This window comes from Pseudarthrobacter sp. W1I19 (assembly GCF_030817835.1).
Taxonomy (GTDB): Bacteria; Actinomycetota; Actinomycetes; order Actinomycetales; family Micrococcaceae; genus Arthrobacter.
Map to the genome: position 1 here is coordinate 915732 of NZ_JAUSZR010000001.1, position 113036 is coordinate 1028767.

Sequence of the window (113036 nt, forward strand, 5' to 3'; positions counted from 1 at the left end):
GTAGGCGCGCGGAGCCGCTACCGGCTTCGCGTAGGAAAGTGAGTTGTAGAACTCTTCGGCGTGTTCCGGGGAAGCCAGGAACTCCGGGGATGAAGCGGCGGTCCTGGTGGACGGAACGGCGGCGCCGGCGTCGGCCCATTTCTTCTGGGTCTGCTGGTCAGTGAGCATCTTGATGAACTCCCAGGACAGCTCTTTGTTCTTGGACGCTTTGGAGACTGCGAAGGCGCCGGCGCCGAACACGGTGGACTTGGTGGTGCCCTTCGGCCACGGCAGGATGTCGTAGTCGCTGAAACCGGCCTTTTCGAAGCCGCCGGTGACAAAGTGTCCCGCGCCGGTCATGGCCGCCTTGCCCGCGGGGAACAGCTGGTACGGGTCAGAGCCCTTCGGCTGCGGGGATACACCGTGCTTGGTGACGAGGTCCCGCACCCAGCCCACGGTTTCCTTGACCTTCGCATCGGTGAGCTGGGCCTTCTCCAGATCATCGCTCATCACGGACGTGCCATTGGAGTACAGCCACGGGGTGATGCCGAAGGAGTAGTACGGCATGGCGAACCCGTACACCTTGTCCGCGCCGGAGCCGGTGGTCAGCTTCTTGGAGATTTCCAGGAAGTCGTCCCAGGTCCAGTCGTCGCTTGGGCGTTCGATCCCGGCGGCCTCAAACATCTTGGTGTTGTAGTAGATCACCATGGTGTTGAACGTGTTGGGCATCAGATAGGTGGAGCCGTCCTTGCTGAAGCCTTCGAGGAGCTTGGGATCGATGTCCTCGCGCAGGGACTTGGCCTCCGGATCGTTTTTGAGGAAGCCGTCCAGGGGTGTGAACAGCTCGTTGGCCAGGCCCAGCTCGACGCCCTCGGTGGCGATGTTGATGACATCCGGCGCCTGGCCGGCTGCTGCCTGCGTGACGAGCTTGTTGACGTACTCGGTCCAGGTGGTGATCGGGGTGAAGTTGTTGTTCACCGTGACGTTGGGATACTTCTCCTTGAAGCGCTCGGCGACGCCGTCATAGACGGCTTTGTCGCCGGGATCGCCCCAGTTGGAAACGGAGATGCTGGCGGTGATGTCCTTGGCCGGGGCGGCGTAGGGACCGTCCGCCGCCGGCGTGGCTGCGTCCGTGCCGCTGCCACAGGCTGTCAGGGCCAGCAGGGCAACGGTTGCCGCTGTTGCCAAGGTAGTGCGGACTGTTTTTCTCATGGAATGCTCCTTTGCATGCTGCGCCCGGGGGAGGTGCGCTGGTGGGATGCGACGTTGGTTTGTTTGGGGTTAGTCGGTGGAGCTGTTGCTGGTAGAGCGGCGGAACTCGATCCGGGACTCGAGCCGGAGGATTGTGGCGGGCGCAGCGGGGTTCTCGAGCCGCTGCAAAAGTAAACTCACCGCGCTTTCACCCAGCTGGAACGCGGGCTGGCGCACGGTGGTTATTTGGGGTTGGAACAGGTCCGAGTAGGTGAAGCCGTCGAACGTCGCGAAGGCCATGCTGCCAGGCACCCGGAGTCCTTCGTGCTGTACAGCCCGCAACGCACCTGCCGCCAGGAGCGTGCTGCAGGCGAGGATCGCCGTCGGACGTCCTGAGGGGGTGGCCAGCAGCGGCCGGACCCGGTCGAACGTGGCTGCCGCGGTGACTGTGCCTTCGCAGAGAAGTTCGGGTGGTACTGCCATGCCTTTCGTGAGCATGGCGGCCCGGAAACCGTCATAGCGCTCGCGGAGCGAAGACACCCGCAGGTCCCCGGAGACGAGCAGGATCCGCTCGTGGCCCTGGGACGTGAGGTGGTCAACCAGGGCTGCCATTGCGGCCTGGTTGTTGACGCCAACCTGGTCCACCTGCCCCTGCTCCCCGCCCAGGTCAGCCAGCCGGTCCAGCAGGACCAGCGGCTTCTTTTCCTTCCGGATCCGCTCCAGCAGCCCGGCAGTTGAACCCGCCGCCCGTGCGAGGATGAGGCCATCGACCCGGCGGTCCAGGAGGGCTTCCACAGCTGCGCGCTCCCGGACGGGATCTTCCGCCGAGTTGGCCAGCAGCAGGGAGAGGCCGTTGTGCGCAGCCGCCTCCTCCACGCCATGCACCATGTCTGCGAATGCCGGCTCCCCGGCATCGGAGACCACCAGGCCGATGGAGTCGGTCCTGGCGCGGCGCATGGAGCGGGCCAGCACGTCACGCCGGTAGCCTGTGGCCTTCACAGCGCTTATGACACGCTCTTTGGTTTCCGGCTCGACGTGCCTGGTCTCGTTCAGGACGTGCGACACAGTGGACGTCGAGACGCCTGCAAGTGATGCGACATCGACGATGGTTGCCACTGCGACTCCTTCTAGCGAAACGATTGCGCGAACGTTTCGATAGTAGAGACAAACGTTTCGATGTGCAATGGGTCACGTTGAAGTTTTTGGGATGGGGTTTCCTCTGGACGGGCCGGGGGCCGGCTTCAGGCCAGCTTCATGCACGCATCGAAAAGTCCCCAGGCCGGTGTAGCCTACACAGGAACCAACCAGCCTGAGGGGGCAGAGCATGGATACACCCGGCTACTTCACCACCGCCTATCCCGGCGCCACACCGTTGACCCGCGGATGGAAGCTCATCATCGCGTTGGCCGCTGCGGTGGGCCTGGGTACCTGGGTGGGGCTGGCATTTCTCTGGTCCGCTCTTTTCCTCGCCCAGCCGGGAACACTTGATGTGCTGGAACGGGCACCAACCGATCAGGATGTGCTTGCGGGAGACTATTCGGACCTGGAGGGAGAGGTGTGGTTGGAGGATGTCCGCTACCTGGGGGCGTACAACAACAACAACTACTTCGTGGCACCGGACCGGCTGGACAATACCGGCTTTTGCCTCATCACCGAGCGTGTCCTGGCGGACGGCGGATGGAACGCAAGCTGCGGGCGGCTTATCGACGGCCGGGATGCGCTCACCAGCCTTTCCGACCCGGAAGGCAGGCTGGTAGTCCTCGTTCCGGACCAGTTCGACCACCGGCCGCTGGAAGCTGACGGCTGGGTAACTGTCCACACCAACCTGCTGGTGGAAGTGAACGATGCGAGCCGCAGCCGGACCGGTTCAGAAGGTCCGGACGCCAAGCCCGTCAGCCTGGGCTAGGCGGGGGCTGGGCCGGTTGACGCCCGGTATTCGATGACGGGGGCGAGGCGGACGATGGCCGGTTCACGTGACTTGTCCGCGATCCGCTTGGCCAGGAGCTCGGCCGCCGTGGCGCCCACATCGAAAGCCGGCTGGCGGACCGTGGTGAGCTGGGGTTCGAACAGGTCAGCGTAAGCGAAGCCGTCGAAGGCTGCGAAGGCAATGTCCTCGGGCATGCGCAGCCCCCGCTGCTGGATCTGCCGCAGCGCAGCGGCGGCGAGCACCGTGCTGCAGGCAATAACGGCCGTTGGTGGCTTGGCCGCTCCCAGGGCCTTGCGGATTTCGGCGTCGGTCTTCTTGGAGTCGTGAGCTGCGACGGCCAGTTGCTTTGCCGCGGGGATGCCGGCGGCCGCCATGGCTTCGGTGAAGGCTTCGTGCCGCTCCCGCAGGGTGGCCACGCGGGTGTCCCCGGCGATCAGCAGGATCCGTTCGTGGCCCTGGCCAGTGAGGTGCTGCACCAGTTCCCTGATGGGCTCGCGGTTTTCCACGCCCACTTGGTCATAGGGGTCGTCGGACAGCCGGTCCATCAGCACCAGGGGAGTCTCATGGTTGGCGAACTCGGTGAGGGCGTCCAGGCCGGAGCCTGCGGCGCGGGCCAGGATGAGGCCGTCCACCCGGCGCTCCAGGAGTGCCTGGACGGCCCGCGCCTCGCGCTGCGGATCCTCGGCGGAGTTGGCCAGCAGCAGGGTGACTCCCTGGCTGGCGGCTGCCTCCTCGACGCCCCGGATCATTTCCGCAAAAGCCGGCTCGCCGCCGTCGGACACTATGAGGCCGATGCTGTCAGTCCGGGACCGGCGCATGGCGCGGGCCAGCGCGTCCTGGCGGTAGGACGTTTCCTCGATGGCTTTCAGGACCTTCTGCCGGGTCTCATCATTGACGTTCCTGGTGCCGTTAAGGACGTGCGAGACGGTGGAGATGGACACGCCGGCAAGCTTGGCCACTTTTACCATCGTCGTCATTGTTGCCGTCCTCAGGGAATCGTTTACGCGAACGTTTCGCGCAGCCTCCGCCAGTTTACAGACGGGTGGCCGGCAGGTGCCGTGATCCAATTAGGGGTTTCAGGAACATAATTGGAGGTGGGCTGGTCGACACGTTCTCGGAGGGGAGTGGTCATGATCGGGGCCCTGCTGTGCAGGCTCAATATCGGGCGCCACTGGCTGGCAGAAACCAATACCGAAGCCCGTTACGCAGACGCTGCAGCCAATGCGGAAGGTGCGAGCGCCGCAACGCCAAGTGGCCCAGGTACCTGTCCGACCGCCCGGGTAATACTATGGGGTTCGCTTCCATCGTGAAAAGGAATGCCGGAGTGGTGGCCGTAGCTCTTGTACTTTCAGGCTGCACGTACAGCGCCCCTGACGAAGCAGCCACAACCCCAGCTTTGCAGCTTGTCGCGGCGCTGGAAGCCTTTGTCGCCGACGCGTCCGCACAAGGAGCGCCTGCTGTGGTCTTCCATGTCCGGAACGGAGACCAGGAGGAGCTAAGAGCCGCCGGGGTGAACAGCCTAGAGTCCAACAAGAAGGCGGTCCCCACGGACAAAATGTGGATCATCGGGGCGGGAACGTCGATGGTGGCCGTGTCCGTGATGAAGCTGGTGGAGGCCGGCACCGTGCGCCTGGACGATCCCGTCTCCGCTCATCTGCCCGAGTTCACAGACATCTTCCCAGCATCGGACCGGGTCACCCTGCGGGACCTGCTGGGCAGTACCTCTGGCCTGCCCGACTACTTTCCACCCCTGTGGATCCAGGAGCCTGGACGAGCTCCAAACCCGCCCGTTGACCTTCGAGGAACGGCTCAGGATTGCGGCCAGCGTGGATCTGCCGTCAGGGCCAGTGTCCTACTTTGCGTGGTCTGCGACCGACTGGGAAGTGCTTGGCTGGCTGCTGGAACACAAACACAACCGTCGACTTGCAGACGTTCTCGCCAAGGATGTGTTTGAGCCGGCATTCATGGCGGCGCTCACCACGGGGCGGCTCATCCGTGAGGAAACGTGAAGAAGCATGATTGATGCGGAGCCGTTTTCTTTGGGCGGCATCCGTACAGATGACGACGTCTGCCCGGGCTCACGCCACGTTTTCGTGTCTGGGGGTGGGGGCCCGTACAGTGTCCAATCCGTTTCCTCTCTGGACGGGGAACGGCAGGCGACGGTCGCTACGGTGCTTCCGCCCCGGGAGTTGAACGTCGCTGACGCGCCTCCTCTCGTTCCCGAGATGGAGGACGCTGTCCTGCAGACAGCCAGGAGCATGTGCCAGCTAGAACACCACAGTTCGCCGGGCCACTCATGCATGTGCGGAACCGTTGCCTTACCCGGCTGTAGGCCCTATCCAGGCATGTAGTCGACCACGAAAGTAGAAGCTCCCTGGGGAGGGGGCTTAGCTGTTTTGTTGCATTATCGTATGTGCCGCAGGCAGGAGTCGGTACGGATTTTGTCATGTCAAGGTTTGTTGGCTCGTTCGCGACGGCTATTTCTTAACACGCCGGCTGGTTTCTGCCGCGAGGACAGCGGCTTAGTTGTGGTTCCCGACTTTGATCGACGCTAGCAGCAGAAGCAGTACGAGCAGGGGGATGAGGACCAGGTTCGGCACGACTTCCAGGAGCAGGCTTCCCAATGGTTCCCTGATGGGGCGCAGTGTCATCGCGATGAGGAACCGTATCCTTTGTCGTCAACACCCACGCGCATCACGACCATTTCTTCGGCATCGCTGTGTTTGTCCACGGGCGAAGGAGAGAACGTGGAGCTCGAGGTCCCTAACGCCCTGGTGAAGGACCGGCCGGTGCTGGTTGACCTCGGCGGTCTGACCGCCACCCTGTTCTACCTGGGCCGCGGCCATACCGACGGCGACCTGCTGGTGGGCACCCCCACCACCCTGTACGTGGGTGACCTGGTGGAGCCCGGCGCCCACCTGTCCTTCGAAGATTCGCACCCGGAGGAGTGGGCGGATGCGCTCCGGCACATCTCGGCGCTCCGCCACCGCTATGAGTTCCTGATTCCCGGGCACGGGAAGCGGTGCAGCGACCAGTTCGTCAAGACCATGGCCAACGCCATGACCACTGCGGTCAGCCAGGCGCGCGGGTCCATCCGGGACACTCCGGACGATGCCACCAAGGCCATCCCGGTGCTGCCTTACGGGCCGGAACAGTCGCGCTGGTTTATCAAGCGGCTGCAGGAGACCCGCAGGGAGAACTAGCTGGACCGCATGCGCACCAACCAGCAAATTCCGAGCCAGCCAAGGCTTCGAGGAGGCAAGCCAATTCCCAATCATCATCGTCAGCCGATTTTGATGGTTGTGGCGATGCTCGGCACCCCGTTGACGTCCATGGCAAAGAGCAGGTAAGTGCCCGGGACGAGTATGCCACGATCTGCGGGCAGCGCCAGGGACGCAGTGTTGCCCGAGACCGACGTCGCTGCGAGCGGGATCCTACGCTGGTCGGTGTTGACAGTATGCGTGACTGTGGACATTCGCATCAGGGAGAACTTGGTGATTGGCGTACCGGTGGTCACCGTAATGGTGTTGCCGGGACTGGCGGTAGTAGGTGCCCCTACGATCGTTGGCCGAGTGCGCTCGCTGCCGTCGGCGTTCAGCAGGTAAGGCGGCGTAAAAATTTCACCATCGAGATGATTTGTTGAACAGGTTCCGCATAGTCCCCCACCGCCCACAAACACTTTGCCATCCGGAAGCAGTAAGGCGACGCTGTGATAAGTTCGCGGAACCGCCATAGGGGCCAGCATGGTCCACCCGCCCGTCGCAGGGTTCCAGAGCTCCGGAGCCATCCTTGCGCCCGTGTCACTGAAGGGAGCAGGTGTGGCCTGCCCACCGACCACCAAGACCTGGCCATCGGGCATAGCGACACCACTGGCGAAAGAACGGGATACTGCCATGTCGGCCGTCCGTGACACCTTCACACTGCCATTGATGTCGATGGTATAAGCACGCGCGGTGGCCGCCACGTTCTCGTAGGCAGTAGCCCCGCCCATGGTCAAAATCTTTCCCACGTCGTACATGACGGCGTCACCGTTCATCGCGTCAGGGCTGTCGGCACGCAGACCGGCCGGGGTTATCCCGCCACTGCCGTTAGTTGAAATCCAGTTCATGCGGCGGCTGGGACCTGCTTGGAACACGCGCCCTCCGGGAGCGGCGAACAGCCAAGGGTGGTTGTCGGAGCGATAACCGCCATCGGGATCATCAGTCAGGATGTTGGTGACGGGCACATTTGCCAACGTTCGCCAGCCACGGGAGCGGGACCACACCTCGCCGTTCTTGTTTCCAACCCCGCCCGACCACGAACCACCGATGCTGAACACCTCGCCAGTCGAGATTGTCACGTTCGACTGGTAGCCGCGAGGAATCTTCATGTCTGGCCCGGGGCTCCAGGTATTCGTATCAGGGTTATAAAGCGAAGTTTTCCCGCTGTTGCTGCCGCCGCTTACCAGGATTTGGCCGTCGGCCAGCAGCGATGTCCCGGGACAGAACATGTCATGACCTGTGTTGGACACCTGGGTTTGGGTGACCGCTCCGGTCGCCAGGTTCAGAATCGAGGTCTGGGTTAGGCCGTTGCTCCCCCCGAACGCTGTGGGCGAAAAGGCGGACCAGGTAAGCAGCCGGTTTCCAGGCAACAGAGCTGCAGCGACCGGAACAATGGGGAAGTTTATAGTGGGTCCCCACGACCCCCGAGCCCCGGTTGCTCCGCCAGCCGGCTTTCCGTGCAAGTTGACCTCTGCGGCGCTGCTCCACGGACCCCGGTTGCCAGCCTCAGTGGTTGCAGTCAGCCGAACAAAACGGGCAGCCAAGGACGGAAAAGTTGCAGTTTTCTCGTCGCCGGTGTCCGGCCAGGTGCCGCTGGCGGCAGCGGTCCAGGAGGTTCCATCTGTGCTGACATGTATCGCGTAGCCACCGATTCGACCATTAGGACTGTCGGGACGAGGAAGATAGCGCAAGCCCGTGAGCTGATTCGCCAAACCCATATCTATGGTTAACGTGTGCGGCAGGGCTGCCGCTGGCGCCGGAGACCACCTGCTGTGCCAGATGGTGACTGCATTGCCGTCGAGGACGTTTGAGGCTCGGCCGTCTTCACCGCCCGTTTCTTCGTCGCTCGCACTAGCCACCCAGCCATTACGGGGCAAAGCGGCGTCGGCAGGGGGTGGTGGGCTCGCTTGCTCGGCAACCAAATTGATCTCCGCGGCGCTGCTCCACGGACCGCGGTTGCCGGCTTCAGTGTTTGCAATCAGCCGGACGAAGCGGGCGGGCACAGCCGCGAATGTCACACTTTTTTCGTCAGCATTGTCCGCCCACGTCCCTTGAGCCACTGGGCTCCCCCAAGTGGCCCCATCAGTACTCACCAAGATCTCGAAGTTTCCGATGCGTCCGTTTGGACTGTCTGCACGGGGTAAATAGCGCAGCCCGGTGATCGCCTGTGCCGCTTTAGTATCAATAGTGATGCTATGCGGCAACGGGGCCGTGGGTTCAGACCACCTGCTGTGCCAGATGGTACCGGCGGCACCATCAAGCACGTTACTAGCCTGTCCATTCTCGCCGATGGTTTCTTCATCGCTGGCCGCAGCTGTCCAACCCGTCCGCGGCAACGGGGCCGGGGCCGCGACGGCTGCGGGCAGAACCAGCCCATGGCCGTGATGAGTTCCGCTTCCACCTTGTCCCCCGTACACGGTCACCGCCAGGTAACCCGTAACCATCAACAATGCCACTACAACCAAAGACGCTTGACGATAGAGTCGTCGTCTCAACCTGGCCACGTTTACACCTAATCTTCGCCTATACGCAAATGCTTGCGAATATCACCGTTTCGAGCTAGGCGTCAGGGCCGAAAAGCACCAGGCCGGAGCCTGGCAATTGCTGCTCCAACGCTTTCCACGCCCGCTTCTTTACCCAAATCATGTCCGTGAGGTGTTTTATTCCACACGTGACGGGTGGCTGGCCGAGCAAGTTCCCAAAGTACTTGATACGCCGACCAGCTCGTGAATGCCCACCACAGCGGAGTGAGCAGCACATACCTGACACTGCCATATCCTCCGCGGTGCAAGCACGCGATAACCATCTGGTAGAAAAGGAGCAGGTTTCCCGCTACTAACAAAACCAATCCCGAATAGAACATCGGGGCAGGAAAGAAGCTCTCAATGATTGGCGATCGCGTAATGAAGTACGCAATCGTTAGTCCCCAGAATAATGGGTTTAGCAGCAATGCGGTTGGCGTTCCGAGGACCAGCAGAATGTAGAAAAACCACCGTAGATACCCCATTTCGCGAGCAGTGCGGAACGGGTGCCGGGTGTACGTCAGTCCCGTTTGAAGATAGCCCTTTAACCAGCGTCGCCGTTGACGATCCGCAATCCTCAAACTAGCAGTCGCCTCTTCGCGGGTAACGGAATCAATCATTTTGACTGAATACCCTCGCAAAGATAGGGCACCCGCAAGTTCTGCGTCTTCCGTGACATTCCAAGGATCCCAGCCTCCGACCCCTTCGGCGCCCTTGGGTAGCCGCTCGGGATCGATTGCTACGGACCTGAGAACTTCGGTTTTGAAATGATTCGAGGTTCCCCCGAGGGGTGGTACCAGCCCGAGTTTCGCAAGCCCGGGTAACACCCATTCGAAATGAATGACATATTCGATCCAGTAAAACCGCGTGATCCAGGTTGAACTTTCATTCCAGAAAAAAAGGCGGGCCTGTACGCACCCGACGTCTTCGGGCGCCGCCCGGAATGCCGCGACTGCCTTCAGTAACTGATCTGGATCAGGACGATCCTCGGCATCGTAAATCACGCAGAAAGCACCTACGGCCTGGGCCAACCCCATGTTGAGCGCCTTTGGTTTGCCCCTTGGCAAGATATCGGGGATGAGAACCGTTCGAAACCAGACGGGAAGTTCCATACCGATCGCTTCCGCACGCGTGTCGGCATCGTCTTCCTCGAGAAGCAGCAGTACCTGCAACTTCTCCTTGGGGTATTCGATGTCCATGATCGAACGAACCAGGCTCTTGAGCATGTTCGCTTCCTTGTAGAGAGGAACCAATACGGTGAAGACAGGTAAATCGGGATCCGAAATGTCTGCTGACTTCGCCAACGGCTCGCTGTATCGCAAGGAAGCGATGTGCATAGTTAGTTTCAAGCCAACGAACAATGCGTAGAAGACCAGAAAAACCCCTATTATCACCGTTACCGTCTGTTTCGGTTGGGTAAGGGCACCTATCGTCAGCAACGATAGGAGGGCGCACAAGGCGATCACTTGTCCCTTGTTTGCCAGTACCGCGGACGTCTGCCGCTGTACCTTGCCATCAAACAGGATTTTCATTAACGTGCCTTATATACGTAGTAATCATCACTTTCAAGTGCTAACGCATACTGATCAAGCGCCTGCTTGCCGTGCAGGTTCAAGTACACATGGTCAGGCTGGGCTTCTGTATGGCGCATGATAATCCATGTGATGCCGCTTGAAGCTGGGTCGACTATTGCTGGCCCCCATAGACGGTAACTGCCTTCGTCAATGTTCTGGCCGGGCGGAATGTTGGCATGGAAAAGGATGAACTCATTGCCGAAAGACTCCATCAAGATTTTCCCGCCAACGTAGTTGTCCTTGAGATAGGAACTAACTTCGTTCGGAGTCCTGGTCTTTTCGATGTTGGCTTGGCTGGTCGTCTCCCGAAGGGTTGCGGTGCTGTTGGGGGATACAACACCGACCACCGCTTGGGCTACTGTCAGGCAAACCAACGCGGCCGCCGCAGCCTTGCGCAGCGAAGAATTCCGTTGAATAAGGGATACGACGTATCCCGAGGAAATGGCCGCTGGCAAAATCATCAGCAACCCAAACCGGACATTGTAGAGAGAACCCCCTATCTGTTCGACCCACAGCGGTCTTTGTCCACTTTCCAGCGCCAAGACAAAAAATGGAATGAAAATAAGTAGGGCAATGGTCGGCCACAGCTTTGGGGCGAAACGTTCGCGTAGCCCCATTATGCCGAAACCCAGGACCATCAGTATTGCTAATGGAATAGAGAGGTTTTCCAGGGTAGCGTAATAATACGTCTGTAATGCCACCCACCAATTACCAACCGCGGGATCACCCGAGTTTACCCAGAGGGAAGGCTTTGCATACTTCCCACTATAAAAATTGGCAACATCGTTGAAAATAACTTGATTCCACAGCAGCCATAACGCGATGCCTAAGCCAGCAACGTATGCAAATGCGAGTACTGTTCCCTCCGCGCGCTGGTACGTGTAACCGCGCCGCCAGGCCACAGCTACGATTAGTGGTGCTACAGCGCAGAAGAACACCCAAGCCTCATATCGGGTCAGTGTGCCTGCCAAGACTGCTATGCCTGCCGCCAGAAGATACTTGTGCTCGTCGGTTTGAATCCAGCGCTGCAGGCCGTAAACCGTTCCGGCTATGCATGCGAATAGTAGAAGTTCGGTCATCGGCGTGCTCTGCATATAAAGCACATTTGGATTCAACATGAAGATTGCGGCCGATACAACGCCCGCCGTCCTTGAGGCGGTAAGGGTGTAGGCAATTTTATACAGCAGCACCGAAGTAAATAGATAGGCGGCCATGGATATGATACTTCCAGCAAAGCCGCTGAAGTAGGACCAGTCCGTCCATATGAAAGGTACGGACAGCAGGTGGGGCAATGGAAGCCACACTCCCCCGAGTTGCGCCAGGCCACTAGTAGGACTGTCGATCACCCGCCTCGCGATCGTGAGGTGCGGAATTGCATCATAATAAGTTAGGCTCAAATTCAGAGAAATGATGTAGGCATACATAAGCACCGAAATAAAAGCGGCTGCCGTCGTCAGCCAAGCGACCGTCTTGTCCTTCTTCTGCCGCGGTAGAGCAGGGGCAGCGTACTTTTCGCTCGTTTCGCTCGTCATCAAGCAGCCTTTCGTTCCGTCCCGGGCTCGGGACCAACGTTATGACGAACGGTAATTAGCCCAATCAAGGATGCGAAAACGACGTGAAAGTCAGCACCAGATTGTTTTCCAAAGCTTCGTGGATGGTGGTCAAGCCCGACTTCCGCGATAGTGAGGCCTGCGTGGTCAGCGCGGACGAGTATTTCAGGCGATATGGTCGCGTGATTGCTTATCAGTTGTCGCTCAATATTCAACAGTGCATCTCGCCGGAAAGCCTTAAACCCGCAATCAACGTCGATGGCGTGGTAGCCCAAAACTGCATGGGACAAGCTGCGCCATGCCCGCCCCATCAAGCACCGCCCCAGACTGTCTGCCCGATCCTTTCGATAGCCCAGAGCGATGTCACTGTGCGTAGCCTCTGCCGTGTCTACGAGCTTTCCGATGTCGCTCGGGTCAAACTGGCCGTCGGCATCGCAAAAACCTACCCAGTCAAAACCGGTTCTGAGACCTTCCCTGAAGCCGGTACGTAGGGCGGCACCATACCCACGGTTGGAAGAGTGTTGTATGACCTCCACATACCCGGGGTTGGCCGCCTTCAGTGTCGCCGCGACTTGAGCCGTGTTGTCGGAACTCCCATCGTCGATGATCAGGACAACGAAGGGTTCTCCACGGCTAGACAAGTAGGTAACGGCTTGTCCCACCACAACAGGCAGGTTTTCTGCTTCATTCCATGCGGGTAGGAACATTGCTATTCCTCGGCTCATTTTTGATCACACGCCTTTCGGCTTCAAAACAAATAAGTGGTTGATAAAAAATGTCCCAACCGTGCTCACGAAAGTAGCGGCAATGGCTGCGATCATGTCGGGGGCATTTAACTCGTGTTTTGAGACCACAAAGCACACGCTGTTAACGCAGAGCGCGCCGAGCGCGACGCAGTTGAACTTTATCCATACTCTTGCCAATACAATTCCAGCTTTTCGAACCGAGTCGCGCCAGGTGAGACGGTAGCTCATAAGAAAATTGAGCTGGGCTGAAACTGCAAAGCCAATGGCATTAGCCACAACTGAGAGCATGAAGCGTTCAAGGCTAGCAAGAATGAGTATTTGTACGAGGAAGCAAGAAGTGCCCGCAAGGGCAAAATAGCACAGGCGCGACCCAAGGCGTGAGGGCTTATGACTCATTCGCTTTCCATGCAAATTGGATCCGGAAAACCTGCGCCTCTTCTTGACGATGACCGGAAGGCGGGTGTGCGAATGTTGAGAATGTAAGGGGCGAAAGACAGCAGTCCGGTTTCCCGTGATGCCAGAAATCGAAAGTTAGCTACAGGGTAAAATCCTGGCCAGCGAGCAATGGCTACTCACGAGTGTCTGGATACTGACAACTCGCCTCATCACACGGACAGCTCTACAGCCCTTACGCTGTTTCGCCGCAATCGTTTTAATGGGAAAGGCTAGTGGCGCTTGTGGCGCCGTTAGCCCATAATCCCCTGCCATGCCGGTAGGTGCAATGGCATTTGGCCCCCATTCTGGTGAAAACAGCCCCCTATTTTGCCACAATTGGCAACCCGTTGATAAGGATGGGGCTAACGTGACTTAGACACAGCGTTGGGGCGGTTGTGGCCGGCCGGAAGTTATGTGCACATTAGGACATTTCAGGTAGACCTCCAGGCAGGTCACGCGTGGGCGGTGGAGTTCGCCCCTGCCGAATTATCATCCTTGGCCCTTGAATGCCCTCAGCAGAGAGGTGCGCTGGCACACACCACCGCTTATCAGATAAAGGACGGGCTTGCGATCCCACACATCACTCGTGGGAAAGGTCGGAACTGAAAACCGTGAAGTTGTCGGCGTGAAATGATCGGAAGTCGGGGAGCATTTCGTGCTCGGCAAGCTCCTCGATTGCTGGGTATGGCACAAAGAACTGTCCGGTGCCGTAATTAGTCCACGTCAGCATCCATGCCATGCGGCTGGCGGAAGGGTCCGCCTTGAGTGCGTTCAGGACGTGGGTGTACCAGTTCACGTTGGGGTTTTGACCGTTGGCCTTAAGCCCGCCGCTAACGCCGAATTCCGTTAAAGCCGCTACCTTAGCCCGCTCGTGGGCGAGACGTGCAATCATGCCCAGGTCGGCAACCAAGTCGTCAAGCCATTGCTGCGAGCCGCCGGAACTATCGTAGTTGTCGTAGCCGAGCACGTCCACGAACGCGTCACCGGGGTAGGTGCGCAGGTAGAGCTCACTGGTTCCACCGAAGCCGCCGCCGGGGGAGTAGGCGTACAGGAAGTTGTGGACGTCCTTGACGTCTCGGAGGTACTCCACCGTGTAGCGGAAGAGCTCGGTGTACTGGGACGCTGAGGCATGTGGGGCTCCCCACCAGAACCAGGAACCGGCATTCTCGTGAAACGGTCGGAAGACGATCGGTATAGCGGCACCACGGTCGTCAACCGCAGCGTTGGCGACCCGGGCAACCCTGTCCAGGTAGTCTGTGAACGGCTGGTTCCGGTCGCCCCCGGGCATGATGCTGGCAACCACCTCGCCGTCGGTGTCGTCGAATGGGCCACCGGTTACAAAGTTGTCCATGTGGGCGGAAAAGGTTTGAATGGCTCCGATCCGGTCCGCCGCCTTCACAAGTTCAACCGTATGCTGGAAGTTTTCTTCGGGTGTTGGGTTGCCAGGGGCTAATCCGTACCCCTCGCGGCCAAAGTCCCAGCCGAAAACGGCAGGGTGATCACCGACGCCTGCCTTGACGTCCGACCGGAATCCGTCGGTGTTCTCGGCGGCGAAAGTCACACCGACTTCTGTGTCCTGCTGGTGGCCAAATAGAATCCCGCGGCCCTGCTGCGTCTGGAGAAAAGCATAGAGAGATGCTGTCCGGGGGGAAGCGTTTGAATCCACGAGCGACTGATTCAAAAGTGGACCGGAAGGGCCGGAGTCCAAGAGAGGACCGGCCAACGCGAGTGATGTGAGAGATCCGATGATGACTGCCAGCGCGAGGGCAAGGCCACGAAGAGGATTTGAGACCTTCAAATGAACGTCTCCTTCCCGGCTGTGCGTTGGTGTCACCACCGTCACATAAGGTAGACCGTCTATCTCTTAGATAGGTTACATGCCCTCAGGTCCGCGGGAGCGCTGCGTTTGCCAGCGCGTGCGGCCGAGGACTGGCCTCCCACAGTTGGATGCGTGTGTTGCAACCTCTTACGGAAAGCCTGATCTGCTGGACATTCATAGAATCGGCCGTTGCCGCAAACGCCGGCCTCCTGGCGGGGCTTGGCGCCACGTGCAGGAACCTCACACCGGCAGGGCGATGAGCCTGGGCCGCGAGCCCTTTTGCCCCTGGAAAATTACTTAGCACAACCCCTTTACTCTCCCCGGACCCGTTATTAGAGTTCATAGTCCAGATGGACGCCGGGGGGCGTCTGGAGAGGGGGCAGTGAATCAAGGCTGATATAAACCAGAAGACACATGACCACTACGTGGAAAGCCCCTCCCAGGAGGGGCTTTCTCCTTTCCAGGCAAGGGCATGGGCCGTGTTTCGGCCCGGTGAAGCCCTGATGTCCGACCGAAAAAAGCGAGTAAACCGAGTAGTCGCTCTCAGGTAGCACGCGGAAAAACGAGTACCCGGTACTCATGACCGGCTGTAGCACCCCTCCTAGGGTGGACCGAACAGGGGGATGCGGGCGCCGCACAACGGTTTCGCTCGAGGTTCCCTGCCGGACCATGCATGGGAGGACCGCTATGCAAGCGGGGATCTACATCCAGGGAAGCCGCCCCAGCCGGATCAACAGCTGGGCCGTGTGGCGGACAGCCGCGGTGAATTGCACCAACTCCTTTCGGAGGAAGTGATAGCCGTGGATAAACGTCAGCGCCATGCGAGGACCCGGATCCTCGTCCTGCTAATAGCCATGTTCGCTCTTACCTGCGGCACCATCGGCGTTGCTTCCTATTCAGCGCCCACCCCGGACGTGGAAACGAAAAGTCCAACGCCCAGCCAAAGTGCTGATACGGCAAGTGCAGCGCCCACCCCAAGTGAAAGTCCAACGCCCACGCAAAATGCTGAAACGGCGAGTCCGGTTCCCGCGGAGCCGGTTCCCAGTGTTGCGCAGCCAACCGTTGAAATCCCTGTTCCGGCTCCAGCACCGGAGCTTATTCCGGAATCCGCGCCTTCCCCTATCTCCAATGCCCTGCCAGTGGGTGACCTGCCCGGGTGGAGGCAGGTCTTCGCGGAGGACTTCAACGAGGGGGACGTGGGAATTGGCGGCTTTCCGGGCATCTACGGCGCACGGTGGAGCGCCAACTATTTTGACGGGACGCCGGATACTGCTGCGCAGCTGCAGCCAAAGGGCGCCCGGACATCCGGGTACTTCCCGTCAAAAGTCTTGAGCGTCCATGACGGCGTCCTGGACATGTTCCTGCACTCCGAAAATGGCGTGGCCATGGGCGCAGCACCGTCCCCGATAGTTGGGGGAGCCGTCCAACGGCCCTGGAACAGCCAGGTCTACGGGCGCTACTCCGTGCGCTTCAAAGCCGAGGTCCTGCCGGGATTCAAATTGGCATGGCTGCTGTGGCCCGATAGCAAGCAGTGGCCACGGGACGGGGAGATCGATTTCCCGGAGGGGGACCTGGGGAAGGTCATCTACGCCGCGGTCCATGGTGTCCAGAATGGCATTCATGAGGTCGAAGTCCGCCGTCCCAACGTTCCTTATGGGGACTGGCACATAGCCACTACTGAGTGGGGCCCGGGCGGCATTGAGTTCTTCCTTGACGGGCGTTCCATCGGTGTTTCCTCGGCCTTCACCCCCAGCACGCCAATGCACTACATCCTGCAGACCGAATCGTGCTCGCCCGACTGCCCGGCGCCCGAAACCAACGGCCATGTCTACGTGGACTGGGTAGCCATCTGGGAAATGGCCTAGAAACCGGACATAGACTCCCGCCTTGGAAAGGTGAAGGTACGACGGCGGCCGCGCGCCGCCGTCGTACGCCTCACTAAGGAGGTGGTCACCTGGGCAGCGGTATCGGGTCTGGAGGGTTCCCGCCGGTAGTATGTGCCGGGTGACAAGGAACGGCGGGCGCCCCGGAATCAGCAAACAGGAGTGGATCAAATACGCTGCGCTCTTTGTGCTGGCAGTGGCCGCCTTCGGGGTGGCGGCCATAGCCCTGATGGGTCCGTTCAACGTGGATGAAGCTCTCCCGCCGGCGCGAAGCCTGCCGACCGCCACGAGCAGCGTTACTCCGTTCCCCACGGCCACGGCCACGTCCTCTCTTACGGCTACCGCAACATCCACCGCTACCGCAACGTCCCAAGCGCTGGGAATTGAGCTGCCCGCCGAGCCCGTGGTGCTGATTCTTGGTGATTCCTACACAGCCGGCGTTGGTGCGGGCCGGCCGGACCAGGGGTGGGCCTACCTTGTTGCCGGGCAGCTCGGATACCCCACCAACATTGACGGGGTGGGCGGGACAGGGTTCGCCTGGGGCGGTGGCGCCCGGGACGATCAGGGCGGTGAGTACGAAGTCCGGTTGCGGAACATCGCGGCGAACCCCGCTTTTGTTCCCAATGTCCTTATTCTCCAGGGCGGCCAGAACGACTCTCAGATCACCAATCCGGATGAAGTCAAAGCTGCCGCCACCCAGAGCATCGAAGCAGCGCGCAGGTTCTGGCCGGGCATCCAGGTGGTGGTGCTGGGACCGTCCGCACCGCAACCCCTCGCGGAAGATCTGCGCACCGTGAACAGCGCCGTCCGGGACGGTGCCGCGGCGGCCAACGCTCCATTCGTTGACGCCTTCGAGGCCGGATGGTTCACCACCGCGAACAGCCCGAATTTTGATGCCGACGGCGCCCACCCCAACACGGCTGGGCACGCCTACCTTGCCGGGAAGTTCCTGGAAGCCTGGAACCGACTGACCCAGTAAGCAGGACTCCGCATCCCCGCCACGTGGTTGTCAGGGAATGATCACCAAAATGACACCTTGGGGCCATCTTGGAGCGGAAAACTGGAGGTGGGGAGAACTCTCGGCAAGCGGAAAGGACAGTCATGGCAAGCACCGGCCGTGTGGTTGTGGAATCAATCGATGAACTCGCGTCAGGCGATGGCATCGAAGCCTTCCACAAAGACACCCTGGTCCATCGAGGCCCGGTCACGGACACGATGCCGGAGTGCGGGCTGTTCTGGATCCTGGACACCGTGACCGGAGGCCGGCGCCTCCTGGACATGTCCGACCTCGAGATCTTCCGACTGCCCTCGCCAACCGATGAGCCGTCTTTTCCGGGCTTCTTCCGTGGCAGCCACCGGCCCGAGGGTGCAACCGGGGCAACGTCCTACTGGCGCGACGCGTCTGCGCTGGACTAGCCGGCGCGCATTTGTCCACTGCCCCCGCCTCTGAGCAGGGCTGATAATTTCCATCAACTTTCCTTAGCTCTGGCCCTTTACTGGCCCCGGCCCCGTGATTAGAGTCAGTTCTTGTCATAGTCCGGATGGGCGCCGGGGGCGTCCGGGAAGGGGGAGTGCATCACCGCTGACCTACATCAGAAGACAATTGACCACTACGTTGAAAGCCCCTCTTAGGAGGGGCTTTCCCTTTTGCAAAAGACGCCCATCATCCGCGGATCGACAGGCGCGCGAACGGCAATCAGCTTTACAGGCCGCGGTCGGGGCCCGGTACGGGCGCCGGAAGAAGCCAGGACAGGGCTTCCTTGCGGGAGGTGAAAAACCGGGTGGGACACGGAAGGGTGCGCCGTGCCATGGCGAAGTTGGCAATGACACGGTTGACCGGGCTCGAGCCAAGCAGGGCAATTCGTGAAGCTGCACACTTGTGGCTGAAGACGGATTTGGCCTGACGGGTCACAGCTTGAGTGTTTGTTATATCGATCAACATTGGGTACTCGGCACCGTCGGCGAGTTCATTGACCTTTGCCATCGCGGCATATACATCAGCGGGCACCAGTACGGTTCCCGGCTTCCACACAAGGTGGAAAACCCCGTCGTCACCGAGTTTTAACGTGCCCTTGCCGCCGTCAACAGTGATTGGCTTCATCTTTTGCTCCCCCCAAGAGTCTGTGTAGCCAAGACTAACTGCCTGCTTCAACGTTCGCAGCGAAACGACACGTGGGCCGGTGGGGATAACGGTTTTCCTAGGAAGCCAAAGGGCGGTGTTTGGCGGCAAGTGCGGCCAGGTCGAGGATCAGCCGCCGCACCTCATGCTCCCGGTTCCTGATGGGCCGGGCTTGTTGCGCTGGGCGGGGCCTTACCAGGCGGGTCTTCGGTGGAGCGGGAACGGGAGGGGCCATTGGCGGCTCTGCGGACCGTGCTTCTTCTGCCGCGAGCGGGTTATCCGAGGCCATCCAGTCCCCCTTGACGTAGTAGTTTCTGCAGCGCTTTAGAGACACTCTAGGAACCACTGGGACTTGGTGGAAGCGCATATGTCCATCATCAGGATTTATTGTGTTGATCTTGACCTTCTTTCCGGCATGGCATCTGCGCGGTCGCGGGAACCTGCAGTTGTGCAAACTTTGCAGTCGTGCAAAAATAGACGCATGCCCCCCACTTCTTCCCCCTCCCTTCGTGAGCGCAAAAAGGTCGAAACCTGGACTGCCATCCATGAAGCCGCAGCCTCGCTGGCACAGCAGCGCGGTCTGGAGCACGCCACTGTTGAGGCCATCGCGCAGAGCGCGGGGGTCTCGCCCCGGACATTCTTCAACTATTTCCCAGCGAAAGAGGACGCCGTGCTCGGCCTCCACGAGCCGGTCCTTGACGCGGCTGAGGCGGCGAAACTGGGCGGGGCACAAGACTTCCTGGAACAGGTCACCCTGCTGCTGGTCGCCGTCGCACGTTCCTCCATCCGGGACACGGACAACGCCCGGCGCCGGCTCATCCTGAAGCGGCACCCGCACCTGTTCGCGCGGCAGATGGAGTACATGGCCAAGGCCGAAGCCCTGGTGTGCGAGGCCGTGGCGCGCCACTTCAGCCAGGACCCGGACTGGGCCTCTGGCGCTGAAGGCTTCAGCCCGGAGGAAACCGCGCGGATGACCGTGATGCTCGCAGCAGTACCCGCCAAGTTCCGGGCCAAATCCACCAATTTCGATCCCGCCACAGGGCTCACCCCCAAAGACCTCGCGCCCGCCGTGGCGCTCTTCCACCACTTGCAAAGGAAACTCTCATGACCACGGCCCCTCCGCCGGACACAGCGCAGGCCCCGCAGAAGCAGCACATGGTGCTGCTCTTTGTGGGCCTGATGCTTTCGATGCTGCTCTCCGCCCTCAACCAGACCGTCCTCAGCACCGCGCTGCCCACCATCGTGGGCGAACTCCACGGCGTCAGCGACATGCTCTGGGTGATCACTGCGTTTATCCTCACCTCCACCATCAGCATGCCCATCTACGGCAAGCTTGGTGACCTGATGGGACGCAAGTCCCTCCTGATCGCGGCCATCCTGCTGTTTATGGCCGGCTCCGTGGTGGGCGCGCTGGCCAACGGCATGGGCGTGCTGATCACCGCCCGCGTCATCCAGGGCCTGGGCGGCGGCGGCCTGATGATCCTCTCGCAGGCAGTTATCGCCGACGTCGTTCCGGCCCGGGAACGCGGCAAATACATGGGCATGATGGGCGGCGTCTTCGCCATCGCGTCCGTGGCAGGGCCGCTGCTGGGCGGCTGGTTCACCGAAGGTCCAGGCTGGCGCTGGGTCTTCTGGATCAACATCCCGCTGGGCCTGCTGGCCCTGGCCGGAGCCGCGTTCTTCCTCAAACTGCCCAAGCACTCCGGCAAGCCCAAGCTGGACCTTGGCGGCATGGTATTGATGGCCATCGCCACCACCTGCCTGGTGCTCTTCGCAACCTGGGGCGGCAGCAAGTACGAATGGTCCGATCCCATCATCGTCGGCCTGATCGCCGGCACCGTTCTAAGCGCCGTGGCGTTCGTCCTGGTGGAGCGGCGCACGGCTGAGCCCATCATCCCGCTGCACCTGTTCAAGGACCTGAACTTCAACCTCTCCACGTTCGCCGGCCTGCTGATCGGCGTGGCCATGTTCGGCGCCATCGGCTACCTGCCCACCTACCTGCAGATGGCCTTCAGCGTCAACGCCACCGAATCGGGCCTGCTGATGATTCCCATGATGGGCGCCCTGCTGGTGGCTTCCGTGGGGTCCGGCCAGCTGGTCAGCCGGACCGGGCGGTACAAGTGGATGCCCATCGCGGGTTCCCTGCTGGTGGCGGTGGCCCTGGTGCTGCTCTCCACCCTCAAGCCCGGCCAGCCGCTCTGGGAAATCTGCGCCTACCTGGCCGTGATGGGCCTGGGGTTGGGCCTCAGCATGCAGATCCTGGTGCTGGTGGTCCAGAATTCCTTCGCACTGCGCGAGGTGGGCACGGCGACGGCGTCCAACAACTTCTTCCGCCAGATCGGCGCCACCCTGGGCTCAGCAGTGGTGGGAAGCCTGTTCGCAAGCCGCCTCGCCGAGCTCCTCACCGAGCGCCTGCCCGCCTCCGCGTCCGGCGGCAACGCCCCCGGCGGTTCGAACTCGCTCACCCCCGCGCTGGTCAACCAGCTGCCGGCGGAGATCAGGGAGCTGATCATCTCTTCCTACAACGACGCCCTGACCCCCATCTTCATCTGGATGGTGCCGCTGGCGCTGATTGCCGCCGTCGTGCTGCTCTTCGTCAAGGAGAAGCCACTGGCCACGGCCGTGGAACATGACGTCCTCTCCGAGTCCATCAGCGAGGGCAACATCCTCATAGCGGCCGACGACGAGTCCCCGGCTGTATCCCGCTAGACTGCGGCTTCCGCGGCGCCCGTGTACGGACGAGCGCCGCGGTTCCCAGCGCCAGGCCCAGGACGCCGGCGCCCAGGCCGGCCGCACCAAGGGTGTTGTCCGCGGCGGGTGACACCTCCGTGGTTGCCGACAGCCCTGCCGGTTCGGCCGTGGCCGACTCGTTGGGAACCCGGAACGTCAGTTGCGAGTAGCCGCCGGCAGCAGGCGACGACGGGTCCACACTGCCGTGCGCGAAGGACGGGCCTGTGCCGGCCAGCAGGAGTCCGGCCGCCGCGCTGAGTGCGGCAGCTGCCCTCACGGCAGTGCGGTGGCCTGCAGTTGTCATGGGGACGCGCCTTTCAGCGGTCCGCGCGCGTTTCCGACGACACGGTCACGGGTACCCTCACGCACCGCCAGTTCCAGATCCCGGGCGTGGGCCGCAAGGCGTTCGGCCCCTACCTGCAGGCTCGCGGTCTTGAGGCTGAGGACGGCATCGATGGCACCAGGAAGGTCTCCGGTGGTCAACGCCAGCCGCAACCTGTCGATCCGCAGGGGGAGGGCGGCGACGAAATTCCGGACGAACACCCGCCACACTTCCTCATAGTCGTCCAGGTCCGCGCGCAGCTTGTCCAGCACGGCATGGTCCAGGAGGGGGACGCTGTCCAGGTGGGGCCGGGTAGGTTCCTGGAAGCCCGCCAGCGGCGATGTCCCGCCGGTTTCGGCACCAACCAGGGTGTGCAGCGGGGCAGCGGTTGCTCTCATGCTGGAACGGTATTCGGCGGATGTTGGGGGAACCCTGCAGCCGCGGCCAAATGCGGTCCTAGTGTTTTCCAAGGTGTGCTTTCGGAGGTTCCACCCAGCCCGCACCCAGCGCAGTTATGGAAACGTTATATATGCTTGCTTAGTGGTTTTTAGGTCAAGCAGTGGAAATGTGTCAGCTCCCGAACGTCCGGACGCGCCCCCGGGCGGGCTGATTTCCGGGCGCAAACACGGCCTGGACGGGCTCCGGACCATTGCCGTGGCGTTTGTGTTCCTCTTCCACGCCGCCACCGGTCTGGCCCCCGGAGGATCCATCGGAGTGGACGTCTTCTTCACCCTCAGCGGCTTTGTGATCACCCTCCTGATCATGAAGGAGTACCTGGCCACCGGCGGGCTGCGCCTGGGCATCTTCTACGCCAAGCGCCTGGCGCGCCTGTGGCCCGCGCTCCTGGCAGTGTGTTCAGTGGTTGTCACCGTAGGCCTGGTGTTTCCGGCGTCGAAGTGGGGCGGCCAGGAAGGCTTCGTCCTGCCCGCTGCGGGATACGTGATGAACCTGGCGCATTTTGGGACGTTCGGCGGCTCCATCACCGGTGAGACCCTCGGCCCCACCTGGACGCTCGCCGTGGAGGAGCAGTTCTACCTGGTGTGGCCGTTGCTCCTCCTGGTCCTGCTGCGGTACTGGAAGGTCCGGACGGTAGCCTGGATCACCGCCGGCCTGGCCGGGGCGTTCCTGCTGGAGCGGTTCTTTCTGGTCCTGGCCGGGGCGCCGCTGAACCGGCTCTACAACGGGCCGGATACCAGGGCCGATGAGCTGCTGATCGGCTGCACCCTGGCGCTGGTCCTCACGGTTTTCCGGCAGGGCTCCCGGTCCCACGCGTCCCTGCTTGCCGCAGCGAGGTGGACCGGACCGCCGGCAGCCTTGATTCTGCTGGCCGCCGTCTTCCTGCTGAAGGAGCCGGATACGCCTGGCCTCTGGTTCAGCGTTTTTTGGACTGCGGGGCCCACGGCGCTGGCACTGCTGGCGGCACTGGCCATCGGGTGGCTGGTGCTGTCCCCGGCCGGCTTCACCGCGCGTATATTGAGCCATCCGTGGCTCGCGGGCCCTGGGCGGGACCTCTCCTACGCCCTGTACCTCTGGCACATGCCCGTCTACCTGCTGCTGATACCGCTGGTCCCGTCACTCTGGCTCCGCGTACCGCTCGCCGCAGCCCTGACGGTACTGCTCGCCTACGCATCCTTCCGCGTGGTGGAGACGCCCGTCCGCCGCTGGGCCAACAAAAGGCTCGACGCCGCCGTCGTCCGGTCCGCTCCTGCGCAAGCGCCGGAACGGAACGTGGAACGGGAACCGGAACTGGCGGCCGCGGCCGGACGGTCCTAGGCGGCCACCTCTGAAGATTCAGGGCATTCAGTGCACCGGGCGTCCGCGACCAGGGCGCCGGTGGCGTCCTTCTGGAAATGTGTGACGTGTTTGGTGCTTCTGCCGCAGGCATTGCAGAACGACTGATGCTGTTTAGTCCACATGGATGAATAATACGGTTGCTGGGCCAAAAGGGAACCTGGGAGGCGTAACTATGTGGATTCCCGCATATTCCGGGCCCGAAAAAACCCTCCGGTAAACGTGGACTCAGAATTCGAAGCGTGTCCCGGGGGCGCCGTTGGGGAGGTTCTTCAGGATTCCCTCGGCCACTTCGCGGACCTGCTTGTTCCGATGGCTGGACGCACCCGCCAGCATGCCGAAGGCGTCAGAATAGGAGCAGCGGTTGCGGCCCATAATCACGCCGCAGGCCACATCGATGGACGTCCGGCTTTCCAGCAGCGACTTCAAATTATCCCCGGCCGAGCGGACGCTCCGGACCTCGAGCGCCAGTTTGAGGCTCTGCGACGCCACCCGGGCGAACCACCTTGCGTGGCTGACGGCGTCGGCATCGAATCGCACCTCCAGCGGAGTGAAGAAGGCCAGGGCGGCGGTAGTGCCGGGGTCAAGCCGCAATGGAACCGCAACCACCTCACCGTAGCCGGTATCAAGGAACCTGCGCTGGTAGGCCCGCCACCGCAGCGATGCTGCAGCACCCTCCACCACCACCGGACTGTCCGCCGCCGCGGCATGGGCCATGGGGCCGTCCCCAAGCTCCTGTTCAAGGTACCCCAGGCCCGCCGCCCGGCCGTTGTTGGCCGCGCGGATTGGAGCCCCGCGGCCCGCAGTTAGCATTGCGGTGCAGTCCACCTGGACGCCCATGGCCTGCGTGAGCGCCACGGAGGCTGCCACCGCCAGCCGCCGGAGTGACGCCGCCTCGGAGTCGGCATCCGTGACGAGGTCCAACAGGAAGCCGGACGGCTCAAAGGCAGGCCCGTCCGGGAAGCCGGCCGCCTCCGGGCTGCCATCGCCGGACTTGATCACTCTTCTGCTGGTGCCCTGCACCGGTACTGTCATTGACGTTCCCCCTTATGAACGGCGCCCGCGCGGGTTCATCCGCGTGTTGCCCCTCGAACGTAACGGGCGAGCGCGGGCAGGGGCACGAGTAGCGTGTACTCGAATTTGGGTGGGCGGGAAACCAAGTACTTGTGCCTTGGGAGGCTGGCGCGCGGTGCCCTGCCTTCTTTTGGCCGTGCCGGCCGGCGTTTCCGGGACTACAGCCCTTCGCCGGCTTCCAGCCACTCCAGGAACGTCTGGCGTCCGACGGCGGCACCCGCCACCGGGATCAACGTACCCTTGCGCATCGCTCTCCCCATGGTGCCGGGGACGCGCAGAGGGACGATCCGCTTCTTTTGCCTGGTTCTGGTGAGGTACGCCTCCACCATGGCTTTCAGCACTTCCGCCCGTGGCCCGCCCAGGTCCGGAAGGCGCCCCTTCGGCCCGGCTTCGGCCCCATCCACCAGGGCAACAGCTACCTCCCTGGCCGCCACCGGCTGGGTAAACATCCTGGGAACGAAAACCAGCGGGCCTGCAGAAGCGGCCTTGACGGTCATGGGCACAAACTCGTGGAACTGGGTGGACCGCAGGAGGGTCCAGGGAATGCCGCCGTGCCGGACTTCGTCTTCCTGGACCAGTTTTCCGGCATACAGGCCGGAATCGGCTTTGTCGATGCCTACGATGGACAGGGCAACATGGTGTTTGACGCCCGCCAGCTTCTCCGCCGCCAGCAGGTTCTGGGTGGCGTTAGTGAAGAAATCGACGGCCTTTTTGGTGGAAATTGTCTGGAGGCCGGAAACGTCGATGACCGTGTCCACACCCTGCAGTGCCTGGGTCAGGCCGCGGCCGTTGACCAGGTCCACGCCTTCTGAACGGCTGAGGCTGACCACGTCATGGCCGCGCTCCCTGGCAACGGCCACCACGTGGCGGCCTACTGTCCCTGTTCCCCCTGCAACGGCAATCCTCATGGAGAAATCCTAAGCCTGCCGGGAACCAGGATGGGATAAGACTGCAGGTCATTGGGGTAAGCCACACCGGTCCTGACCGGGCAAGCCCTACGAGGCCCGGCGGGCCGCCAACGCTGACTTAATGGCGGCCGCTGAGGCGTCGCTGCTGTTAATGCGCCAATCAGCTTCCTTTTGCATATGGAACCAGACGAAACCCATGACGTCCGGCTGGGCCGCGAGGTAGGACACCAGGTCCGTGTTCCACGTGGCCTTGGATCCTCCGGCCTCGCTGGAGGCCGTCTCAGCGATCAGGATCGGCAGGCCCGGTGCCAGCGCCCTCAGTTCGGCAATACCAGGAGCAAAAAGATCCTGCGGTGAGATCCAGCCGCTCCATGACGCTGATGTGCCCCAGTTGTATCCGTCCAAGGCCACGAAGTCCACATATCCCGCGCCCGGGAACAAGCCGGCCAAGTCAGTGGAACCCCAATAGGGGACGTTCGGGCTCCATACCCACGAGACATTGGAGGCGCCCGTGGCAGCAATAAGATCATGCACGTGCCGCCATGCCTGGACGTAGTCCCCGGCGCCATTGCCGTTAACGCCCTCTGCCCAGGGATACCAGTTGCCGTTCATCTCATGGCCAAACCTCAGCTGCACTGGGTAACCCCATGCAGCCAGTGCCTGCCCCCACTCAACGATCCGGGCATCAAAATCGCCCGCAGTGATCCTGTCCAGAGCGTACGCGGGCTGCTCCAGTCCGCCTCCCCAGGCCCACGGCTCCCACGTCACCAACGGCACTGCGCCCCGCGCCCGCGCAGCGTTCATTTCGTTGATCGGCGGTGCCTGCAGGAAGTCCTTGTAAAAGAGGACGCTGGACGGGCTTTCCCCTGCCAGCCGGGCCACCTCATCCAGCTCAACGCTGGCCAGGGGTCCATTGGCGGTTGCTGCTCCAAAACGCAGGCGGGCAGTGCTGACCGGCGGGAGCTCCTGGGCCGGGGGAGCCACGGTGAATACCGAGGACGCCTGGATGGATGAGGTCTTGGCGGTGATGGTCAGTTTTCCCGTGGCGGCCGCCGGTATGGTGATCGCCGTGCTGAACGCCCCGTTGGAGGCCGTCCGGAAAGGAAATGTTGCCGAGCCCACTATGACCGTTCCAGAGGTGGAAACCTTGAATCCTGTTCCGCTGACCGTCACGGCAGATCCTGCAGGCCCGCTGGCCGGGCTGAGCGTAACCTGGGCCGCCGGGGCTGCCTGGGCGGGCTGAACCCCTGCCAAGGCCAGGCCGGCGCTGACGGCAAGGGCAGCGGCAAATACTTTCACAAACTTGAACACAACGATCGGTCCCGCAATCGTCGGGGCTGCAAGTCCGGCAGCCATCAGTCCGGTGCCGGCGGCACTGCCCCGATCCTAAGGTCCGACTGGAGCAAAACTCTCAAGATCCGCTCAAGTTTCTTGATGTCATTTTTGTTCTGGCATCTAATGAGCGGCCTCCGATGGACTCCCTCCGGGAATTGGCCCGCCGGTCAGAGGTGCCTCTGCAGGAAATACCTGGTCTGCTGCGCGCACTCCTTGATCTGCACCAGGCGCCCAGCCGCGAGCCGGGGAAGGACAACGGCAGGGTCGCGGCCGGAACATTCGACGCGGAGAAGGTTCTCCAGTTCAAGCACAAGGTCCGCGAGCCGTTCGGCACCCACCATCTGGCTCGACGTCTTCAGGCTCAGCACTGCCACCATGGCACCAACGCTGTCTCCCGTAGTCAGCGCCAGGCGCAGCTTCTCGGTCCTGGACGGCAGCTGGGCGACGAAGTCCTGGATAAATACCTTCCACACACCTTCGTCGTCATCCAGCTCCTCGCGCAGCCTGTCCAGTACTGAGCTGTCCAGCAGCGGTGCGCTGCCGTCGTCGTACTCCGCGATGGTCATTGCAGGTCCCACAAGGCGCCGCTAACGGCGCGGTCAGCGGTGGAAGCCCGAAGGCCCGGAAACGGGCCGGTCAGTGCAGGGGCCGATGACTTTTTGCGGAACCACACTGTTCCGCCGCCTCCGCCATCGGCCCCGGTCCTGGGATGCACTGTCCGAACCCGGAAATTTGTCCGCATAACCTGCCCGCCTGACAGTTTCGAAACCTGAGCGAGTGACCACCGCGGCACTCTGTGCTGCACGTTACGGGGCGGGATATTTGGAGCGCACGAGTAATCAGTACTCAACTATTCAACAGCCACCTACTGCGCTCGCTGGGACTACTGTGCACGTCCTTAATCAAGGACCGGTGAGCAGATGGTCAAGGACGGCGCAGGACTTGCCCAAGTTTTTTCACTTGCTGGGGGTGGAAGGTGCTTTTCCGGCTCCTAGGGATTCCACAGGAGCCGTGTGGAAGCCTCAAGTCCTGAAGCGTGGGGCAAAGCCGCCTCGACAAGGTGGAGCTGACCACCAGAGGCGTGTGCCGCCGTCGTAATATGCACGTCAAAGCCACCGGCCGTCCTCAAAACGGCCAAACCTCATTCTTTGAAGTGGGTGGTAGGCAGGCCGCCCGGCAGTTCCCGCAGCATGGTTTCCGCTATGACGCGGGCTTTGACGTTCCGGTGGCTTGAGGCTTGGGCAAGGATGTGGAAAGCGTCGTCGTAGGAGCACCGGTTTTGTCCCATGATTACTCCGCAGGCAACGTCGATGGAGGTACGGCCCTGCAGGGCCGCCTCGAGTTGTTCGGCCCTCGCCTGTGCTGCCCGCAACTCTGCTGCCGACAGGTAGCTGCCAGCTGCCAGTTTGCTGAAGGCGCCGGCCGCAACAATAACACCGGGAACGAAGGCGTTGTCCTGCTGGGCCAGCAGCGTCAGGGTTGCCGGGCTGTCCGCGTGAAGCTGCAGCGGCACGGACAAGAGCGACCTGTAGCCGGCCTCGCCCAGAGGGCGCCAGTACGAAGGCCACCGCGGATCAGCCGAGTAGCTGTTGGCCATGAGCGCGAGATGCCCGGCGAGGGCGTGGGACACGGGTCCGTCCCCTCGGCTTTGATCGGATTGTGCGAGGAAGGTGGCGCCGCTGGTGGTGCCGGCCGTCAAGGCCGCGTGGCGTGGGCGCACCAGGGTCACGGCACAGTCCAAGGTGCATCCGGCCAGCTCGGACAGGGCTGATGTTGCGGCCAGGGCGAGGAGTTGAAGGGAGGCCTCGTCACTGTGGGCACGCAGGTCCAAAAGAACGCCGAACGTGGGCGGGACCGCTGACCCGCTGTGGAACCGCGACGATCCGCTGCTCCCGTCACCGGCCCCAACTTGATGGTGCGCCCGCTTCAGGCGCAGCTCAATTCCCACAATCTGCTCCCGTCACCAGCGCTCCCCGAGGATATCTCTTGCTGCACCATACGGGGTGGGGGAGAGGGAACGCCCGAGTAACTGGTACTCGACTTTTCAGCAGGGTATTACTGCGGTGACCTCATAAGACCGAATACAGAATTGCGTGAATACATCCAACCTTGTACTTTTGGCGGCATGGAAACGCTCACGCAGGCGCCCGTGTTGGCCCGCTTCGGGTATGCGGTTTCGGACCCTACCCGCGCGCAGATTCTTTTGGCGCTCTCCGGCGCTCCGGCCTACCCTTCAGATCTGGCCGATTCCCTCGGCGTCTCCCGGCAGAGTATGTCCAATCACCTGACCTGCCTGCGCGGCTGCGGCCTGGTGGTGGCCGTTCCTGACGGGCGGCGGACCCGGTATGAGCTTGCCGACGCGCGGTTGGGCCACGCGATCAGCGACCTTATCGGGGTTGTCCTGGCCGTGGATCCGGCCTGCTGCGCCCCGGATGGGAAGTGCCCTGCATGACCGCGCTGCTGGGAGCCCCCACCGTGGAACGCCGTACCGTCCTGAACCGCCGGATCCGCCTGTTCGCCGCCGCAACCATAACGTACAACGTCATTGAAGCGGTGGTGGCGCTCTGGGCCGGCAACGTGGCTGATTCTTCCGCGTTGATCGGTTTCGGGCTGGACTCGGTCATTGAGGTGAGTTCCGCACTGGCTCTGTCGTGGCAGTTCTCGTCCAAGGATCCGGAACGCCGTGAGCACCTGACGCTGCGCATCATCGCCATCTCGTTCTTCGCCCTCGCCGCGTTCGTGGCCACGGACGCCGTGCGCGCCCTGACGGGCGGGGAAGAGGCCCGGCACTCCACGCCGGGCATTGTCATCGCTGCGCTGAGCCTGGCGATCATGCCGGTGCTGTCCTGGGCGCAGCGCCGCGCGGGCCGTGAACTGGGCTCGAGGACAGCCGTGGCCGATTCCAAACAGACCCTGTTGTGCACCTATCTTTCTGCCGTCCTGCTGATCGGCCTGGTCCTGAACGGCACCCTGGGGTGGTGGTGGGCCGATGCCGGCGCCGCCCTGGTTATTGCCGGGATCGCGGTCCGTGAAGGCATCAACGCGTGGCGGGGTGAGGCCTGCTGTGCAGTTCCCCACGCCAGCGACGCCCAGGGCCACAGCGGAGACGGCGGTGACTGCTGTGCACTGGCAGCCTCACAGACTCCCTCTGCGGCGGAAGCTCCAGTTGTTGGGGGACAGGAAGATGCCTGCTGCCCGGGATGCCAGGCCACTGACGCACCCGCACCGGTAACCCTGAGCCGTAGCTCACGCTGAACAGCGAGGCCCAGTTCCGCCAACTGCTCGACGACGCAGCACGCTAGTCCTGCCCGGGCGCAAGGGGAGGCAGGACCTTCATGCCCTGCCAAGATTGGTCAGTGAGTATTTCAAAAAGCGTCCTCTTGTTCATCCTGGCTGCGGCGGCCGAAATAGGCGGCGCGTGGCTCGTGTGGCAGTCCGTCCGCGAGGGCAAGGAATGGTGGTGGGCGGGCCTTGGCGTGGTGGCCCTGGGCATCTACGGCTTCGTCGCCACGCTGCAACCGGACGCGCACTTCGGCCGGATCCTGGCAGCCTACGGAGGCGTGTTCGTCGCGGGATCCCTGGCATGGGGCATGATCTTCGACGGCTTCCGCCCGGACCGCTGGGATATCACGGGGTCAGTGATCTGCCTGCTCGGAGTAGCGGTCATCATGTTCGCGCCCCGCAGCGCAGGCTGAGCTGTAACGCGGGCCCTCAGCCCGCCCGCAAGATTTCAGGCTGTGGGGGAGCGGCGTTCAATCAGGATGGTGTCCCGCCATTGCCCCCTAAGGGGCCCGTATCCCATGTGCGCAATGCGTTGGCGGCGTCCCACAATGACGTAGCCGTTGGCGAGATGGAGTTTGAGGCTTGCTTCATTCTCGGGGAAAACGCTGGCCTGGATGGTCCAAATACCGTCGCCTTCGGTTGATGCGGAGAGAGCCCGCAGCAGGGCTGTGCCAACGCCGAGTCCGCGTGCTTCTCCTGCAACGTACACGGAGTGTTCGACGACTCCGGAGTAGACGGGACGTGCCGACACGGGGGCGACGGCAGTCCAGCCAAGGATCCGGCCAGCAGCAGTTTCCGCAACGAGCCGGTGGCCGGGGAGCCGGGAAGCGTTGAACCTGTTCCAGTCCGGCGCCTCGGATTCGAACGTGGCGTGGCCAGTGTCGATCCCCTCCTGGTAAATATTTCGGACCGCCGGCCAATCCTCCGGGCGCATGGAACGGATCGTTGTTGTTGCCGGCTCCGCTGGTATCACAGGCTCTCCAGCAGTTCCCCGATGCGCCCAAGGGCGCCCGGGACGAGGGAGTAGTAGGCCCAGGTGCCACGTTTTTCGCGGTGCAGCAGCCCGGCGTCGACCAGGATTTTGAGGTGGTGGGAGACGGTGGGCTGGCCAAGATCCAGCGGTTCGGTGAGATCGCAGACGCAGGACTCACCGCTCTCCGCCGCCTTGACGATGGAGAGGAGCCGCAGCCGGTTGGGGTCGGCCAGGGCCTTGAAGATGGCCGCGGTGCTTAGTGCTTCGGCAGCTCCCAGCGGGGGCGCTGCCGGCGGGCAGCAGGCGGTGTCGGCGGCCGGTTCAAGCACGGGCAGTGAGGTCATTCACCCATTATGCCGCAGTATCGACAATCATCAATATACGGGACCCGGCCTGCGCCTATAGCTTGCTGGCCCGGCTGCCGTGTGGAATGACGACGTCGTCAGCTGCGCGGGCGGCGGCCGGGAACAGCAGGAGCAGCAGGCCCAGGCCAAGGGCGGCGCCCACCACCTGGGCGATCACGAACGGGGGTGCGGAGCCTGGGGAAATGCCGGCGAAGGTATCGCTGAAGATACGGCCGGCAGTAACCGCGGGGTTGGCGAACGAGGTTGACGAGGTGAACCAGTACGCGGCTCCGATGTAGGCCCCGACTGCGGGGGCGGCGAGGGCGCCGCGGTTGGTGGCCGCGAGGGCAAAGATCAGCAGGATGAGCCCCGCGGTGGCAACAACCTCACCCAACAGGTGCCCTCCAGTTGCCCGGTCCTTAACCGAGATGGAGGTCCCGACGTCGAACATTGCGTTGGCGAGCACGCTGCCGCCGATGGCCCCGGCAGCCTGGGCCGCTACGTAGGCGCCAACGTCCGGCAGGGCCAGGCCCGAGCGCGTGCGCCGGCCAAGGAACCAGTCGGCCAAGGACACCAAGGGGTTGAAATGTGCGCCGCTGACCGGGCCGAAGACCAGGATCAGCACCGTCAGGCCAAGAACCGTGGCGGTGCTGTTCTGGAGCAACTGCAGGCCGACATCGTGGGGCGAGAGCTGCTGGGCGGCGATCCCGGAGCCGACGACGATGGCAACGAGCAAGGCGGTGCCAAGCAGCTCTGAGACGGCGCGGCGCCACAGGGCCGGCTGGTGTGAAGTCATGCCACAAGCTTGACGCACCATATTACCTCAGTCAAAATTGAATCAATGATCATTGAGCCAGCTTCCAGCTTTGAAGTCCGCGTCGCGAGGCATGCGGCCCTCGCCGATCCGGCGCGCCTGCGCATCGTGGATCTGCTAACCCTGGGCGACTTTTCCCCCACAGAGCTGCAGGCGGAGCTGGGCATGTCCTCCAATCTGCTCGCGCATCACCTGCGGACACTTGAGGATGCCGGACTGGCCACCAGGCACCGCTCCGAGGCGGATAAGCGCCGCAGCTACCTCCGGCTGGCTGCCGGCGCCCTGGATGGACTGGTACCGGGTGTGGTGCAGGGCGCCGAGCGTGTCCTGTTCGTCTGCACCCGCAACAGTGCCCGGTCCCAACTGGCTGCGGCACTGTGGCGCCAGGCCAGCACTATCCCGTCCGTCTCTGCCGGGACGCACCCGGCCGACCACATCGCTCCCGGGGCTTTCGAGGCTGCGCGCCGTCATGGGCTCGACCTCCCCCGCCAGGCCCCGCGCTCCCTCGATCAGGTCGCGGGAGAGGCGGACTTTGTGGTGACCGTGTGCGACAACGCTCATGAGGAGCTGGCTGGGCTGAGCGGGATCCACTGGTCCATTCCCGACCCCCTGCGCCTGGGCACCAAGGAAGCCTTCGATATGGCTTTCGAGGACATCGCCCGTCGCGTCACCGACCTTGCTTCCCGCGTCACCGCCGCCTGAGTCCTTCAGTCAGCCTTTAAAAAAACGCATATTGACATTCGTCAATGTATGGCCAGATACTCTTATATCGATCATCATCAATGTTCGGTTGGAGAACTGTCTGGCTGACCAGAACCATCCGCCAACCGCACCAGGAGACAACCCGTGAGCACCGAAACCGCCAAGAAGCCGTCCGTCCTGTTCGTCTGCGTCCACAACGCAGGCCGTTCCCAGATGGCCGCCGCGTTCCTGACCACGCTTGGCAAGGGACAGATCGAGGTCCGTTCCGCCGGGTCCCAGCCTGCTGGCAAGATCAACCCGGCCGCCGTTGAGGCCATGGCAGAGCTCGGCATCGACATGTCCGCAGAGGTGCCCAAGGTCCTCACCACGGAGGCTGTCAAAGAGTCAGACGTGGTCATCACTATGGGCTGCGGCGATGAGTGCCCCTATTTCCCCGGCAAGCGCTACGAGGACTGGGTCCTGGAGGACCCGGCAGGGAAGGGCGTGGAATCCGTCCGCCCCATCCGGGATGAGATCAAGACCCGCATCGAGGGCCTGATCGACTCCCTGACCGCGGCCGCCAAGTAGCCGTGCCGTTGACGAGAGCGACCCGCACCTAAACCGAAACAGGGGAGGGGGTGAACCTCATGGCCAACGGATGCTGCGGCGACTCAGGTTGCTGCGACGACGAGGACTGCTGCTAACCCCTCCCAGCCAACTAGGTAGCAGTAACTGTCGTGTTGGGGCCTCAATACGACACGTACTGCTATCTAGTTGGGCAGCCCCGCCGCTAACCGCAGCGCACCGCACCACTACGGATGAAAGAGGACACCATGGAGTCAGCGAAGAGTCTCCCGGTCGCCGTGATCGGCGCCGGCCCTGTGGGCCTGGCCGCCGCAGCCCACGTGCTTGAACGGGGCCTGGAACCGCTGATCTTTGAAGCCGGCACGACGCCGGGCGCAGCCATCGAACAGTGGCGGCACATTCGTCTTTTTTCACCGTGGCGGTTCAACACGGACGCCGCTGCCGTCCGCCTCCTCGAAGCCTCCGGTTGGGAAGCACCCCGGCCCACGGCCCTGCCCTACGGCGGGGAGCTGATCGACAACTACCTGGCACCCCTGGCGGCGCTTCCCCGGATCGCGTCACGCCTGCAGACAGGCGCCCGCGTCACGGCCGTCACCCGGCAGGGCCTGGACAAGACCCACATCAAGGGCCGCGACACCACGCCTTTCGTGGTGCGGGTCGAACACAGTGACGGCGAAACCCTGGACCACACCGTGGCAGCAGTCATCGACGCCTCCGGCACCTGGTCCACCCGCAACCCGCTGGGCACCTCGGGCCTTCCCGCCATCGGCGAAGAGACAGCAGGCGAACGAATCTCCGCGCCGCTGCCCGACGTCACCGGCCGCGACCGTGCGTTCTTCGCCGGCCGCCGGGTCCTGGTGGTCGGTGGCGGGCACTCCGCCGCCAACACCCTGATCAACCTCTCTGACCTCGCGAAGGAAGAGCCGGACACCCGTATCCTTTGGGCGGTCCGGGGCGACTCTGCCGCGAAAGTCTACGGCGGCCGCGACCTCGACGGCCTTCCTGCCCGTGGCCAGCTTGGCGGCCGGGTCCGCCGGCTGGTCGAGGCCGGAAAAATCGAACTGCACACCGGTTTCGGAATCAGCTCCATCAAATCGCTGGACTCATCCGTCACCGTTGGTGCGGTTGACGGCCGCACCATCGAGGCCGACGTCGTTGTCCCTTGCACGGGCTTCCGGCCCGACCTGGACATGCTGCGCGAGCTCCGCCTGTACCTGGACCCCGCCGTCGAAGCACCGATGGAACTGGGGCCCCTGATCGACCCGGAATTCCACTCCTGCGGCACCGTCCCGCCGCACGGCGCCAAACTCCTTGCCCACCCGGACAAGGACTTCTACATCGTCGGGATGAAGTCCTACGGCCGGGCCCCGACCTTCCTGCTGGCCACCGGCTACGAACAGGTCCGCTCCGTCGCCGCCGTCCTCGCCGGCGACCAGGAATCAGCCGACACCGTCCACCTCGAACTTCCCGAAACAGGCGTCTGCTCTACAGACGCCGGCACCAGCTGCGACGTCCCGGGAACCACCCTGGCAGCCGGGGCCTCCGCGGATGCACAGGCCGCTTGCTGCGCAGCACCAGAACCGGTGCTGGTCGGCTTCCCTACAGGCTTGGCCCACGGCCGCTCCGGCGCCAACAACTAACCCGCCGTCTCACCCAAAAAGAAAACAAGCCACCCATGAATCCCAGCTCGCGGCCGGCCTCATGCCAGATCTCGCCGGAGACGCCATAGCTGTCTATTCCGCCGGTACCAAGCCGGCCAAGGACCTGAACCCGCAGGCGGTGAAGTCCCTGACCGAACTGGGCATCGACGTCACCGGCGAATACCCCAAGCCGGTCACCGACGAAGTCCTGGACACCGTGGACGCTGGGTGGAAGATCCGCTTGGCGGTGCCAGCTTCTAGACACCGCCAAGCGCTAAGACCTTCGGTTGTTCCCGAATCAAGGCCCTGGCGCTACCGGGCCCAGATCCCAGTTGCAGTTGCGCCGCGCTTCAGGCCTTACACCGAATACTGTGCACTGCATTCCTCAAGGGCCAGCGCGCTTACGATCAAGGCTTGCTCAAGAATGGCTCAAACCTGCTCCGGGTTTAGGCGGAAACCAGGGGCCGGGCCACCGCATCCGCATCCGGGAGGGTAATCGTTGCAGTGGTTCCTTTTCCGTGGGTGCTGCTGAGGGTGATGCTTCCCCGGTGGTTTTCAATGATGGCCCGGGTGATCGCGAGTCCCAGGCCGGCACCGGGAATGGCGGAAGAGTGGGCTTTGGCCGTACGGAAGAAGCGGGTGAAGGCCTGGGCGAGGTCTTCTTCTGTCATCCCGACTCCAGTATCGGCAACCTCGCACGTGAGGTTCTCTCCGCTGGTGCTGACACGGACTGTGACGGTACCGCCGGCCGGCGTGTACTTGATGGCATTGGACATCAGGTTGTCGATGGCCTGCCCCATCCGGTCGGGATCGAAGCGCCCCGTGGCCGGACCCTCCGTCTGCAGATTCAACGTGACGCCGGCGGACTTGGCCCGCGACTGGGCGGCTTCAACCCTCTGGGCGGCAACCCGGGCCAGGTCTGCAGGGCGGGGAGTGACGGTCACGGTGCCGGAGGCGGTGGTGAGCAGGTCGCCCACCAGGGTCAGCAGGCGTTCGGCGTTGCGTTTGGCAACTTGCAGGGAATGTTCGACGTCGGGATCGAGGCCTTCATCCAACGCCAGTGCCAGGTAGCCCAGGATCGACGTCAGCGGCGTTCGAAGTTCATGGGAAACATTTGCGACGAACTGGTCCTTGGCGGAGAGGGCCTCCACCAGTGCAGTGACGTCGGTTAAGGCCATGACAGCACCGGAATGCCGGCCCTCCACCGTGGTGATCAGCCTGCAGGTGGCCGAGTACGCACGCTGGCCGGTCCCACTGCCGATCCATACCAGTTCATCGGTGAAGGGCTCACCTCGGGCTGCGCGCAGGCGTGGGTGCCGCTCCGGGGGAAGGGGCTGCTTCCGGTCCATGCCATAGACCGGAAGGCCCGCGCCCCCGTCTGCAGGCGTATCCACGCAGATCGTGCCGGCGGGGCCGCTTCCCGGATGCTGGTTGGTGAGGATGGTCCTGCCTCTGTGGTCGAGGGCACAGACTGCCACGCTGACCGTATCCATAACGGTGCCCAGGAGCTGCTCGCGGTCCTCGCTCGCCGCCAGCAGCCGCCGGACCTCCGCTTCCTGATTCTCAAGCCGGAGCCGCTGCTGGCGGAGGGCGTTGGCCACTCCGTAGGTGGTGAGCGCCATTGCTCCAAGGATGACCGAAAGGAGCGCAATTCGGATGAAGGAGGCGCTCGTGTAGCCGGTATCCAGGACCGCCGGCGGCAGCGCGACGCTAACAAAGGCAGCCAGTACGGCGAGGATCACCCCGCTCCGCTGCGGCCCGTAGGACAGCCAGACCACCGGGAAAACCAGGAGGAAACTCAGCGCGGACAAGTATTGGTCGCCGGCTTCGCGGGACAGGCCAATGGCGAGGCAGTCAAGGACCGGGATGATGAGGATTGACCGCTCCGGAAGCCGCTCCCACGGCACCAGCGCGCCGGCAGCGAGCAGGAGGAGATGGCCCAGCAAGGTGTACGCAAAGGGGCCAGTCCACTCGAAAGCAGAATGCAGAATCCTGGCCAGGACCACTACCAGCAGCATGGTGATGGACAGCGGAAGCTGGAACATCACCGTTCGGCCCCTGGGCCCCAGGGTCCGAAAATAGCGCGCTATCCACTCAAACAACATCGTCTTTCCCCAGCCCCGCCCCAACAGGTCAGTATTCGTGAAGCCTACTGCGTGCCCTGCGCCCATGAACAGAATGCCGGCGTAACCTTCCCCCACCGCCAGTCATGGGGACATGGCGGCGCTTTACTCGCCCTGATAGCAAGGCTACTGTCGATCTAAGGATGACCTCCGGCTGACCTGCGTAAACAGTACTTTCGACCAGTCATCCAGCAGTGCGGCGGAACTCGGACAAGGCTGTCCCGGACGAAAGGAAAAGGGCCATGGTGGACCGGATTGCTGACATCTGGGGAACCCGTACGCCATTCGCCCAGGGGGAGCGGTGGCCGGTCCGGGTGGACCAGGTCCTTGCGAAGGGGCTCAGCGACCAGGACGTGGACCGGTGGGTGCAGTCGGCCTGCGTGCTGTGCAGCAACGGCTGCGGCATCGACATTGCCGTCAAGAACGGAGCGATGGTGGGCGTCCGGGGCCGGGCGATGGACATCGTCAATCACGGCCGGCTGGGCCCCAAGGGGCTTTTCGCCTCCTGGCAGGGTGTAAGCAACAAGGACCGGCTGACCCAGCCGCTGATCCGCGAAAACGGCGAACTGGTGGAGACTGACTGGGCCACCGCCATGGACCGGATCGTCTCGCGGAGCAAGGCCCTCCTGGAGGAGAAGGGGCCGCTGAGCCACGGCTTCTACACCTCCGGCCAGCTGTTCCTGGAGGAGTACTACGCCCTGGGCATCATCGGCAAGGCCGGGCTCGGCACCCCGCACATGGACGGCAACACCAGGCTGTGCACGGCCACCGCAGCGGCGGCGATGAAGGAGTCCTTCGGCTCGGACGGTCAGCCCGGCAGCTACACGGACATCGATGAATGCGATGCGATCTTCCTCTACGGCCACAACATGGCCGAGACCCAGACCGTGCTGTGGGCCCGGGTCCTGGACCGGATTGCCGGGCCCAACAAGCCCTTGGTGGTGTGTGTGGACCCACGCTCCACGGAAGTGGCCCGGCATGCAGACGTTCACCTGCCCGTGCGGCCGGGCACCAACCTGGCGTTGATGCACGGCCTGGTCCGCGAGGTGATCCGGAACGGGTGGATGGATGAGGAGTACATCGCCGCCCACACCCTCCGCTTCGAGGATCTGGCGGACAAGATTGAGCCGTGGACGCCGGAGGCTGTGGCCGTCGAGTGCGGGGTGGACGCAGCCGCGGTGGTGGAGGCGGCCCGGATTTTCGGGACCTCGCAGCGGGTGCTGTCCACGGTGCTGCAGGGCTTCTACCAGTCCGCGCAGGCCACCGCCTCGTCCTGCCAGGTCAACAACCTGCACCTGCTGCGCGGCATGATCGGCAAGCCGGGCTGCGGGATCCTGCAGATGAACGGCCAGCCCACCGCGCAGAACACCCGCGAGGCAGGGGCCGACGGCGATCTGCCGGGTTTCCGTAATTGGGAAAACCCCCAGCACATCAAGCAGCTGGCCGAACTGTGGGACGTGGACGAGCTCGTCATCCCGCACTGGGCCCCGCCCACCCACGCGGCGCAGATCTTCCGTTATGCCGAACAGGGTTCCATCAAGTTCCTCTGGATCTCGGCCACCAACCCTGCGGTGTCCATGCCCCAGCTGCCCCGCATCCGCGAGATTTTGGCCAAGCCCGAGCTGTTCCTGGTGGTCCAGGACCTCTACATGACCGAGAGTACCCAGTATGCCGACGTCGTCCTGCCGGCCGCCGCCTGGGGTGAAAAGACCGGGACGTTCACCAACGTCAACCGGACGGTCCACCTGTCCGAGCAGGCAGTGGAACCGCCCGGCCAGGCCCGGAGCGACCTCCAGATCTTCCTGGACTACTCGCGCCGGATGGACTTCCGCACCAACTCGGGCCGTCCCCTGCTGGACTGGGATGGCCCGGAGGACGGCTTCAACGCCTGGCGGGAATGCAGCAAAGGCCGCCTGTGCGACTACACAGGCCTCAGCTACGAGCGGCTGCGCGGCGGAAGCGGCATCCCCTGGCCGGTCAACGAGGAACACCCCAACGGGACGGACCGGTTATACGGTGATGGGGTCTTTCCCACCCATGCTGATGCCGCCGAAGATTACGGGCACGACCTGTCCACCGGAGCCACCGTGGGGGAGCAGGCCTATAAGGCGATGGCGCCGAGCGGGCGTGCCATCTTCAAAACGGCGCCCTACCAGGGGGCGCACGAAACCCCGGACAGCGAATACCCCTTCCGCTACACCACGGGCAGGACGGCCTACCACTTCCACACCCGCACTAAGACCGGCCGGTCCCCCCAGCTGAACGACGCCGCACCGGCCATGTGGGTGGAGATGGCGGAGAGCGACGCCGAAGCACTCGGCCTGGGCGAGGGGGACGTGGTCCGCGTCGAGTCCCGCCGCGGGCACCTCTTCGCCCCCGTGCGGATAGCCAACATCCGTACCGGAACTGTCTTTGCTCCCTTCCATTACGGGTACTGGGATGCTGCGGATCCGGCCGAGGCTGATCCGCAGCAGCGGCCAACGGCGGCAAACGAGCTGACCCTGACGGAATGGGACCCGGTATCCAAGCAGCCCGTCTATAAGACCGCCGCTGTGCGGGTGACCAAAGTCGCCAACGCCTCCGGCCCGGCACCCGCTCCCACCACCACTGCGTCCCGTCCCGCCCGTGCCGGCCGCGTCCTGGCGACGGTGGGCGGTGCAGCCGGTGAGGTGAGCGAGATCCTCGCCCCCACGGAACCGCCGGCGGCGCCCCGGGACGAGGTGGGGTCATGAAGCTGCCCATCTACCTCGGCCTGCTGCACCGCTCCGAACACACCCTGGCGGAGTCCTTCCGGCAGGTGGCCGAAGGCCACGGCGATGAGCCGGACGTGTACTTCCTCTGCCGCTCGCTGGCCGATCAGTGCGAAAAACACGAGCAGGCCCTGAAGCCCATCGTGGAACGCTACGGCGAGGTGGTGAAGGACGACGAGCCGGAGCGGCTGCATGCCGATGGGCTTTCCAGCACGCGTTCCGGCCCAGTGGGACTGCTGCGCGACCTGCAGGATCTTTACCTTTTGGGGTCCCTCGTGGATATCACGTGGACAGCGGTCAAACAGGCCGCCCAAGGCTTACGTGATGCGGAGCTGCTCGACGTGGTCACCCACTGTGAGGGCGAGACCAAAACGCAGCTGGAGTGGCTGTCCACCCGGATGAAACAAGCCGCGCCGCAGGCCCTGATCGTAGCCGAGTGAGGGAGGAGAGGCATGCACAGTACAACCTCAACCAGAGCCGACGCCGCGAAGGCTGGCAGACCAGGCAGGTATGTGGTGGCCGCTGCGGGCATGGCGGCGCTGCTGGGCTTGTCCGGGTGCGCCCCCGACGGGACCGGAGCTGCGGATGCGGCGCAGGAGTTCCACCAGGCCCTGGGCTCGTCGGACTGGTCCTCTGCCTGCGCGATGCTGCAGTCCGATACACGCGAGAAGGCGGCCCGGGAGCAGGAGAGCAGCTGTGAGGACCACCTGCGGAACCTGCAGATCCAGGAACCCGGAACAGTGACGCGCACCGAAATATACGGCCGCGGCGCCTTCGTGGAATTCGAGAACGACGCCGTCTTCCTGGCTGCCGCCGACGGCGGCTGGAAGATCACGGCAGCCGGGTGCACGCCGAACGGTGATGCGCCCTACACCTGCGAAGTGGGAGGCAACTAGTCATGCGGTGGAGCTTTGCCCTGTACCTGATCCTGATTTTCGGCGGACTGGCCTACATGGCTGTCGTCGGACTCGTCCACGGATAGGAGGAAGCCGTGAAAAAAGCACTTCGGAACAACGGACTGAGCCTCTTCTTCGGGCTGATCTTCCTCCTGGCCCTGCTGGGGCAGGGGCTGACCGGCCATGCCCTGTTCAACGAGGAACAGCTCGCCAACGGGCTTGAGGAAATCAGCCTGGGCCAGTACCTCACCTCCTCCCACTTCGCGGTGGACGTCTCCGAAAACTGGCAGTCCGAATACTTGCAGTTCCTGCTCTACATCATGGCCACCATCTGGCTGGTCCAGAAAGGATCACCCGAATCAAAGGAACTGGACCAGCCTGGGATCGAATCCGACAAAGACCAGCTGGTGGGCGAGTACAGCAACCCGAAATCGCCGGCCTGGGCCAGGGCCGCCGGCTGGCGCCGCACCGTCTTTTCAAATTCGCTCGGGATGACGATGGGACTGATCTTCGTCCTGTGCTGGCTGGTGCAGTCCTTCGCCGGAAACAGTGCCTACAACGAAGAGCAGATCAGCAACTTCCAGCAGCCTGTGACCTGGATCGAGTACGTGACGTCTGCAGAGTTTTGGAACCGTACGCTGCAGAACTGGCAGTCGGAATTCCTCGCCGTCGGCTCCATGGTGGTCCTGTCCATCTACCTCCGCCAGCGCGGCTCACCCGAATCCAAGCCAGTCGGCGCCGCCCACGACGATACTGCCTCGACGGGCTAGGCCGGGCAATGCCCTTGCCCGGACCGCGGCACCCAATCCCTCGTCGGTTCCTGGTTCTCAGTGGTCCAGGCCTGTGCTGAGGCTGAGGTCCCGCCACTGCTCCAGTTCCGCGCGCTGAGCATCGGCCACTGCGGCAAAGGCGCCGAAAGCGTCCTCACCCAGCACAGCGAGCGACGGCGGGTTGGGGCTCTGAACGATGGCCAGGATTGCTTCGGCGGCCTTGGCCGGATCGCCCGGCTGGTTGCCGTCCATGGTGTCGTTCTCCTTGCGCCGCTTCCCGGCCGTCTCCGCATAGTCACCGATGGGCGAGGCGGACTGGGTCAGTGAACGGCCGGCGAAGTCGGTGCGGAAGGCACCGGGTTCAATGACGGTCACGTTGATGCCCAGCGGTTCAACCTCCCTGCGGAGCGAGCCGGAAATGCCCTCCAGTGCAGCTTTCGTTGCAGAGTAGTAGCCGGACCCGGCTGGGGTGATGCGGGCGCCGATCGAGGAGATGTTCACAATGGACCCGGACCTGCGCTCGCGCATGTCCGGGAGGACCGCCTTGATCATGTCAACAGCGCCGAAAACGTTCGTGTCGAACAATTGCCGCACATCGGCGTCGTCCGCTTCTTCCACGGCGGCGCGGTACCCGTAGCCGGCGTTGTTGACCAGGACGTCCACACCGCCGAAGCGCTGCTTCGCCTGTTCCATCACCGAGCTGATCCCGGGGCGGTCCGTGACATCGAGGGGCAGGGCAAGTGCCGTGTCCGGGAAGGCGTCGGCCAGGTCCTGCACGGTGGCGGGGTTCCGCGCTGTGACGACGGCGTTGTGCCCGTGGGTGAGCACCGCTTGGGCCAGCGCCCGGCCGAGTCCTGTGGAGCAGCCGGTAATGAGCCAGGTAGCCATCGGTGGTTCCTCTTCGTCGTGTGGATGGGACTTCGGGCCTGCATTCAGGCCCAAGCACTAGGTAACCCCAATTTGCTCGCCGTGGACAGGTACTGTCAGTACACCCTTCACACCACATGTTGACCCATCAGTTTTGGTTCCCAAGCGGGTGGTTTGGGAACCAAAACTGATAGGTCAACGGAGTTATGGGACGGGCTGGTGCTCGGGAAGCTCCCCCTGCAGTTCTGCCAGCGTGGGCGGATTGGCACCCGGGCGGCGGACAGTGATGGCCGCGGCCTTTGAGGCGAGGCGGCCCAGCCACTCCAGTACTGCCGGGGTGAGCCCGTCGGTCCCGCGCATCAGGAGGCCGTAGATCAGGGCCGCCATATAGGAATCGCCGGCGCCGATGGTGTCGGCTACGGCCGACCTGACCGGGGGAATGTCCAGCCGCGTTCCTGACGCCGCCAACAGGGATCCATCCGATCCCAGCGTGACGGCCACCAGCCCGGTGCCCAGTCCAAGGATGCGCTGGGCGGCGTCTTCCACCGGCTGCCCGGGGTAGAGCCACCGCGCGTCCTCGTCGCTGAGTTTGACCACGTCAGTGAGGGGGACCAGGTCCTCGAAAATGCGCTGTGCCTCCGCCTGGCTGCCGAGCAAGGCGGGGCGAATGTTCGGATCGTACGTCACCAAGCATCGCTCATGCGCTTGTTCCAGGAGGTCCCGTACCGCAGCCGCACCCGGTGCCAGGAAAGTGGCGATCGAACCGGTGTGCAGGACTTTGGGCAGCACTGCGGGCACGGTGCGCGGCAGCTCCCAGCGGACGTCGAAGTCATAGCTGGCTGAGCCATCGGAGGCGAGCACGGCCGTTGCCGTCGCCGTCCGGCCGCCGCGCCGGGACCCGGGCAAAAGGTGGACACCGGCCCTTGAGAGGTGCTGCTCGATCGCCTGGCCATGGGGGTCGTGGCCGAGGGAAGTCAGCAATGCGGTGCCTACGCCCAGCCGTCCCAATCCGTAGGCCACGTTCGCGGGTGATCCGCCCGGGTGCTCCACGGTGCCGGAGGGGGAGACGACGATGTCCACCAAGGCTTCGCCGACCACCACCACATCTATGGATTTGGGCCGGTCCCCGGGCTGCTGGGTTGTGGGCATGATGTACCTTTCGTTGTGGGTCAGGAGCCGATGGCGGGTGTGGCCCTGATGGCGTTCACGGCCCTGTCCGCGACGATCTGGGCCTCACTTCCGGAATCCAGGACGGTATTCCGGGCGGATGCGGGATCCACCGAGACGGCCGTAACGGCGAGGACTTTCGAAGCCTCGGTGGTCAGCAGGGCGTCCACCTGGGCGGAGAAGCAGGAGTCGCTTGATGTGGCGTGAACGTCCATCGCCACCGCATGGTTGTTGGAGACGAAGTTTCCGCCCCCCGCCACCAGCCGGATGATTACAGGCGCAGCACCGGCCGGTTGGATGCTCTCTGCATCGATGATGTAGGAGAAGTGGTTGCCGATCACTGAGTTGTTGCTGCCGTTGACGCTGAGAAGTCCGGTGAGGTCATCCAGTCCGTTGCCTACTCCCACGAAGGGCGTCCAGGGTTCATGGTCACGCAGGAAGTGGTTGGTGGCCACGAGGTTTTCCGAACTGTCCGCTGCGAGAATCAGCATCCCGGGGTAGAACGAGTGCAGGCGGTTGTTGGTGATGCTTGAACGCGTGACTCCGGCCAGGTGGACGCTGCTCGCCCCACGGGGGAAGACATTGTTCGCGGTGATCAGGAGCCCGCCATGGTTCTCGGCGTAGATCGAATGGCCCTTGAAGCCCGCTCCCACCAGGTTGTCGGTGACCTTCGATGCCTGCCCCCACCCGCGCAGCTCTATGCAGCTTCCGCATTCAGCGATGAAGTTGTCGTGCACCGAAAGCGCGTCCGCGTTGTAGATGGTGAGGGCGTTCTCCAAGTAGACGAAGCCCATGCCGGTGACGCGGAATGAGTCATTTTCGTTGGCGACAAAGATGCCGGTCTTGCCGTTGACGTAGGTGTTCTCCGGATGCATCCCAGAGCCATCCGCCTCGAAGTGCAGCCCGTCGATGCAGAAGTTGGAGAACTCCACCGAGCTGATCCGTGGGCTCCCGGTCCGCTCAACGTAGAAGGCGGCTCCAGCGGATTCCTCGGTTTCTGCGCCTTGGGGAAGGTCGACGATAACGCGGCTCCCGCCCGGCCACAGCTCATGAAGGCCGGGCCATTCATCCTCGGGAACGTTGAACCGGATGCTTGAGGACGTAAAGCCATGCCCCGAGCCCTGGATGCGAAGGAAGCTGATGTCGATCACCACCTGCGTCCGGAGATGGTAATCGCCGGGCGGAAGGTAGATCACGGCGCCCGGCTTTCCCCCGCTGTTCTCGTCGGTGGCGGACTGCCGGTCCTTGACGTCCGCGATGATGCTGTTGATGACTTCACCGACGTCTTTGGCTGCATTGCCGACCGGCCACGTGGTCACGTCGTAGTAGTTGTTGCTTGACATGGTTTTTCCCCTTGGGTTGCGGTTAGGCGAGCGTTGAGACCGTGAGCTTCAGTATTGCCGCTGCGCCTCCCTCAGCCGATAGCCAGTTTTCCTGGCTGTCGGCTGCGGGGAAGACGAGGTCAGTCAGGACCACCTTGCCGCCTTGGGCAAAGACCTCCACCGAGCAATGGTCGACGACGATCTGCACCTTGAGCACCCCGTCCTCAAGGACCAGCGGGGCTGACTCCACGGAAGAAAATTTCTCGTGGAAGCCCGTGTTGCCGGACTGCCTGCGATCCAGGACGAGTTGGCCGCTGGCGGCGTTGTAACCCAGCACGGTCCCCGTGCTTCCTTCACCATTTGCGAAGAGATGGAAGGCCACCTGTCCGGTGCTTCCCGGCAGGATATCCGCCTCGATGATCTGGGCGCTGCCCGGTACCGCATCCGGCAACCGGAGGATCGAATCCCGCAGCTCAAAGGGATCCGCGGTCAGTTGGGCCCTGGCAGCAGGAACCTCGGTGCTGGTGCCGTGGCCGGCCAGCAACGGTTGCTGGACCAGGCGCGCTGCACCGTTGACTGTTGAGAGGCGCAGTTCCCGGGCGAGGGTCATTGAGGAACGCCAGGGGGCGGTGGGCAACTGGTTGGCGTAGTCCCAGTTGTTCATCCAGCCAATGATGATGCGCCGGTCGTCAGGGGCGTTGCTGAAAGAAACTGAGGCGTAGCAGTCGCGTCCCCAGTCCAGCCACAGGCATTGCTGCAAGGCTGCAGCTGCCGCCGTGGGGTCGCTGATGGCTGCCACTCCTGCCGGCGCCACCACGGAACCGGAATCAGGGATGAAGCGGACGCCGTCGAAATCCCCCACGAAGTACTGGCCACCGGACCCGCCCGCCACGGCCCCGGGGTTGACGTTCACGATGAGCACCCACTTGACGTTGTCCGAATCCCCGTCCACCGCCAGGGGAAAGAGATCCGGGCATTCCCATTCGCCTTGGTCCGCGTTGGCCGGGCCGAAGTCGCTGAGGAACTCCCAGGACTTGAGGTCCTCCGACCGGTAGAAGACCACCGTCTGGTGCTGCGCTTCGACGGCGACCATGACCCAGAACTCGCCATCGCGCCCTTGATAGCGGAACACTTTGGGATCGCGGAAATGCGCTGAATTGCGGGTGAGGACAGGGTTGGCGTCGTACTTCTGCCACGTCATTCCCGCGTCTGTGCTGTAGGCCAGGGACTGGGCCTGGGTGCCACTGTGTCCCGACGCGGCTTTGAAGGCACTGGTGTAGATGGCTACGAGGGCAGGAGCGTCCGCCGTGCCGAAACCGGAGGTGTTGCCGTGGTCCACCACCACGCTGCCGGAAAAGATGTCCTCCTTTTCGTCGCAGGCAATGGCCACAGCGTGCTCGGTCCAGTGCAGCAAATCATGGGAAGTGGCGTGGCCCCAGGACATATTGCCCCAGACGCTGCCGAACGGGTTGTTCTGGAAGAAGAGGTGGTACAGGCCGTCGTGGAAAACCAGGCCGTTGGGATCGTTCAGCCAGGTGTCCCTTGCCGTGAAGTGGATGGCAGGCCGGAAGCCGGATGTTTCCGCCGGGGCTGTTTCCAGGCGTGCGGCATCAAGGTAACTGGACATGTGGTGCGTTCCTCTTGGGACGTTGGAAGTGGTAAGCGGAAGGGGCTGGCTGCCTATTGCGGCGGAGCCGTGATGGAATCGCGGCGCACCAGGGGGCAGCTGAGAATGGTTGGGTGAAGCGCCATCAGGGAAAGGTCTGTCTTGCCCTCGACGGCGTCAATCAGGTGCTCGGTGGCCCAGGCACCCATCTCGTAGTGCGGCAGGGCCACGGTGGTGAGGCCCGGGTGGAGGTTGGCGGCGATCAGCTCCTGGTCATCAAAGCCCACCACTGAAAGGTCGCCGGGGATGGTAAGTCCCAACTCGGCAGCGGCGCGGTAGGCGCCCATCGCCATGCGGTCGTTGTAGCAGAACAAGGCCGTAGGCATATCGCCTCGGTCCTTGCGTGACAGCATCCGGCGGGCAGCCGCATAGCCGCCGTGCACCTCGGACACCTCGGACTCCACAGGCGCCGCACCGCCGTCGAGCCCTGCTTCCTTCAGCGTGGCCCGGAAGGCATGGAGCCGCTGGCGGGTGGCGGGGACATCGTCGGTGTTATTAAGGAAGCCGATCCGCCGGTGCCCGGCCGCGAGCAAGGCTTCCACCGCGGTGCGGGCACCGCCTTCCTCATCCGGGATGACGGCGGTGATGTTTCCGGCGGCGGCCACCGAGTCCACCAGGACGGAGGGAACGCTGCCGAGATTGGCCGGCAGCTCCACGATGCGGTGGTACATGGTGGCGTACAGGATGCCGTCAACCCGGCGTTCCAGGAGGGCTTCCACGTCGTCCCGCCGGGATTCGAGGCTGGCTGAGCCGGAGGTGTTGATGATCATGAGGTTGTACCCGCGCGCTTTGGCAGCCTCCTCGGCGCCCAGGATGATCCGGCCGGCGTGGGGCGTGGTGGCAATATCTTCGCTCACCAGGCCCAGCATGCCGGTCCTCTGGGTGCGAAGAGCCTGGGCCAGGCGGTTTGGACCGTACCCCAGTTGTTCCGCAGCGGACCGGACCTTGTCCCGGGTTTCGGGGCTGATCCGGGCATAGGCCACTTCATTGAGGACGTGGGAGACAGTTGTCACGGACACGCCGGCGGCAGTGGCCACGTCCTTGATCCCGATGTTCTTGTTGCTCATCTGTCTCCCACGTCCTTATGGTCGGTGATGCCCCTGGGCGTCATCAGTAGGCTACTGGTTATTGGTGGTCTAGCCCTTGACCGCGCCGAGCGTCATGCCTGCGACGATCTTGCGCTGCAAAAGCAGGGTCAGCAGGATGACCGGGATGGAGTACACGGCGGCCAGCGCCGTCATGGACCCCCAGTCCAGGCCGAACTGGGTCTGGAAGTTTGCAATCACCACCGGCGTTGTCTGGGAACGGATCGCCGTCATCAGGAGTGCGAACAGGAACTCGTTCCAGGAGGCCAGGAAGGCGAAGATCGCGGTGACAGCGATGCCGCCGGACACCACCGGGATCACCACCCGCCACAGGGCTCCAAGCCTGCTGCAACCGTCCACGGTGGCCGCTTCCTCCAGGTCCCTGGGCACCGCTTCGAAGAAGCTGGACATCAGCCAGATCGAGAGCGGCAGCGAGATGGTGGTGTGGGCGATTGACAACGCGATGGGTGTATCGGCCAGGCCCATGGACGCCATCATCGAGGCAAGCGGTATGCCGATGGCCACCGGCGGCACCATGCGGGTAACCAGGGCGGCCATGATGAAGATCCGGCCGCTGAGGGTCTGGTACCTGGTGATGCCGTAGGCCGCGGGTACCGCCAGCACCAGTGACAGCAGGGTGCTGATGATGGCCGTCTGGATGCTGTTGATGAAGGAGGCCACCACACCGCTGCGGCCCAAGGCGTTGGCGTAGTTCTCCAGCGTCCATTCCTTCGGCAGGATGGTGGGCGGCACCGCGATGGTGTCGATGGGGGTCTTGAAGGATGTGAAGAGAAGGTACAGGAACGGGAATCCGTAGAGCACCATTGCTGCCGCCAGGAGGATCCACAGGAGGGTCCTGGTGCTGCGCCGGCCTGCTTCCAGGCCTTCACGGTTGACACCCCGGCGCTTGCGGACGCTGCCGCTTCCGGTGGTTGGCACAGAAGGTCCCGCAACTGCTGCAGGTGACTTCCCGGCGTCGTTCTTAATTCGCTCGGCGACGCGCATCAGCTGTCCTTTCCTGGCCGCCAGATGGTGGACACCGCAACAAACGCGACGGCGAGCATGGCCAGCAGGTAGAGGGTGCCCATGGCACTGGCCAGTCCGGGATCGCCGAAGCGGATCATGGTCCGGTAGATGAGCAGGCTCATGGTTTCGGAGGCGGACTGCGGGCCGCCGTTGGTCTGGATGAGGATGGTGTCGAATGCCCGGGCCGCATCAATGCCGCGGACCACCAGGGCGACGGCGATGACCGGGCGCAGGAGGGGCAGGATGATGCGGAACAGCAGGGCCGGTGCGCGTGCACCGTCGAGGCGGGCGGCTTCGATGAGATCCCCTGGGATGTTCTGCAGGCCGGCGAAGAGCACCAGGCACATAAACGACGTAGTCAGCCAGATGTCCGGAATGGCCACGGAGTAGAGCACGATGTTCGGGTCTGAGAGCCAGCCGATCTGGTTGGGGTTGGACAGGATGCCGGCCTGGTGCAGGAGGGTTCCGATGAGGCCGAAGTTGTCGATCATGAGGAACTTCCAGAGGAGGCCTGCCACAATCGGGGCGATCATCAGCGGGTACATAAACACGGTCCGCCAGATTTGGGAGCTGCGCCCAAGGGTGGTGAACAGCAGGGCCATGCCCAGGCCGAGGGCGAATTCGAGGGTGACCACGATGAGGGTGTAGCCCAGGGTCCGCCAGCCGGCGCCGGTGAAGGCTTCGGAGGCGAAGGCCCGGAAGTAGTTGTCCAGGCCCACAAAGTCGCGGGGACCGCCGGCAATCGGTGAGATCTTGAAGAAGCTGTCCGCAACGAGGCGGAACAACGGGAACGCGACAAACACTGCCAGGAACAGCGCCGCTGGTGTCATCAGGAACAATGCGAAGCGGCGATCGGAGATACGCACGGTTTTCTCTTCCGCTGGTTGGGGGCCGCGGCCGGCACCGGCTACCCAGGTGCCGGCCGCGGGGATCTTACTTGAGGAGGTCCTCGATCTGCTTCTTGGCATCTGCGAGGAGGGTGGCGGAGTCACCGCCGGCCACGGCTTTCTGCAGCATGGGTACCAGGACGGTGTCCACGATCTGCTGCCACTTTTCGGTGGCCGGGCGGGTGGCCGTGGCTTTGCCATTGAGGGTTTCAATCAGCGGACCAAAGCTTTCGTAGCCTGCCTTGTCCTGGTACTTCTCAAAGGCCGAGATGCGGGACGCCAGGCCGAGGCTTGATTCGATGCCCATGCTGTTGTTGTCATAGGCGCACTTGATGAACTTCTTGGCCGCGTCCGTGTTCTTGGTGGCCTTGGGGACGGTGAGGTACCAGGGCCCCGGGACTCCGCCAATGCCGGCAGACCCGGCGATCATGGGAGCGGTGCCCACCTTGCCGGCCACCGGTGAATCCTTGGGGATCTGCCGGTAGGCATGGGCCCAGAAGCGTGTCATGGCCGTCTTGCCCTGGTTGAACAGGTTCTGCGCGGCAGCCCAGTCCACCTGGGCGGCGCCTGACGGAGCGGACTTGGCCAGGCTGACGTAGAAGTCCAGGGCTTCCTTGTGCGCCGCGTTGTCAATGACCACCTTGTCCCCGTCCAGGACCATGGGCGAGCCGGCCTGCAGGACATGGGCGAGCCATTCGGTCTCGACGCCGCCCTTGACGTCGGTGCCGTACATGCCGTCCTTGGTGAAGAACTCGGCGATGTCCTGGTACTGCTTCCAGGTGGTGGGGGCGGCGAGCTCATAGCCGTACTTGGCCTGGAAGTCGGCCTTGTTCTTGGCGTCCTCGAAGAGGTCCTTGCGGTAAAGGATGATTTCCGCGTTGGTCCAGGCAGGCAGGCCGATAAAGTGCCCGTCCACATTCGCTTCCTTGACCAGGGCCGGGAAGATGTCCTTCTTGGCTTCATCGGTGAAGATCTCGTCGATGGGCTGGACGGCATCCTTGAAGCTGGGCAGCCAGACCGAGTCCAGGGCTGCGACGTCGAAGGAAACGTTGCCGGAGGAGAACTCGCTGGAGAGGCGGTTGAACATGCCGTCATAGGGCAGTTCTACGAAGTTGACGTTTACTCCGGCGTCCTTTTTGCACTGTTCGGCGACGCCGGTCAGCTCGGCGTGGCCGCCTGCTTCCACCAGGACGTTGACGGTGCTGGTGCCGGCGCTACCCGTGGTGGACGGGCCCCCCGCGCCGCACCCGGTGGCTGCCAATGCCACGGCGGTGCAGACGCCGCCGATGGTGACGAACCTGTTGATGGTCTTTCGAGTGGACATCGCTGTCGACTCACTTTCTCTCGAACGGAAATGGCGAGACGTGGATCTGGGGTGAAAAATCGTTTTGCTAAAACGACTTGGCAACACCATAAGATGCGCTCTGGGTGCGTGTCAAGCGTCACATCCGTCCGCGACAAACCGTTTTTTCACTGCAGCGGGCCGAGTGGCGCAGAAACCGTCCCATCCAGAAGGGGCAGGTGGGAGTTCGATTGACTTTCGATAGGTAATAGCTGAAACTCGATGCATGAAGATCAATCACCTGGCAGTCATTGCCCTCCGGATCGTGCTCGTTGGGGCTTTCCTCCTCCTGGTCCTGTTCCAAGTGATGTCCCTGCCGGGGCAGTTCGCCCACATGGCAGCGGAAAACCCGGAGCGGGCCTACCTGCAGTGGCCGCTCACCATCTTCGCCATCCTTGAGGTGGCCTGCGTCCAGGTGGTGATCGTCAGCACGTGGAAGCTGCTCACCATGGTCAAGCGCGACCAGATCTTCAGCCGGCGGGCTTTTGTGTGGGTGGACGCGATCATGTGGGCCATCGCGGCGGGCTGGACCATGCTGGCGGTGTTCTCCGCCATTGTGATCCTCAATGCCGATGACCCGGGCGTGCCGCTCCTGCTGATCCTGATGCTTGCGGCCGGGGCCGCCGTCGGGCTGGTGGTGGTGGTGCTCCGCGCCCTGCTCCGGCAGGCCGCGGACCTGCGCTTGGATATGGAAGCGGTAATCTGATGCCCATTGTGGTGCGCATCGACGTCGAACTGGCCAGGCAGAAGATGAGCGTGGGGGAGTTCGCCGACCGCGTGGGTCTCACGCCCGCCAACGTGGCGGTGCTCAAAAACGGACGCGCGAAGGCCGTCCGCTTCAGCACCTTGGAGGCCATGTGCCGCGTCCTGAACTGCCAGCCGGGCGACCTGCTGGAGTTTGTGGAGGACTGAAGGATGTCCGGCAGTGACAGGCGTTAAGAAAGCGTTAAGATCCCCGGAATTCCGGGCGGGAGGCGCGAGGCCCGGTGCTAGGCTCCGTTAGTTATCAGCACAGCGTCGCGCCTGGAACCGGGGAACTTGCGCCCGTAACGGGCACCAAAGAAAGACACGTCCTTGACGGCTTCCGCCCGGTCTTCCCTTCCCGCCATCGTTCCCAACCCGGAGCTTGAAACCGAACCGCGGAGCGCATTAGCCAAGTGGCTGCTGGAACACCGGGTCAGCCAGCCCGTCGGCCCCGAGGCCGACGAGGCCCACGCCGCGCAGCAGAGCTGGTGGAAGGTCATGTGCCTCACGGGCGTGGACTATTTCTCCACCCTCTCCTACCTCCCGGGCATCGCGGCGCTCGCCGCCGGCGCCCTGTCACCACTGGCCACCATGCTCATCGTCGCCCTGACGCTCCTGGGGATGCTGCCCATGTACCGGCGGGTGGCCAAGGAAAGCCCGCACGGGCAGGGATCGGTGGCCATGCTCGAACGGCTCCTGCCCTTCTGGCGGGGCAAGGTTTTTGTGCTGGTCCTGCTTGGCTTCGTGGCCACCTCTTGGATCATCACCATCACCCTCTCGGCGGCCGACGCCACCGTGCACCTGCTCGAGAACCCGTACCTGCCGCCTTTCCTGGAAGGCCAGGCAGTGGGCATTACCGTCTTTTTCCTCCTGGTGCTCGGCGCCGTTTTCCTGATGGGCTTTTCCGAAGCCGTCGCCGTCGCAATTCCATTGGTGGCCGTGTTCCTGGTGATGAACGCGATCATCATCGGGGCCGGCATCGCCGAGGTCCTCGCAACTCCAGGGGCGCTCGGAACGTGGACCGACGCCCTGGCCTCCTCCGGCGGCGGACCGGGCGGAATCGTGGGTCCCGCCCTGATGGCCTTCCCGCTGCTGGTCCTGGGACTCTCCGGCTTCGAGACCGGCGTCAGCATGATGCCCCTTGTTGCCTCTAAAGGCGCCACCCCTGAGGAAAAGCTGGCCGGCCGGGTGGGCAATACGCGCAGGCTGCTGACGACGGCGGCACTCATCATGAGCGTCTACCTGCTGGGCAGCAGCTTCGTCACCACCGTCCTGATCCCGGCCGAGGAGTTCCAGGCCGGGGGAGAGGCCAACGGCCGCGCCCTGGCATACCTGGCCCACGAGCATCTCGGCAACGGGTTCGGGTCCGTCTATGACGTGAGCAGCATCCTCATCCTGTGGTTCGCCGGCGCCTCCGCCATGGCCGGCCTGATCAACATCGTCCCGCGGTACCTGCCCTCCTACGGCATGGCCCCGGACTGGTCCCGCGCCGTCCGTCCCGTGGTGCTCGTCTACACCGCCATCAGCATCCTGATCACCATCGGTTTCAACGCCGACGTAAACGCCCAGGCCGGCGCCTACGCCACCGGCATCCTGGCCATGATGGTTTCCGGCGCCATCGCCGTCACCATCTCCGCCCTCCGCCGCAAACAGCGGGCCGCCGCCGTGGGCTTCACCGTGCTCACCCTGGTGATGCTCTACGCCCTGGCGGCCAACGTCATCGAAAAACCGGACGGCCTGGCCATCTCCGGGTTCTTCATCCTGGGCATCGTGGCAGTCTCGCTCGTCTCCCGCATCAGCCGCACCACCGAGCTGCGGGTGGACAGGATCGAGTTCGACGACGGCGCGCGCCGCTTCATCAGCGACACCCTGGACTACGACGGCCGGATCAACCTCATCGCCAACCGGCCGCAGGCGTGCAACGCCGCCGAGTACGCGGACAAGGAAGCAGTACAGCGGGAGAACAACCCCGTGCCCGGAACGGCTGATGTCATTTTCCTGGAAATCGAGATCACGGACCCGTCAGAGTTCAGCGACACGTTGCAGGTCCGCGGGGTTGAAGTGGCAGGCCACCGGGTCCTGCGCGCGCAGAGCCCTGCTGCACCCAATGCCATCGCCGCCATTCTCCTGGCCCTGCGCGACGGCACGGGCGTCAAGCCGCATGCCTACTTTGAATGGTCCGAAGGGAACCCCCTGGCCCACCTCATGCGCTACCTGCTTCTGGGGCGCGGTGACACCGCCCCGGTGGTCCGGGAAATCATCCGCGAGAACGAACCGGACCCGGCCGTGCGGCCGGGCATCCACGTGGGATGAGCCTCAGGAGGAGCGTGTCGCCGTCGGGACCTGCAACGACAGGGCCGGATGCCGCCAGCGTGGCCGCCGTCCAGAAGATGCTGCGGGACGCCAGGAACGAAAAGGATGGCGGGAAGGCACACTTCGTCCGCAGGATCCTGACCCACCCGGTCAGGGCCGTTCCGTTCGCCTTCCTGATAGTCATCATCATCGGGGCGGCAGTGCTGATGCTTCCCGTCTCACGCACCGACCCGGACACGGGTGCTTTTATGGACGCCTTGTTCACCTCGGTCTCGGCGGTCTGCGTCACGGGCCTGGTCACCGTGGACACGGCAACATTCTGGACCCCGTTCGGGCATGTGGTCATCCTGGCTCTCATCCAGGTGGGCGGTTTCGGCATCATGACGCTGGCCACCCTCCTGGCGTTGCTGGTCCGCAAGAGCATCGGCCTGCGCGGCCAGCTCGTGGCCCAGACGGAAACCCACACCCTGAACCTTGGCGACGTCCGGGCAGTGCTGCTCCGGGTAGCGAAAATCATGCTGACGTTCGAGGCCGCAACGGCCGCGGTCCTCACACTGCGGTTCTGGATCGCGTATGACCAAAACCCCGGCACCGCCCTCTGGCACGGGACCTTCCACGCCATCTCCGCCTTTAACAACGCCGGCTTCTCGGTCTACAGCAACAACCTCATCGGCTTCGCCGAAGACCCCTGGATCATCACCCCCATTTGCCTGGCCATCATCGCCGGCGGGCTCGGCTTCCCGGTGATCATCCAGCTCAGCCGCGGCGAGACCAAACCCCGGAACTGGACGGTACACCTGCGCCTGACCATCTACGGCACGCTGTTCCTCCTGATCGCCGGGATGGCGCTGTTCGCGGCGTTTGAGTGGAACCGGAACGAAACCCTCGGCCCGCTCTCCTTCACCGGCAAGATCCTGGGCTCCTTCGCCGGCAGCGTTTTCCCCCGCACCGCCGGGTTCAACAGCATCGATTACGGCCTCGCAGCCCCGGAAACGCTCATGGTCACCAACATCCTGATGTTCATCGGGGGCGGCAGTGCCGGAACCGCCGGCGGCATCAAGATCACCACTTTCCTGGTGCTGGGCTTCGCCATCTGGAACGAGGTCCGGGGCCGCGACCAGGTGACCATCGCCCACCGCTCCGTCAGCTCCTCCTCCCAGCGCCAGGCTTTGTCTGTGGCGCTGCTGGGGGTTGCCGCCGTGGTCATCGGAACCATGCTGCTGCTCATCTTCACCGATTACAGCCTGGAGAAGGTCCTGTTCGAGTCCATTTCCGCGTTCGGCACCGTGGGTATGAGCACCGGCATCACCTACAACCTGCCCCCGTCCGCGGAGTGGGTGCTGATGGCGCTCATGTTCACTGGAAGGATCGGCACTGTGACCGTGGCGTCCGCCCTGGCCCTTTCGGCACGCCCGCGCCTGTACCGCCTCCCGGAGGAACGCCCCATCATCGGGTAGGGGCAAGCGGTGGCCGGTCCCAGGATTCCCCGGCCTGCCGCGGCTAATATCTGAGGCAACACAAAGCAACCTCCACCACTTCAAGGCCGTTAATGACAGCCTTGGCCATTCGGTGGGGGATGAGCCACTGCCCTCGCGGCAAAACTGCTGGAGATCCTCAAGACGCCGATCCGGATCGAGGACCTGGAAATAGTTACCTCCGGAGCTGGTGACGATGGTGGAAGGCGCACTGCAGCTGCGGGACATTGATCCCTCACACTTGCTGCTGGAAATCACCGAAACGGCCCTGATGGCGGACCCCGACGCTGCACTTGAGTCGCTGACGGCCCTCAGGAACCTCGGTGTCAACCTCGCCGTGGACGATTTTGGGACGGGCTACTCAAGCCTGACGTACCTGAAGAAGTTCCCCATCGACGAACTGAAGATCGACAGGCCCTTTATCAACGGGCTTGGATCGGACTCCGGAGATTCGGCGATCGTGGGCAGCTGCATTGACCTGGCCCATGCGGTGGGTATCCGGGCGGTTGCCGAAGGCGTGGAGACGTCAGGGCAGGTGCAGACGCTCAGAGCGATGGGCTGCGACCTTGCGCAGGGCTGCCATTTTGCCCGCCCGCTGCCTCCCCCAGCCCTGAAGGAGTGGCTGGACGCCCACGGTGACGGCGAACCCGCCATCGCATAAAAGGTTTCCACCGGACTGGGAGTGCGGCTACCCGTCTATTCGGATACGGCTGCACTTCCAGTCGGTGGAAAGTCTAAAAGAGAGAAGAAAGTGTGCGGCCGGCACCACTGGCCCGATCAGGGGGCGCTGCGGGTGCCTTGGCCATAAGGCTTATGCGGCGAGCAGTTCCGGCCGCGAGGTGGTATCTCGCCGTCGCGGTGCCAGGACACTGATATCGCACGGCTTCTGGTACGGATCGATAAGTGCCGGCAGATGATGGGTCTGGGAGCACGCCTGCAGCTGCTCCAATGCCTCGTCATCCACCACAGCATGGGAGACATCCAACTCCAGGTACAAGCCCTGTCTGATGGAATTGGCGCGCTTGGCCACAACATAAAGCGCATTCACGCTGTGCACGGTGATGTGCCCCTTTGCAATCACCAGTGCTTTCGCGTGGTCGAGATCTACACGGACAACGATGTTGAGCTTGGAGTTCAAAATGTAAAGCCTTCCCCGGCATTGGCTGCGACGCTGCAGCTTCTTGCATTGGCCTGTTTCTTAAGCCTCAATCAGAGTAGGGGGTGAATGTGATCCACGCAACAGTTACCGATTTATTACACCGAATGTAGATGCTGATGTTGTGACGCCGAAGGGCCGGACCGGAACGATCCTCACCTCCTCGCGCCGCAACCGGCGGCACCCGTGCCGCCGGCCGCCGTCGTACTTTTCCGCCCAATGCTTCCAGGCCCGGGCTCACACCGACTCGGGAAGCCTTCCTGTTAATACAGAGACCGGGGCTGCAGACCAGCGCTCGCGCTCTGGCTCGTAGGAGATCACCACGGCGGCGTCGATTTCACGCGCTTCGTCCATGGCCAGCAGCAGGGCGTCTTCAACGTGCCGGGCGTATTCGAGCCGATCGGCCAGCGAGCCCTGCAGGTCGCTGTCATCAATCAGGACATGGCCCTTGCCGTCCACGATAACCTTCAGCGAATACCCCTGGTCCTCATGGAGGGACCCCCGGGTGGACGAAATTTCGGTGACATAGTCTGCCCGGACCAACCCGTTGCCGAGCGTACGGATCCACACTTCACCCATGAAATGAACCTCCCCTTTGGTTGTGGGCGCGCATCAGCACCCATAAGGCAAACGCTAGTCCTTTGCAAGGGTTTTGTGACCCCCAAACCGGCTCCTTTCTGCCCTTGCTGCCGAATCGAATTACTGGCCGCACTGTCAGGGTCTAGCGTGCAGTGGTAGGGCCCCGGTGCCGAGATTCCGGAGGGACCCGCTCAGCTCGTTACTTCCGCGGGCTTGCACTAGACAACTGACAGAGCTGCCGGAAGTTAGCACTAATGCTTCAAGCTGCCCCTGGTTTCGGGTGTATGCGCCGTTTGTATACGAATCGGCGTGTAGGACACATGAGGTTGGCGCCGCACCCGGATCCGAGTCAAAATAGACGGCTTCGGCTGTGTGTGCCTGGTCGCAGCTGACGTTCCTCTCCGAGAAACGGTCCCAGCACTGCCGGAGAGCCGCGTGGTCGCTTCTTAACAAGCCGTTTTGGATCTTGCTGGACAACCCGGCAGGCAGGACGACGGTACAGCCGTTCGATGTTTCCGAGGGGATTAGGTCGCCGCGAAGGACGTCCCGGGTTAGGACTCCGCCCGCATAGGTCACCAGAGCGGGAAGGTCGCACGGTCCGGAGGCTGCGATAAGTTCAGAAAAGTGAGGACGATCGCAGGACATTTCTGTTCCTGCCTCGTCTAGGCACGCGCCGGCTTTTGTCCCCTCAACCTCTGGCGGTGATACTCCCAGGCCATTCGGCGCTCTAGTATCATTGACGCTCGGCGCGAGCGTTGAGTTTGTGGGAGAAGGTTCGAGCCAGGGTCTAAACCCCAAGTCTGTGACGATGAAGCTGGCTATCGCTGCCACCGCGGCCAGGAACAACACGCCGCTCGCAATTATGCCCCAGTAGTGTCGCCACCAACGTGATCTGGGAGGCCTCGCGGGAGGTGCCGGAATGGTCACTTCAGCAGTAGTTCCGTTCAGCTACTTCACTTTGATATCGGAAAGTACGGCCAACACTGACTTGGCATCGGAGCTGTCACTTTGCTCAATCTCAAGCTCGATTTGCAGGGCGTTGATTCCGTCCACGGGAACCGAGATGGTCTGTATGGTGTTGAAGGGCACTTTCTGCACCTCAAGTTGCTTGTCGTTTCCGACGACCTTTACGAGCAGTTTCTTGCCCGAGGACTCAGAATCGTTGGCCTGACCGACATTGAATGTCAAGGTGTCCCTGAACCTGTTAGCCAAGCGCAGTTCAAGCACTCGCCTACTAGTAGACCCGTAGTGGTTCGTTTCAGTAGCTATCCCACTTATATTCGCTTTGTCAGCAACATCAAAGCGCTTTTCCATCCAATAACTCTCCGGTTTGAAAAAGTCCGCGAGTGAAAGAGGGGTATCGGCCTTTTCGGTGTTCAGGGTTGAAGATGACGGGGGAACCGAAGTTGCATCAGCGGTTGGGCTAGCGGCTCCTGTTCCCGTTGGCGTCGGACTTGCGCTTACCGACTGAGTGGCTGTTGGCGAAGCTGACACAACTGCTGGCGAAGCCGATGTGCCTTCTTGCGCACTCGGAGCAGAGCATGATGTAAGCGCAAACGCTGCTGTTGCGGCTGTGGCTCCGGCAAAAAACCTTCTTACGTTCACGATCCCACCGGTTCTTTCTCTTTTCGGCATTCTGCTGTCCTGCTAAAGGGCTTGAAGCGAGACGGCCACCTGTTTTGGGAATCCTAACCCAATCTCCTCGCAATTCTTCGATGTGTCGCGAAGGCCGTGAGAGATGTGATTCCGCCATCGAAAAATCTTCTTGCTGCCGGCCGCCCTAGGATAAATCTGATGACTTCCCCGGATGACTCCCAGCCCTTCAGCCTGCGCAGCATCGCCGTGGCCGCTTTCGGCCCCACGTTGCTGTTCGGAATCGGGCAGGGCGCCATCCTTCCGGTGGTGGCACTGACTGCGCGCGGGCTTGGCGCTTCGGTGGCCCTCGCGGCGCTGATCGTCACGCTGATCGGACTGGGCTCGTGGTTCTTCAACCTGCCCGCCTCCCTGGTGACGCTGAAGTTCGGCGAACGCTGGGCCATTGTGGGCGCCGCAGTGGCTGCCGGCCTGGCCCTGGCCGCTGCCGGGCTGTCCTCGCTTATCCCCAATGGACTGTGGCTGCTGGCGGTGGCGATGGCCGTCGTCGGAATGTCCGGCGCAGTGTTCGGGTTGGCCCGGCAGAAGTACCTCACCGAGGCCGTGCCCGTGGAGTTCCGGGCGCGGGCGTTGTCCACACTGGGCGGAGTGAACCGGATCGGTGTGTTCATCGGGCCGTTCCTGGGCGCCGGGGTGATGCAGTTCTGGGGCATCGGCGGTGCGTACTGGATAGGGGTGGTGGCCATGGCTGCGGCTGCCTTGCTGTCCCTCACCATCCCCGACCTGGAGCTGGCTGGAACGTCCGACGGCGGGCACAAGGGTCCGGAGCCCACCCTCCGTAACGTCGCTGTGTCCCACGCGAAGGTGTTCCTAAGCGTGGGCGCGGGCATCCTGCTGCTGAGCGCGCTGCGCTCCTCACGCCAGGTGGTGATCCCGCTGTGGGCGGACAACCTGGGCATGGATGCCAGTTCCGCTTCGTTGATCTACGGTCTGTCCGGGGCCATCGACATGCTGGTGTTTTATCCGGCCGGGAAGCTGATGGACCGGAAGGGCCGGCAGTTTGTGGCAGTTCCGTCCACGCTGCTGATGGGGCTGGCCCTGCTGCTGATTCCGCTGACCGGGTCCTTTACCGGGCTGTTGCTCGCGGCGCTCCTGATCGGGTTCGGGAACGGGATCAGTTCCGGGCTGGTGATGACGTTGGGTGCTGATTTCTCTCCGGACCGCGGGCGCGGGCAGTTCCTGGGGCTGTGGCGGTTCATGGCGGATGCCGGGTCCACGGGCGGCCCGGTGCTCCTCTCCGCGGTGACGGCCCTGGCCTCCCTGGGCGCGGGGATCTCAGCCACCGGCATCCTGGGGTTTGCGGCGGCGGCCGTGTTCGCCGTCGTGATTCCCCGCCTGAAGCACCGCCGGAACTACTAAACCTCCACTTGAGCCATCAGCTTTGGTCCCCAAACCGCCCGGTTGGGGACCAAAAGTGATAGGGCAACGGGGTGCGGGCGCTATCCTCAACAGATGAGTGAAACGGGGATGCCCGCTCGGATCAGCCCCCTGCAGAAGGGCATGTGGTGGCTGCAGGACTACGTCTATGCCGCCATCTGCCAGGCCCAGGGCACGGTGTCCCGGGTGCAGCCGGGTTCCTTCCACAAAGGCCACCTCAACCCCGTGCTGATTATTCCGGGTGTCTACGAAAACTGGCAGTTCATGATGCCGCTCATCCGGTCCATCCATGATGCCGGCCACCCCGTCCACGTGGTCACGGTGCTGCAGCGGAACAAACTGGACGTTCCCGCAGCCGCACGGATGGTGGCGCAGCACCTGGAGGAAGCGGGCCTGCGTGATGCTGCCATCGTGGCGCACAGCAAGGGCGGCCTGATCGGTAAATACGCCATGCTGAACCTGGACCCCGAGCATCGGATCGAGCGGATGATCGCTGTGTGCACACCGTTTTCCGGCTCCCGTTATGCCCGCTACATGCTGCTGCCCAGCCTGCGGATCTTCTCCCCGCGCAACGCCCTGACGCTGCAGCTGGCGCGGGAGGAGACCATCAACAGCCGGATCACATCCATCTACGGCCCGTTCGATCCGCACATCCCCGAGGGGAGCATCCTGCCAGGTGCCACCAACATCGAGTTGCCCGCCGCAGGGCACTTCCGGATCCTGGGTGAGCCGGAAACGGCCCGGATCATCGTGGAGCAGCTGAGCCTTCCGGCCTAGGCTGCGGACGCCGGGCTTTCCCGGCTGACCTTTTAGGCTGTTGGTGAGCAACCGAAAGGAGAAGCGCGGTGACGTCCCCTGGCTCACATCGGGCTGTTCCGGAAGAGCCGGACCACTCACGTTCCAGCAGCCCCGTGGTCCGCCGGCAAAGCAGATGGGCCACCGTCCTGGCGGTCCTGCAGCGGCTGCTGTACCTGGTGGTGACCATCGCCGTGGGCTGGGCGGTCTACTATTTCTTGCTCGCCCGCCTGTCACGCGGCCCGGAGCAGGCGTGGGTTTTCCTGCCGGTCTGGCTGATCCTGGCCTACGCGCTGCTGCCGCGCGTCCACAAGATCCTCAGCAGCCTGTACATTCCGGACTACTTCATCGGGCGGACAAGGACGGGCGACGGCGTCCTGGGCGACCCCGTTAACCTCGCCGTGGTGGGTCCCAGGGAGGAGTTGCGCCAGGCCATGATGACGGCGGGCTGGGTGGAGGCTGATCCAATCACGCCCGGCACCGCCTGGCGTACACTGACGTCGACCGTGCTGGGGCGCAGCTATCCGGCCGCTCCGGTAAGTTCGCTCTACGTATTCGGCAACAAGCAGGACCTCGCCTTCCAGCGCGAAATCGAGGGAAATCCGCGGAAGCGGCACCACGTGCGGTTCTGGAAATGCCCGCCGGGGTGGCGGCTCCCGGGCGGCCTCGCCGTGGACTGGGTGGGCGCCGGAACCTACGACCGGAGCGTGGGGCTGTCACTGTTCACCTTCCAGATCACCCATAAGATCGCCGACCGCACGGATGAGGAACGGGACTTCATCATCGAAACGCTCCGCACCGCCAACGCCGTGGAATCCATCCACATCATCCTCAACTACTCCAGCGGTTACCACCACCGCAACGGGGGCGGTGACGCCATCCGCACCGACGGGCACCTGCCGATCATCGACCTGCACCCGCCGGAGCGGTTGCGCAAATCCTCATAGCCAGGCAAACGCCACCGGGGGCTGCTTACTCAGCGTTGAACGAGTTGCTGGTATCCCCGGCCAAGGTGCCGCTGCTTGCGCTCAGCGTGCAGCCGGCTGCCTTTCCGGCAATCTGCAGGTCCGGGAAGACCGCCACTCCCGCAGAAGCGGATACGGTGAGCGTGCCCTTGATGGTGCAGGTGGACGTGAGCGTGACCTGGGCCGAACCGTCAGCCGGATTGCCAAAGGCATCGAGGAACCGGACCGTTACGGTGGGTGTTATCAGTGCATTTTTCAGGACCACCGCAGGAACGGCATCAAACTTCAGTTTGCCGGCCGGGGCTGCTGTGATGGTTGCGCTGACCGCAGCCGGAGCGGTCAGGCCCGGCGCCGTGGCCGTGACTGTTGCCGCGCCAACTTTGGTATCGCCGTAGAAGAACGACGCCTCCGAAGACCCCGCCGGGATGGTCACTGTAGTGACCTTTGCCCCGTTGGCCGTTGCGGCGAAGAATCCTGTCGCTGCGGAGGTGGTCATGGAGACTGTGGCGGTTCCCGCCGTCACCCCGTTTCCGTAGGCGTCCTGGCGCTGCAGGGTGACCGGGCCGATCAGGGCGGCGCTCGATGCAGGTCCAGTAACGGTGTTTCCGGAGGTGAGGACGAGCTTGTTCGCGGCCGCTGGGGTGACCTCGAAACTGCTGCTGACGGCTCCGGAATATCCGGTGCTGGAAGCAGCCAGGGAATAGCCGCTTCCCGATTTGTTAATGGACATGCCGGTGAAGGTGGCGATGCCGGACAAGCTGGTGGTGGTTGTCACCGTGCCGGACAGCGTTCCGCCGCCGGCGTTGCTGGCGAAACCGATTGTCACCGGCACACCTGCCACCGGCAGGCCCAGCAGGGTCTTGGCCTGCACGCTGACAGAGATGGTGGCCGTGCCGGCTGTGATGCTCGCAGCCGGCTGCGACGTGAACGCCAGGACGCTCACGCTGCTGACTGTTACATTTCCGCTCGCGGTGCTGGCGGCAGTCCAAGAGCGGTAAACCGCCGTGATCATGTATCGGTGTGTCCCCTCCGGTACAGAAGTGTCCGTGCAGGAGGTGGAGGCGATAGGTGCCGAAGGACTCGAACCGCAAGCAGCAATGGCTGTGGTGCCGGTAAGCCGCGTGACATAGTAGCCCGTGGGAACGATCGCACCGGTGGAAGCAGTCCAGCTGACGGCAACGCTGGAATTGCTGGCGGCCGGCACCGACACATTGGTGGGCGGAAGCAGCGTGGCGACTGCCGCCGTCGTACTTCCTGTTCCGCTGGCGCGCCAGTAGGCGGACGCCGGAACGGCGCCCACAAGGGTGGCAACGATGAGGACGACAACGGCCAAGGCCAGTGGACGAACCATCGGAAAAAACAAAACCAGCTCCCGCCGAAGCCGGGGGGTGGCTTCGGGGGAGCTGGCGACTGTGGGCACGGGAACCTTCCAAAAAGTCGAGCTTGCAGCAGTTAGGCGGACTTCATCACCATCGGGCTATGAAGCTGACGTACTGTTCCAGGAAGGGGAATCCCTGCCCTCTTCAGCTGGCCGAGAAGTGCAGGGGCACCGCAGCGCCCTTGCAGCCGTCCTGGTTGACGCCGGGGCGGTCGATCATCTGAAGGGTTACGGTGCCGGTCACGGCGGCGTTGGCCGCGATCTCGGTGGGCGTGAAGGCCGGCGTGCCGACTACGAAGTCCGCTGCGGAGCATCCGGGGACGGCGGTCCAGGCCGCACCGTCCGTGCCGGCGACCGTCACAACAACGTTGCTGAGTTTCTGGACGCCGGTGCCGGGGTTGGTCACCGTGAAGGTGGCCGTCTTAGTGGGACCGTTGGGGGAGAGTGGGTTCCCCGTAATCGTGCTGGTAATGGTGAAGTTGGTGGCGGTGCCGGCGGCGGTGGAGGTGTCGTGCGTGCCGGTAGCGCTCCAGTAGGCAAAGGCGGCTCCGCCGCCGATGGCTACCAGTGCAACTGTGGTGCCGATGATGCGCTTTCTACGTCCTGCAACCTTGCCCATGATGTGCCCCTAATAAGTGTGTGCGGTGTTCCGCTGAGACCCTGTGAGCCTTAGCGGCTCCGATAGGAACAGCTTGGTGGAGCAGCCTCAAATTACACACGGGTAATCACTCAAGGTTCTGTCAATAGTTCATCGTCGTTTCCGCAGGTCAATCTCATCCTTCCCGGGGGAAGCTGGAAGGGACTGTTCCCGCAGACCCACGTGTGCCAGTCTGTGTTGAGGGGGCCCTTTACCGGTGGCAGGAGGACGGAAATGAGGATCGCCTCAGGCCAGTTCAGTGCCGGCAAGGTACCCCGGAACAACCTCCAGCAGATCGCCCGGTTGATGGAAGCTGCCGCCCTTGGCAACGCGGACCTGCTGGTTCTTCCGGAGTCCAGCCTCTACGCCAGCGCCGAACCAGCCACCGTCCTGGCCGTTGTGGCGGAGCCCCTGGACGGCCCATTTATCAGCGGTATCGCAACGCTCGCCAAGAACCTCAGGCTGCCCGTCGTCGTGGGCACCACCGAGGCCAATCCCGGCGGCCTGCCCTTCAACACCCTGGTGGCACTCGACGCCGCCGGCGCCATCCAGGGCACGTACCGCAAAGTCCACCTCTACGACGCCTTCGGCTACCGCGAAAGTGACGGCACCAGCCAGGGCTCCATTGAGGTGCCTTCCCTGCTCTCCTACGGCCAGCTGCGCCTGGGCATGCTCACCTGCTACGACCTGAGGTTTCCGGAAAGCGCCCGCTACCTGGTGGACGCCGGAGCCAACGTCCTGCTGTTGCCCGCCATGTGGATCGCCGGGCCGGGCAAAGAAGACCACTTTTACACCCTCCTGCGTGCCCGGGCCATCGAGAACACCTCGTATGTGGTGGCGGCAAACCAGTGCGGACCGCTGGCCACCGCCTACTCCCTGGTGGTGGATCCTTTCGGGGTGGTGATCGCCAACGCCGGTGAGGCGCCAGGCCTGATTTTTGCGGAGCTTGAACCCGAACGGATCGCGGCGGTCCGTACCCGCGTTCCCTCCCTGCGGAACCGCCGTTTCCGGGTGGTCCCTGCTGAAGAGGAGTGAGCCGGAAAGTGTGATCGTCTTGACACTTGGAATTGACACTGGCGAAACATTCCGGGCCTGCATGGGCCATAAAATTGGAGTCAGTAATTCTTCCTGGAGGGACCTCAGTGCACACCACCGACGCCGCGATGAAACCTGTCATCGGACTCACCACCTACCTTGAGCAGGCAGGCACTGATGGTTGCGGCACGGTCAGGGCAGCTTTCCTTCCCGAGACGTACCTGAAACCGATCATCGCCGCAGGCGGCATGCCCATCCTTCTGCCGCCGCAGCCTGTGATGGCAGGCATGGTTGAACTGCTGGTCAGCAGGCTCGACGGCCTGGTGGTACCCGGTGGCTGGGACGTCAACCCGGCCCTCTACGGCCAGGAAGCACACCCCGCAACCGATGCGCCCCACCCCGGGCGGGACGCCTGGGAGCAGGCACTCATCCAGGAAGCCATCCGGCAGGACGTTCCGCTGCTGTGCATCTGCCGTGGTGAGCAGCTGCTGAACGTGACGCTCGGCGGCAGCCTCCACCAGCACCTGCCCGATGTCATCGGCAGCGGCCACTACCAGCCGGGCGGCTATACCTTCAACCGCATCCCGGTGGAGATCAAGGCCGGTTCCCGCCTGGAACAGCTGATCGGATCCAACCCCGGGCCTGTGCCGGTCTCGCACCACCAGGCGGTGGACAAACTGGGCGAGGGCCTCACCGCCGCCGCCTGGAGCGAGGACCAGGTGGTGGAGGCCATCGAACGCCCTGCGAGCACCTTCGCCATGGGCATCCAGTGGCACCCGGAGGAGTTGCCGGAGGACTTCGGACTGTTTCGCGGTTTTATCGAAGCAGCCCGCGGGAAGTTCCTGTCCCGGCTGGTCCCGGCCACGCCGCCGCCGTCGTCCGTCTCCGCCGGGATCAATGCCAGCATGGCCGGGCCCACGCTCGGCTGACCCGCAAGCTAACCCTCTAAAAGCAAGAAACCGCCCCAAAGCAGCACGTCAAAGTGCGCCTTTCGGGGCGGTTTCTTGCGTTGCAGCTTGCCCGGGATAAATAAGCATGCTTAGTATGTTTTAGACACTGAAGTTAAGCCAAAGCTTCATGGGTTTTGATCCAGGAGCGAATGATGGCTGATTTCCTTATCGTTTTTCCTCCTGCCCCCCGACCAGCCCCGCGCAGGGGAGCTGACGGTCCTAAGGGGCAGCTGTGATGCGCCGGGTAGGTGTCGAGGAAGAGTTCCTCATTGTGGACAACGCGGACGGGCATGCTGTGCCCCTCGGCGAACTGCTGGAACGCCTGAGCGATGACGACGGGCTGAGCAGGGAGATGAAGCAGGAACAGATCGAGACCTGCACGCTGCCGAGGATCAGTCTGGATGAACTGGCCCAGGACATCACGGTGCGCCGGGTGAGCGCCGATGCGACGGCCCGTGCAATAGGGGCCAGGTCCGTGGCCCTTACCACCTCGCCTCTTCCCGTGCAGTCGACCACCAGCCCCGGCCTGCGGTACGAGCGGATGATCGAGCGGTTCGGCCTGACGGCGGTGGAGCAGCTGACCTGCGGCTGCCACGTGCATGTGGAGGTTGAGTCGGACGAGGAAGGCGTGGCCGTCCTGGACCGGATCCGGATCTGGCTGCCGGTGCTGATGGCCATCACCGTGAATTCGCCTTTCTGGAACGGCACGGACTCCGGGTACGCAAGCTACCGCTCCCAGGCGTGGAACCGGTGGCCCACCGCGGGGCCCTGCGAGATTTTCGGATCAGCCGGGGCCTACCACCGCCAAGTCAACGAGATCCTGGGTTCCGGGGTCCTGCTGGACAGGGGGCAAATCTACTTTGATGCCCGGCTCAGCCACCGGCATCCCACCGTCGAAGTACGGGTGGGGGATGTGTGCCTTTTTGCCGACGACGCCGTCCTCCTGGCCGGGCTGGTCCGGGGCCTGGTGGAAACGGCGGCAAAGCAATGGCGCAACGGCGTGCCTCCCGCCCCTGTCTCTGCCACGCAATTGCGGCTTGCCTCCTGGCAGGCGGGCCGCTTCGGGCTCGACGGCGACTTGCTGGACCCTCTGACCGGCCGGCCCCGGCCGGCCTTCGAGGTGGCCATGGCGCTGCTTGACCACGTCCAGGCCGCGCTGAAGAGCCAGGGTGAATTCGACGTTGTGGAGTCCCTGCTGTTCCAGGTGTTGACCAGGGGCACCGGCGCCGCCCGCCAGCGTGCCGCCTTCGCGGAGGCGGGCAGCCTGTGCGATGTCATCGCCGACGCCGTCCACATCAGCAGCCTGCCGGCCACACCGCTCCAGACACTGAGGGGTTTGCCGCTGCTGGCCACCGACCAGAGTTCCTAGACAACCATCCGGGAGGACACATGGACCAGAACGAAACGCCGGTGCTTGACGCACTGGCCGAACACCAGAAACTGGACAGGTACGGCTTCACACCCCCGGCCCACCGCCAGGGCCGCGGCGTCGATCCCCGCGTGCTGGAGGTGCTGGGCGAACAAAGCTTCAAGTCCGACGTCGTTGCCTCCTCAGGCCTGGACGACCGGCAGTCCTCCAACGGCTACCTGTCCAAAGCCGAGCAGCTCTTGGCCGAAGCCGTGGGAGCGGACAAAGCCTTCTTCACCACCTGCGGCAGCTCCCTGTCCATCAAGGCCGCAATCCTGGCGGTCACCCGCGGCGAGGGGGAGCTCCTCATCGGCCGGGACGCCCACAAGTCAGTTGTGTCCGGCCTGGTGCTTTCCGGGCTGCAGCCGCGCTGGATCAAGCCGCGGTGGGACAACGAGCTGAAGCTGTCCCATCCGCCGTCACCCGAGGCTGTGGAGGAGATGTGGCAACGGTACCCGGACGCTTCCGCCGCGCTGATCGTCAGCCCAACACCCTACGGCACGTGCGCGGACCTTGAGGCAATCGCAGAGATCTGCCACAAGCGGGGCAAGCCGCTGATCGTTGACGAGGCTTGGGGCGCCCAGTTGCCCTTCCACCCGGACACGCCTACCTGGGCCATGTCCGCCGGCGCAGATATTTGCGTGGTCAGCGTGCACAAGATGGGACTCGGGTTCGAGCAAGGGTCCATTTTCCACCTGCAGGGCAACCTCGTGGACCCGGTCCGACTGAACCAGTGCGCCGACGTCCTCTCCACCACCAGCGCCAATACCCTGCTGTACGCAGCAATGGACGGCTGGCGCCGGCAGATGGTGCAGGAGGGCAAAGCCATGATTGACCAGGCCCTGGAGCTCACCAGGGGACTCCGCCGGGACATTGAGGCGATCCCCGGGCTGCACGTCCTTGAAGAAGAACTCGTCCACGCCGAGGCCTCCCACGACCTGGACATCCAGCACATCATGATCGACGTCTCGAACCTTGGCATCAGCGGGTTCCAGGCCACGGACTGGCTGCGAGAGAACCGCCGCATTGACATGGGCACAACAGACCACCGCCGGACGGAAGCGGTCATCTCAGTTTCAGATGACCAGGAAACTGCGGACCGGCTTCTGGGCGGGCTCCGCGCACTCGCTGAAGCGGCCCCGGACCTGCCCCGGCCGCCCGCCGTCGTGATTCCTGACGAGGAGGACCTCTACCTGGAGACGGCGATGCTGCCCCGCGACGCGTTCTTCGGGCCGGTGGAAGTCATCCCGTGCGAGGAAGCACCCGGCCGCATCGCCGCCGAAATGGCCACGCCGTACCCGCCTGGCATCCCGCTCCTGCTGCCCGGCGAGCGGATCAACCAAGCCGCCATCGACTATCTCAGGAGCGGGGTGGAGGCAGGGATGGTCCTCCCTGATCCCGCCGATCCAACGCTCAAGACCATCAGGGTGGTCCGCGAGGAACCACACCGATCGCAGTAAATCGCAAGGAAATCGCAAGGAACGAGGACAGCAGCATGTGCGGTATAGCCGGCGAAATCGCCTTCAACGGAAGACAGGCCTCCACGGAGGCCGTCCTGGACATCATGGGGGCAATGACGTCGAGGGGACCGGACGGACGGGGAACATGGGAGGCGGGCTGGGTTGCACTGGGGCATCAGCGGCTCAGCATCATCGACCTCTCCGAGGCAGGTGCCCAGCCAATGGTGGACGACGGCGGCCTGGCCATCACCTTCAACGGCTGCATCTACAACTACAAGGAGCTGCGCCGCGAACTCGAACCCGAGTTCACCTTCCGGTCCACCAGCGACACCGAGGTGATCCTGAAGGCCTACCGGAAGTGGGGCGATGACTTTGTCCACCACCTGGTGGGGATGTTCGCAATTGCGCTCTACGACCCGCGGCGGCAGGAAGTCCTGCTGGTCCGGGACCGGCTGGGCATCAAGCCGGTGTACGTGTCCCACCTGCACGGCCGGCTGCGCTTCGCGTCCAGCCTGCCTGCGCTGGTGGCCTCCGGCGGGATCGACACCTCCATCGACGAGGTGGCACTGCACCACTACCTGAGCTGGCACTCGATTGTTCCCGCCCCGCGGACCATCCTTCGGGGCGTGCAGAAACTGCCAGCCGCCACTATCCGGACGGTCCGCCCGGACGGGACCTGGCGCGACCGCGAGTACTGGAAACCTTCCTACACGCGGAAGGCGGAGCACTCCGGCTGGTCCACCGCGGACTGGCAGGACGCGGTCCGCGAGTCCCTCAAAACAGCAGTACGACGGCGGATGGTGGCCGACGTGCCGGTGGGCGTCCTGCTCTCCGGGGGACTGGATTCGAGCCTCCTGGTTGCGCTGCTGGCGGAGGAGGGCCAGCACGGCCTCTCGACGTTCAGCATCGGGTTCGACGGCGCGGGCGGCGATTCCGGGAATGAGTTCGCCTACTCGGACCTGGTGGCCCAGGAGTTCGGCACGCGGCATGAGCAACTGCACGTCAGCACCTCCGAGTTCGCGCCCTCCATTGTCGGGGCAGTGGGGGCGATGTCCGAGCCGATGGCCAGCCACGACGTGACGGCCTTCCACCTGCTGTGCCGGACGGTGACGGAGCACCTGAAGGTGGTGCAGTGCGGCCAGGGCGCCGACGAGGTGTTCGGCGGGTACGCGTACCACCAGCCCCTCGCTTCCGTGGGCCGTGCCGGGGCTTTATCGGCTTTTTCAGCGAGCTTTGTGGACCACAGCCATGAGGAGCTCCTGAGCATGGTGGAGCCCGAGTGGTACTGCGGTTCGGATGTAAGCCGCCAGGTACTGGCTGCCAACCTGGCAGCACCCGGAGCGGAGACGGCCCTGGACGCGGTGCTGCGGCTGGACACCCACCTGCTGATGGTGGACGACCCGGTTAAGCGGCTGGACAACATGAGCATGGCCTGGGGCATCGAAGCCCGGGTCCCGTTCCTGGACCATGAGCTGGTGGAACTCGCCGCCGCCTGCCCGCCGGAGCTAAAGGCTTCGCAGGGCGGGAAAGGAATCCTGAAGGACCTGGGCCGGCAGCTGCTCCCGGCGGCGGTGGTGGACCGCCCCAAGGGATACTTCCCCGTTCCCGCCCTCCGGCACCTGGAAGAACCTTTCATCACCCTGGTGCGCGAAGCACTCCATGCGCCGGAAGCCAAGCAGCGCGGGCTTTTCCAGCCTGCGTACATCGACGGCCTCCTGGCCAACCCCAACATGCAGCGGACCCCGGTGAACAGCAACGTGCTCTGGCAGCTGGCGCTGCTGGAAATGTGGCTCCAGCACCACGGGGTGGGCTAAGCCTTGGCCCGGCATCCTGCCTCCACCTCGCTTTTATCCCCGCTCCGGAAAGCGGTGCGCGCGGACTTTCCTGCCGCCGTCGGCCACTTGTCTGAGCTGGTGCGGATTCCCGCGATGGCCTGGGACTCCTTCGATCCTGCTGAGCTGGACAGGGCGGCCCGGCACGTGGCGGGGCTGATGCTCCAAGCCGGGATTGCCGACGTCGACATCCTGCAGGCTCCCCGCCCGGACGGTGCGCGGGGGGCGCCCGCGGTGGTGGGACGCAGGCCCGCCCGCAACGGCAAGCCGACGCTGCTGCTGTACGCGCACTACGACGTCCAGCCGGCCGGTGACATCTCGCTGTGGGAGAGCCCGCCGTTTGAGGCCGTGGAGCGGGACGGCCGGCTCTGGGGCAGGGGAGTGGCGGACAACAAGGCGGGCGTGATGCTGCACCTGGCCGCGTTTCGGAATGCGCTGCAGGTCCTCGGGGAGGACCTTGAGCTCGGCGTGACGGTGTTCATTGACGGCGAGGAGGAAGCCGGTTCGCCGTCGCTTCCCCTGCTGCTTCAGCAGCACGGCGACCTGCTCCACGCCGACGTGCTGGTGGTGGCCGACTCCGGAAACTGGAAGGTGGGGGTCCCGGCGCTGACCACCAGCCTCCGCGGCTTGGTCCTGGGCACCATCGAGGTCCGGGTGCTGGACCATGCGCTGCACTCGGGGACGTACGGCGGGCCGCTGCTGGATGCTGTCACCGTGCTGTCCCGGCTGATTGCCACGCTGCATCACGACGACGGGAGCGTCGCCGTGGAGGGGCTGCTTTCCTCTGACACGCCGGGGCCTTTGCTGTCCGAGGAGGAGTTCCGGGCGGATTCCGGCGTGCGTCCCGGGGTTCCGCTGGCTGGCTCGGGATCCTTGACGTCGCGGCTGTGGACCAAGCCGGCGCTGGCGGTTATCGGGATGGACGTTCCTTCCGTGGCCCTGTCCTCGGACACGCTGCAGCCGGTGGCGCGGGCCAAGTTCAGCCTCAGCCTGGCGCCGGAGACTGATACGGCTGCCGCGATGGAGGCAGTCCGCCGGCATGTGGAGAAGCACACACCGTTTGGTGCGGACGTAACCTTTACGCCCGCCGGCCGGACCGAGGGGTTCGCAGGCGACGCGTCCTCGCCTGCTGCGACGACCATGCTCGCGGCGATGGAGGAGACCTGGGGAGCGCGCGCGGTCTGCATGGGGGTGGGCGGTTCCATTCCCGCGGTCAACATCCTGACCAAGCTGTACCCGCGGGCGGAGGTCCTCATCACCGGCGCGGAGGACCCCGATTCCCGGGCGCACGGGGCCAACGAATCGATCCACCTGAGCGATTTCGAAAACGCCATCGTCGCCGAGGCCCTGTTGATTGCCCGCCTAAATTCCGCGGACTAACCCTGCGCGTTCCCCACCCAACTAGGTCGCCTTTAAGGTCGCCATTCCGCCGTTTTCCCGACGTCAAATGCGAGTTACTTGTGGCGGAGGGCTCGAGGCCACCGTCAGCGCTTTGGTGAGTCCGGCCGTCGTGCGGAGAAGGCGAACAGGGCAGTGGTGGCGACGGTGGCCAGGTACCCGGCGATGACGATCAGGGAGATCCCGGCCCAGAAATAGTTGGTGGTGCTGGTCTCCTGCCAGGGACTCGGCGCGATCCGGACCAGCGAATACATGGCCACGGCCGCCGACGCCAGCCCGATCACCACCGGCAGCGACAGCCAGATCCTGGCCGAGCCCACATGCGCGCCGAAACCGTCCCAGGCGTTCCACATTCCCCGCCGGATGATCAGCCAGCCCGCGGGAATCATAAACGCGCCCACCAACAGGAATGCGGCCACCACGTCGGCCGGCCGGTGCCACTGGTTGATCAGCGTGGACACCCCGGAGGCGATCGCGAATGTTCCACCCACGAAGCCGGCCATCGGCCGCCACCGCGGCGACGCCATCAGGAAGACCGCGGCTGCCGCCGATGCCGCGAGCGTGGTATGTCCGGACGGCAGCGAGTTCAGTTCCAGCGTCAGCACTCCCTTGTCCGGCCGCGCCGGCAGCAGATCCTTGAGCACCTGCGTGGCGATATTGGCGCCGATGCAGGCAGCCACCGCGATGCCGGCCTCGGTCCAGTGCTTGCGGATCACCGTGACAAACAGGACCACGACGGCGGCCATCACCAGTGAAATGGTGGGCAGCAGGTCCAGGAACTTAGTGCTCGCCTTCCCGGCGGGCCCGTGGATCTGAACAGCCTCCACCAGAGCGGACTCGTCAATGAACTGGCCCGTGGTGGTCTGGACGAAGTAGTGGTACGTGGCGATCAAACCGGCAATGCACGCCAGCGTGGCAAGCACGAACAGAAAACCCGAACCCGGAGCGGGCCGGCTGGGTGTCCTGGTGGAGGTCTGCCGCGAGATTGTCACCGGTTAAGGGTGTCACAGAAAGCTGGGAGCTGGCCGCACCCCAACTGGGTAGCCCTAACTGCCGTTTTGGAGCTCCAAAACGGCACTTGGTGCTACCTAGTTGGGCAGGCGGGGCGGGACAGGGGCCAGGCGCGGGATGCTGGCCGCCGCAACGAGGACCGCCAGGGCGCCCAGGCCGACCGGCAGGGCAATGAGGGTAGCGATACCGCCCACCAGCAGCGGCCCGCCGGCGTCGCCCAGTTCGCGCCCGAGTTCGGCGGACCCCATGGTCCGTCCCATCCGCTCCGGCGGTGTGGTGTCGGCCAGGTGGGCGAACCCGAGCGGGGTAACAGCACCGATGCCCGCACCGATTACTGCCGCGGCGAGGAAAATGGTGACCACGCCCGGGGCAAGCGCCACCAGGCCGACACCCGCAGCGATCAGCAGCAGGCCCGCCGTCGTGCCCCGATTGTCCGTGATGCGGTGGCTGTCCCGCATCCGGCCCATCCACGGCTGGACCAGTACCGAGCCGGCGGCGAGGACGCTGACGGCTGCGGTGCCGGCCAGGGCGCCAAGCCCGTGCCGGGTGGCCAGCGCGGGAAGGAAGCCGACGGCTGCGCCAAGTGCAGCAGTGGACGCGGCCAGCACCAGTGTGGGCACCAGGAAGCGGCGTTCGCCAACCTGCCGGGCCAGGTCCATTACCGTGTACCGCTGGCGGGGGAGCGGCTCAAGGTGGGGCACTGCAGCGAGGACCCAGACCGCGGTCGCCACAGCCAGCGCGGAAAGTACCCCGAACAGCAGGGGGAAGCCGCCGGCGAAGATGAGGCCGGCGCCGAGCAGTGGGCCGATGATGTAGCCAAGGCTCTTCCAGGACCCGTACCTGCCGAAGTACGTGCCGGCTTTTCCGCCGCGTGCCAGCCTGGCCACCATGGAGGACGACGCCGGGGAAAACGCCGACGCGGCCGCGCCCTGGCCCAGCCGGGCCAGCGCCAGCATGAGCGGATCCGCCGCCCACAGGCCGATCAGGGACAGCGCAGCAAAGGCAAAGAGCCCCCCGACAATCACCGGTTTGGGGCCAACCCGGTCACTGAGTGCGCCGAAAACGGGTTTGAGGAACACCTCCGAGATGTCGTACAGCGCCAGGAGGATGCCCAGGTTAAGCAGCGTCAGGCCAATGTTGTCACTCTGCGCGCCCAGGCCCGCCGCGATGCTGTGGGCGCCGAACGCCGTGACGAACCCGGCGGCGTACAGCGGCGCGGAGGAAGAACGGGTGGCAAGGCCGGAAGCGGTCACACCCGCGAGTTTATCGGCTGCAAGGGTCAGGAGAGCGCGGCCGCCAGCTCTTCAATGATCTCGAACTGCTCGCGGACGCCGTCCTCCATGCCGGACTGGGCAATCATGTCGCGTACTTCCTTGCTGCCCGCATCGGTGCGGATGCTGACCAGGGTGGCGCCGCCGTCGGCCTCTTCAAAGGTGACAGTGTTCAGCACGGCGCCCTCCTCGCTGTCCGGAGCGGTGCCTGGCGTCTCCATGATTTCGGTGTGCACGATCCGCTCGTTGGGCACGATCTCCCGGTACGTCCCGTGGAAAGCCACCTCGAATTCACCGCGCGCCACCATCACGTACCGCCAGGCACCTCCCACCCGGAAGTCCATCTCTGCCACAGTCATTTCGCCGCGCCTGCCGGGCCACCATCTCCTCACGAGGTCCGGCGTGGTCCAGGCTTTGTAGACAAGGTGCCGGGGTGCGTTGACGGTGCGGGTGATCAGGATTTCCTCATCGCTGGGGAAGCTGACGTCCAGGATTCCGGTGTGTGACATTGCCTTGCTCCTACTCTTGCGTGCCTGACTCTTTGAGGTCCTCCAGCACATCCTCCAGGAGCTCGAAGCGCTCCTCCCAGAGATGCCGGTAGCCGGCCACCCAGTCGTGGATGGGCTTGAGGGCCTGCGGGTTCAACCGGTAAACGCGCTCCCGGCCTTCATCACGGACGACGACGGCCCCCACCTCGCGCAGGACCCGCAAGTGGCGTGACACGTGCGGCTGGGCCAGGCCGAGCAGGTCCACCAGCTCATGGACCGGCCGCTCGCCTTCACTGAGGGCGTCCAGGATCTCCCGGCGGCGGGGCTCGGCCACCGCGTTGAATGCATCTGCCGTGGTTGCCGCCCGTGCCATGCAGACATTCTATATCGATATGGGTATGGGTGGGAAGATCTGTTGGATTGCGAAGTTTCAGCGCTGGAGACGTTTTCAGATGGCCCACCAGTCTTCCCAAAACCCTGAAGCTGAGTAGTGTGCGGATCAAGGGAACCATGGGGTCACGCAGGCTTCGAGGGGCACCGCTTCCTCCCACCGAAGGAGACGCCGTGTTTAACAAAGGAGGACCGCCGTGACCATCATCGACAACGCTGTGTATGTCGACGGGCTGCGCACACAGGATCCTGGGAGCCTGGACGAAACCTACTTTGTGCTCCGGCAGCGGGAGGGGATGGCCTGGATCGGGCTGTACCGCCCGGACGCCGTGGAACTCCAGTCCGTGGCAGAGGAATTCGACCTCAACCCCCTGGCCGTGGAGGACGCCCTCGCCGGGCACCAGCGCGCCAAGCTGGAGCACTACGGCGAATGCGTGTTCCTGGTCCTGCGGCCCGCCCGCTACCTGGACGACGTCGAAAAGGTGGACTTCGGCGAGATCCACGTTTTTGTGGGCCAGGACTACGTGGTGACCGTCCGGCACGCCGAATCCCCGGACCTCGCCAAGGTCCGCCGGCGGATGGAATCCATGCCGGAGTTCCTCGCGCTGGGCCCAAACGCTGTCCTCTACGGCATCCTGGACCAGGTGGTGGACGAGTACGAGCCGGTGGCGGCGGGACTCGAGAACGACATCGACGAGATCGAGGACGACCTCTTCGGCGCCGACCCCGACGTTTCCCGCCGGATCTACGAACTGTCCCGCCAGGTGATCACCTTCCAGCGCGCCACCAGCCCCCTGGCGGGCATCCTGCAGGCCCTGACCGCCGGTACTCCGGAGCGGGTGCCCCACCCCGAACTCCAGGACCATTTCCGTGATGTGCTGGACCACGTGCTCCGGCTCAACGAACGCGTTGCCTCCTTCCGGGCGCTGCTGCAGAACGCGCTCGCCGTGAACGCTTCCCTCGTGGCCCAGCGGCAGAACGACGAGATGCGCCGGCTCACGGAATCCAGCTTTGCGCAGAGCGAGCAGGTCAAACGGATCTCGTCCTGGGCGGCCATCCTGTTCGCCCCGACGCTCGTGGGAACCATCTACGGCATGAACTTCCGCTCGATGCCGGAGCTTGACTGGGTGTTCGGCTACCCCTTCGCGCTGGGCCTGATGGTGGCCATGGGGCTGGTGCTCTATTGGACGTTCCGGCACAACAAGTGGATTTAGCGGCAAAGGCCCGCTTGTACAGTGGGTCCATGCCTACGCCTGCCGTGCCCGACTTTGAAGAGCTCCTGGCCGGTGCACGCGTAGTGAGCCTGCCGATGCGTGTGAAGTTCCGCGGCATCATGGAGCGCGAGTCGCTGCTGCTGCGCGGCCCGGCCGGCTGGGGCGAGTTCTGCCCCTTTCCCGAGTATGGCGACGCCGAGGCATCCAATTGGCTGGCCGCCGCCATCGAAGCCGGCTGGCAGGGGTTTCCGGCTCCGCTGCGGCCGGTGATACCCGTCAATGCCACCGTCCCCGCTGTTGCAGCGGAACGTGTGCCTGAGGTACTTGCGCGCTTTGGCCGGGTGGACGCGGTCAAGGTCAAGGTGGCCGAGCAGGGCCAGACGCTCGACGACGACGCCGCCCGCCTCGACGCCGTCCGCTCTGCCCTGCCGGACGCCGCGATCCGTGTGGATGCGAACGGCGGCTGGGACGTCCCCACTGCCATCAAGGCACTTACCCGGCTGGCCGTCGTCGGGCTCGAATACGCTGAGCAGCCCGTCCCAACCATCGACGGCCTCGCCGAGGTGCGGCGCGCTGTGCAGTCCGCGGGTACTCCGGTGCTGATCGCGGCGGATGAAAGCGTCCGCAAGGAGTCCGATCCCCTGAAGGTGGCGCGGGCCGGGGCGGCGGACCTGGTAGTGGTCAAGGTGGCGCCGCTTGGGGGAGTGCGGCGCGCCCTGGACATCGTGGCGCAGGCGGGGCTGCCCGCGGTGGTCAGTTCGGCGCTGGACACGTCGGTGGGGATCCGGGCGGGCCTAGCGCTCGCGGCGGCGCTGCCCGAACTGCCCTACGCGTGCGGGTTGGGCACGGTGTCCCTGTTCGAATCGGACGTCATAACGGATCCGTTGGTGGCCGACGACGGCGCCATCCGCCTCCGCGAAGTGGCTGCCGACGCGGGGCTGCTTGAGCAGTATGCGGCTTCCGCGGAACGTCGCGACTGGTGGCTGGCCCGGCTCCGCCGCGTCCACGCCCTCCTCACGCCGTAGCGACGCGCGCTCACTTATGGCCGTTTCCCCTGGACGCGCCATCACTTAACGCCCCTTTGCTGCGGACGCGCCATCACTTTCCTCCAGGTCACCGGCGGTTCACCGGAACTTCACCTCACTGACTACTGAGCGTAGGAACCGGCTGGCAGGGTGGGCGGACCGCATCGATTTTTTGGAAGGCACCCATGTCTGAAACGACTGCCCGCAAGTTCAACCTGCTGCCGATGCTCGGCCACACCAAGGGCAAGCGCAGCCCCGTTACCTGCGCACTGAAGTGCGACAATGCCTGCGCCGGCGACGTTTGCAACACCACCTCCAACAGCTACTTCCGCGACATCGCCTCCGCCACCATGTCCCGCCGCGCCGCCCTGGGCTTCGGCGCCGCCGGTGCCCTCGCCGTCGTCCTTGGAAGCGCCGTGACGTCCGCCGAACCGGCCAGCGCCGCAGGCCTGTCCAAGGCCGCCAAGGAAGGCTTCGGCAAGTCCAAGCTGCAGTTCGCGGCCATTCCGTCGATCGACGCTTCCGTGGACGCCGTCACCGTTCCGGCAGGCTTCACCTGGCAGCCGGTGATCCGCTGGGGCGACCCCATCTTCAACGATGCGCCTGATTTCGACCTGGCCAACCAGACGGCCGCCGCGCAGGAAAAGCAGTTCGGGTACAACAACGACTACACCGACATCCTGGAGATTCCGGGCAGCAAGGGCCGCCGGGCGGTGTTGTTCACCAACCATGAGTACACCAACGAAAACATCATGTTCCCGGCGTCCATGCCCGCGGACCAGGTGCGTGCTGTTGGGGCCGCAGCGCACGGGCTGTCCGTGGTGGAACTGGAGCGCAAGAACAAGAACCAGCCCTGGATGTACGTGAAGGGTGCGCCGCTGAACCGCCGCTACCTGAACAACACCGTGTACGAGCTCACCGGGCCCGCCGCCGGCTCCGCGCTGCTCACGACCAAGGACGATGGCGCTGGCCGCTTCATCAAGGGCACGCTGGGAAACTGCTCCGGGGGCACCACTCCCTGGGGCACCGTCCTCTCCGGCGAGGAAAACTTCAACGGCTACTTCGTCGCTCCCGGCACGTCCGCTGAGGACAAGCGCTACGGACTGACCTCCAAGGCCACCGCCCGCCAGTGGGAACTCGACGATCCGCGCTGGGACACCCGCAACGCCGGCTTCGAGAACGAGTCCAACCGCTTCGGCTGGATCGTGGAGGTGGACCCGTTCGATCCCACCTCCACTCCCAAGAAGCACTCCTCCCTGGGCCGCTTCAAGCACGAAGGGGCCAACGTGATTGTGGCGGAGTCCGGGCACGTGGTGGCCTACTCGGGCGACGACGAGCGCTTCGACTACCTCTACAAGTTCGTGTCGAAGGACAAATATGTTGAAGGTGACCGCAAGCACAACATGACGCTGCTGTCCGCCGGAAACCTGTATGTCGCCAAGTTCACCGGCAACTCCCCGGCAGCCGAAATCACCGGCACCGGCGCCGTTCCCACTGATGGTGCCTTCGACGGCATCGGCGAATGGCTCCCGCTGGTGGTCGACGGGAAGTCCGCCGTTCCCGGAATGACCGTTGAAGAGGTCCTGGTGTACACCCGGCTCGCCGCCGACAAGGTGGGCCCCACCAAGATGGACCGCTGCGAGGACGTGCAGCCCAGCCTCCACACCGGCAAGGTCTACGTGGCCTGCACCAACAACTCCAACCGCGGAACCGGCTCCAACGAAAAGGCCACCGAGGTCAACCCGCGCAACCAGAACCGCGACGGCCACATCGTCGAAATCACCGAGACCGGCGGCCAGACGTCCACCACCTTCACGTGGAACCTTTTGATGGTCTGCGGCGATCCGGCACAAGGTGACATCACCTACTTCTCCGGCTTCCCGGTGGACAAGGTCTCGCCCATCTCCTGCCCGGACAACCTCGCGTTCGACTCCGTGGGCAATCTCTGGATCTCCACCGACGGCGCACCCTCCGGCATCGGCCGCGCCGACGGCCTCTTCAAGGTCACACTGGACGGTGCCGAGCGCGGCAAGGTGGAGCAGTTCCTCGCCGTCCCGCGTGACGCCGAAACGTGCGGACCGATCGTCCACGACGACGAGCGCAGCGTCTTCGTTTCCGTGCAGCACCCGGGCGAGGAGGGCACCTTCGAGGCGCCCAACTCCTACTTTCCGGACTACGTCCCTGCAGGCACGACGCCGGCAGCCGGCCAGGTGCGTGCGCCCCGTCCCGCCGTGGTCCAGGTGTTCCCCGGCTGACCCCCCTCCCCGGTGATTGAGCTGCCGAGCGCCGTCCCTGGTGCTTAAGCCTGTAGAAATCCAACGCTCTCTCACTTAATGCGGGAAAATCGAGGACGCTCTCTCACTTAACGCGCGGATAACCGGAACGCTCTATCACTCTCTTCAGGAGAGTGATAGAGCGTTCCGGGTTAAGGCGCATCAAGTGAGAGAGCGTCGGGAGGTCGGTGCAGGAGGTGATGGGGCGTTGGGCGTTTTCGTGCGGGAAGTGATGGGGCGTCGGGGGTGGCAGACTGGTTTGGTGACTTCGCTGAACGAACCTTCCCCCGACGCAGCCCACACCCCCGACGGCGCCCACACCTCCGACGCAGTCGCTTCCAACACTGACACTTCCGACGGCGCACCCTCCTTGAGCGCCCTGGCGGCGGCGCGGATCGCCGTCGGGGTGCTGCTTGACGGCGGCGTGCAGCACGTGGTGGTTTCGCCGGGTTCCCGGTCCGCCCCCATGGCATACGCGCTTGCCGAGGCTTCCGCGCAGGGCCGGGTGGAGCTGCTGGTCCGGATCGACGAACGTTCCGCCGGATTCACCGCGCTGGGGCTCGCCCTATCCACCGGCTCGCCCGCGGCCGTCCTCACGACGTCCGGCACCGCCGTCGGAAACCTGCTGCCCGCCGTGATGGAAGCCAACCACGCGGCGGTTCCGCTGGTTGTCCTCTCGGCGGACCGCCCGGACGAACTTCGCGGCACCGGTGCCAACCAGACCACTATCCAGCCTGATATTTTCGGTGAACAGGTTCGTTTCGCCGTCGACATCCCGGCCGGCTCCAATCCGGAGAGGGCCGTCCAGACGGGTCTTTCCGCCGCAACCGGAGCGTTCCCGGATCTCGCACCCGGGCCGGTCCAGCTCAACCTTGCCTTCCGTGACCCCCTGGTTCCGGAGCCCGCCGACCAGCTGCCCGCGGCAGCCGAGCGGCCGCGCTACCGCATTGGCACGGAGCCGCTCATCATGAACCTGCCGCCCGCCGCCACGGACCTGCCCGAACGCCGGACCGTGGTTTTGGCCGGGCACGACGCGGGTCCGGTGGCCGAGGCCTTCGCCCGCGCCCACGGCCTGCCCCTGCTGGCGGAGCCGTCCTCGAATGCCCGTTTCGGGCCGAATGCTGTGGGCCCGTACCGGCTGCTGCTGGAGCACTTCGGACCAGGCGCGGCGCAGCCCATCGAACGGGTGGTGCTGTTTGGCCGGCCTACGCTGTCCCGGCCGGTCGCTGCCCTCCTTGCCCGCGCCGACGTGCCGTCAGCTTTGTACCAGCCGGTTCCCGTGGCCTGGTACGAGCCCGGCCGGCGCACCGAACTGCCCCTGGAAAACCTCACCGACCTCGCGGATTTCGCCGGCCGCGGCCCGTCCGACTGGCTCGATACCTGGCTGCTCGCCGGTTCGGCCGCGCAGCACGCGCTGGACCTCGTCCTGGCGGAGAACGCCCCCGCCACCGGCCCGTCCGTGGCGTCGCTCGTCTGGAAACATGCCCGGGGGCAGCTGGTGCTCGGCTCCTCCAACGGCATCCGGGATGCGGACCTTGCCGGCCTGCCCGCCCCTGAACCGGCCGCCACCGTCTATGCCAACCGGGGCCTGGCCGGGATTGACGGCACCATCTCCACCGCCACCGGCATTGCACTGGGCGGCCGGCAGGAAACCACTGTCCTCCTGGGCGATGTCACGTTCCTGCATGATGCCGGGGGCTTGCTGGTGGGACCAGGGGAGGAGCAGCCGCAGCTTCGGATCGTGGTCCTCAACGACTCCGGCGGCGCCATCTTCGACCTGCTGGAACACGGCGCGGTGCGTGAGGCTGGAACGTACGCTGGCGCCGTCGAGCGCCTCTTCGCCACCCCGCACTCCGTGGACCTTGCGGCACTTGCTGCGGCGTACGGCGTCGGCCATAGCGCGGTAAGTACGACGGCGGCACTCGCCGAAGCGCTCGACCGGCCTGTGGAGGGCCGCAGCATTATCGAAGTCCGTACGGACCGCAGCGGCCTCCGTGCACTGCATGGCCGGATCAAGGAAGCCGTTGCCGTAGCCGTGGGGGGAGTCCTGGCGCGCTAATCCTGAACACGCAAGTGCCCTGCCGCTACGGGAATTCCGGTAGCGGCAGGGCACTTGTGCGTCGGGCGAAAAAGCAGCGGGTGCGCCTATTCCTCGATTTCGATGTGCGTCGGATCCAGGACGCGGCGCAGGAACTCCTTGGTGCGAGGCTGCGTGGGGGCTGAGATGACCTGCTCAGCCACGCCCTCTTCCACCACAACGCCGCCGTCCATAAACACCACACGGTCTGCCACTTCGCGGGCAAAGCCCATCTCGTGGGTCACTACCAGCATGGTCATGCCCTCCTTGGCGAGGTTGCGCATCACGGAGAGGACATCACCCACGGTTTCGGGATCCAGTGCGGAGGTGGGCTCGTCAAAAAGCATCAGCTCCGGGTCCATGCTGAGCGCCCGGGCAATGGCCACGCGCTGCTGCTGGCCGCCGGAAAGCTGGTCCGGGAACCGGTCCGCCAGGTGTCCCAGCCCCACGCGCTCAAGGTTGTGCATGGACACCTTGTCCGCCTCGGCCTGCGAACGCTTGAGGACCTTGACCTGGGCGATCGAGCAGTTGCGCTTGGCATCCAGGTGCGGGAAAAGGTTGAACTGCTGGAACACCATGCCCACCTTGCGGCGCATCTTGTCGATGTCCACATCGGGGTCGGTGGCTTCAAAGCCGCCCACGTGGATGCTGCCTTCGTTGGGCTGCTCCAGCAGATTGACGCAGCGCAGCAGGGTGGACTTGCCGGAACCGGAGGGCCCGATCAGGCACACTACCGCGCCCGGAGCCACGTCCAGGCTGATACCCTTCAGCACCTCGTTGGAGCCGTAGGACTTGCGCAAGTCCTTGATGGACACCCCGGCGGCGTGCACGGTGGCCGTGCCACCGCGGGAATTGTTTGCGACGTCGTTCATGGTCTTGCCTGCCTATCGCTTGGTCCGCGCGGAGCGGCTTTCGAACTTCCGGGCCAGGAGGCTCAGCGGGATGGTGATCACCAGGTAGAAGGCGCCCGCCACCAGCAGCGGGGTCAGGCCGGCGCCCAGGCTGGAGATGCCGTCGCGACCGAACTTGGTGAGCTCGTACTGGGACGCGGTGAGGCCCAGGACGTAGATCAGCGAGGAGTCCTTGGTGAGCAGGATGACCTCGTTGGTCAGCGGCGGCAGGACGATCTTGAAGGCCTGCGGAATCACGATGGTCACCATGGCCCGCCACTGCGGCATGCCCAGGGAGCGGGCGGCCTCGAGCTGGCCCTTCGGGACCGCCTGCAGGCCGGCGCGGAGCGTTTCGGCGATGTAGGCGGAGGCCACGATGCCGAGGGACAGCATCACCACCAGCGTGATGTTCCAGGAGACGCCGAAGGCCAGGGGCACGCCGTAGCCGAAAGCGATGAAGACCAGCAGGGCGGGGATTCCGCGGAAGAACTCGATGTAGCCGGTAGCGATCCAGCGGTACAGGGGGAAGCTGGAGAGCTTCATCAGGGCCAGCAAAAGGCCGCCGGAGAGGCCGACCGCAAAGCCGAGCACCGTATAAATCAGGGTGTTCACCAGGCCGGTGGTGAAGATGCCGGGGAACATCGGCCCGATCTTGGGGAAGTTGAAGACGCTGTTGCCGATGGTCTTCCAGTCGGTGGCCAGGATCAGCGCGGCGATGGCCACCACAAAGATTCCGGCCTGGACATACAGGCTTACTCTGGCTCGCTGACGTGCGGTCATTGCCATGGGGTTGCTCACATTCGTTGTGCGTGGCAGAGGCCCCGGACGGACTGCGGTACAGCCCGTCCGGGGCCCCTGCTGCGTAGTTCTCTGGGCCGTGAAGGAGCCAAGGCGGGGGGCCTCAGGCCTGCACGGCGACTACAGGGCGGTGGCTACTTGGCGGTTTCGCCGAACCAGGTGGTCTTGAACTTCTCCAGGGAGCCGTCGTCGGTTAGGCGCTTGAGGGTGCCGTTGACCTTCTCGGCCATGGCGGTGTTGCCCTTCTTGATGGAGACGCCCAGCTGCTCGCCGGTGGCAAAGTCCTCGACGCTCTTGAACTTGGGCTGGTCCTTGATGGCGTAGCCCAGGACGGACTGGTTTCCCAGGGCGGCGTCAATGGTGCCGGCCTCGAGCGCCTGCACCAGGAGGCCGGTGTCCTCGAACTGCTGTGCGTCGATGCCCTTTTCCTGGGCATAGTCGGCGCCGGTGGTGGCCTGCTGGACGCCCACCTTCTTGCCCTTTGCGTCGTCCAGGCTCTTGATGCCGGAGCTGTCGCTGGCCACCAGGGCCAGGTCGTCATCAAGGTACGGGGTGGAGAAGTCCATCACGGACTTGCGGGTGTCTGTGATGGAAATCGAGGAAATGCCCAGATCGCACTGGGTCAGGGCGGTGCCTGTTTCGATCGCCTCAAAAGAGCTGTCCACGATGCTCAGTTCGGCACCGAAGTCCTTGGCGAGCTCCTTCGCGATGTCCACATCGAAGCCCACCGTCTGGCCGTCCTTTTCGAATTCGAACGGCTCGTAGGGGATGTCCGAGCAGACCGTGAGCTTGCCGGAGTTGATGAGCTGGATGCCGCCTTCGGACGCTGCCGGGGTTGAGCTTCCGCCGCCGCAGGCTGTGAGGGTGAGGGCGCCGACGGCGAAGAGTGCTGCTGCCTTGGCGGTCATTGTGGCCGTGGCCAGGGACTTGAGCTGCATGTTTCTTACCTTTTGTTGCAGGAGTATGCGGTACTAAATCGGTTCATAGTGTAGCGCCGAATAAGAGATGTGCATCACAGGAAACTTAGTTTCACTATTGGATAACTAAACTACCCTCGATTTCAAGCCTAGGCGAGGAGAAGGTGTCTACAATCCCGGACACTCCGCCCAACTGGCTGGCATTTAACGCTGTGAAAATGCGGTTTCGCTACGTTATCTGCGAGTCACTTGGGCTGGGGAGGGGATCTAGCTGCTGATGCCCAGGGATTCGAGCATCGGGCGGAACTTGGCCCAGGTCTCGGCGAGTTCGGTCTCGGGCTGGGATCCGTCCACTATTCCGCAGCCGGCATATAGCCGGACAGTGTCCGGACCCTCGATGACCGCGCCGCGCAGCGCGATGCCCCACTCACCGTTTCCTGCAGCATCCAGCCAGCCGACGGGTCCCGCGTACGGCCCGCGGTCCAGGTGCTCCAGCTTGCGGATCAGGGCGCCGGCCACCTGGGTCGGAGTCCCGCAGACGGCGGCCGTGGGGTGCAGCGCGTTGATCAGAGCCAGGCACGTGGGCACGTGGCCTTCGACCTCAGCCAGCTCGGCTTTTACGTCCGAGGCGAGGTGCCACACGTTGGGCAGCTCCAGGATGAACGGCTCGTCATGGGCGTTCATGGCCTCGGAGAACGGTGCCAGCTGGGTGGTCAGTGACTGGATGGCGATCTCGTGTTCGTGCCGCTGCTTCTCAGAGCCTGCCAGCACCCGCGTGGCGTAGTCCAGGGGAAGTCCGTCCTCGCCGTGGGCATCGCGGCGGTCCAGGGTCCCGGCCAGCACCCGCGCCTGCGCGGTCCGCCCTTCCACCTGGATCAGCATCTCCGGTGTCGCGCCCACCAGGCCGTCCACGCCGTACGTCCAGCATTCGCGGTACCGCCCGGCAAGCTCCCGCAGCACCCCCGCGGCGTTCACGCCGGTGGGAACAGTGGCCACGATGTCCCGGGCGAGCACCAGCTTCTCCAGCGCCCCGGTCTGGATCTCTGCCACTCCAGCGGCGACGGCGGCCTTCCAGTCCTCCTCGCTCAGCGAGCCCGTGTGCAGCGTTGCCCCGGCGGCCAGGGGCAGGGGACGTACGACGGCGCCGCCCTCCTTGGCGGGAACCTTGCCGGGCGTGCCGTCCCCGGCAAAATCGGCTGCCGCCGTCGTGGTTTTGGCAGCGGAGCCGCTGCCCAGCCAGCGGTTCAGGGCGGCGAGGGCGCCGTCGGCAGTGAGTGGGCCGTCGTCGAACGTTAACTGGGTGAGCCAGACCTGGCCATCACGGACGCCCACCACAATCTCGGGCACGATCAGCCGCGACTCGTGGGCCGAGGTTTTGGAAAAAGCGAAGGAGCCGAAGGCTACCGGGCCTGTGCCGGGGAGCTCAACGGAGTCTGAAACCTCGGCCTCGAGGACCAGGTGGCGCCACCAGATGTCCGCCTCCAGGAAGCGTTCGGGGCCGGTGGCGGTGAAGCGCGCGATCTCGCCGAAACCCACCAGTCCTGCTTCGCGCCGGGTCCAGCAGAGGACATCGTCCCGGACCAAAAACGACGGCAGCCCCCCGGGGAACGCTTTGCCATCCAGGGGGACTGTCAAGGTACGGAACGTGCTCGTCATGATGAGACAACACTAGTACTGAAAGGTACTTGGCTTGCCGAGTACCTATAAGTACCGCTGCGCGCTGCCGCCGCAGTTCGGACTGCCCGCCATACCGGCGCAGGCCAGAGCCCGGTGCGGCGAAGCCCGCCTTGGTCCGGACCCGCCTGAACATTTGAGACAATGTCATGGTGAACCGAGCATCCTTGGATAAGCGTCCGGACGAAGTAGCCACGATGTTTGACGACGTCGCACCGAAGTACGACGTCGTCAACGATGTCCTATCAATGGGGCAGACCCGCCGCTGGCGCAAGGTTGTGGTGGAAGCCATGGAAGTGTCCAAGGGGCAGCGGGTCCTTGACCTGGCGGCCGGCACTGGCACGTCCAGCGAGCCATATGCCGACGCAGGCATAGATGTAGTGGCGTGCGACTTCTCCCTCGGAATGCTCAAGGTGGGCAAGCGCCGCCGCCCGGACATCGACTTCATCGCCGGTGACGCCACCAACCTGCCGTTCGCGGACAACACCTTCGACGCCACCACCATCTCCTTCGGCCTGCGCAACGTCAACGAGCCCAAGAAGGCGCTGCAGGAGATGCTGCGCGTCACCAAGCCCGGCGGCCGGCTGGTCATTGCCGAGTTCTCGCAGCCCGTGGTGCCGCTCTGGCGCACCATGTACACCGAATACCTCATGCGCGCCCTGCCGGCCATCGCCGTGAAAGTCGCCTCCAACCCGGACGCCTACGTGTACCTCGCCGAATCCATCCGCGCCTGGCCGGACCAGGACCACCTGGCTGCCTGGCTGCAGGATGCCGGCTGGGACAACGTCACCTACCGCAACCTCACCGGCGGCATCGTGGCGGTCCACCGTGCCTTCAAGTCCGCCGATTCGTCACCGGACAGCGCCGCCGCCGCCATCGCCGCGCACAGGGGCCCGGTGGCCAAGCTGCGCCGCAACATCACGCGCTGACCTGTGAAAGTACTGATTGTCGGCGCGGGGCCGGCCGGCTGCACCGCCGCGTACTACCTTGCCAGGGCGGGCATCGACGTCACCGTTCTGGAAAAGACGAGCTTTCCACGCGAGAAGGTTTGCGGTGACGGCCTCACACCCCGCGCCGTCCGCGAAATCCAGAAGCTCGGCCTGCCGCATCCCGAAAACGAGGGCTGGCGCCGTAACAAGGGCCTGCGCCTGATCGCCGGCGGCCGCACCATCGAGCTCCCGTGGCCCGAGGTGTCCGACTTCCCGCAGTATGGACTCATCCGTACGCGCCTAGGCTTCGACGAGGAACTGGCCCGCCACGCCCAGGCCGCCGGCGCCACTATCCTGGAGCGGCACAGCGTCACCGACGCCATCCGTGATGAAAGCGGCCGGGTCACCGGCGTCCGGGCCGCAGTGCTGGACGAGTCCGGACGCAAGACGGGGGAGACGCACGAGTTCAGTGCCGACGTCGTACTCGCCGCTGATGGCAACTCCACGCGTACAGCCGTGTCCCTCGGCATCCAGAAGCGCGACGACCGACCCCTCGGCGTGGCCGTGCGCACCTACTTCACCAGCCCGCGCAGTGATGACGACTGGATGGAAGGCTGGCTCGAGCTCCCCGGCCGCGACGGCAAGCTGCTGCCTGGCTACGGCTGGGTGTTCGGCGTCGGCGACGGCACTTCCAACGTGGGCCTCGGCATCCTGAACTCCTCCAAGGAATTCGGCAAGCTCGACTACAAGCAGGTCCTGCGCGAATGGACCGCCGGCATGCCCGGCGAGTGGGGCTTCACCCCGGAGAACCAGGTGGGCGAGATCCGCGGCGCGGCGCTGCCCATGGGCTTCAACCGCACCCCGCACTACTCACCCGGCCTGCTCCTCCTGGGCGACGCAGGCGGCATGGTCTCCCCGTTCAACGGCGAGGGTATCTCCTACGCCATGGAGTCGGCCCGCTTTGCCGCTGAGTTCATCATCGACGCCTCCTCGCGCAGTTCCTCCTCGGCCGGAACGTACGATGCCGACGCGCACCTTTCGCGGTACGGGGACTATGTGCGGGAGCAGTGGGGATCGCACTTCACCCTGGGCCGGGCGTTCGCCGCGCTGATCGGCAAGCCGGCGGTCATGAAGCTGGCGCTGCGGACCGGTATGCCCATCCCAGTACTGATGCGGTTCGTGGTCCGGCTCCTGGCCAATCTCACGGACCCGTCGGCCAAGGGCTTCGAGGACCGGGTGATCCGGGGCCTGGAGTCGCTGGTTCCGGCCACATCGAATACATCCGCCACCCCGTCGGCTTCGAACCAGCGGTATCCGCAACAAAAAGTTAGGGTTAACCCGTGACCAACCCCGCAGACCACAGCTGGACGCACGCCGGACACGGCCTGCCGGACTCCGAACCCAGCCTGAACACCACCGCCATCGCCACCGGCCTGCAGTTGCCCGCGGGGTTCGCTGCCATCGCCGGGGATGCCGAGCTGGGACCGGCGATCACCAACAACCTTGCCCGGGTGGAAAAGAAGCTTCGTGAGGCCATTGCCAACTCCGATCCGCTGGCGGACGCAACGTCGCGGCACCTGGTGGAGGCTGGGGGCAAGCGCATCCGGCCGCTGCTGACGCTGCTCTGTGCACACCTCGGTGACGCCTCGCTTCCCGCCGTGGTGCAGGCCGCCGTCGTGGTTGAACTGACCCACCTGGCCACCCTCTACCACGACGACGTGATGGACTCGGCTCCGTTCCGCCGCGGCGCTCCGACGGCCCACGAGGTCTGGGGCAACTCTGTGGCCGTCCTCACCGGCGACCTCATCTTCGCGCGTGCTTCGATCCTGGTATCCGAGCTCGGCTCCCGCGCCCTGGGCATCCAGGCCCGCACCTTCGAGCGGCTCTGCCTGGGCCAGCTTCACGAGACCGTGGGGCCGCGTCCGGACGAGGACCCGGTGGAGCACTACCTCTCGGTCATCGCAGACAAGACCGGCTCCCTGGTTGCTGCTTCCGGGCAGCTCGGTGCCATCTTCGCCGAGGCAGATCCTGCCTACGAATCCGTGCTGGTGGAGTATGGCGAGAAGGTGGGCGTGGCCTTCCAGCTTGCCGACGACGTGATCGACGTGACGGGTATTAAGGTCAAGTCCGGCAAGTCCCCGGGGACGGACCTGCGTGAAGGCGTCCCCACCCTGCCGGTGCTGCTCCTCCGGAAAGCGGCAGCGGATGGCGACCAATCCGCCGTCGAACTCCTGAAACTGATTGACGGCGACCTCACCTCGGACGAAGCCCTCGCCGAGGCTGTTGCGGGGCTGCGCGAGCACCCGGTCACCGCCGAATCCTGGGTGGTGGCGCGGCAGTGGGCCAATGAGGCCATTGCCGCCCTTGCTCCGCTGCCGGACGGTGTGGTCAAGGAATCACTGTCCAACTTCGCTGTGGCTGTGGTGGACCGCGCCAGCTAGTTCCTGTTTCTGTGGAAGCCCGGCTCCGCGGACGGCGCCGGGCTTCTTCATGGCCGCCGTGACTCTGTTTAGGCTGCGCCTGCTTAAACGGGATAGCCCCGGTCCGCAGCAACAATACGAGTCATACGTTGCTGTGAACCGAGGCTATCTCTCCGTTCGCATCAGACCCGCCGGAGGCGTTTAGCGGATCCGTGAACAGTCTATGACAGATCTGTCACAAGGCGCAAGTCCCTTGTTACTGTCTATGTCAAAACTTTCTCCCGCTGGTTTTCCCCAGCTTTTAGGACGAGACTGGTCAATCTCCCGGCATGTCTCGACGACACGCAGGGGCGTGCCCTATAAGCCGGGGAGATTCAGCGGTCTCTTTGTCCACATAGAGCCTGACCGCCCTGCCATGGGTGCTGAAGTTTGGGTCTGCTGGCTGCATGGACCTGACCCGTTTCCTCAAACATGCCGGCTCGGTTGCCCGCACGTCGACGATCCTCCAAGCCGGTTTTACTGACCGCAACATCCGCAACGCTGTGGCGGGCGGCGAAATACGACGGCTTCGGCATGGAGTAGTGGCGCTGCCGGACGCTCGTGCGGACATGACGGGAGCTGTCCTCGCCAACGGCATGCTGACGTGCGCCTCTGCGGCGGTTCATCGCCGGCTCTGGGTGCTGCATGAACCTCAGGCCCTCCACCTTTTGTGCCGGCACGGGGGGCCCAAGGATGCGGTGGTCCACCGGGAATCCCTGGTTCCTCCCGATGGGCCGCGCCCGGTGGCCAGTACCACCGACGTCCTTCTACATTGCCTGCGCTGCCTTCCGGCGGTGGAAGCTGCGGTCATGGTGGAAAGCGCGGCGCGGCAAGGGGTGACAACTCTTGGCTATCTGCATGAACGGCTGCCGGGTAGACGGAACGGCGCTGCCCGAAGGGTGCTGGAGCTGGTGGACGGGACGGCCGACTCGCCCGTCGAGGTACTGGCACGCATCCTTTTCCGCAGCGAGGGAATCCATACCGAGACGCAGGTGGAGCTGGCGGGGATCGGGATTGTGGACTTCCTCCTGGAAGGATTTCTCATTGTGGAGATCGACGGCGGCACGCACCTTGAGCCCCGGCAGGTCAAGAAGGACAGGGGCAGGAACAACGCGAGCACGCTTTCCGGTTATGCGGTGCTCCGGTACGGCTACGCAGACGTGGTCTACAACCCGCAAAAGATCGTAAACGAGGTGTGGCAGGTGCTGCGGGGCAGGGTGGTGCGCTGAGATTCCCCATGTTTCAATCCGAGCCGGGCAGAAACGCCGCCGTATTTACGGGACACGCCGGTCAGAAGCTCAAAACCTGGGGAGACTCAGCGGGCAGCCAAGCGTAAGCACCAGCAGCAGCCGCCGGAAACCCTAGTCTTCGTCGTCCTCGAAGGCCCACTCGAACATGTCGAACACGAACTCGGAGAAGGTGCCCTCTTCGGACTTCCACTGACCCCGGGCGTTGTTGCGCCGGTACACGATGGGATCCGGGACGCCGAGATCGCCCACCCGGAAGCCCCAGGTATATTCCTCGTCCTCATCCTCAAGGAACATCAGGAAGCCCTCGTCGTCAACTTCGAGCTCGTCCGGATCCCAGAAGTAGTGGTACGCCTCCATCAGGTCCTCGCAGCCGCCGATGGCCAGGTAGAACTCGCGCAGGACCAGGGGAATCTGGAATTGGTGGTCGGCGAGGGCCTTGTCCAGCTCCTCGGGGGACAAGCCGTCCTCTTCCTGCCATTCATCCTCGAGATACTTCGGAACAAGCGCGCGGAACTTCTCGAGGAACATGTCAGTCATGCTCATATCCTAGCTAATCGAGGCCCTGTGATTCGCCGTTGCGGGCCCCTGCCCGGTGCCACCCCCGCACGGCGAGCGGGGCCTGCCAGGAGCGCCGCCAGGCCAGGACCCGGAATGTGAAGACCAGCGCCGCGATCACGGCTGCAGTCAAAACATTGAACACGCCCAGGACCCACAGGACAGCGGTCATGGCAGCCCCCAGGAAGGCCGGCAGCGCGTAGATGTCCTTGGGATTAAAAAGCTCCGGAACCTCGTTGGCAACCACGTCCCGCAGCAGGCCCCCGCCCACCGCCGACGTCACCCCCAGGAGAACCGATGCGACTGGATTCAGGCCCGTCGCCAGCGCTTTGAGGGTGCCCGTCATGCAGAACAAGGCCAGCCCGCCGGCGTCGAACAGGGTGAGCAGGGACGTGTACCGCTGGATTCTGGAGAACAGGAAATACACCAGGACCGTGGCCAGCAGCGGCGGCACCAGGTAGGCGGGGTTGGTGAAGGCTGCCGGGACCACGCCAAGGATGATGTCGCGGATTACACCGCCGCCGAGGCCCACCAGGGAAGCCAGCAACAGGGATCCCACAATGTCGATTTGCTTGCGCGCCGCGAGCAGTGAACCCGAGACGGCAAAGAAGAAGACGCCCAGCAGGTCCAGCCACACGGGCGCGTTGTCAAAGGGGAATGTCATGGAGCGTCCCGGCGGTTACAAAGAGGGCGGACAGGGCGGCTCCAACGTTACGCTAGCCCCTATGAACAGCCCCATCATGATCGCCTGCGCCCATGGGACGTCCAACACACAAGGCGCCGCGGAGGTCAACGCCCTGCGCGATGCCATTGCAGCGCTCCGTCCGGGCCTCGACGTCCGGGAAGCCTACGTGGATGTCCAGCAGCCCGATCTGGTGGACGTGGTGGCGGGCCTGCCGGCGGGTGAGTCCGCCGTCGTGGTGCCGTTGCTGCTCAGTGTGGGCTACCACGTGAAGGTGGATATTGCGCGGGCCGTGAAGAGCCGGCCGGGAAGTGCGGCGGCCGCTCCGCTGGGCCCGGATCCGCGCCTCGCCGCCCTCCTCGACCAGCGGCTGCGCGAAGCGGGAGTCACGGACAATGACGTGATTGTCCTCGCCGCCGCGGGTTCATCCAACCCCAAGGCTGCCGTCAGCGTTGAAGAATTGCTGGGCCAGCTTCAGGAGCTGCGGTCCAACCGGATAGTGGCCGCCTATGGTGCCTCCGCCAAGCCGTCCGTGCCCGACGCCGTCGCAATGCTTCGCGAGGAACTTGAGGGAGGTGCCGGCGCGGGGGAGTCTGCGGGGGCTGTCGACGTCGGCGGCCGTGTGGTGATTGCCTCCTACCTCCTGGCGCCGGGCTACTTCCACGACCAGCTGGCAAAGGCGGGGGCCGACGTCGTGACCGAACCCCTGCTGCCGTCACCCGTGCTGGCGGAGATCGCGCTGGAACGGTACGACGCCGCCGTCGCGAAGGCCCGGGAAGTCCTCGCGGCGGCACCCTCTGAAGCGCCTTCCACAGCACCAGCCAATGCCCCTGAAGCAGCACCCTCAGGGCGGCCAGCCGATGCACAGGAGGGTGGCTTCTTCAAGGCCGTCCGGCGTTTCGTGACGAAATATTTCCCTAGGTGACTCAACGTTTCCGGGCCTTTGTGACGCTCTTCGGACGGGACCTACAGTCGATGCATGACTGATACAGCTCTAGCCGGAGCGTCCGCGGACACCGCCGCCCCGAAGCGCCCGGCCCGCCCGTCCCGACCCGCCGCGAAACCGCACGGGCAGTGGAAAGTGGACGGCAAAACGCCCCTGAACGCCAACGAAACCTGGAAACAGGAAGACGACGGCCTTAACGTGCGCGAGCGTATCGAGACCATCTACTCCAAAGAGGGCTTCGACGCCATCCCCGGCCAGGACCTGCACGGCCGGTTCCGCTGGTGGGGCCTCTACACCCAGCGCAAGCCCGGGATCGACGGCGGCAAGACCGCAACCCTTGAGCCGCACGAGCTTGAGGACAAGTACTTTATGCTCCGCGTGAGGATCGACGGCGGCGCGCTCACCACCGAGCAGCTGCGCGTCATCGGCCAGATCTCGGTGGACTTCGCCCGCGATTCTGCCGACCTCACGGACCGCCAGAACATCCAGCTGCACTGGATCCGGGTTGAGGACATCCCCGAGATCTGGACCCGCCTTGAAGGTGTTGGCCTGTCCACCACCGAGGCCTGCGGCGACGTTCCCCGCGTTATCCTGGGCTCGCCCGTTGCCGGCATCGCCAAGGACGAGATCATCGACCCCACGCCCCTGATCGAAGAGCTGGGCGAGCGGTTTATCGGCAACCCGCTGCTGTCCAACCTGCCCCGCAAGTACAAGACCGCGATCACCGGCCACCCCAGCCAGGACGTGGTCCACGAGATCAACGACTTCGCCCTCGTAGGCGTGCGCCACCCCGAGCTGGGCATTGGCTACGACCTCTGGGCCGGCGGCGCGCTGTCCACCAACCCCATGCTCGGCAAGCGCCTGGGTGCATTCGTCAAGCCCGAGCAGGCCGCGGATGTATGGCTCGGCGTCACCAGCATCTTCCGCGACTACGGCTACCGCCGCATGCGCACCAAGGCGCGCCTGAAGTTCCTGATGGCCGACTGGGGTCCGGAGAAGTTCCGCCAGATTCTCGAGGACGAATACCTCGGTTACAAGCTGGCCGACGGTCCGGCCGCGCCAAAGCCCACCACCCCCGGCGACCACATCGGCGTGCACGAGCAGAAGGACGGCAAGTTCTTCATCGGCGCCACCCCGCTGGCCGGCCGCCTGTCCGGTTCCGGACTGGTGAAGCTTGCGGACACCCTGGAGGCCCGCGGCTCTTACCGGCTGCGCACCACCCCCCACCAGAAGCTCGTGGTCCTGGACGTCGAGAAGGACCAGGTGGAGCCCCTCGTGGCCGAGCTGGACGCCCTGGGCCTGTCCGCCCGCCCGTCCGTGTTCCGCCGCGGCACCATTGCCTGCACAGGCATCGAGTACTGCAAACTGGCCATCGTGGAGACAAAGCACACGGCCGCCACCGCCGTGGCTGAGCTGGAACGCCGCCTGGGTGACCTCGCCGCCTCCGGCGAACTGCCGCACGCACTGTCCCTGCACATCAACGGTTGCCCCAACTCCTGCGCCCGGATCCAGACGGCGGACATCGGCCTTAAGGGCATGATGCTTCCCACGCCCGACGGCGACCCCTCCCCGGGTTTCCAGGTCCACCTGGGCGGCGGGCTGGCTTCCAACGACCGCGAGGAGGCCGGGCTGGGACGTACCGTCCGCGGCCTCAAGGTGTACGTTGACGACCTGCCCGACTACGTGGAGCGCGTAGTCCGCACCTTCGTGGCGCAGCGCGCCGAAGGCCAGACCTTCGCCGAGTGGGCGCACGCAGCAGACGAGGAGGCACTCCAGTGAGTAAGCACGCACTCGGACTGGACCCGGTGGTTGCGCCTGCCGAGGCAGAGGCGACGGTGGTTGAGCTTGTGGAAACCAAGGCTGCCGAAACCCCGGTGGTTGAGCTTGTCGAAACCAAGGCTGCCGAAACCCCCAAGCTCCGCAGCAAGGAGGAGCTGAAGGCCCTCGCCGAAGCCGGCGCTGCGGAGCTCGGCTGGGACGCCCCCGCCCGCGATGTCATCGCCTGGGTGGAGCGCAACTTTGAGCTGCCCGCGGTGGCCGTAGCCTGTTCCATGGCCGACGCCGTCCTGCCGGCCCTGGTCGCGGACCAGCTGCCCGGCGTCGACGTCCTGTTCCTGGAGACCGGCTACCACTTCCCGGAAACCTACGCCACACGCGACGAGGTGGCAGCGAACCTCCGCGTCAACGTGGTGGACGTGCTCCCCGAGAACACCGTGGAGCAGCAGGACCGGCTCCTGGGCAAGGACCTCTTCGCCCGCGATGCCGCCCAGTGCTGCGCCCTCCGCAAGGTGGCTCCGCTGCGCCGCACCCTGTCCGGCTACGAGCTCTGGTTCACGGGCGTCCGCCGCGACGAGGCCCCCACCCGCACCAACACCCCGCTGGTCACCTGGGACGAGGCCAACGGCCTGGTCAAGGTCAACCCGGTGGCCGCGTGGACGTTCGACCAGCTGGTCCAGTACTCGGACGACAACCTCCTGCCCGTCAACCCGCTGCTTTCCCAGGGTTACCCCTCCATTGGCTGCCAGCCCTGCACCCGCAAGGTGGCGCCCGGCGACGACCCCCGCGCCGGCCGCTGGGCAGGCACCGACAAGACAGAATGCGGACTACACGTATGAGCACCCAAACCACCAACGAGGATCTGGAGCTGTCTGTGCTGGAAACTGACGCTACTGAGACGCCGAATGCCGCCCAGGGAGTGGCTTCGGGCCTGTCGGAGCCGCGCGCTGGACTGATCGAAGATCAGCCGCGCGGCGAAGGGGCGGGGGCGGCATTCGGCGGATCAACCCGACTGAGCAGCCTGGACACCCTCGAGTCCGAGGCCATCCACATCATCCGCGAGGTTGTTGCCGAGTTCGAGAAGCCCGCGCTGCTGTTCTCCGGCGGCAAGGATTCGGTGGTGATGCTCCACCTGGCCACCAAGGCGTTCTGGCCGGGCAAGGTTCCGTTCCCCGTGCTGCACGTGGACACCGGCCACAACTTCCCCGAGGTCATCGACTTCCGTGACCGGACCGTTGAGCGGCTGGGCCTGAAGCTCGTGGTGGGCTCGGTGCAGGAGTTCATCGACCGCGGCGAATTGGCTGAGCGTGCCGACGGCACCCGCAACCCGCTGCAGACCGTCCCGCTGCTGGACGCTATCCAGTCCAACAAGTTCGACGCCGTCTTCGGCGGCGGCCGCCGGGACGAGGACAAGGCCCGCGCCAAGGAGCGCATCCTGAGCCTGCGCGACGAGTTCGGCCAGTGGGATCCGCGCAACCAGCGCCCCGAGCTCTGGAACCTGTACAACGGCCGCCACACTGTGGGCCAGCACGTCCGTGCGTTCCCCATCAGCAACTGGACCGAGCTGGACATCTGGCGCTACATCGAGCGTGAGAACATCGAGCTGCCCGGCCTGTACTACGCCCACGAGCGCGAGGTCTTCGCCCGCGACGGCATGTGGCGCGCGGTGGGCGAGGTGTCCCAGCCGCTGCCGCACGAGGACGTCATCACCAAGACCGTCCGCTACCGCACTGTGGGGGACATGTCCTGCACCGGCGCCGTGGAGTCCGACGCGTACACCGTCTCCGACGTGGTGGTTGAAGTTGCTGCCTCCACCCTCACCGAACGTGGCGCTACCCGGGCAGATGACCGCATCTCCGAGGCCGCGATGGAAGACCGCAAGAAGGACGGGTATTTCTAATGAGCACGATTTCCGAGATTTCGACAGGCTCAATCAACGAAGGCCTGCCCACCACTCTCTTCCGGTTCGCCACCGCAGGATCGGTCGACGACGGCAAGTCCACGTTGGTGGGCCGCCTCCTTCACGATTCCAAGGCCATCCTGGCTGACACGCTCGACGCCGTTGCCCGCACCTCAGCGGACCGCGGGTTCGGCGGCGAGAAGGGCGGCATCGACCTCGCCCTGCTGACGGACGGCCTGCGCGCCGAGCGCGAACAGGGCATCACCATCGACGTCGCCTACCGCTACTTCGCCACGGACCGCCGCAGCTTCATTCTGGCCGACTGCCCCGGGCACGTCCAGTACACCAAGAACACGGTGACCGGCGCGTCCACGGCGGATGCCGTCGTCGTCCTCATTGACGCCCGCAAGGGTGTGCTGGAGCAGACCCGCCGGCACCTGTCCGTGCTGCAGCTGCTGCGCGTGGCCCACGTGATCGTGGCTGTGAACAAGATCGACCTGGTGGACTTCAGCGAGTCCGTGTTCCGCGAGATCGAAGCCGACGTGCAGCAGGTTGGGCGGGAGCTGGGCCTTGGCTCGGATGGCATCGCCGACCTGCTGGTCATCCCGGTGTCCGCGCTCGACGGCGACAACGTGGTGGAGCGCTCCGAGCGGACCCCCTGGTACACCGGCCCCGCGCTGCTCGAGGTGCTCGAAACCCTCCCGGCTGCTGACGAACTGGAAAGCCACCTGGAGAGCTTCCGCTTCCCGGTGCAGCTGGTTGTCCGGCCACAGGGCGCCCTCGCTCCGGACGCCGTTGCAGCCGGCCTGGACGTCGAGGCCTACCGTGACTACCGCGCGTACGCCGGCCAGATCACCGAAGGCTCCGTCAAGGTGGGGGACAGGGTCTCAGTACTGACGCCCGGCCAGGACCCGCGCACCACCACGGTGGTGGGCATCGACTTCGCCGGCGCCTCCCTGGAGGAAGCCGCCGCGCCGCAGTCCGTGGCGATCCGCCTGGCCGAGGAGTTCGACGTCGCCCGCGGTGACACCATTGCTGCTGCCGGCACCGTCCGCGAAGCCTCGGCCGACCTGTACGCAGCGCTGTGCTGGCTGTCCCCAAAGCCGCTCCGCGAAGGCCAGAAGGTGCTGGTCAAGCACGGCACCCGCACGGTGCAGGCCCTGGTCCGCAACGTGTCCGGCAAGCTGGATCTGGCGTCCTTCAAGCTGGAGCCCGCCTCCAACCTTGAGCTGAACGACATCGGCCACGCGCAGCTCCGGCTCGCCGCACCGCTGCCGCTGGAGAACTACCTGCACCACCGCCGCACCGGCGCGTTCCTGGTGATCGATCCGTTGGACGGCAACACGCTGGCGGCCGGCCTGGTCAAGGACCACCCGGGCGACCACGAGGACGAGCGCTACAGCATCTAGGTCCGCCACCGAAACCGTGGCTTGTTCGTAAAACCTAACCTTCACGGTCCGGTTTTGTGAACAAGCCGCGGTTTTGCCGTTTCCCCGTCAACTGGGGGCTGCGCCGCCCTCCAGGGTTGACTTGAGCTTCTGGAAGTCCGCATTGCTCCCGGTGTGTTCACCATGGTGCGTCTCCTTCCGGGGAACCGGTTCAAGGCGGCCTTGGGGACCGGGCGGTAGCCTAAGACTCACGTTAGTCCTCATCCGGCAGTGGGAGGCGGCACATGGAAACCATCAACAGCAAGCTGCTCAACTGGGCGTCGATCCTGGATGTCCAGACCCGGGAGCAGGCCGTGATGACGGCGGAGCTGCCCTTCATTTATCCCCACCTGGCCCTCATGCCCGATGCCCACCTGGGCAAGGGTGCCACCGTGGGCTCGGTGATTCCCACGCTGCACGCGATCATCCCCGCGGCCGTAGGCGTCGACATCGGCTGCGGCATGATCGCCGTCCGGACCCAGTACTCGCTGACGGACCTCCCGAAGGACCGCAAAAAGCTCCGTGAAGACATCGAACGTGTCATTCCGCTCTCCGCGGGGCACAACAACAGGACCGTGCTGCCCAGCGCGGAGCCGCGGATCGCCGAACTGAAGCAGCTCGCTGCCAAATCGGGGTTCAACCCGGCCCAGTATGTGGCCAAATGGGAGCTGCAGCTCGGGTCTCTGGGCTCGGGCAACCACTTCATCGAAGTCTGCGCCGATGAGACCGACGCCGTCTGGCTGTTCCTGCATTCCGGTTCACGCGGCATCGGCAACAAAATCGCCCAGCATCACATCGGCGTCGCCCAGCACGTGTCGCGGAAGCACCAGATCCACCTGCCCCACCCGGACCTTGCCTATCTGGACGAGGGCACGCCGCAGTTCGACCGCTACATGGCAGAGCTGCGCTGGGCCCAGCACTTCGCGCTCCTGAACAGGGAGGAGATGATGGACCGCCTCAGCAGCCAGTTCGGCCGCTGGGTGGGCGGCCGGGTGCAGGAGCGCGAACGGATTAACTGCCACCACAACTTCACCCAGCAGGAAACCCACTATGGCAGGTCAGTCTGGGTGTCCCGGAAAGGCGCCATCCAGGCCGGGCCCGGCGATCCCGGACTGATTCCAGGATCCATGGGGACGGCGTCGTATGTGGTGGAAGGCCTGGGCAACCCCGCCTCCCTGAACTCCTCACCACACGGGGCCGGCCGGGAGTACTCACGCAACGCCGCCCGCAGGACCTTCAGCCTGGACGAGCTGAAGAAGGCCATGCGCGGGATCGAGTTCCGGGCTTCGGAAGCCTTCATCGACGAAATCCCGGCCGCCTACAAACCCATCGACCAGGTGATGCAGGACGCCGCAGACCTGGTCAAGGTCCGGCACAAGCTGCGGCAACTGATTAATGTCAAGGGCAACTGAAGCCGCTCAGCCCCCGTCCGGCTTCCGCTTCAGCGTGGCCTGGAGGAGGTAGGTGGTCTGCCGGCTGCACTGCTTGATCCGCCGGAGATGGGCCGCGGCCAGCTGGGGCAGCGCTACGGCCGGATCGCTGCCGAGGATGTCATGGCGCAGGGCCTGCTCCAGGTCCATAACCAGGCCAGCCAGCCGTTCCGCGCCCACCATCTGGCTGGAAGTTTTGAGGCTGAGTACGGCATCCATGGCCCCCGTGACGTCACCGGTGGTCAATGCCTGCCGCAGCCTCTCATTCCGTTCGGGGAGCTGCTCGATAAAGTTCTGCACGAACACCTTCCAGACGCCCTCATCGTCCTCGAGTTCATCGCGCAGCCTCTCCAGCACTGAGGGGTCCAGGAGCGGGGCATAGGCGTCGCCCTCGGTCACAGCAACGCCTCGAGGCCAGTCCCGGCGCCGGGCCCAACCACGTAACACTTATGCCTGCACAGCTCGTTACCCATGACCTGCCCCTATAAGTCAATTCGCTTATGAGCCTCCCCAGCAGGACTTTTATGGACGCTACGTGGCAGGGCGCCGGGAAGCACGAGTAGCGAGTACTCGATTCTTGCGGGCGGGCAACAGCGCAGACCCCAAGTGGTGCAGCGGAATGTGACGCTACATGAACCTTCGTGACCCCCCGTTTCCGCTTCGTTGAACGGGTTTGGGTCACTCCCTATGGTGAAACAATGACTAGTTCCAAGCCCGGGATGACCCGCATCGTGGCAGGCGAAAGCGCTGTTCCCCAGCGCAAGCGTGCCATCGAGGCTGCCCTGGCCATCGGGCTGGTGCTGCTGATCGCCCTCGGCGCCGTGGTGGGGTCCACTGTTTCCCGCAATACCGAGGCCCAGGCAGTTGAACCCGCTCCGGCCGCAGAACTGAAGCTGGGCTACTTTGGCAACGTCACGCACGCTCCCGCACTGGTCGGCATCAAGCAGGGTTTCCTGGCCGAAGCCCTGGGCAGCACCGCGCTCAGCACCGAGACGTTTAACGCCGGTCCTGCCGCCATTGAGGCGCTCAATGCCGGTGCCATCGACGCCGCCTACATCGGCCCCAACCCGGCCATCAACTCCTTCGTCAAGAGCCAGGGGGAGTCCGTCAGGATCGTTGCCGGGGCCGCTGCCGGTGGTGCCCAACTGGTGGTCAAACCGGAGATCAGCTCGGCTGCGGGCCTCTTGGGCAAGACTTTGGCTTCCCCGCAGCTGGGCGGCACGCAGGATGTTGCCCTGCGCGCCTGGCTCGCGGACCAGGGGTACAAAACCAACGTGGACGGCAGCGGCGACGTCGCCATCAACCCCACCGAAAACGCGCAGACCCTGAAGCTTTTCCAGGACGGAAAGCTCGACGGCGCCTGGTTACCTGAGCCGTGGGCGTCCCGTCTGGTGCTCCAGGCCGGAGCGAAGGTGCTGGTGGACGAAAAGGACCTGTGGGACGGCACAGGCACCGGCAAGCCCGGCGAATTCCCCACCACCGTCCTGATCGTGAACCAAAAATTCGCGGCCGACCACCCGGACACCGTGAAGGCGCTCCTCGCTGGTCATGCGAAGTCCGTTGCGTGGCTGAACGAAGCGCCCGCGGCGCAGAAGGCCGCCGTCATCAACTCCGCCCTGCAGGAATCAGCAGGCGCGGCACTGGCGGATGACGTCCTTGCGCGGTCCCTGGCCAACATCACCTTCACCCTGGACCCGCTGGCCGGAAGCTACCCCCGGCTGCTGCAGGACGGCGTGGAGGCCGGCACCACCAAGCTGGCCAACCTCAACGGACTGTTCGACCTCCGCCCCCTGAACGAGGTCACTGCCGCCACAGGCAGCACCATCAAGATTTCCGCCGCCGGCCTCGGCCAAAACTGATCCACCCCACCTACCTAAGGACGGCACCATGCCAGTCGTACTGGAAAACCTGGGCAAGCGCTTCGGCGATGGCGCCCCGGTGCTGGACGACGTCAACGCCAACATCGGCCAGGGCGAGTTCGTCGCCCTCCTCGGTGCCTCCGGCTGCGGCAAATCCACCCTGCTGAACATCATCGCCGGACTCGAGGCGCCGACGTCGGGCGCCCTCGAAGTGCCCAGCGACGGTGCCGCGTTTATGTTCCAGGACGCCGCGCTGTTCCCCTGGCTCACGGCCCGGGAGAATATCGAACTGGCGCTCAAGCTGCGCGGCATGGGCAAGGCCGAGCGCAAGGCGAAGGCGCAGGAGCTCCTTGAGCTGGTGCACCTTGGCACCGCGGGGGACAAACGCCCGCACGAGCTGTCCGGCGGCATGCGGCAGCGTGTGTCCCTGGCCCGTTCCCTGGCACAGGACCGGCAGCTGCTGCTGATGGACGAGCCGTTCGCCGCTCTGGACGCCATCACCCGCGACCTCCTGCACGACGAACTGGAGCGCATCTGGAAGGAAACCGGGCGCACCATCGTCTTCGTGACCCACAACGTCCGCGAGGCCGTGCGGCTGGGCCAGCGCGTCCTGCTGCTGTCCTCCCGCCCGGGCCGCGTTGTCCAGGAATGGGCAGTCACCGAGGAACACCGAACCGATGCCGGGCTTGCCGGCCAGCTGACCGGGGTCATCACCGCCCGGCTGCGTGAGGAGATTCGCCGCCATGCCAAGTAACTCCGTGTCTGATCCGGCGGTTGAGCCTGTCGAAACCAGGATTTCGACAGGCTCAATCACCGAACCCTCCGAAACCCCTCACGTGCATGCCGCTTTGACGCGGACTTCCACCGGCCACGAGGATCTTCGGGAACTTGAGTCCGGCCTGGACTCCCTGCAGTCCGACGCCGACCGTAAACACCGGGTGGACTGGAGCCGGGTACTCCTGCCCATCGCCGCCCTGGTGGTTCTGGTGCTCATCTGGCAGTTCTACGTCTCGCTTGGCGTGAAGCGCCGCGATCTGGTGCCCGGCCCGCTGGACGTTGTGACCCAGATGGGCGTGCTGTGGAACGAGGGCAAGCTCCAGGAATCCGTCTGGACCTCCATGCAGCGCGGCATTATCGGTTTTGTGATCAGCGTTGTCATTGCCACCCCCGTCGGCCTGCTGCTGGCCCAGGTGGCTCCGCTCCGCAGGGCTTTCGGGCCACTGATTTCCGGACTGCAGGTGCTGCCGTCCGTGGCGTGGGTTCCAGCCGCCATCATCTGGTTCGGCCTGACCGACGCCACCGTGTACTTCGTGATCCTGATGGGCGCCATCCCCTCCATCATCAACGGGCTCGTTTCCGGCGTGGACCAGATCCCGCCGCAGTACCGCCGGGTGGGCATCGTCCTGGGTGCGTCCCGGCTCCAGATGGCACTGCAGATCATCCTTCCTGCTGCTCTGCCCGGGTACCTGAGCGGCCTCAAGCAGGGCTGGGCGTTCTCGTGGCGCTCACTGATGGCCGCGGAAATCATCGCGGTGGGCGGCACCATCGGCTTTGGCCTGGGCTCGCTGCTGGACCAGGGCCGGCAGCTGTCCGATATGTCCGTGGTGATGGCCGCAATCCTGCTGATCCTCGCCGTTGGCATCCTGATCGAACTGCTGGTGTTCGCACCGATCGAAAAGAGGCTCCTGCGCAGCCGCGGCCTCCTCTCCGGCAGCACCCGCTAAGCCAGCCCCGAACTCACCTTCAGCAAAGCCCGACGGCGACTCCCGCCGTCGGGCTTTGCTGTGTCCGGGGGACCCAAAGGCGTAACTTTTGTCCGCCTGTCGCCGCACCCGCCGCGTCATTCCACCGGCCGGGTTCTGCGCTGGACCCAAAAGTTACGCAGTTATGCCAGGACTGGGCGGCCCATCCCGCCTGCGGCACTATGTGACGCAGCGTTACCTTACGTGAACTGGTGTTGCTCGGCCTTTGTGGGCGATTGTGACGCGGCCCTACCGTTGATTCATGGCAATTCAGGATATCTACCCCACAGCACTGCGCCTTCTCGGCCGCCCCGTGCTGGTGGTGGGCGGCGGCCCCGTTGCTGCGCGCCGCGCCAAGGGGCTGCTCGACGCGGGTGCACGGGTTACCGTCGTGGCTCCCGTTACCTGCGCTGCACTCCGGGAACTGGCCGACGCCGGCCTCCTGACCTGGGAACCGCGCACCTACTCTTCCTCCGACGTCGACGGCGTCTGGTTCGTCCAGACCGCCACCGGTGATTCCGCGGTGGACGCCCAGGTTTCCGCCGACGCCGATGCTCAGCGCATCTGGTGCGTCAATGCCTCCGACCATGAAGCCTCCGCCGCCTGGACCCCTGCCGTCGCAGAAGTGGACGACGTCAAAATTGCCGTGAACGCCGGGGGAGACCCGCGCCGCGCCATGGCCGTCCGTGACGCCGTCGCCACTGCTCTCGAAACCGGCGACCTTCCGCTGCGCCGCCGCCGGGCCGCCAGTAATGGTTCCGTTGCCCTGGTGGGCGGCGGTCCCGGCGACACCGGGCTCATCACCGTCCGCGGCCGCCGGCTCCTGGGCCAGGCCGACGTTGTGGTGGCAGACCGCCTGGGCCCCCGCGAACTGCTCAACGAACTGGCACCGGATGTCCGCGTCATCGAGGTTGGCAAGACCCCGGGCCACCACCCGGTGCCGCAGTCAGAGATCAACCAGATCCTCGTTGCCGAAGCACTCAAGGGCCACCGCGTGGTCAGGCTCAAAGGCGGGGACCCCTACGTCCTGGGCCGCGGCGGCGAGGAAGCCGAGTACTGCCGGCAGCACGGCGTCGAGGTTGAGGTGGTTTCCGGCGTCACGTCCGCGATTTCCGTCCCCGCCGCAGCCGGCATCCCCGTGACGCACCGCGGCCTCGCCAAGGGCTTCAGCGTGGTGACCGGACACGAGGAACTCTCGGAGGTGCCGGCCCGCCCCGACCACACGGTGGTGCTGCTGATGGGTGTGGGCCAGCTGCGCGAATCCGCGTCCGCCCTGGGCAAAGCCGGCATGCCGGCGGACACCCCGGTTGGTATCGTGGAGAACGGTTACCTGCCCAACCAGCGCGTCACCATCGGCACCCTCGGTTCCATCGCGGACCAGGCGGAAGCCGCCGGTGTGGCCAACCCGGCAGTCATAGTCATCGGTGACGTGGTGCGCGTGAGCCCGTTCGCGCCGTCGCACTTCAAAACCGCTGATTACGGAACCACCACCCCGAACAGCCCCCGCAAGACCTCCGTCACCACCTAGCCCCCACCCAACTGGGTAGCGCCAAGTGTCGTTTTGAGCCCTCAAAACGACACTTAGCGCTACTTAGTTGGGACGGATCCAAGAAAAGGAACACAGCCGTGTCATCAAGCACCACCGTAGGTTCTGCCGACCGTCCGCTGCGCGTCGCCGTCGTGGGCTCCGGCCCGGCAGGCGTCTACGCCGCGGACATCCTCACCAAGAGCGAGGCTGTCAAGAGCGGCGAGCTGACCGTCAGCATCGACCTCTTTGACCGCTACCCGGCACCCTACGGCCTGATCCGCTACGGCGTGGCCCCGGACCACCCCCGTATCAAGGGCATCGTCAACGCCCTGCACAAGGTCCTGGACCGCGGCGACATCCGCTTCTTCGGCAACGTGGACTACGGAACCGACCTCACCATCGAGGACCTCCGCACCCACTACGACGCCGTCATCTTCGCCACCGGCGCCATCAAGGACGCGGACCTGAACATCCCCGGCATCGAGCTGGACGGCTCCTACGGCGGCGCGGACTTCGTCTCCTGGTACGACGGCCACCCGGACGTCCCCCGCGAATGGCCTCTGGAAGCCAAGGAAATCGCCGTGATCGGCAACGGAAACGTTGCCCTGGACGTGGCGCGCGTCCTGTCCAAGCACGCCGACGACCTGCTGGTCTCGGAAATCCCGGACAACGTCTACGCCGGCCTGAAGGCTTCGCCGGTCACCGACGTTCACGTCTTCGGCCGCCGCGGCCCCGCCCAGGTCAAGTTCACCCCGCTGGAGCTGCGCGAGCTGTCCCACTCCAAGGACGTGGACATCATCCTGTACCCGGAGGACTTCGAGTTCGACGAGGAATCGGACCGCCAGATCCAGACGAACAACCAGACCAAGACCATGGTTGGCACGCTCACCAACTGGATCGCCGAGCAGCCCGAGGACGTCTCCGAGCTGAAGGCTTCCCGCCGCCTGCACCTGCATTTCCTGCACAGCCCGGTGGAGATCTATGACGACGCCGAGACGCCCGGCAAGGTGGCCGGCATCAAGTTCGAGCGCACCGAGCTGGATGGCACGGGCAACGCCCGCGGCACCGGCGAGTTCGTGGACTACCCGGTCCAGGCCGTGTACCGCGCCATCGGTTACTTCGGCTCCGCCCTGCCGGAGATCGAGTTCGACCACAAGAAGGGTGTGGTTCCGAACAACGGCGGCCGCGTCCTGGATGCCTCCGGCACCCATGTGCCGGGTATCTACGCCACGGGCTGGATCAAGCGCGGTCCCGTCGGCCTGATCGGCCACACCAAGGGCGACGCCCTGGAGACCGTCACCTACCTGCTGGAAGACCGCGAAAACCTTCCGGTGGCCAGCGTTCCGGCCGAGGACGCCGTGGTGGAACTCCTCGACGCCCGCGGCGTGAAGTTCACCAGCTGGGAAGGCTGGCTGGCACTGGACGCCCACGAACTGGCCCTCGGCGCAGCGGCCACGGAAGCAGGCGGTTCACATGGTGTTGAGGTCAAGCGTGAGCGGATCAAGGTGGTGCCGCGCGAGGACATGGTGGACATCTCCCGCGACGGTGTAGCCGCGCAGGTCTAGCGCTTTTCGAAGTCAAATCAGTGGGATGGGCATTTCTGCCCATCCCACTTTTTTGGCCGATAAAGTAAATTCATTGGACAAACGCTTGCCGGCTCCGGCCAGCCGCTGCCATTCCGCCTGCCCTCACCAAAGGACCCGCCATGAGCTCACCCAGTTACCCGCCTGCGCCCGAAAACAGCGCGTCAGTTCCGCCGGTTCCGCCCGCTCCTTCCAGTTTCGCCGGGCACTACCAGGGAGGACAGCCCGGCGGCTACCAGCCGGAGCCGTACGGGCAGGTTCCTTACGCCGGCGGGCCGGGCAAGTCCTTCGTCACCACCTGGATTCTGTCCCTCCTGCTGGGCAGCCTGGGCGCGGACAGGTTCTATCTCGGCAAGATCGGCACCGGCGTCGCCAAGCTGCTGACGCTGGGCGGACTGGGTATCTGGGCCATCGTTGACCTGGTCATCACGCTGACCGGGAATGCCAGGGACAAGGATGGCCGTCCGCTGGAAGGCTACCCGGAGAACAGAAAGAAGGCGTGGATCATTACCGGAGTTCTCTGGCTCGCAAGCATGATCACCGGAATCCTGCTCACTATCGTGTCCATCAGCATTACGGCCCAGGCCCTCGAGGGCAGGAATGTTCCCGTTCAGCCGCCTCTTCCCTCGGCCTCGCGGGCAGCGCCCGCTCCATCATCCGGAAGCACCACCGATGAAAACTCCCTCGTGGCCACCGTCTCCGAAGGCAACACCGTAAAGATCGGCGTCCTCGATTCCCTGTACGCCGCCGAGATTCCCGCCATGTCCTACCTGAAACCGGCGAACGGAGGGTTCCTGGTGGTGGAGGTCTCATGGGAAACGCTCACCGGAACCAGCACCGCCGCCCCGATGAACTTCGAGGTCTACGACTCAGAGGGCAACCAGGGCGAACGGATCTATCTTGAGGATGGCCTGGGCGGCCTGCCCACTGAGGAAGTGGGCGCCGGGGATCTCCGCCAGGGACTCATTGCGTTTGACGTCAAGAAGGGGCCGGTCAAGGTAGTGGTCAGCGATGACTTCGGTGACCAGGCATCAACCTTCACTTTGACCGCTCAGTAGTTAACCCGCCCGCGCTACTTCCCGGCTCCGCCTGCCGCCATCAGCTCCAGCCTCTTAAGCGTCTCGCGGTTGCGCATGGTGATCATCGGGTCCCGAAGAACCTTGGGTAGGGCCTTACCCGGGCCGCGGATCGCATCCTCGGCCATGGTGACAACGCACTGGTTGCCCTGGTCCTGCAGGGTGATCACCACCTTGGCCTCGCCCAGAGGCCAGCCGCGCGCCACCAGTTCCAATGACTTCTCCGGCTGGGCAGCGGTCACCCGGGTGCTGTCGTTGATCACCATCGGCCACGCCCCCACGGAATGGTGGAGGCGTGAGCCGGGCTGCGGCCAGGTGTCATCCACCGCGCGGATCCTTGAGGCACCCACTACCCAGCCGGAATAGAGCCAGCCGTCGGCAATGACCCGCCAGACATCGGCGGCGGGGGTGTTGAACAGCTGTGACACGGTGGACATGGCGTTCCTTCCTGTAGTGGAGCTACATCCGCCCGAAGCGCGACCGGATGAGGGCGAAAATTCCGTAGGCGATGAATCCGGCCCCGATGGCAACCAGCAGGTAGGGGCCGAAGGGGTGGTCCCGGAGCGCCTTGAGGCTGCCATCCAAGCCCGTGGATTCGTTGGCGTTATGCTTCGCGGCCGCGATCACAAAGAGAAGCCCGGTGAGGCACAGGGCAGCGCCTTTGGCGATATGGCCTGAGATGCCCAGGCTGTCGATAAGCCGCCCGCGCCGGGTGCCGTCGAAGTGGAAGAGTTCCTCCTTGAACCCCCGCCGGATGCCCTTGAAGACGAAGTACACGCCGATCCCGACGATGGTCAGGCCCAACGCCACCAGCGCCCACAGCCCCCAGAGAGTTCCCATCAGCGAAGCACTGAAATCGCGGGTGCTTTCACTGGAGTCGCCCCGCAGCCCGACGGCGAAACCCGCGAAACTGAGGCCTACACTCCCGTAGGCGATGGCCAGGAAGCCCGAGGAAACCAGCTTGGCCAGCCGCTCCTTGCGGGGAAGGCGGCGGGCCCGGAGTGTGGCTTCGCTGGCCTGCCATAAAGCAAGGCCGAGGCACGCAGCCACACAGCCCCACATCACGGCCGGTCCCCACGCATTGGCCGCGAGCTGTTCGATGGCGCCCGTGGGCTCCGCCTCTCCGGGCTGGCCGAAGGCCACCGCAATGGCGATGGCCCCGATGATGACGTGCAGCAGCGCCATGACTGCGAACCCGGCCCGGGCCAGGACGTCGAGGGCCGGGTGGTTCGAGGCCTCCTCGACGGCGTCCGCTGCCTGGCTGAGGGTGGAGTCGCTGTCCGACATTGCTTAGCCGTTCATGGGTCCTTCGGCGCGGATCTTCTCCGCGCCTGGTCCCTCGACGTGGACGGTGCAGCGGACCACCAGCTGCCCGGGGGCGTTCTCCAGCTCCACGAGGGAATCGTTTCCGCTTAGCACGGTGAAGACTTCGGTGCCCGGCACCACTGCCACGCCCTTGGCTTTGGCAGTGTCCCGCGCATTCCCGAACGCTTCGCGCTGAAGCTTTTCCACGTAGCTGCCGTCATCTTCACGGGCGGGGTCACCAAAGGCCCAGCCGAACAAACTCCCTGTAGTACCCATGCCCAAGATATTACGCGTTGTGCCTGTACAAGACGGGCTTTCGTAACATTAGTAAGTGTGCTTACCATAGGCGCACCATGACCTTGAGGGGACACGGCAAGAGAGGTCCGCAGGCACGGCATCTGTAACCAGTTCAACGTTAGGAATGCACATCATGGCAGGAAATCTTATTGCCCGGTCGGTTCACGATCTGACGGCAGCAGCATGGTTCGGTGGATCCTTGATGGGTGCCATCGGCCTGAACGGCGCGGCAGCGGCGGCCAGGGAGCCGTCAGAGCGGACCCGGCTCTCCAGTGCCGGGTGGATGAAGTGGGCTCCCTTCCAGACGGCCGCGTTCGCCTCCCACCTGGTGGCGGACCTTGCCATTGCCTGGGAAAACAAGGAGCGCATTGCCAAGCAGGACGGCGTTGCGCGGGACACGGTGATCAAGACGGCGGTGACGGTGGTGGGCGCTGCTGTGACGCTGTACTCCGGCATCCTTGGCAAGAAGGTGGAGAAGCTGGCCGATCAGGGCGCCGAGGGTGCCACGGAGCCGCGGCCGGACGCCTCGGACGAACTGAAGGCGGCGCAGCAGCAGCTCAAGGTGCTGCAGTGGGTCATCCCGGCGTTCGCCGGCCTGGTGGTCATCCTCGGCGCGAAGCACGGCGAGATGCAGCGGCCGAAGAACGTGTTCGCGGGCCTGCAGCGCTAACGCAACGAGAACGTATGACGACGGTCCGGCACCCAGGTGCCGGACCGTCGTCGTACGTCCCCTCCGGAGGCTAGACCGGCTGGCTGTGCGGGGGAGGCAGGTCCGGGTTCATGTCCTCCAGGTTTGGATCCTCCGCCGTCCATACCTGAATGATGGCCCACGCGACGGCGGTCAGCGGCACCGACAACACGGCCCCTACGATGCCGGCCAGGATGGTGCCGGCGGTCAGTGCCATCAGGATTACCAGTGCGTGGAGCTGCAGCGACTTGCCCATCACGATCGGCTGCAGGAGGTCGCCTTCGAGCTGGTTGACCGCCACCACCACGGCCACCACGATCAGCGCAACAACCGGGCCGTTCGCCACCAGCGCCACAAGGGCGGCCAGGATGCCGGCCACCGTGGCGCCCACCAGCGGAATGAATGCGCCGATGAACACGATGATGGCCAGTGGAAAGGCCAGTGGAACCTGCATGATCAGCAGGGCGGCACCGATGGCCACAGTGTCCACCAGGGCCACGATGGCGGTGCCGCGGACGTACCCGCCCAGCACTTCCAGCGTCCGGCTCCCTACCCGGCGCAGCTTCGCTTCCCGTTGCCCGCTGAAGGGCCGGAGGAAGAAGGTCCAGATTTTCGCGCCGTCCTTGAGGAAGAAAAACAGGATGACCACCATCAGGCTGGCCCCGGCAATGAATTCGGTGACCACCGACAGGCCGGTGATGGCGCCGGACCGGACCTGGCTGCTGGTGGCGAACTGCACTATCCCTTCGCGCGCCTGGTCCAGCTGTTCCTGCTCGATGGGAACCGGACCGGTCAGCAGGAACTGTTCCAGCTCATCCAGTCCAGAGGAAGCCTGAGCCGCCAGCTCGCCCCACTGGTTGCGGACCGAAAAATAGATCACGGTGGAAATGCCTGCGAGCACGGCCAGCAATGCCACGAAAGCGAGGCCTGTGGCCACTCCGCCGGGGATGCCGCGGCGGCGGAGCATGTTGACGAACGGCCCGATCGCCGCGGCCAGGATCAGTGCGATCAGGACCGGGATGACCAGGAGTTTGATCTGCATCAGCGCGTAGACGGACACCACCGCCACCGTCAGGATCAGCAGGACCTGGGCTGCCCGGGTGCCCACCCTGCCCAGCCCGTCAGTCCAGAGTGCGCTGGGCTGTTTGGCCGGGCGTTTCTTTGGAGCCGCGGCCGCTTCGTGCCCGTTTGGATGTGGCGCCGATAGCGGCTGCGGGGTATCGGTGCCCGGCACCTGTTCGGTCAGGCGTGCTCGCGCCATAGGGAACTCCTCATTCGTTGGCGGGTACCCTGGTGCGCGTGTTAGAGCACGCCAGGAAGACAACCTTCGTCAGATAGTAAGCCTACTGACCGATTAGGGCCGGGTGAAACCCCGGGCCGCTTGACTTCCCCCGGTAATGCGAGTTTTTGTCCACGTATGCAGGCTTCACCTGCCGATAAGCCTGCATATAAGAACAAAAACTCGAAAGGGGAGGGGCTACGCCGCCAGCCACTCCGCGCAGGAGTTGAGGTTTCGGTTTACGGTGGCCACGGCCCCTTCCTCATCGCCCTGCTCTATGGCCTCGAGCAGGAGATCATGCCCCTCGTGCTGGAGCCCGTCGAATCCAGGCCGGAGGAGCTGCTTGAGCATGTCCTCATGGACCACGGCGCCGAAGCTGATGTAGAGCTCATGCAGCAGGGGGTTGCCGGACGCCTGGGCCACCCGCTCATGGAAGCCCCAGTCGGCCCGTGCCCAGGCTGCATAGTCTTCGCTGGCCCAGGCGTGGGCCCGGCCGGTGAGGAGGGCGCGCAGGGCCGCGACGTCGTCGGACGTGGCGTGGCGCGCCGCGAGCCGGGCCGCCTGGGTGTCCAGCCCGAGGCGGACTTCCAGGATGTGCGCCTCCGTGTGGTCCTGGTACATGCGGCGGGCGGCGCCGGAGATCTCGCTGGTGGCGCGGACGTAGGTGCCGTCTCCGCGGCGGACTTCCAGCATGCCGCTGTGCGCCAGTGCCTTGATGGCCTCGCGGAGGGTGCCCCGCGAGACACCCAGATCAGTCATCAGTCCGGTCTCGGAGGGGATGCGCTGGTGGAGGGGCCAGTCACCGGACTGGATCATGGCGCGAAGCTTTGCCGTGACTTCCTCGGCAAGCGGCGGACGGTGGGAGGTACTGAGCGCCATGGCGTCCTATTTCCTCCCGGCCGCGGGAGATTCGGCCGCTGGAGATTCGGCCGCAGGAGATCCGGCTGTGCGGACGGCAACGGTGCCAGTTGCGCCGCGGGTCATGGCGCTGCCCGTGATCAGGTGCGCCACCACAATCTGGACCAGTGCCAGGGCCAGCAGCAGGGAAAGGGGCAGGATCCAGCCGCCAGTGGCGCTGTGCAGCAGGCCCATGCCGAAAGGACCGGCGGTGGCGAGCAGGTATCCGCTGGACTGGGCAAGGGTGGACAGTGCTGTGGTTTCGGCCGTGCTGGCTCCGCTCCGGCTGATCATCACCATCACCAGCGGGAAGATGCCCAGGCCGAACCCCAGCAGGACGGCGGGAACAACGGCCAGCGCCACCGGCAGGACCAGGAGCAGGGCGAGCCCCGCGGCCATGGTGATGCTGACCAGGTAAAACGCCGGGCGCAGCATCCGGGGGCGGGAACCAATGGCGATGAGCAGCATGCCCGCAGGAACGGACACCAGCTGCATCAGCCCGAACATCAGCCCGCTGTCCGAGGCGTTCATGCCCATGGTGGTGAGCATGTACGGGAACCAGCTCAGCAAGGCATAGGCCAGCAGGGCCTGGAGCGTGAAAATTGCGGTCAGGAGCAGCCCTTTCCGGGTCCGCAGCAGCGGCCAGGGGGACACATGCCGGGCCGCGGACCGGGTGCTGTTGCGGTGTGCGTGCAGGGCCACGGGGAGGAAGCCGAGGAAAGCGGCGACGGCGGTGATTCCAATGGCGCCGACGGCCGCGGACGGCGATCCGAGGGCCTGTGCCAGCGGAACCACGGCGACAGCCGTGACAGTGGCTCCGGTGGTCATGGTCACCGTATATACGGCAGTCATGAGCGAGG

At 64.6% G+C, this 113036-nt stretch carries 105 protein-coding genes and 3 pseudogenes (2 of these 108 cut by a window edge); 56 read left to right on the forward strand and 52 right to left on the reverse strand.

Annotated elements, in window-relative coordinates; genetic code table 11:
• Positions 1-1191, reverse strand: the 5' portion of a protein-coding gene (locus QF038_RS04255; RefSeq protein ID WP_307609046.1) for a sugar ABC transporter substrate-binding protein. The gene continues 114 nt to the left of window position 1, outside the view; 1191 of the gene's 1305 nt are visible here — the first part of the coding sequence; it begins with the start codon at positions 1189-1191; its stop codon lies off the left edge, out of view.
• Positions 1192-1260: 69 nt separating this feature from the next.
• Positions 1261-2286 (reverse strand): LacI family DNA-binding transcriptional regulator, encoded by a 1026-nt coding sequence (locus QF038_RS04260; protein ID WP_307609047.1) that lies wholly within the window; start codon positions 2284-2286, stop codon positions 1261-1263.
• A 208-nt stretch (positions 2287-2494) separates the two neighbouring features.
• Between QF038_RS04260 and QF038_RS04265 the strand changes: the two genes are divergently transcribed.
• Positions 2495-3076 (forward strand): hypothetical protein, encoded by a 582-nt coding sequence (locus tag QF038_RS04265; protein ID WP_307609048.1) that lies wholly within the window; start codon positions 2495-2497, stop codon positions 3074-3076.
• On the opposite strand, the gene QF038_RS04270 is transcribed toward QF038_RS04265, so the two are convergent.
• Positions 3073-4164 (reverse strand): LacI family DNA-binding transcriptional regulator, encoded by a 1092-nt coding sequence (locus QF038_RS04270; protein WP_373461510.1) that lies wholly within the window; start codon positions 4162-4164, stop codon positions 3073-3075. The two genes, QF038_RS04265 and QF038_RS04270, sit on opposite strands and share 4 nt — an antisense overlap.
• A 221-nt stretch (positions 4165-4385) precedes the next feature.
• Here QF038_RS04270 and QF038_RS22280 point away from each other — a divergent pair.
• The 3 genes and pseudogenes from QF038_RS22280 to QF038_RS04280 form a co-directional block, all read left to right on the forward strand.
• A pseudogene (locus QF038_RS22280) lies at positions 4386-4802 on the forward strand (serine hydrolase); the annotation flags it as partial.
• Positions 4803-4887: 85 nt separating this feature from the next.
• Complete coding sequence (locus QF038_RS04275) at positions 4888-5106, forward strand: hypothetical protein (protein ID WP_307609050.1); 219 nt, start codon at positions 4888-4890, stop codon at positions 5104-5106.
• Positions 5107-5771: 665 nt separating this feature from the next.
• Positions 5772-6300 (forward strand): annotated as a pseudogene (locus QF038_RS04280) (MBL fold metallo-hydrolase); the annotation flags it as partial.
• A gap of 80 nt (positions 6301-6380) precedes the next feature.
• Here QF038_RS04280 and QF038_RS04285 read toward each other — a convergent pair.
• The 6 genes from QF038_RS04285 to QF038_RS04310 all read right to left on the reverse strand — a co-directional run bounded on the left by QF038_RS04285 (position 6381) and on the right by QF038_RS04310 (position 15027).
• A complete protein-coding gene (locus tag QF038_RS04285) occupies positions 6381-8861 on the reverse strand; it encodes a discoidin domain-containing protein (protein ID WP_307609051.1) in 2481 nt (826 codons plus the stop codon).
• Between the two features lie 62 nt (positions 8862-8923).
• The gene (locus tag QF038_RS04290) at positions 8924-10411 is read right to left on the reverse strand and encodes a glycosyltransferase (protein ID WP_307609052.1); all 1488 of its coding nucleotides are present in this window, start codon (positions 10409-10411) and stop codon (positions 8924-8926) included.
• Positions 10411-11985, reverse strand: coding sequence for a glycosyltransferase family 39 protein (locus QF038_RS04295; RefSeq protein ID WP_307609053.1), 1575 nt, complete (start codon positions 11983-11985; stop codon positions 10411-10413). Before QF038_RS04295 ends, QF038_RS04290 begins: the two co-directional genes overlap by 1 nt.
• On the reverse strand, positions 11985-12728 hold the full coding sequence (locus tag QF038_RS22285) for a glycosyltransferase family 2 protein (protein WP_373461511.1): 744 nt from the start codon (positions 12726-12728) through the stop codon (positions 11985-11987). Before QF038_RS22285 ends, QF038_RS04295 begins: the two co-directional genes overlap by 1 nt.
• 6 nt (positions 12729-12734) lie before the next feature.
• Positions 12735-13145 carry a GtrA family protein gene (locus QF038_RS04305; protein ID WP_307609055.1) on the reverse strand — a complete coding sequence of 137 codons (411 nt, stop codon included), beginning with the start codon at positions 13143-13145 and terminating at the stop codon, positions 12735-12737.
• Between the two features lie 619 nt (positions 13146-13764).
• Positions 13765-15027 carry a glycosyl hydrolase gene (locus QF038_RS04310; RefSeq protein ID WP_307609056.1) on the reverse strand — a complete coding sequence of 421 codons (1263 nt, stop codon included), beginning with the start codon at positions 15025-15027 and terminating at the stop codon, positions 13765-13767.
• Positions 15028-16142: 1115 nt separating this feature from the next.
• Here QF038_RS04310 and QF038_RS04315 point away from each other — a divergent pair.
• The 3 genes from QF038_RS04315 (at position 16143) to QF038_RS04325 (ending at position 18302) form a co-directional block, all read left to right on the forward strand.
• Entirely contained in the window at positions 16143-16868 is a 726-nt protein-coding gene (locus QF038_RS04315; RefSeq protein WP_307609057.1) for a glycoside hydrolase family 16 protein, read from the forward strand.
• Between the two features lie 130 nt (positions 16869-16998).
• On the forward strand, positions 16999-17865 hold the full coding sequence (locus QF038_RS04320) for an SGNH/GDSL hydrolase family protein (RefSeq protein WP_307609058.1): 867 nt from the start codon (positions 16999-17001) through the stop codon (positions 17863-17865).
• Positions 17866-17987: 122 nt separating this feature from the next.
• On the forward strand, positions 17988-18302 hold the full coding sequence (locus QF038_RS04325; protein ID WP_307609059.1) for a hypothetical protein: 315 nt from the start codon (positions 17988-17990) through the stop codon (positions 18300-18302).
• A gap of 286 nt (positions 18303-18588) precedes the next feature.
• Here QF038_RS04325 and QF038_RS04330 read toward each other — a convergent pair whose 3' ends face one another.
• Both QF038_RS04330 and QF038_RS04335 read right to left on the reverse strand, forming a co-directional pair.
• Complete coding sequence (locus QF038_RS04330; RefSeq protein WP_307609060.1) at positions 18589-18987, reverse strand: STAS/SEC14 domain-containing protein; 399 nt, start codon at positions 18985-18987, stop codon at positions 18589-18591.
• Positions 18988-19084: 97 nt separating this feature from the next.
• Positions 19085-19294, reverse strand: coding sequence for a hypothetical protein (locus tag QF038_RS04335; protein ID WP_307609061.1), 210 nt, complete (start codon positions 19292-19294; stop codon positions 19085-19087).
• A 192-nt stretch (positions 19295-19486) separates the two neighbouring features.
• Between QF038_RS04335 and QF038_RS04340 the strand changes: the two genes are divergently transcribed.
• Positions 19487-20113 carry a TetR family transcriptional regulator gene (locus tag QF038_RS04340; RefSeq protein WP_307609062.1) on the forward strand — a complete coding sequence of 209 codons (627 nt, stop codon included), beginning with the start codon at positions 19487-19489 and terminating at the stop codon, positions 20111-20113.
• Positions 20110-21714, forward strand: coding sequence for an MDR family MFS transporter (locus tag QF038_RS04345; RefSeq protein WP_307609063.1), 1605 nt, complete (start codon positions 20110-20112; stop codon positions 21712-21714). Before QF038_RS04340 ends, QF038_RS04345 begins: the two co-directional genes overlap by 4 nt.
• Here QF038_RS04345 and QF038_RS04350 read toward each other — a convergent pair.
• Together QF038_RS04350 and QF038_RS04355 are read right to left on the reverse strand one after the other, a co-directional pair.
• Entirely contained in the window at positions 21674-22039 is a 366-nt protein-coding gene (locus tag QF038_RS04350; RefSeq protein WP_307609064.1) for a hypothetical protein, read from the reverse strand. The two genes, QF038_RS04345 and QF038_RS04350, sit on opposite strands and share 41 nt — an antisense overlap.
• Positions 22036-22455 (reverse strand): Hpt domain-containing protein, encoded by a 420-nt coding sequence (locus tag QF038_RS04355; protein WP_307609065.1) that lies wholly within the window; start codon positions 22453-22455, stop codon positions 22036-22038. Before QF038_RS04355 ends, QF038_RS04350 begins: the two co-directional genes overlap by 4 nt.
• 169 nt (positions 22456-22624) lie before the next feature.
• Between QF038_RS04355 and QF038_RS04360 the strand changes: the two genes are divergently transcribed.
• Positions 22625-23830, forward strand: coding sequence for an acyltransferase (locus QF038_RS04360; protein WP_307609067.1), 1206 nt, complete (start codon positions 22625-22627; stop codon positions 23828-23830).
• 246 nt (positions 23831-24076) lie between these two features.
• Here QF038_RS04360 and QF038_RS04365 read toward each other — a convergent pair whose 3' ends face one another.
• From QF038_RS04365 to QF038_RS04385, 5 genes are all read right to left on the reverse strand, one after another.
• The gene (locus QF038_RS04365) at positions 24077-24883 is read right to left on the reverse strand and encodes a GAF and ANTAR domain-containing protein (protein ID WP_307609068.1); all 807 of its coding nucleotides are present in this window, start codon (positions 24881-24883) and stop codon (positions 24077-24079) included.
• A gap of 197 nt (positions 24884-25080) precedes the next feature.
• The gene (locus QF038_RS04370) at positions 25081-25830 is read right to left on the reverse strand and encodes an SDR family oxidoreductase (RefSeq protein ID WP_307609069.1); all 750 of its coding nucleotides are present in this window, start codon (positions 25828-25830) and stop codon (positions 25081-25083) included.
• Positions 25831-25917: 87 nt separating this feature from the next.
• Positions 25918-27186, reverse strand: a complete 1269-nt coding sequence (locus tag QF038_RS04375) for a glycosyl hydrolase (RefSeq protein WP_307609070.1) — start codon at positions 27184-27186, stop codon at positions 25918-25920.
• Positions 27187-27332: 146 nt separating this feature from the next.
• Positions 27333-27731, reverse strand: a complete 399-nt coding sequence (locus QF038_RS04380; protein WP_307609071.1) for an Hpt domain-containing protein — start codon at positions 27729-27731, stop codon at positions 27333-27335.
• Positions 27732-28306: 575 nt separating this feature from the next.
• Positions 28307-29113, reverse strand: a complete 807-nt coding sequence (locus QF038_RS04385) for an ANTAR domain-containing protein (RefSeq protein WP_307609072.1) — start codon at positions 29111-29113, stop codon at positions 28307-28309.
• 177 nt (positions 29114-29290) lie between these two features.
• On the opposite strand from QF038_RS04385, the gene QF038_RS04390 reads away from it, so the two are divergent.
• From QF038_RS04390 to QF038_RS04400, 3 genes are all read left to right on the forward strand, one after another.
• Positions 29291-29617, forward strand: a complete 327-nt coding sequence (locus QF038_RS04390) for a helix-turn-helix transcriptional regulator (protein WP_307609073.1) — start codon at positions 29291-29293, stop codon at positions 29615-29617.
• Positions 29614-30420 carry a cation diffusion facilitator family transporter gene (locus QF038_RS04395; RefSeq protein ID WP_307609074.1) on the forward strand — a complete coding sequence of 269 codons (807 nt, stop codon included), beginning with the start codon at positions 29614-29616 and terminating at the stop codon, positions 30418-30420. The genes QF038_RS04390 and QF038_RS04395 overlap by 4 nt, the downstream gene beginning before the upstream one ends.
• Positions 30421-30521: 101 nt before the next feature.
• The gene (locus QF038_RS04400) at positions 30522-30860 is read left to right on the forward strand and encodes a YnfA family protein (RefSeq protein WP_307609075.1); all 339 of its coding nucleotides are present in this window, start codon (positions 30522-30524) and stop codon (positions 30858-30860) included.
• 35 nt (positions 30861-30895) lie between these two features.
• On the opposite strand, the gene QF038_RS04405 is transcribed toward QF038_RS04400, so the two are convergent.
• The 3 genes from QF038_RS04405 to QF038_RS04415 are packed head-to-tail and all read right to left on the reverse strand — an operon-like array spanning position 30896 to position 32560.
• Positions 30896-31381: a GNAT family N-acetyltransferase gene (locus QF038_RS04405; RefSeq protein WP_307609076.1), complete on the reverse strand. Its 486-nt coding sequence runs from the start codon at positions 31379-31381 to the stop codon at positions 30896-30898.
• 35 nt (positions 31382-31416) lie between these two features.
• Complete coding sequence (locus tag QF038_RS04410; RefSeq protein ID WP_307609077.1) at positions 31417-31764, reverse strand: metalloregulator ArsR/SmtB family transcription factor; 348 nt, start codon at positions 31762-31764, stop codon at positions 31417-31419.
• Between the two features lie 55 nt (positions 31765-31819).
• Positions 31820-32560, reverse strand: coding sequence for an aquaporin (locus tag QF038_RS04415; RefSeq protein ID WP_307609078.1), 741 nt, complete (start codon positions 32558-32560; stop codon positions 31820-31822).
• 45 nt (positions 32561-32605) lie between these two features.
• On the opposite strand from QF038_RS04415, the gene QF038_RS04420 reads away from it, so the two are divergent.
• The 4 genes and pseudogenes from QF038_RS04420 to QF038_RS04435 all read left to right on the forward strand — a co-directional run.
• A complete protein-coding gene (locus QF038_RS04420) occupies positions 32606-33280 on the forward strand; it encodes a helix-turn-helix domain-containing protein (RefSeq protein WP_307609079.1) in 675 nt (224 codons plus the stop codon).
• A 144-nt stretch (positions 33281-33424) separates the two neighbouring features.
• Positions 33425-33847 carry an arsenate reductase ArsC gene (locus QF038_RS04425; RefSeq protein ID WP_307609080.1) on the forward strand — a complete coding sequence of 141 codons (423 nt, stop codon included), beginning with the start codon at positions 33425-33427 and terminating at the stop codon, positions 33845-33847.
• Positions 33848-34092: 245 nt separating this feature from the next.
• A complete protein-coding gene (locus QF038_RS04430; protein WP_307609081.1) occupies positions 34093-35484 on the forward strand; it encodes an NAD(P)-binding domain-containing protein in 1392 nt (463 codons plus the stop codon).
• A gap of 37 nt (positions 35485-35521) precedes the next feature.
• Positions 35522-35710, forward strand: a pseudogene (locus QF038_RS04435) (low molecular weight phosphatase family protein); the annotation flags it as partial.
• Positions 35711-35930: 220 nt separating this feature from the next.
• Here QF038_RS04435 and QF038_RS04440 read toward each other — a convergent pair.
• Entirely contained in the window at positions 35931-37529 is a 1599-nt protein-coding gene (locus QF038_RS04440) for a HAMP domain-containing sensor histidine kinase (RefSeq protein WP_307613399.1), read from the reverse strand.
• A 320-nt stretch (positions 37530-37849) separates the two neighbouring features.
• Here QF038_RS04440 and QF038_RS04445 point away from each other — a divergent pair, with 320 nt between their 5' ends.
• The 4 genes from QF038_RS04445 (at position 37850) to QF038_RS04460 (ending at position 42023) form a co-directional block, all read left to right on the forward strand.
• Positions 37850-40339, forward strand: coding sequence for a molybdopterin oxidoreductase family protein (locus tag QF038_RS04445; RefSeq protein WP_307609082.1), 2490 nt, complete (start codon positions 37850-37852; stop codon positions 40337-40339).
• On the forward strand, positions 40336-40797 hold the full coding sequence (locus QF038_RS04450) for a hypothetical protein (RefSeq protein ID WP_307609083.1): 462 nt from the start codon (positions 40336-40338) through the stop codon (positions 40795-40797). The genes QF038_RS04445 and QF038_RS04450 overlap by 4 nt, the downstream gene beginning before the upstream one ends.
• A gap of 12 nt (positions 40798-40809) precedes the next feature.
• On the forward strand, positions 40810-41253 hold the full coding sequence (locus QF038_RS04455; protein ID WP_307609084.1) for a hypothetical protein: 444 nt from the start codon (positions 40810-40812) through the stop codon (positions 41251-41253).
• Between the two features lie 95 nt (positions 41254-41348).
• Positions 41349-42023, forward strand: coding sequence for a DUF6766 family protein (locus tag QF038_RS04460; RefSeq protein WP_307609085.1), 675 nt, complete (start codon positions 41349-41351; stop codon positions 42021-42023).
• Between the two features lie 57 nt (positions 42024-42080).
• Here QF038_RS04460 and QF038_RS04465 read toward each other — a convergent pair whose 3' ends face one another.
• From QF038_RS04465 to QF038_RS04500, 8 genes are all read right to left on the reverse strand, one after another.
• Positions 42081-42911, reverse strand: a complete 831-nt coding sequence (locus QF038_RS04465; protein ID WP_307609086.1) for an oxidoreductase — start codon at positions 42909-42911, stop codon at positions 42081-42083.
• Positions 42912-43094: 183 nt separating this feature from the next.
• Positions 43095-44039 (reverse strand): carbohydrate kinase, encoded by a 945-nt coding sequence (locus QF038_RS04470; RefSeq protein WP_307609087.1) that lies wholly within the window; start codon positions 44037-44039, stop codon positions 43095-43097.
• Positions 44040-44059: 20 nt separating this feature from the next.
• A complete protein-coding gene (locus tag QF038_RS04475) occupies positions 44060-45400 on the reverse strand; it encodes a NosD domain-containing protein (RefSeq protein WP_307609088.1) in 1341 nt (446 codons plus the stop codon).
• A 22-nt stretch (positions 45401-45422) separates the two neighbouring features.
• A complete protein-coding gene (locus QF038_RS04480) occupies positions 45423-47006 on the reverse strand; it encodes a glycoside hydrolase family 32 protein (RefSeq protein WP_307609089.1) in 1584 nt (527 codons plus the stop codon).
• Positions 47007-47059: 53 nt separating this feature from the next.
• Positions 47060-48112, reverse strand: a complete 1053-nt coding sequence (locus QF038_RS04485; RefSeq protein ID WP_307609090.1) for a LacI family DNA-binding transcriptional regulator — start codon at positions 48110-48112, stop codon at positions 47060-47062.
• Positions 48113-48181: 69 nt separating this feature from the next.
• Positions 48182-49135 (reverse strand): carbohydrate ABC transporter permease, encoded by a 954-nt coding sequence (locus tag QF038_RS04490; RefSeq protein WP_307609091.1) that lies wholly within the window; start codon positions 49133-49135, stop codon positions 48182-48184.
• Positions 49135-50022 carry a carbohydrate ABC transporter permease gene (locus QF038_RS04495; protein WP_307609092.1) on the reverse strand — a complete coding sequence of 296 codons (888 nt, stop codon included), beginning with the start codon at positions 50020-50022 and terminating at the stop codon, positions 49135-49137. The genes QF038_RS04490 and QF038_RS04495 overlap by 1 nt, the downstream gene beginning before the upstream one ends.
• Positions 50023-50089: 67 nt before the next feature.
• Complete coding sequence (locus tag QF038_RS04500) at positions 50090-51367, reverse strand: ABC transporter substrate-binding protein (RefSeq protein WP_307609093.1); 1278 nt, start codon at positions 51365-51367, stop codon at positions 50090-50092.
• A 244-nt stretch (positions 51368-51611) separates the two neighbouring features.
• Between QF038_RS04500 and QF038_RS04505 the strand changes: the two genes are divergently transcribed.
• The 5 genes from QF038_RS04505 (at position 51612) to QF038_RS04525 (ending at position 56578) form a co-directional block, all read left to right on the forward strand.
• Entirely contained in the window at positions 51612-52091 is a 480-nt protein-coding gene (locus tag QF038_RS04505) for a DUF2975 domain-containing protein (protein WP_307609094.1), read from the forward strand.
• A complete protein-coding gene (locus QF038_RS04510) occupies positions 52091-52297 on the forward strand; it encodes a helix-turn-helix transcriptional regulator (protein WP_307609095.1) in 207 nt (68 codons plus the stop codon). The genes QF038_RS04505 and QF038_RS04510 overlap by 1 nt, the downstream gene beginning before the upstream one ends.
• 162 nt (positions 52298-52459) lie before the next feature.
• Positions 52460-54442, forward strand: coding sequence for an amino acid transporter (locus QF038_RS04515; protein ID WP_307609096.1), 1983 nt, complete (start codon positions 52460-52462; stop codon positions 54440-54442).
• A gap of 77 nt (positions 54443-54519) precedes the next feature.
• Positions 54520-55899 (forward strand): TrkH family potassium uptake protein, encoded by a 1380-nt coding sequence (locus tag QF038_RS04520; RefSeq protein ID WP_373461619.1) that lies wholly within the window; start codon positions 54520-54522, stop codon positions 55897-55899.
• A 214-nt stretch (positions 55900-56113) separates the two neighbouring features.
• Positions 56114-56578 (forward strand): EAL domain-containing protein, encoded by a 465-nt coding sequence (locus tag QF038_RS04525; protein ID WP_307613400.1) that lies wholly within the window; start codon positions 56114-56116, stop codon positions 56576-56578.
• A 150-nt stretch (positions 56579-56728) separates the two neighbouring features.
• Here the strand turns inward: QF038_RS04525 and QF038_RS04530 are convergent, their stop codons facing one another.
• The 3 genes from QF038_RS04530 to QF038_RS04540 form a co-directional block, all read right to left on the reverse strand.
• Positions 56729-57055: a hypothetical protein gene (locus tag QF038_RS04530; protein ID WP_307609098.1), complete on the reverse strand. Its 327-nt coding sequence runs from the start codon at positions 57053-57055 to the stop codon at positions 56729-56731.
• Positions 57056-57310: 255 nt separating this feature from the next.
• The gene (locus tag QF038_RS04535) at positions 57311-57652 is read right to left on the reverse strand and encodes a hypothetical protein (protein ID WP_307609099.1); all 342 of its coding nucleotides are present in this window, start codon (positions 57650-57652) and stop codon (positions 57311-57313) included.
• 948 nt (positions 57653-58600) lie between these two features.
• The gene (locus QF038_RS04540; RefSeq protein WP_307609100.1) at positions 58601-58966 is read right to left on the reverse strand and encodes a hypothetical protein; all 366 of its coding nucleotides are present in this window, start codon (positions 58964-58966) and stop codon (positions 58601-58603) included.
• Positions 58967-59446: 480 nt separating this feature from the next.
• On the opposite strand from QF038_RS04540, the gene QF038_RS04545 reads away from it, so the two are divergent.
• The 3 genes from QF038_RS04545 (at position 59447) to QF038_RS04555 (ending at position 62424) form a co-directional block, all read left to right on the forward strand.
• Positions 59447-60664: an MFS transporter gene (locus QF038_RS04545; RefSeq protein ID WP_307609101.1), complete on the forward strand. Its 1218-nt coding sequence runs from the start codon at positions 59447-59449 to the stop codon at positions 60662-60664.
• A gap of 93 nt (positions 60665-60757) precedes the next feature.
• Positions 60758-61459, forward strand: a complete 702-nt coding sequence (locus QF038_RS04550) for a triacylglycerol lipase (RefSeq protein ID WP_307609102.1) — start codon at positions 60758-60760, stop codon at positions 61457-61459.
• 68 nt (positions 61460-61527) lie between these two features.
• Positions 61528-62424: an LssY C-terminal domain-containing protein gene (locus QF038_RS04555; protein WP_307609103.1), complete on the forward strand. Its 897-nt coding sequence runs from the start codon at positions 61528-61530 to the stop codon at positions 62422-62424.
• A gap of 25 nt (positions 62425-62449) precedes the next feature.
• On the opposite strand, the gene QF038_RS04560 is transcribed toward QF038_RS04555, so the two are convergent.
• The gene (locus QF038_RS04560) at positions 62450-63862 is read right to left on the reverse strand and encodes a hypothetical protein (RefSeq protein WP_307609104.1); all 1413 of its coding nucleotides are present in this window, start codon (positions 63860-63862) and stop codon (positions 62450-62452) included.
• Positions 63863-63965: 103 nt separating this feature from the next.
• Positions 63966-64439 (reverse strand): hypothetical protein, encoded by a 474-nt coding sequence (locus tag QF038_RS04565; protein ID WP_307609105.1) that lies wholly within the window; start codon positions 64437-64439, stop codon positions 63966-63968.
• A 252-nt stretch (positions 64440-64691) separates the two neighbouring features.
• On the opposite strand from QF038_RS04565, the gene QF038_RS04570 reads away from it, so the two are divergent.
• From QF038_RS04570 to QF038_RS04595, 6 genes are all read left to right on the forward strand, one after another.
• Positions 64692-65492 carry a carbon-nitrogen hydrolase family protein gene (locus tag QF038_RS04570; RefSeq protein ID WP_307609106.1) on the forward strand — a complete coding sequence of 267 codons (801 nt, stop codon included), beginning with the start codon at positions 64692-64694 and terminating at the stop codon, positions 65490-65492.
• Between the two features lie 107 nt (positions 65493-65599).
• Positions 65600-66421: a gamma-glutamyl-gamma-aminobutyrate hydrolase family protein gene (locus QF038_RS04575; protein WP_307609107.1), complete on the forward strand. Its 822-nt coding sequence runs from the start codon at positions 65600-65602 to the stop codon at positions 66419-66421.
• A 256-nt stretch (positions 66422-66677) separates the two neighbouring features.
• A complete protein-coding gene (locus tag QF038_RS04580; protein ID WP_307613401.1) occupies positions 66678-67811 on the forward strand; it encodes a glutamate--cysteine ligase in 1134 nt (377 codons plus the stop codon).
• Between the two features lie 20 nt (positions 67812-67831).
• Entirely contained in the window at positions 67832-69310 is a 1479-nt protein-coding gene (locus tag QF038_RS04585; RefSeq protein ID WP_307609108.1) for an aminotransferase class I/II-fold pyridoxal phosphate-dependent enzyme, read from the forward strand.
• A 35-nt stretch (positions 69311-69345) separates the two neighbouring features.
• The gene (locus tag QF038_RS04590) at positions 69346-71124 is read left to right on the forward strand and encodes an N-acetylglutaminylglutamine amidotransferase (protein WP_307609109.1); all 1779 of its coding nucleotides are present in this window, start codon (positions 69346-69348) and stop codon (positions 71122-71124) included.
• 3 nt (positions 71125-71127) lie between these two features.
• On the forward strand, positions 71128-72522 hold the full coding sequence (locus QF038_RS04595; RefSeq protein ID WP_307609110.1) for a dipeptidase: 1395 nt from the start codon (positions 71128-71130) through the stop codon (positions 72520-72522).
• Between the two features lie 104 nt (positions 72523-72626).
• Here QF038_RS04595 and QF038_RS04600 read toward each other — a convergent pair whose 3' ends face one another.
• The 4 genes from QF038_RS04600 to QF038_RS04615 form a co-directional block, all read right to left on the reverse strand.
• Positions 72627-73532, reverse strand: coding sequence for a phosphatase PAP2 family protein (locus tag QF038_RS04600; RefSeq protein ID WP_307609111.1), 906 nt, complete (start codon positions 73530-73532; stop codon positions 72627-72629).
• Positions 73533-73628: 96 nt separating this feature from the next.
• On the reverse strand, positions 73629-74804 hold the full coding sequence (locus QF038_RS04605) for an MFS transporter (RefSeq protein WP_307609112.1): 1176 nt from the start codon (positions 74802-74804) through the stop codon (positions 73629-73631).
• A 26-nt stretch (positions 74805-74830) separates the two neighbouring features.
• Complete coding sequence (locus QF038_RS04610; protein ID WP_307609113.1) at positions 74831-75331, reverse strand: SRPBCC family protein; 501 nt, start codon at positions 75329-75331, stop codon at positions 74831-74833.
• Positions 75332-75341: 10 nt separating this feature from the next.
• Positions 75342-75683, reverse strand: coding sequence for a helix-turn-helix transcriptional regulator (locus QF038_RS04615; protein ID WP_307609114.1), 342 nt, complete (start codon positions 75681-75683; stop codon positions 75342-75344).
• 214 nt (positions 75684-75897) lie between these two features.
• Here QF038_RS04615 and QF038_RS04620 point away from each other — a divergent pair, with 214 nt between their 5' ends.
• The 4 genes from QF038_RS04620 (at position 75898) to menD (ending at position 82271) form a co-directional block, all read left to right on the forward strand.
• Positions 75898-76914 (forward strand): magnesium and cobalt transport protein CorA, encoded by a 1017-nt coding sequence (locus QF038_RS04620; protein ID WP_307609115.1) that lies wholly within the window; start codon positions 75898-75900, stop codon positions 76912-76914.
• 29 nt (positions 76915-76943) lie between these two features.
• Entirely contained in the window at positions 76944-77939 is a 996-nt protein-coding gene (locus QF038_RS04625; RefSeq protein ID WP_307609116.1) for an o-succinylbenzoate synthase, read from the forward strand.
• A gap of 185 nt (positions 77940-78124) precedes the next feature.
• Positions 78125-80194 (forward strand): PhoX family phosphatase, encoded by a 2070-nt coding sequence (locus tag QF038_RS04630; protein ID WP_307609117.1) that lies wholly within the window; start codon positions 78125-78127, stop codon positions 80192-80194.
• Between the two features lie 250 nt (positions 80195-80444).
• Entirely contained in the window at positions 80445-82271 is a 1827-nt protein-coding gene (gene menD, locus QF038_RS04635) for a 2-succinyl-5-enolpyruvyl-6-hydroxy-3-cyclohexene-1-carboxylic-acid synthase (RefSeq protein ID WP_373461620.1), read from the forward strand.
• 86 nt (positions 82272-82357) lie between these two features.
• On the opposite strand, the gene QF038_RS04640 is transcribed toward menD, so the two are convergent.
• From QF038_RS04640 to QF038_RS04655, 4 genes are all read right to left on the reverse strand, one after another.
• Positions 82358-83161, reverse strand: a complete 804-nt coding sequence (locus tag QF038_RS04640) for an amino acid ABC transporter ATP-binding protein (RefSeq protein ID WP_050054167.1) — start codon at positions 83159-83161, stop codon at positions 82358-82360.
• Between the two features lie 12 nt (positions 83162-83173).
• A complete protein-coding gene (locus tag QF038_RS04645) occupies positions 83174-83965 on the reverse strand; it encodes an amino acid ABC transporter permease (RefSeq protein ID WP_307609119.1) in 792 nt (263 codons plus the stop codon).
• 146 nt (positions 83966-84111) lie between these two features.
• Positions 84112-84915 carry an ABC transporter substrate-binding protein gene (locus tag QF038_RS04650; RefSeq protein WP_307609120.1) on the reverse strand — a complete coding sequence of 268 codons (804 nt, stop codon included), beginning with the start codon at positions 84913-84915 and terminating at the stop codon, positions 84112-84114.
• A gap of 246 nt (positions 84916-85161) precedes the next feature.
• A complete protein-coding gene (locus tag QF038_RS04655) occupies positions 85162-86550 on the reverse strand; it encodes an isochorismate synthase MenF (RefSeq protein ID WP_307609121.1) in 1389 nt (462 codons plus the stop codon).
• Between the two features lie 170 nt (positions 86551-86720).
• Here QF038_RS04655 and QF038_RS04660 point away from each other — a divergent pair, with 170 nt between their 5' ends.
• From QF038_RS04660 to QF038_RS04675, 4 genes are all read left to right on the forward strand, one after another.
• The gene (locus QF038_RS04660; RefSeq protein WP_307613402.1) at positions 86721-87497 is read left to right on the forward strand and encodes a demethylmenaquinone methyltransferase; all 777 of its coding nucleotides are present in this window, start codon (positions 86721-86723) and stop codon (positions 87495-87497) included.
• Between the two features lie 3 nt (positions 87498-87500).
• A complete protein-coding gene (locus QF038_RS04665) occupies positions 87501-88841 on the forward strand; it encodes a geranylgeranyl reductase family protein (protein ID WP_307609122.1) in 1341 nt (446 codons plus the stop codon).
• Positions 88838-89938, forward strand: a complete 1101-nt coding sequence (locus tag QF038_RS04670) for a polyprenyl synthetase family protein (RefSeq protein WP_091416262.1) — start codon at positions 88838-88840, stop codon at positions 89936-89938. Before QF038_RS04665 ends, QF038_RS04670 begins: the two co-directional genes overlap by 4 nt.
• Positions 89939-90363: 425 nt before the next feature.
• On the forward strand, positions 90364-91185 hold the full coding sequence (locus QF038_RS04675) for a DUF559 domain-containing protein (RefSeq protein ID WP_307609123.1): 822 nt from the start codon (positions 90364-90366) through the stop codon (positions 91183-91185).
• Between the two features lie 132 nt (positions 91186-91317).
• Here QF038_RS04675 and QF038_RS04680 read toward each other — a convergent pair whose 3' ends face one another.
• Together QF038_RS04680 and QF038_RS04685 are read right to left on the reverse strand one after the other, a co-directional pair.
• Positions 91318-91743 carry a hypothetical protein gene (locus QF038_RS04680; protein WP_307609124.1) on the reverse strand — a complete coding sequence of 142 codons (426 nt, stop codon included), beginning with the start codon at positions 91741-91743 and terminating at the stop codon, positions 91318-91320.
• A 13-nt stretch (positions 91744-91756) separates the two neighbouring features.
• Positions 91757-92425: a trimeric intracellular cation channel family protein gene (locus tag QF038_RS04685; RefSeq protein WP_307609125.1), complete on the reverse strand. Its 669-nt coding sequence runs from the start codon at positions 92423-92425 to the stop codon at positions 91757-91759.
• A 61-nt stretch (positions 92426-92486) separates the two neighbouring features.
• Between QF038_RS04685 and QF038_RS04690 the strand changes: the two genes are divergently transcribed.
• From QF038_RS04690 to QF038_RS04715, 6 genes are all read left to right on the forward strand, one after another.
• Entirely contained in the window at positions 92487-93368 is an 882-nt protein-coding gene (locus QF038_RS04690; RefSeq protein WP_307609126.1) for a sirohydrochlorin chelatase, read from the forward strand.
• A gap of 54 nt (positions 93369-93422) precedes the next feature.
• The gene (locus tag QF038_RS04695; protein WP_307609127.1) at positions 93423-95168 is read left to right on the forward strand and encodes a nitrite/sulfite reductase; all 1746 of its coding nucleotides are present in this window, start codon (positions 93423-93425) and stop codon (positions 95166-95168) included.
• A gap of 95 nt (positions 95169-95263) precedes the next feature.
• A complete protein-coding gene (locus QF038_RS04700) occupies positions 95264-96004 on the forward strand; it encodes a phosphoadenylyl-sulfate reductase (protein ID WP_307613403.1) in 741 nt (246 codons plus the stop codon).
• Complete coding sequence (gene cysD / locus QF038_RS04705; RefSeq protein WP_307609128.1) at positions 96001-97065, forward strand: sulfate adenylyltransferase subunit CysD; 1065 nt, start codon at positions 96001-96003, stop codon at positions 97063-97065. The genes QF038_RS04700 and cysD overlap by 4 nt, the downstream gene beginning before the upstream one ends.
• Positions 97065-98474: a sulfate adenylyltransferase subunit 1 gene (locus tag QF038_RS04710; protein ID WP_307609129.1), complete on the forward strand. Its 1410-nt coding sequence runs from the start codon at positions 97065-97067 to the stop codon at positions 98472-98474. Before cysD ends, QF038_RS04710 begins: the two co-directional genes overlap by 1 nt.
• Positions 98475-98737: 263 nt before the next feature.
• A complete protein-coding gene (locus tag QF038_RS04715; RefSeq protein WP_307609130.1) occupies positions 98738-99904 on the forward strand; it encodes an RtcB family protein in 1167 nt (388 codons plus the stop codon).
• A 6-nt stretch (positions 99905-99910) separates the two neighbouring features.
• On the opposite strand, the gene QF038_RS04720 is transcribed toward QF038_RS04715, so the two are convergent.
• The gene (locus tag QF038_RS04720; RefSeq protein ID WP_307609131.1) at positions 99911-100321 is read right to left on the reverse strand and encodes an Hpt domain-containing protein; all 411 of its coding nucleotides are present in this window, start codon (positions 100319-100321) and stop codon (positions 99911-99913) included.
• Between the two features lie 320 nt (positions 100322-100641).
• Between QF038_RS04720 and QF038_RS04725 the strand changes: the two genes are divergently transcribed.
• The 6 genes from QF038_RS04725 (at position 100642) to QF038_RS04750 (ending at position 107692) form a co-directional block, all read left to right on the forward strand.
• Entirely contained in the window at positions 100642-101781 is a 1140-nt protein-coding gene (locus tag QF038_RS04725; RefSeq protein WP_307613404.1) for an ABC transporter substrate-binding protein, read from the forward strand.
• 28 nt (positions 101782-101809) lie between these two features.
• A complete protein-coding gene (locus tag QF038_RS04730; protein ID WP_050054183.1) occupies positions 101810-102535 on the forward strand; it encodes an ABC transporter ATP-binding protein in 726 nt (241 codons plus the stop codon).
• Entirely contained in the window at positions 102525-103505 is a 981-nt protein-coding gene (locus tag QF038_RS04735) for an ABC transporter permease (protein ID WP_307609132.1), read from the forward strand. The genes QF038_RS04730 and QF038_RS04735 overlap by 11 nt, the downstream gene beginning before the upstream one ends.
• A gap of 280 nt (positions 103506-103785) precedes the next feature.
• Positions 103786-105051: a uroporphyrinogen-III C-methyltransferase gene (gene cobA / locus QF038_RS04740; RefSeq protein WP_307609133.1), complete on the forward strand. Its 1266-nt coding sequence runs from the start codon at positions 103786-103788 to the stop codon at positions 105049-105051.
• A 98-nt stretch (positions 105052-105149) separates the two neighbouring features.
• Complete coding sequence (locus tag QF038_RS04745) at positions 105150-106616, forward strand: FAD-dependent oxidoreductase (RefSeq protein WP_307609134.1); 1467 nt, start codon at positions 105150-105152, stop codon at positions 106614-106616.
• Between the two features lie 140 nt (positions 106617-106756).
• A complete protein-coding gene (locus QF038_RS04750; RefSeq protein WP_307609135.1) occupies positions 106757-107692 on the forward strand; it encodes a TM2 domain-containing protein in 936 nt (311 codons plus the stop codon).
• Between the two features lie 14 nt (positions 107693-107706).
• Here the strand turns inward: QF038_RS04750 and QF038_RS04755 are convergent, their stop codons facing one another.
• From QF038_RS04755 to QF038_RS04765, 3 genes are read right to left on the reverse strand one after another with little or no spacing between them, the layout of a single operon-like run.
• Positions 107707-108147, reverse strand: a complete 441-nt coding sequence (locus QF038_RS04755) for an SRPBCC family protein (RefSeq protein WP_307609136.1) — start codon at positions 108145-108147, stop codon at positions 107707-107709.
• A 22-nt stretch (positions 108148-108169) separates the two neighbouring features.
• The gene (locus tag QF038_RS04760; RefSeq protein ID WP_307609137.1) at positions 108170-108997 is read right to left on the reverse strand and encodes a DUF1206 domain-containing protein; all 828 of its coding nucleotides are present in this window, start codon (positions 108995-108997) and stop codon (positions 108170-108172) included.
• A 3-nt stretch (positions 108998-109000) separates the two neighbouring features.
• Positions 109001-109291, reverse strand: coding sequence for a hypothetical protein (locus QF038_RS04765; protein ID WP_091416212.1), 291 nt, complete (start codon positions 109289-109291; stop codon positions 109001-109003).
• 154 nt (positions 109292-109445) lie between these two features.
• Here QF038_RS04765 and QF038_RS04770 point away from each other — a divergent pair, with 154 nt between their 5' ends.
• A complete protein-coding gene (locus QF038_RS04770; RefSeq protein WP_307609138.1) occupies positions 109446-109982 on the forward strand; it encodes a hypothetical protein in 537 nt (178 codons plus the stop codon).
• A 70-nt stretch (positions 109983-110052) separates the two neighbouring features.
• Here QF038_RS04770 and QF038_RS04775 read toward each other — a convergent pair whose 3' ends face one another.
• The 3 genes from QF038_RS04775 to QF038_RS04785 all read right to left on the reverse strand — a co-directional run.
• Positions 110053-111261 (reverse strand): AI-2E family transporter, encoded by a 1209-nt coding sequence (locus QF038_RS04775; RefSeq protein WP_307609139.1) that lies wholly within the window; start codon positions 111259-111261, stop codon positions 110053-110055.
• Between the two features lie 216 nt (positions 111262-111477).
• Positions 111478-112158, reverse strand: a complete 681-nt coding sequence (locus tag QF038_RS04780; RefSeq protein WP_307609140.1) for a FadR/GntR family transcriptional regulator — start codon at positions 112156-112158, stop codon at positions 111478-111480.
• A 6-nt stretch (positions 112159-112164) separates the two neighbouring features.
• Positions 112165-113036: the 3' portion of an MFS transporter gene (locus tag QF038_RS04785; protein ID WP_307609141.1), read on the reverse strand. It continues 508 nt past the right edge of the window; 872 of the gene's 1380 nt are visible here — the last part of the coding sequence; its start codon lies beyond the right edge, outside the window — the gene reads right to left on this strand; it ends in the stop codon at positions 112165-112167.

What these genes read in the sequence shown, in the direction of transcription:
- QF038_RS04265 (WP_307609048.1), top strand. Translation starts at nt 2,495, where the DNA reads ATGGATACACCCGGCTACTTCACCACCGCCTATCCCGGCGCCACACCG.
- QF038_RS04290 (WP_307609052.1), bottom strand. Translation starts at nt 10,411, where the DNA reads ATGAAAATCCTGTTTGATGGCAAGGTACAGCGGCAGACGTCCGCGGTA.
- QF038_RS04295 (WP_307609053.1), bottom strand. Translation starts at nt 11,985, where the DNA reads ATGACGAGCGAAACGAGCGAAAAGTACGCTGCCCCTGCTCTACCGCGG.
- QF038_RS22285 (WP_373461511.1), bottom strand. Translation starts at nt 12,728, where the DNA reads ATGAGCCGAGGAATAGCAATGTTCCTACCCGCATGGAATGAAGCAGAA.
- QF038_RS04305 (WP_307609055.1), bottom strand. Translation starts at nt 13,145, where the DNA reads ATGAGTCATAAGCCCTCACGCCTTGGGTCGCGCCTGTGCTATTTTGCC.
- QF038_RS04320 (WP_307609058.1), top strand. Translation starts at nt 16,999, where the DNA reads ATGTGCCGGGTGACAAGGAACGGCGGGCGCCCCGGAATCAGCAAACAG.
- QF038_RS04325 (WP_307609059.1), top strand. Translation starts at nt 17,988, where the DNA reads ATGGCAAGCACCGGCCGTGTGGTTGTGGAATCAATCGATGAACTCGCG.
- QF038_RS04330 (WP_307609060.1), bottom strand. Translation starts at nt 18,987, where the DNA reads ATGAAGCCAATCACTGTTGACGGCGGCAAGGGCACGTTAAAACTCGGT.
- QF038_RS04335 (WP_307609061.1), bottom strand. Translation starts at nt 19,294, where the DNA reads ATGGCCTCGGATAACCCGCTCGCGGCAGAAGAAGCACGGTCCGCAGAG.
- QF038_RS04340 (WP_307609062.1), top strand. Translation starts at nt 19,487, where the DNA reads ATGCCCCCCACTTCTTCCCCCTCCCTTCGTGAGCGCAAAAAGGTCGAA.
- QF038_RS04345 (WP_307609063.1), top strand. Translation starts at nt 20,110, where the DNA reads ATGACCACGGCCCCTCCGCCGGACACAGCGCAGGCCCCGCAGAAGCAG.
- QF038_RS04350 (WP_307609064.1), bottom strand. Translation starts at nt 22,039, where the DNA reads ATGACAACTGCAGGCCACCGCACTGCCGTGAGGGCAGCTGCCGCACTC.
- QF038_RS04355 (WP_307609065.1), bottom strand. Translation starts at nt 22,455, where the DNA reads ATGAGAGCAACCGCTGCCCCGCTGCACACCCTGGTTGGTGCCGAAACC.
- QF038_RS04365 (WP_307609068.1), bottom strand. Translation starts at nt 24,883, where the DNA reads ATGACAGTACCGGTGCAGGGCACCAGCAGAAGAGTGATCAAGTCCGGC.
- QF038_RS04370 (WP_307609069.1), bottom strand. Translation starts at nt 25,830, where the DNA reads ATGAGGATTGCCGTTGCAGGGGGAACAGGGACAGTAGGCCGCCACGTG.
- QF038_RS04375 (WP_307609070.1), bottom strand. Translation starts at nt 27,186, where the DNA reads ATGGCTGCCGGACTTGCAGCCCCGACGATTGCGGGACCGATCGTTGTG.
- QF038_RS04380 (WP_307609071.1), bottom strand. Translation starts at nt 27,731, where the DNA reads ATGACCATCGCGGAGTACGACGACGGCAGCGCACCGCTGCTGGACAGC.
- QF038_RS04390 (WP_307609073.1), top strand. Translation starts at nt 29,291, where the DNA reads ATGGAAACGCTCACGCAGGCGCCCGTGTTGGCCCGCTTCGGGTATGCG.
- QF038_RS04395 (WP_307609074.1), top strand. Translation starts at nt 29,614, where the DNA reads ATGACCGCGCTGCTGGGAGCCCCCACCGTGGAACGCCGTACCGTCCTG.
- QF038_RS04405 (WP_307609076.1), bottom strand. Translation starts at nt 31,381, where the DNA reads ATGCGCCCGGAGGATTGGCCGGCGGTCCGAAATATTTACCAGGAGGGG.
- QF038_RS04410 (WP_307609077.1), bottom strand. Translation starts at nt 31,764, where the DNA reads ATGACCTCACTGCCCGTGCTTGAACCGGCCGCCGACACCGCCTGCTGC.
- QF038_RS04415 (WP_307609078.1), bottom strand. Translation starts at nt 32,560, where the DNA reads ATGACTTCACACCAGCCGGCCCTGTGGCGCCGCGCCGTCTCAGAGCTG.
- QF038_RS04420 (WP_307609079.1), top strand. Translation starts at nt 32,606, where the DNA reads ATGATCATTGAGCCAGCTTCCAGCTTTGAAGTCCGCGTCGCGAGGCAT.
- QF038_RS04430 (WP_307609081.1), top strand. Translation starts at nt 34,093, where the DNA reads ATGGAGTCAGCGAAGAGTCTCCCGGTCGCCGTGATCGGCGCCGGCCCT.
- QF038_RS04440 (WP_307613399.1), bottom strand. Translation starts at nt 37,529, where the DNA reads ATGTTCCAGCTTCCGCTGTCCATCACCATGCTGCTGGTAGTGGTCCTG.
- QF038_RS04445 (WP_307609082.1), top strand. Translation starts at nt 37,850, where the DNA reads ATGGTGGACCGGATTGCTGACATCTGGGGAACCCGTACGCCATTCGCC.
- QF038_RS04450 (WP_307609083.1), top strand. Translation starts at nt 40,336, where the DNA reads ATGAAGCTGCCCATCTACCTCGGCCTGCTGCACCGCTCCGAACACACC.
- QF038_RS04455 (WP_307609084.1), top strand. Translation starts at nt 40,810, where the DNA reads ATGCACAGTACAACCTCAACCAGAGCCGACGCCGCGAAGGCTGGCAGA.
- QF038_RS04465 (WP_307609086.1), bottom strand. Translation starts at nt 42,911, where the DNA reads ATGGCTACCTGGCTCATTACCGGCTGCTCCACAGGACTCGGCCGGGCG.
- QF038_RS04470 (WP_307609087.1), bottom strand. Translation starts at nt 44,039, where the DNA reads ATGCCCACAACCCAGCAGCCCGGGGACCGGCCCAAATCCATAGATGTG.
- QF038_RS04475 (WP_307609088.1), bottom strand. Translation starts at nt 45,400, where the DNA reads ATGTCAAGCAACAACTACTACGACGTGACCACGTGGCCGGTCGGCAAT.
- QF038_RS04480 (WP_307609089.1), bottom strand. Translation starts at nt 47,006, where the DNA reads ATGTCCAGTTACCTTGATGCCGCACGCCTGGAAACAGCCCCGGCGGAA.
- QF038_RS04485 (WP_307609090.1), bottom strand. Translation starts at nt 48,112, where the DNA reads ATGAGCAACAAGAACATCGGGATCAAGGACGTGGCCACTGCCGCCGGC.
- QF038_RS04490 (WP_307609091.1), bottom strand. Translation starts at nt 49,135, where the DNA reads ATGCGCGTCGCCGAGCGAATTAAGAACGACGCCGGGAAGTCACCTGCA.
- QF038_RS04500 (WP_307609093.1), bottom strand. Translation starts at nt 51,367, where the DNA reads ATGTCCACTCGAAAGACCATCAACAGGTTCGTCACCATCGGCGGCGTC.
- QF038_RS04505 (WP_307609094.1), top strand. Translation starts at nt 51,612, where the DNA reads ATGAAGATCAATCACCTGGCAGTCATTGCCCTCCGGATCGTGCTCGTT.
- QF038_RS04510 (WP_307609095.1), top strand. Translation starts at nt 52,091, where the DNA reads ATGCCCATTGTGGTGCGCATCGACGTCGAACTGGCCAGGCAGAAGATG.
- QF038_RS04520 (WP_373461619.1), top strand. Translation starts at nt 54,520, where the DNA reads ATGCTGCGGGACGCCAGGAACGAAAAGGATGGCGGGAAGGCACACTTC.
- QF038_RS04525 (WP_307613400.1), top strand. Translation starts at nt 56,114, where the DNA reads ATGGTGGAAGGCGCACTGCAGCTGCGGGACATTGATCCCTCACACTTG.
- QF038_RS04535 (WP_307609099.1), bottom strand. Translation starts at nt 57,652, where the DNA reads ATGGGTGAAGTGTGGATCCGTACGCTCGGCAACGGGTTGGTCCGGGCA.
- QF038_RS04540 (WP_307609100.1), bottom strand. Translation starts at nt 58,966, where the DNA reads ATGGAAAAGCGCTTTGATGTTGCTGACAAAGCGAATATAAGTGGGATA.
- QF038_RS04545 (WP_307609101.1), top strand. Translation starts at nt 59,447, where the DNA reads ATGACTTCCCCGGATGACTCCCAGCCCTTCAGCCTGCGCAGCATCGCC.
- QF038_RS04550 (WP_307609102.1), top strand. Translation starts at nt 60,758, where the DNA reads ATGAGTGAAACGGGGATGCCCGCTCGGATCAGCCCCCTGCAGAAGGGC.
- QF038_RS04565 (WP_307609105.1), bottom strand. Translation starts at nt 64,439, where the DNA reads ATGGGCAAGGTTGCAGGACGTAGAAAGCGCATCATCGGCACCACAGTT.
- QF038_RS04570 (WP_307609106.1), top strand. Translation starts at nt 64,692, where the DNA reads ATGAGGATCGCCTCAGGCCAGTTCAGTGCCGGCAAGGTACCCCGGAAC.
- QF038_RS04580 (WP_307613401.1), top strand. Translation starts at nt 66,678, where the DNA reads ATGCGCCGGGTAGGTGTCGAGGAAGAGTTCCTCATTGTGGACAACGCG.
- QF038_RS04585 (WP_307609108.1), top strand. Translation starts at nt 67,832, where the DNA reads ATGGACCAGAACGAAACGCCGGTGCTTGACGCACTGGCCGAACACCAG.
- QF038_RS04590 (WP_307609109.1), top strand. Translation starts at nt 69,346, where the DNA reads ATGTGCGGTATAGCCGGCGAAATCGCCTTCAACGGAAGACAGGCCTCC.
- QF038_RS04610 (WP_307609113.1), bottom strand. Translation starts at nt 75,331, where the DNA reads ATGTCACACACCGGAATCCTGGACGTCAGCTTCCCCAGCGATGAGGAA.
- QF038_RS04615 (WP_307609114.1), bottom strand. Translation starts at nt 75,683, where the DNA reads ATGGCACGGGCGGCAACCACGGCAGATGCATTCAACGCGGTGGCCGAG.
- QF038_RS04625 (WP_307609116.1), top strand. Translation starts at nt 76,944, where the DNA reads ATGCCTACGCCTGCCGTGCCCGACTTTGAAGAGCTCCTGGCCGGTGCA.
- QF038_RS04630 (WP_307609117.1), top strand. Translation starts at nt 78,125, where the DNA reads ATGTCTGAAACGACTGCCCGCAAGTTCAACCTGCTGCCGATGCTCGGC.
- menD (WP_373461620.1), top strand. Translation starts at nt 80,445, where the DNA reads ATGGGGCGTCGGGGGTGGCAGACTGGTTTGGTGACTTCGCTGAACGAA.
- QF038_RS04640 (WP_050054167.1), bottom strand. Translation starts at nt 83,161, where the DNA reads ATGAACGACGTCGCAAACAATTCCCGCGGTGGCACGGCCACCGTGCAC.
- QF038_RS04645 (WP_307609119.1), bottom strand. Translation starts at nt 83,965, where the DNA reads ATGGCAATGACCGCACGTCAGCGAGCCAGAGTAAGCCTGTATGTCCAG.
- QF038_RS04650 (WP_307609120.1), bottom strand. Translation starts at nt 84,915, where the DNA reads ATGCAGCTCAAGTCCCTGGCCACGGCCACAATGACCGCCAAGGCAGCA.
- QF038_RS04655 (WP_307609121.1), bottom strand. Translation starts at nt 86,550, where the DNA reads ATGACGAGCACGTTCCGTACCTTGACAGTCCCCCTGGATGGCAAAGCG.
- QF038_RS04675 (WP_307609123.1), top strand. Translation starts at nt 90,364, where the DNA reads ATGGACCTGACCCGTTTCCTCAAACATGCCGGCTCGGTTGCCCGCACG.
- QF038_RS04680 (WP_307609124.1), bottom strand. Translation starts at nt 91,743, where the DNA reads ATGACTGACATGTTCCTCGAGAAGTTCCGCGCGCTTGTTCCGAAGTAT.
- QF038_RS04685 (WP_307609125.1), bottom strand. Translation starts at nt 92,425, where the DNA reads ATGACATTCCCCTTTGACAACGCGCCCGTGTGGCTGGACCTGCTGGGC.
- QF038_RS04690 (WP_307609126.1), top strand. Translation starts at nt 92,487, where the DNA reads ATGAACAGCCCCATCATGATCGCCTGCGCCCATGGGACGTCCAACACA.
- QF038_RS04695 (WP_307609127.1), top strand. Translation starts at nt 93,423, where the DNA reads ATGACTGATACAGCTCTAGCCGGAGCGTCCGCGGACACCGCCGCCCCG.
- cysD (WP_307609128.1), top strand. Translation starts at nt 96,001, where the DNA reads ATGAGCACCCAAACCACCAACGAGGATCTGGAGCTGTCTGTGCTGGAA.
- QF038_RS04710 (WP_307609129.1), top strand. Translation starts at nt 97,065, where the DNA reads ATGAGCACGATTTCCGAGATTTCGACAGGCTCAATCAACGAAGGCCTG.
- QF038_RS04715 (WP_307609130.1), top strand. Translation starts at nt 98,738, where the DNA reads ATGGAAACCATCAACAGCAAGCTGCTCAACTGGGCGTCGATCCTGGAT.
- QF038_RS04725 (WP_307613404.1), top strand. Translation starts at nt 100,642, where the DNA reads ATGACCCGCATCGTGGCAGGCGAAAGCGCTGTTCCCCAGCGCAAGCGT.
- QF038_RS04730 (WP_050054183.1), top strand. Translation starts at nt 101,810, where the DNA reads ATGCCAGTCGTACTGGAAAACCTGGGCAAGCGCTTCGGCGATGGCGCC.
- QF038_RS04735 (WP_307609132.1), top strand. Translation starts at nt 102,525, where the DNA reads ATGCCAAGTAACTCCGTGTCTGATCCGGCGGTTGAGCCTGTCGAAACC.
- cobA (WP_307609133.1), top strand. Translation starts at nt 103,786, where the DNA reads ATGGCAATTCAGGATATCTACCCCACAGCACTGCGCCTTCTCGGCCGC.
- QF038_RS04750 (WP_307609135.1), top strand. Translation starts at nt 106,757, where the DNA reads ATGAGCTCACCCAGTTACCCGCCTGCGCCCGAAAACAGCGCGTCAGTT.
- QF038_RS04755 (WP_307609136.1), bottom strand. Translation starts at nt 108,147, where the DNA reads ATGTCCACCGTGTCACAGCTGTTCAACACCCCCGCCGCCGATGTCTGG.
- QF038_RS04760 (WP_307609137.1), bottom strand. Translation starts at nt 108,997, where the DNA reads ATGTCGGACAGCGACTCCACCCTCAGCCAGGCAGCGGACGCCGTCGAG.
- QF038_RS04765 (WP_091416212.1), bottom strand. Translation starts at nt 109,291, where the DNA reads ATGGGTACTACAGGGAGTTTGTTCGGCTGGGCCTTTGGTGACCCCGCC.
- QF038_RS04770 (WP_307609138.1), top strand. Translation starts at nt 109,446, where the DNA reads ATGGCAGGAAATCTTATTGCCCGGTCGGTTCACGATCTGACGGCAGCA.
- QF038_RS04775 (WP_307609139.1), bottom strand. Translation starts at nt 111,261, where the DNA reads ATGGCGCGAGCACGCCTGACCGAACAGGTGCCGGGCACCGATACCCCG.
- QF038_RS04780 (WP_307609140.1), bottom strand. Translation starts at nt 112,158, where the DNA reads ATGGCGCTCAGTACCTCCCACCGTCCGCCGCTTGCCGAGGAAGTCACG.